This is a genomic window from Pseudomonas sp. Choline-02u-1, from assembly GCF_002836515.1.
GTDB lineage: Bacteria > Pseudomonadota > Gammaproteobacteria > Pseudomonadales > Pseudomonadaceae > Aquipseudomonas.
Genome location: NZ_PJBC01000012.1, coordinates 1 through 115,343 on the forward strand (window position 1 = coordinate 1; position 115,343 = coordinate 115,343).

Annotated in this window: 94 protein-coding genes and 1 pseudogene (1 of these 95 running past the window's edge); 60 read left to right on the forward strand and 35 right to left on the reverse strand. The window is 61.6% G+C overall.

Features of this window, described 5'->3' with window-relative positions:
* Positions 1-88: 88 nt before the first annotated feature.
* Both CXF97_RS09410 and CXF97_RS09415 read right to left on the reverse strand, forming a co-directional pair.
* Complete coding sequence (locus tag CXF97_RS09410) at positions 89-1,582, reverse strand: CoA-acylating methylmalonate-semialdehyde dehydrogenase (protein WP_101158203.1); 1,494 nt, start codon at positions 1,580-1,582, stop codon at positions 89-91.
* Positions 1,583-1,658: 76 nt separating this feature from the next.
* Positions 1,659-3,008, reverse strand: a complete 1,350-nt coding sequence (locus tag CXF97_RS09415) for an aspartate aminotransferase family protein (protein WP_042609779.1) — start codon at positions 3,006-3,008, stop codon at positions 1,659-1,661.
* Positions 3,009-3,145: 137 nt separating this feature from the next.
* Between CXF97_RS09415 and CXF97_RS09420 the strand changes: the two genes are divergently transcribed.
* From CXF97_RS09420 to CXF97_RS09460, 9 genes are all read left to right on the forward strand, one after another.
* Positions 3,146-4,066: a LysR family transcriptional regulator gene (locus CXF97_RS09420; RefSeq protein ID WP_056787796.1), complete on the forward strand. Its 921-nt coding sequence runs from the start codon at positions 3,146-3,148 to the stop codon at positions 4,064-4,066.
* 126 nt (positions 4,067-4,192) lie between these two features.
* Positions 4,193-5,581, forward strand: coding sequence for a uracil-xanthine permease family protein (locus CXF97_RS09425; protein WP_101158205.1), 1,389 nt, complete (start codon positions 4,193-4,195; stop codon positions 5,579-5,581).
* Positions 5,582-5,669: 88 nt separating this feature from the next.
* Positions 5,670-6,320: a TetR/AcrR family transcriptional regulator gene (locus CXF97_RS09430; RefSeq protein ID WP_101158207.1), complete on the forward strand. Its 651-nt coding sequence runs from the start codon at positions 5,670-5,672 to the stop codon at positions 6,318-6,320.
* A gap of 7 nt (positions 6,321-6,327) precedes the next feature.
* Positions 6,328-6,909: a YigZ family protein gene (locus tag CXF97_RS09435; RefSeq protein WP_101158208.1), complete on the forward strand. Its 582-nt coding sequence runs from the start codon at positions 6,328-6,330 to the stop codon at positions 6,907-6,909.
* Positions 6,910-7,506: 597 nt separating this feature from the next.
* On the forward strand, positions 7,507-9,054 hold the full coding sequence (locus CXF97_RS09440; RefSeq protein WP_101158210.1) for an ABC transporter ATP-binding protein: 1,548 nt from the start codon (positions 7,507-7,509) through the stop codon (positions 9,052-9,054).
* A 13-nt stretch (positions 9,055-9,067) separates the two neighbouring features.
* Entirely contained in the window at positions 9,068-10,174 is a 1,107-nt protein-coding gene (locus CXF97_RS09445) for an ABC transporter permease (RefSeq protein WP_101158212.1), read from the forward strand.
* Positions 10,174-11,100, forward strand: a complete 927-nt coding sequence (locus CXF97_RS09450) for an ABC transporter permease (RefSeq protein WP_101158214.1) — start codon at positions 10,174-10,176, stop codon at positions 11,098-11,100. The genes CXF97_RS09445 and CXF97_RS09450 overlap by 1 nt, the downstream gene beginning before the upstream one ends.
* A 148-nt stretch (positions 11,101-11,248) precedes the next feature.
* Positions 11,249-11,935 (forward strand): SDR family oxidoreductase, encoded by a 687-nt coding sequence (locus CXF97_RS09455; RefSeq protein ID WP_101158216.1) that lies wholly within the window; start codon positions 11,249-11,251, stop codon positions 11,933-11,935.
* 256 nt (positions 11,936-12,191) lie between these two features.
* Entirely contained in the window at positions 12,192-13,550 is a 1,359-nt protein-coding gene (locus CXF97_RS09460) for an 8-oxoguanine deaminase (RefSeq protein ID WP_101158218.1), read from the forward strand.
* A gap of 123 nt (positions 13,551-13,673) precedes the next feature.
* Here CXF97_RS09460 and CXF97_RS09465 read toward each other — a convergent pair whose 3' ends face one another.
* Positions 13,674-14,765 (reverse strand): calcium:proton antiporter, encoded by a 1,092-nt coding sequence (locus CXF97_RS09465; RefSeq protein ID WP_101158219.1) that lies wholly within the window; start codon positions 14,763-14,765, stop codon positions 13,674-13,676.
* 273 nt (positions 14,766-15,038) lie between these two features.
* Between CXF97_RS09465 and CXF97_RS09470 the strand changes: the two genes are divergently transcribed.
* The 3 genes from CXF97_RS09470 to CXF97_RS09480 all read left to right on the forward strand — a co-directional run bounded on the left by CXF97_RS09470 (position 15,039) and on the right by CXF97_RS09480 (position 18,268).
* Positions 15,039-16,112 (forward strand): BMP family ABC transporter substrate-binding protein, encoded by a 1,074-nt coding sequence (locus CXF97_RS09470; protein WP_101158221.1) that lies wholly within the window; start codon positions 15,039-15,041, stop codon positions 16,110-16,112.
* Positions 16,113-16,268: 156 nt separating this feature from the next.
* Positions 16,269-17,234 (forward strand): 2-oxoglutarate and iron-dependent oxygenase domain-containing protein, encoded by a 966-nt coding sequence (locus CXF97_RS09475; protein WP_101158357.1) that lies wholly within the window; start codon positions 16,269-16,271, stop codon positions 17,232-17,234.
* An 80-nt stretch (positions 17,235-17,314) separates the two neighbouring features.
* On the forward strand, positions 17,315-18,268 hold the full coding sequence (locus tag CXF97_RS09480; protein ID WP_065615564.1) for an adenosine deaminase: 954 nt from the start codon (positions 17,315-17,317) through the stop codon (positions 18,266-18,268).
* 58 nt (positions 18,269-18,326) lie between these two features.
* On the opposite strand, the gene CXF97_RS09485 is transcribed toward CXF97_RS09480, so the two are convergent.
* The 3 genes from CXF97_RS09485 to CXF97_RS09495 form a co-directional block, all read right to left on the reverse strand.
* On the reverse strand, positions 18,327-19,709 hold the full coding sequence (locus CXF97_RS09485; protein WP_101158223.1) for an MFS transporter: 1,383 nt from the start codon (positions 19,707-19,709) through the stop codon (positions 18,327-18,329).
* A 126-nt stretch (positions 19,710-19,835) separates the two neighbouring features.
* Positions 19,836-20,570 (reverse strand): helix-turn-helix transcriptional regulator, encoded by a 735-nt coding sequence (locus CXF97_RS09490; protein ID WP_101158225.1) that lies wholly within the window; start codon positions 20,568-20,570, stop codon positions 19,836-19,838.
* 323 nt (positions 20,571-20,893) lie between these two features.
* Positions 20,894-21,817, reverse strand: coding sequence for a LysR family transcriptional regulator (locus tag CXF97_RS09495; RefSeq protein ID WP_101158227.1), 924 nt, complete (start codon positions 21,815-21,817; stop codon positions 20,894-20,896).
* A gap of 119 nt (positions 21,818-21,936) precedes the next feature.
* Between CXF97_RS09495 and CXF97_RS09500 the strand changes: the two genes are divergently transcribed.
* From CXF97_RS09500 to CXF97_RS28210, 3 genes are all read left to right on the forward strand, one after another.
* Complete coding sequence (locus CXF97_RS09500) at positions 21,937-22,230, forward strand: putative quinol monooxygenase (protein WP_101158228.1); 294 nt, start codon at positions 21,937-21,939, stop codon at positions 22,228-22,230.
* A 32-nt stretch (positions 22,231-22,262) separates the two neighbouring features.
* The gene (locus CXF97_RS09505; protein ID WP_101158230.1) at positions 22,263-23,276 is read left to right on the forward strand and encodes a zinc-binding alcohol dehydrogenase family protein; all 1,014 of its coding nucleotides are present in this window, start codon (positions 22,263-22,265) and stop codon (positions 23,274-23,276) included.
* 151 nt (positions 23,277-23,427) lie between these two features.
* Positions 23,428-23,601 (forward strand): hypothetical protein, encoded by a 174-nt coding sequence (locus CXF97_RS28210; RefSeq protein WP_178081170.1) that lies wholly within the window; start codon positions 23,428-23,430, stop codon positions 23,599-23,601.
* Between the two features lie 17 nt (positions 23,602-23,618).
* Here the strand turns inward: CXF97_RS28210 and CXF97_RS09510 are convergent, their stop codons facing one another.
* Together CXF97_RS09510 and CXF97_RS09515 are read right to left on the reverse strand one after the other, a co-directional pair.
* Positions 23,619-24,815 carry a multidrug effflux MFS transporter gene (locus CXF97_RS09510; RefSeq protein WP_101158232.1) on the reverse strand — a complete coding sequence of 399 codons (1,197 nt, stop codon included), beginning with the start codon at positions 24,813-24,815 and terminating at the stop codon, positions 23,619-23,621.
* A gap of 87 nt (positions 24,816-24,902) precedes the next feature.
* Positions 24,903-25,100, reverse strand: a complete 198-nt coding sequence (locus CXF97_RS09515) for a cation transporter (protein ID WP_101158234.1) — start codon at positions 25,098-25,100, stop codon at positions 24,903-24,905.
* Positions 25,101-25,248: 148 nt separating this feature from the next.
* Here CXF97_RS09515 and CXF97_RS09520 point away from each other — a divergent pair, with 148 nt between their 5' ends.
* The 3 genes from CXF97_RS09520 (at position 25,249) to cueR (ending at position 28,632) form a co-directional block, all read left to right on the forward strand.
* Positions 25,249-25,632, forward strand: coding sequence for a hypothetical protein (locus CXF97_RS09520; protein WP_101158236.1), 384 nt, complete (start codon positions 25,249-25,251; stop codon positions 25,630-25,632).
* Positions 25,633-25,828: 196 nt separating this feature from the next.
* The gene (gene cueA, locus CXF97_RS09525; protein WP_101158238.1) at positions 25,829-28,222 is read left to right on the forward strand and encodes a copper resistance metal-translocating P1-type ATPase CueA; all 2,394 of its coding nucleotides are present in this window, start codon (positions 25,829-25,831) and stop codon (positions 28,220-28,222) included.
* The gene (gene cueR / locus CXF97_RS09530; RefSeq protein ID WP_101158240.1) at positions 28,219-28,632 is read left to right on the forward strand and encodes a Cu(I)-responsive transcriptional regulator; all 414 of its coding nucleotides are present in this window, start codon (positions 28,219-28,221) and stop codon (positions 28,630-28,632) included. The genes cueA and cueR overlap by 4 nt, the downstream gene beginning before the upstream one ends.
* Here the strand turns inward: cueR and CXF97_RS09535 are convergent.
* The 3 genes from CXF97_RS09535 to CXF97_RS09545 all read right to left on the reverse strand — a co-directional run bounded on the left by CXF97_RS09535 (position 28,586) and on the right by CXF97_RS09545 (position 32,428).
* Positions 28,586-29,794: an MFS transporter gene (locus tag CXF97_RS09535; protein ID WP_101158242.1), complete on the reverse strand. Its 1,209-nt coding sequence runs from the start codon at positions 29,792-29,794 to the stop codon at positions 28,586-28,588. The genes cueR and CXF97_RS09535 overlap by 47 nt on opposite strands.
* A 182-nt stretch (positions 29,795-29,976) precedes the next feature.
* Positions 29,977-30,873: a PA4780 family RIO1-like protein kinase gene (locus CXF97_RS09540; protein ID WP_016771829.1), complete on the reverse strand. Its 897-nt coding sequence runs from the start codon at positions 30,871-30,873 to the stop codon at positions 29,977-29,979.
* Positions 30,874-31,150: 277 nt separating this feature from the next.
* Entirely contained in the window at positions 31,151-32,428 is a 1,278-nt protein-coding gene (locus CXF97_RS09545; protein WP_101158244.1) for an acetyl-CoA C-acetyltransferase, read from the reverse strand.
* A gap of 237 nt (positions 32,429-32,665) precedes the next feature.
* Here CXF97_RS09545 and CXF97_RS09550 point away from each other — a divergent pair, with 237 nt between their 5' ends.
* The 5 genes from CXF97_RS09550 to CXF97_RS09570 all read left to right on the forward strand — a co-directional run bounded on the left by CXF97_RS09550 (position 32,666) and on the right by CXF97_RS09570 (position 39,375).
* Positions 32,666-34,018 carry a 3-oxoacyl-ACP reductase gene (locus CXF97_RS09550; protein WP_101158246.1) on the forward strand — a complete coding sequence of 451 codons (1,353 nt, stop codon included), beginning with the start codon at positions 32,666-32,668 and terminating at the stop codon, positions 34,016-34,018.
* Positions 34,019-34,020: 2 nt separating this feature from the next.
* Positions 34,021-34,875, forward strand: coding sequence for a MaoC/PaaZ C-terminal domain-containing protein (locus tag CXF97_RS09555; RefSeq protein ID WP_101158248.1), 855 nt, complete (start codon positions 34,021-34,023; stop codon positions 34,873-34,875).
* 303 nt (positions 34,876-35,178) lie between these two features.
* On the forward strand, positions 35,179-36,786 hold the full coding sequence (locus tag CXF97_RS09560; RefSeq protein ID WP_101158250.1) for a collagen-like triple helix repeat-containing protein: 1,608 nt from the start codon (positions 35,179-35,181) through the stop codon (positions 36,784-36,786).
* A gap of 132 nt (positions 36,787-36,918) precedes the next feature.
* The gene (locus CXF97_RS09565; protein ID WP_101158260.1) at positions 36,919-38,589 is read left to right on the forward strand and encodes a ShlB/FhaC/HecB family hemolysin secretion/activation protein; all 1,671 of its coding nucleotides are present in this window, start codon (positions 36,919-36,921) and stop codon (positions 38,587-38,589) included.
* A gap of 438 nt (positions 38,590-39,027) precedes the next feature.
* On the forward strand, positions 39,028-39,375 hold the full coding sequence (locus tag CXF97_RS09570) for a DUF6124 family protein (RefSeq protein ID WP_101158261.1): 348 nt from the start codon (positions 39,028-39,030) through the stop codon (positions 39,373-39,375).
* Between the two features lie 726 nt (positions 39,376-40,101).
* Here the strand turns inward: CXF97_RS09570 and CXF97_RS09575 are convergent.
* Both CXF97_RS09575 and CXF97_RS09580 read right to left on the reverse strand, forming a co-directional pair.
* Positions 40,102-40,509, reverse strand: coding sequence for a response regulator (locus CXF97_RS09575; RefSeq protein ID WP_101158263.1), 408 nt, complete (start codon positions 40,507-40,509; stop codon positions 40,102-40,104).
* Positions 40,510-40,589: 80 nt separating this feature from the next.
* Positions 40,590-40,790 (reverse strand): Flp family type IVb pilin, encoded by a 201-nt coding sequence (locus CXF97_RS09580; protein ID WP_178081171.1) that lies wholly within the window; start codon positions 40,788-40,790, stop codon positions 40,590-40,592.
* A gap of 328 nt (positions 40,791-41,118) precedes the next feature.
* Between CXF97_RS09580 and cpaB the strand changes: the two genes are divergently transcribed.
* The 8 genes from cpaB to CXF97_RS09620 are packed head-to-tail and all read left to right on the forward strand — an operon-like array spanning position 41,119 to position 48,567.
* The gene (gene cpaB / locus CXF97_RS09585) at positions 41,119-42,060 is read left to right on the forward strand and encodes a Flp pilus assembly protein CpaB (protein WP_101158265.1); all 942 of its coding nucleotides are present in this window, start codon (positions 41,119-41,121) and stop codon (positions 42,058-42,060) included.
* Between the two features lie 20 nt (positions 42,061-42,080).
* Positions 42,081-43,298 carry a type II and III secretion system protein family protein gene (locus CXF97_RS09590; RefSeq protein WP_101158267.1) on the forward strand — a complete coding sequence of 406 codons (1,218 nt, stop codon included), beginning with the start codon at positions 42,081-42,083 and terminating at the stop codon, positions 43,296-43,298.
* On the forward strand, positions 43,295-44,485 hold the full coding sequence (locus CXF97_RS09595; RefSeq protein ID WP_101158269.1) for a pilus assembly protein: 1,191 nt from the start codon (positions 43,295-43,297) through the stop codon (positions 44,483-44,485). Before CXF97_RS09590 ends, CXF97_RS09595 begins: the two co-directional genes overlap by 4 nt.
* Positions 44,482-45,750 carry a CpaF family protein gene (locus tag CXF97_RS09600; protein ID WP_101158271.1) on the forward strand — a complete coding sequence of 423 codons (1,269 nt, stop codon included), beginning with the start codon at positions 44,482-44,484 and terminating at the stop codon, positions 45,748-45,750. The genes CXF97_RS09595 and CXF97_RS09600 overlap by 4 nt, the downstream gene beginning before the upstream one ends.
* A 17-nt stretch (positions 45,751-45,767) precedes the next feature.
* Positions 45,768-46,652, forward strand: coding sequence for a type II secretion system F family protein (locus CXF97_RS09605; protein ID WP_101158273.1), 885 nt, complete (start codon positions 45,768-45,770; stop codon positions 46,650-46,652).
* Between the two features lies 1 nt (position 46,653).
* Positions 46,654-47,538, forward strand: coding sequence for a type II secretion system F family protein (locus CXF97_RS09610; protein ID WP_101158275.1), 885 nt, complete (start codon positions 46,654-46,656; stop codon positions 47,536-47,538).
* A gap of 23 nt (positions 47,539-47,561) precedes the next feature.
* On the forward strand, positions 47,562-48,284 hold the full coding sequence (locus tag CXF97_RS09615; RefSeq protein ID WP_101158277.1) for a tetratricopeptide repeat protein: 723 nt from the start codon (positions 47,562-47,564) through the stop codon (positions 48,282-48,284).
* Between the two features lie 10 nt (positions 48,285-48,294).
* Positions 48,295-48,567, forward strand: a complete 273-nt coding sequence (locus tag CXF97_RS09620) for a DUF3613 domain-containing protein (RefSeq protein ID WP_101158279.1) — start codon at positions 48,295-48,297, stop codon at positions 48,565-48,567.
* Between the two features lie 105 nt (positions 48,568-48,672).
* Here the strand turns inward: CXF97_RS09620 and CXF97_RS28415 are convergent.
* The 3 genes and pseudogenes from CXF97_RS28415 to CXF97_RS09635 form a co-directional block, all read right to left on the reverse strand.
* Positions 48,673-49,035: pseudogene (locus CXF97_RS28415) on the reverse strand (DUF6124 family protein).
* Between the two features lie 801 nt (positions 49,036-49,836).
* Positions 49,837-50,616 (reverse strand): response regulator, encoded by a 780-nt coding sequence (locus tag CXF97_RS09630; protein WP_371918376.1) that lies wholly within the window; start codon positions 50,614-50,616, stop codon positions 49,837-49,839.
* Positions 50,617-50,722: 106 nt separating this feature from the next.
* Entirely contained in the window at positions 50,723-51,193 is a 471-nt protein-coding gene (locus CXF97_RS09635) for a prepilin peptidase (protein WP_101158283.1), read from the reverse strand.
* A 74-nt stretch (positions 51,194-51,267) separates the two neighbouring features.
* Between CXF97_RS09635 and CXF97_RS09640 the strand changes: the two genes are divergently transcribed.
* Both CXF97_RS09640 and CXF97_RS09645 read left to right on the forward strand, forming a co-directional pair.
* Positions 51,268-51,714, forward strand: coding sequence for a TadE/TadG family type IV pilus assembly protein (locus tag CXF97_RS09640; RefSeq protein WP_101158285.1), 447 nt, complete (start codon positions 51,268-51,270; stop codon positions 51,712-51,714).
* Positions 51,711-54,473: an ATP-binding protein gene (locus CXF97_RS09645; RefSeq protein ID WP_101158287.1), complete on the forward strand. Its 2,763-nt coding sequence runs from the start codon at positions 51,711-51,713 to the stop codon at positions 54,471-54,473. The genes CXF97_RS09640 and CXF97_RS09645 overlap by 4 nt, the downstream gene beginning before the upstream one ends.
* Here CXF97_RS09645 and CXF97_RS09650 read toward each other — a convergent pair.
* The 5 genes from CXF97_RS09650 to CXF97_RS09675 form a co-directional block, all read right to left on the reverse strand.
* Entirely contained in the window at positions 54,458-56,455 is a 1,998-nt protein-coding gene (locus CXF97_RS09650; protein WP_101158289.1) for a pilus assembly protein TadG-related protein, read from the reverse strand. The two genes, CXF97_RS09645 and CXF97_RS09650, sit on opposite strands and share 16 nt — an antisense overlap.
* 216 nt (positions 56,456-56,671) lie before the next feature.
* Entirely contained in the window at positions 56,672-57,229 is a 558-nt protein-coding gene (locus CXF97_RS09660) for a DUF4136 domain-containing protein (RefSeq protein ID WP_101158292.1), read from the reverse strand.
* Positions 57,230-57,270: 41 nt separating this feature from the next.
* Positions 57,271-57,882, reverse strand: a complete 612-nt coding sequence (locus CXF97_RS09665) for a DUF4136 domain-containing protein (protein WP_101158294.1) — start codon at positions 57,880-57,882, stop codon at positions 57,271-57,273.
* 12 nt (positions 57,883-57,894) lie between these two features.
* The gene (locus tag CXF97_RS09670) at positions 57,895-58,644 is read right to left on the reverse strand and encodes a methyltransferase (protein ID WP_101158296.1); all 750 of its coding nucleotides are present in this window, start codon (positions 58,642-58,644) and stop codon (positions 57,895-57,897) included.
* Entirely contained in the window at positions 58,644-58,946 is a 303-nt protein-coding gene (locus CXF97_RS09675; RefSeq protein WP_016771852.1) for a MazG-like family protein, read from the reverse strand. Before CXF97_RS09675 ends, CXF97_RS09670 begins: the two co-directional genes overlap by 1 nt.
* 178 nt (positions 58,947-59,124) lie before the next feature.
* On the opposite strand from CXF97_RS09675, the gene CXF97_RS09680 reads away from it, so the two are divergent.
* Both CXF97_RS09680 and CXF97_RS09685 read left to right on the forward strand, forming a co-directional pair.
* Positions 59,125-59,418 carry a hypothetical protein gene (locus CXF97_RS09680; RefSeq protein WP_039757018.1) on the forward strand — a complete coding sequence of 98 codons (294 nt, stop codon included), beginning with the start codon at positions 59,125-59,127 and terminating at the stop codon, positions 59,416-59,418.
* 132 nt (positions 59,419-59,550) lie between these two features.
* Positions 59,551-60,900, forward strand: coding sequence for an MATE family efflux transporter (locus CXF97_RS09685; RefSeq protein WP_101158298.1), 1,350 nt, complete (start codon positions 59,551-59,553; stop codon positions 60,898-60,900).
* Positions 60,901-60,909: 9 nt separating this feature from the next.
* Here the strand turns inward: CXF97_RS09685 and CXF97_RS09690 are convergent, their stop codons facing one another.
* The 6 genes from CXF97_RS09690 to CXF97_RS09715 form a co-directional block, all read right to left on the reverse strand.
* Complete coding sequence (locus CXF97_RS09690; RefSeq protein ID WP_101158300.1) at positions 60,910-61,701, reverse strand: DUF4123 domain-containing protein; 792 nt, start codon at positions 61,699-61,701, stop codon at positions 60,910-60,912.
* Positions 61,698-63,044: a type VI secretion system Vgr family protein gene (locus CXF97_RS09695; RefSeq protein WP_101158302.1), complete on the reverse strand. Its 1,347-nt coding sequence runs from the start codon at positions 63,042-63,044 to the stop codon at positions 61,698-61,700. The genes CXF97_RS09690 and CXF97_RS09695 overlap by 4 nt, the downstream gene beginning before the upstream one ends.
* Positions 63,045-63,277: 233 nt before the next feature.
* The gene (gene speA, locus CXF97_RS09700) at positions 63,278-65,191 is read right to left on the reverse strand and encodes an arginine decarboxylase (protein WP_016771856.1); all 1,914 of its coding nucleotides are present in this window, start codon (positions 65,189-65,191) and stop codon (positions 63,278-63,280) included.
* Positions 65,192-65,411: 220 nt separating this feature from the next.
* A complete protein-coding gene (locus CXF97_RS09705; RefSeq protein WP_007914613.1) occupies positions 65,412-65,783 on the reverse strand; it encodes a translation initiation factor Sui1 in 372 nt (123 codons plus the stop codon).
* 323 nt (positions 65,784-66,106) lie between these two features.
* Positions 66,107-66,664, reverse strand: coding sequence for an NUDIX hydrolase (locus CXF97_RS09710; RefSeq protein WP_101158304.1), 558 nt, complete (start codon positions 66,662-66,664; stop codon positions 66,107-66,109).
* Between the two features lie 3 nt (positions 66,665-66,667).
* Positions 66,668-67,735, reverse strand: a complete 1,068-nt coding sequence (locus tag CXF97_RS09715; protein ID WP_041480664.1) for a DUF2333 family protein — start codon at positions 67,733-67,735, stop codon at positions 66,668-66,670.
* Between the two features lie 415 nt (positions 67,736-68,150).
* On the opposite strand from CXF97_RS09715, the gene gcbA reads away from it, so the two are divergent.
* The 5 genes from gcbA (at position 68,151) to accC (ending at position 74,371) form a co-directional block, all read left to right on the forward strand.
* Positions 68,151-69,821: a diguanylate cyclase GcbA gene (gcbA, locus tag CXF97_RS09720; protein ID WP_101158306.1), complete on the forward strand. Its 1,671-nt coding sequence runs from the start codon at positions 68,151-68,153 to the stop codon at positions 69,819-69,821.
* Between the two features lie 954 nt (positions 69,822-70,775).
* The gene (locus CXF97_RS28760) at positions 70,776-71,819 is read left to right on the forward strand and encodes a methyl-accepting chemotaxis protein (protein ID WP_371918377.1); all 1,044 of its coding nucleotides are present in this window, start codon (positions 70,776-70,778) and stop codon (positions 71,817-71,819) included.
* A gap of 240 nt (positions 71,820-72,059) precedes the next feature.
* Entirely contained in the window at positions 72,060-72,515 is a 456-nt protein-coding gene (gene aroQ / locus CXF97_RS09730) for a type II 3-dehydroquinate dehydratase (protein WP_016771861.1), read from the forward strand.
* 24 nt (positions 72,516-72,539) lie between these two features.
* Complete coding sequence (gene accB, locus CXF97_RS09735) at positions 72,540-72,998, forward strand: acetyl-CoA carboxylase biotin carboxyl carrier protein (RefSeq protein ID WP_016771862.1); 459 nt, start codon at positions 72,540-72,542, stop codon at positions 72,996-72,998.
* Positions 72,999-73,015: 17 nt separating this feature from the next.
* Positions 73,016-74,371, forward strand: coding sequence for an acetyl-CoA carboxylase biotin carboxylase subunit (gene accC, locus CXF97_RS09740; RefSeq protein WP_101158310.1), 1,356 nt, complete (start codon positions 73,016-73,018; stop codon positions 74,369-74,371).
* Positions 74,372-74,435: 64 nt separating this feature from the next.
* Here accC and CXF97_RS09745 read toward each other — a convergent pair whose 3' ends face one another.
* Entirely contained in the window at positions 74,436-78,395 is a 3,960-nt protein-coding gene (locus tag CXF97_RS09745; RefSeq protein ID WP_101158312.1) for a type III effector 1, read from the reverse strand.
* A 194-nt stretch (positions 78,396-78,589) separates the two neighbouring features.
* On the opposite strand from CXF97_RS09745, the gene prmA reads away from it, so the two are divergent.
* The 8 genes from prmA to CXF97_RS09785 all read left to right on the forward strand — a co-directional run bounded on the left by prmA (position 78,590) and on the right by CXF97_RS09785 (position 88,963).
* Positions 78,590-79,468 carry a 50S ribosomal protein L11 methyltransferase gene (prmA, locus tag CXF97_RS09750; protein ID WP_101158314.1) on the forward strand — a complete coding sequence of 293 codons (879 nt, stop codon included), beginning with the start codon at positions 78,590-78,592 and terminating at the stop codon, positions 79,466-79,468.
* A 30-nt stretch (positions 79,469-79,498) separates the two neighbouring features.
* A complete protein-coding gene (locus CXF97_RS09755; protein ID WP_101158316.1) occupies positions 79,499-80,758 on the forward strand; it encodes a DUF3426 domain-containing protein in 1,260 nt (419 codons plus the stop codon).
* Between the two features lie 184 nt (positions 80,759-80,942).
* Positions 80,943-81,953 (forward strand): tRNA dihydrouridine synthase DusB, encoded by a 1,011-nt coding sequence (gene dusB / locus CXF97_RS09760; protein WP_101158318.1) that lies wholly within the window; start codon positions 80,943-80,945, stop codon positions 81,951-81,953.
* Positions 81,950-82,270: a DNA-binding transcriptional regulator Fis gene (gene fis / locus CXF97_RS09765; protein ID WP_002555375.1), complete on the forward strand. Its 321-nt coding sequence runs from the start codon at positions 81,950-81,952 to the stop codon at positions 82,268-82,270. Before dusB ends, fis begins: the two co-directional genes overlap by 4 nt.
* An 83-nt stretch (positions 82,271-82,353) precedes the next feature.
* Positions 82,354-83,961, forward strand: coding sequence for a bifunctional phosphoribosylaminoimidazolecarboxamide formyltransferase/IMP cyclohydrolase (purH, locus tag CXF97_RS09770; RefSeq protein WP_101158320.1), 1,608 nt, complete (start codon positions 82,354-82,356; stop codon positions 83,959-83,961).
* Between the two features lie 172 nt (positions 83,962-84,133).
* Positions 84,134-85,429, forward strand: coding sequence for a phosphoribosylamine--glycine ligase (gene purD / locus CXF97_RS09775; RefSeq protein WP_101158321.1), 1,296 nt, complete (start codon positions 84,134-84,136; stop codon positions 85,427-85,429).
* Between the two features lie 97 nt (positions 85,430-85,526).
* On the forward strand, positions 85,527-88,304 hold the full coding sequence (locus CXF97_RS09780) for a hybrid sensor histidine kinase/response regulator (protein WP_101158323.1): 2,778 nt from the start codon (positions 85,527-85,529) through the stop codon (positions 88,302-88,304).
* A gap of 62 nt (positions 88,305-88,366) precedes the next feature.
* Complete coding sequence (locus CXF97_RS09785) at positions 88,367-88,963, forward strand: MarC family protein (RefSeq protein ID WP_101158325.1); 597 nt, start codon at positions 88,367-88,369, stop codon at positions 88,961-88,963.
* An 81-nt stretch (positions 88,964-89,044) separates the two neighbouring features.
* Here the strand turns inward: CXF97_RS09785 and CXF97_RS28420 are convergent, their stop codons facing one another.
* The 6 genes from CXF97_RS28420 to cobG form a co-directional block, all read right to left on the reverse strand.
* The gene (locus CXF97_RS28420) at positions 89,045-89,263 is read right to left on the reverse strand and encodes a hypothetical protein (RefSeq protein ID WP_256589746.1); all 219 of its coding nucleotides are present in this window, start codon (positions 89,261-89,263) and stop codon (positions 89,045-89,047) included.
* On the reverse strand, positions 89,263-96,195 hold the full coding sequence (locus tag CXF97_RS09790; protein ID WP_256589747.1) for a TcdA/TcdB pore-forming domain-containing protein: 6,933 nt from the start codon (positions 96,193-96,195) through the stop codon (positions 89,263-89,265). Before CXF97_RS09790 ends, CXF97_RS28420 begins: the two co-directional genes overlap by 1 nt.
* A 293-nt stretch (positions 96,196-96,488) precedes the next feature.
* Positions 96,489-98,189: a precorrin-3B C(17)-methyltransferase gene (gene cobJ, locus CXF97_RS09795; protein ID WP_101158326.1), complete on the reverse strand. Its 1,701-nt coding sequence runs from the start codon at positions 98,187-98,189 to the stop codon at positions 96,489-96,491.
* The gene (locus CXF97_RS09800; RefSeq protein ID WP_101158360.1) at positions 98,189-98,920 is read right to left on the reverse strand and encodes a precorrin-2 C(20)-methyltransferase; all 732 of its coding nucleotides are present in this window, start codon (positions 98,918-98,920) and stop codon (positions 98,189-98,191) included. The genes cobJ and CXF97_RS09800 overlap by 1 nt, the downstream gene beginning before the upstream one ends.
* Entirely contained in the window at positions 98,920-99,546 is a 627-nt protein-coding gene (locus tag CXF97_RS09805) for a precorrin-8X methylmutase (protein ID WP_076565519.1), read from the reverse strand. Before CXF97_RS09805 ends, CXF97_RS09800 begins: the two co-directional genes overlap by 1 nt.
* A complete protein-coding gene (gene cobG, locus CXF97_RS09810; RefSeq protein WP_305881882.1) occupies positions 99,539-100,837 on the reverse strand; it encodes a precorrin-3B synthase in 1,299 nt (432 codons plus the stop codon). The genes CXF97_RS09805 and cobG overlap by 8 nt, the downstream gene beginning before the upstream one ends.
* A gap of 132 nt (positions 100,838-100,969) precedes the next feature.
* On the opposite strand from cobG, the gene cbiE reads away from it, so the two are divergent.
* The 8 genes from cbiE to CXF97_RS09850 all read left to right on the forward strand — a co-directional run bounded on the left by cbiE (position 100,970) and on the right by CXF97_RS09850 (position 109,355).
* A complete protein-coding gene (gene cbiE / locus CXF97_RS09815) occupies positions 100,970-102,181 on the forward strand; it encodes a precorrin-6y C5,15-methyltransferase (decarboxylating) subunit CbiE (RefSeq protein ID WP_101158328.1) in 1,212 nt (403 codons plus the stop codon).
* On the forward strand, positions 102,174-103,271 hold the full coding sequence (locus tag CXF97_RS09820; RefSeq protein ID WP_101158329.1) for a cobalt-precorrin-5B (C(1))-methyltransferase: 1,098 nt from the start codon (positions 102,174-102,176) through the stop codon (positions 103,269-103,271). The genes cbiE and CXF97_RS09820 overlap by 8 nt, the downstream gene beginning before the upstream one ends.
* On the forward strand, positions 103,268-103,996 hold the full coding sequence (locus CXF97_RS09825; protein ID WP_101158330.1) for a cobalt-precorrin-6A reductase: 729 nt from the start codon (positions 103,268-103,270) through the stop codon (positions 103,994-103,996). Before CXF97_RS09820 ends, CXF97_RS09825 begins: the two co-directional genes overlap by 4 nt.
* A 261-nt stretch (positions 103,997-104,257) precedes the next feature.
* Positions 104,258-104,656 carry a DUF2946 domain-containing protein gene (locus CXF97_RS09830; RefSeq protein WP_101158331.1) on the forward strand — a complete coding sequence of 133 codons (399 nt, stop codon included), beginning with the start codon at positions 104,258-104,260 and terminating at the stop codon, positions 104,654-104,656.
* A gap of 47 nt (positions 104,657-104,703) precedes the next feature.
* Positions 104,704-105,183, forward strand: a complete 480-nt coding sequence (locus tag CXF97_RS09835) for a copper chaperone PCu(A)C (RefSeq protein ID WP_101158332.1) — start codon at positions 104,704-104,706, stop codon at positions 105,181-105,183.
* Between the two features lie 21 nt (positions 105,184-105,204).
* Positions 105,205-105,651, forward strand: coding sequence for a DUF2946 domain-containing protein (locus CXF97_RS09840; protein WP_101158333.1), 447 nt, complete (start codon positions 105,205-105,207; stop codon positions 105,649-105,651).
* An 84-nt stretch (positions 105,652-105,735) separates the two neighbouring features.
* Positions 105,736-107,856 (forward strand): TonB-dependent copper receptor, encoded by a 2,121-nt coding sequence (locus tag CXF97_RS09845; protein WP_101158334.1) that lies wholly within the window; start codon positions 105,736-105,738, stop codon positions 107,854-107,856.
* Between the two features lie 125 nt (positions 107,857-107,981).
* On the forward strand, positions 107,982-109,355 hold the full coding sequence (locus CXF97_RS09850) for a PepSY domain-containing protein (protein WP_101158335.1): 1,374 nt from the start codon (positions 107,982-107,984) through the stop codon (positions 109,353-109,355).
* A 157-nt stretch (positions 109,356-109,512) separates the two neighbouring features.
* Here CXF97_RS09850 and CXF97_RS27960 read toward each other — a convergent pair whose 3' ends face one another.
* Positions 109,513-110,316, reverse strand: coding sequence for a hypothetical protein (locus CXF97_RS27960; RefSeq protein ID WP_157830876.1), 804 nt, complete (start codon positions 110,314-110,316; stop codon positions 109,513-109,515).
* A gap of 302 nt (positions 110,317-110,618) precedes the next feature.
* Here CXF97_RS27960 and urtA point away from each other — a divergent pair, with 302 nt between their 5' ends.
* From urtA to urtD, 4 genes are all read left to right on the forward strand, one after another.
* Positions 110,619-111,884, forward strand: coding sequence for an urea ABC transporter substrate-binding protein (gene urtA / locus CXF97_RS09860; protein WP_101158337.1), 1,266 nt, complete (start codon positions 110,619-110,621; stop codon positions 111,882-111,884).
* 163 nt (positions 111,885-112,047) lie between these two features.
* Positions 112,048-113,550: an urea ABC transporter permease subunit UrtB gene (urtB, locus tag CXF97_RS09865; RefSeq protein WP_101158338.1), complete on the forward strand. Its 1,503-nt coding sequence runs from the start codon at positions 112,048-112,050 to the stop codon at positions 113,548-113,550.
* On the forward strand, positions 113,550-114,629 hold the full coding sequence (gene urtC, locus CXF97_RS09870; protein WP_101158339.1) for an urea ABC transporter permease subunit UrtC: 1,080 nt from the start codon (positions 113,550-113,552) through the stop codon (positions 114,627-114,629). Before urtB ends, urtC begins: the two co-directional genes overlap by 1 nt.
* On the forward strand, positions 114,626-115,343 hold the 5' portion of the coding sequence (gene urtD / locus CXF97_RS09875; RefSeq protein WP_101158340.1) for an urea ABC transporter ATP-binding protein UrtD. It continues 152 nt past the right edge of the window; only the first 718 of its 870 coding nucleotides appear in the window; its start codon is at positions 114,626-114,628; the stop codon falls past the right edge of the window. The genes urtC and urtD overlap by 4 nt, the downstream gene beginning before the upstream one ends.

Here is a 115,343-nt window from a genome sequence, read left to right on the forward strand (position 1 = left end):
ACCTATTTTCATATTTCTGTCATATCGGTCAAAAAACCCCGAAAACAGGAAGGCCGACCTTATAGGTCGGCCTCCTGCACCCTGCTCCTTATAAGCTAGGGAATGCGAACTGCGAAGCTTCATGACTCGCACGTTGTGGCCAGCGCTGAGTGATCGCCTTGCGCCGAGTATAGAAACGCACCCCATCCGGGCCATACGCATGCAGGTCGCCAAACAGCGAACGCTTCCAACCGCCGAAGCTGTGATAAGCCACCGGCACAGGCAGCGGCACGTTGACGCCAACCATGCCGACTTCGATCTCGTCGCAGAACAGACGCGCCGCTTCGCCATCACGAGTGAAGATGCAGGTGCCGTTGCCGTATTCGTGATCGTTGATCAGTTGCATCGCCTCTTCCAGGCTGTTCACTCGCACCACGCACAGCACCGGGCCGAAGATCTCTTCTTTATAGATGCGCATCTCCGGGGTGACGTTGTCGAACAGGCAGCCGCCGAGGAAGAAGCCTTCTTCATGACCGGTCACACTCAGACCACGACCATCGACCACCAGGGTCGCGCCCGCCGCCACACCGTCATCGACATAACCGCTGACCTTGTCACGCGCCTGACCGGTGACCAACGGGCCCATGTCCAGACCGCACGAGGTACCCGCGCCGATTTTCAGCGCTTTGATCTGTGGAACCAGTTTCGCCACCAGCGCATCGGCCACCTGGTCGCCAACACACACGGCAACGGAGATCGCCATGCAGCGTTCGCCGCAGGAACCGTACGCCGCGCCCATCAATGCACTGACCGCGTTGTCCAGATCAGCATCGGGCATCAGCACCGCGTGGTTCTTCGCGCCGCCCAGTGCCTGAACGCGTTTGCCGCGCTTGGTGCCTTCGGCGTAGATGTATTCGGCAATCGGCGTCGAGCCCACGAAGCTCAGCGCTTTGACTTCCGGCGCTTCGATCAGCGCGTCCACCGCAGTCTTGTCACCATGGACCACGCTCATCACGCCTTTCGGCAAGCCCGCTTCCAACAGCAACTGAGCGATCAGTAGCGTCGAGCTTGGATCGCGCTCGGATGGCTTGAGGATGAAGCAGTTGCCGCAAACGATCGCCAGCGGGTACATCCACAGCGGCACCATCGCCGGGAAGTTGAACGGGGTGATACCGGCAACAATCCCTAATGGCTGAAAGTCCGACCAGGCGTCAATGTTCGGGCCGACGTTGCGGCTGTACTCGCCCTTGAGGATTTCCGGCGCGGCGCAGGCGAACTCTACGTTCTCGATACCGCGCTTCAATTCACCGGCGGCGTCTTCCAGGGTCTTGCCGTGCTCTTCGCTGATCAACTGCGAGATGCGTGCTTCGTTCTGCTCCAGCAGTTGCTTGAAACGGAACATGACCTGGGCGCGTTTGGCCGGCGGCGTGTTGCGCCAGGCCGGGAACGCGGCCTTGGCGGCATCGATGGCTTTCTGAATAGTTGCTTGACTGGCCAATGGCAGTTTATGGATCGCCTGGCCGGTAGACGGGTTGAACACATCCACTGCGCGACCGGTTTCGGTCACCAGTTCGCCATTGATCAAATGCGGGATAACGCTCATCGAACACTCCTGAATTCTGGTCCGCAGGCGCCGCAACAGGCGCCCGCATTTTTGTACATATATAAAGAGAGAAAAATCAGTCGAGCTTGTTCAGCACTTCGCCGACCGCGTCGAACAGACGATCAAGGTCTTGCGGCTTGCTGTTGAAGGTTGGGCCGAACTGCAGGGTGTCGCCGCCGAAGCGCACGTAGAACCCGGCTTTCCACAAGGCCATGCCCGCTTCGAACGGACGCACGATGGCATCACCGTCGCGCCCGGCAATCTGGATCGCGCCGGCCAGACCGTAGTTGCGGATATCGATGACGTTCTTCGAGCCTTTCAGACCGTGCAGTGCGTTTTCGAAATGCGGCGCGACTTCCGCGACGCTCTGCACCAGGTTTTCCTTTTGCAGCAGGTCGAGTGCTGCAAGGCCGGCGGCACAGGCCACCGGGTGCGCCGAATAGGTGTAGCCATGGGGGAATTCCACGGCGTACTCCGGCGTCGGCTGGTTCATGAAGGTCTGATAAATCTCGGAACTGGCAATCACCGCGCCCATCGGAATCGCGCCGTTGGTGACTTGCTTGGCGATGCACATCAGGTCCGGGGTCACGCCGAAGCTGTCGGCACCGAACATCGAACCGGTGCGACCGAAGCCGGTGATTACTTCGTCGAACACCAGCAGGATGTTGTGCTGATCGCAGATCTCGCGCAGACGCTTGAGGTAACCCTGCGGTGGAACCAGTACTCCGGCAGACCCGGCCATCGGCTCAACGAACACGGCAGCGATGTTGGAGGCGTCGTGCAACTCGATCAACTTCAGCAGCTCATCGGCCAACGCGATACCGCCCTGCTCCGGCATGCCACGGGAAAAGGCATTGCTCGCCAGCAACGTGTGCGGCAGGTGATCGACATCCATCATCGCCTGACCGAACAGCTTGCGGTTGCCGTTCACGCCGCCGAGGCTGGTGCCGGCGATGTTCACGCCGTGGTAGCCACGAGCACGGCCGATCATCTTGGTCTTGGTCGCCTGGCCCTTCAGGCGCCAATAAGCACGGACCATTTTCACCGCAGTATCGGCGCACTCGGAACCAGAGTCGGTGAAGAACACGTGGTTCAGATTGCCAGGCGTCAGTTCGGTGATTTTCTCTGCCAACTGGAACGACAACGGATGGCCGTACTGGAAGCCTGGCGAGTAATCGAGAGTGCCCAGTTGTTTCGAAACGGCTTCCTGAATTTCCTTGCGGGTGTGCCCGGCGCCGCAGGTCCACAAACCGGACAGCGAATCGTAGATCTTGCGGCCCTTGTCGTCGAACAGCCAGCTGCCTTCTGCGCCGACAATCAGCCGCGGGTCGCGCTGAAAGTTGCGGTTGGCGGTGTACGGCATCCAGTGCGCATCCAGCTTCAATTGGCTGGCCAGTGGCGACGGCGCGTTTTCAGGCATGTTCATCGGGCAAAACCTCGCAGGGCATAAGCGTCAGGGAGATGGAAAGCGTTGTTGCGGCTAAGTTGCCATGGCGATAAAGTCGATGAAATCTAACTCTTCTAACCTTCAGTTAGATCAATGCTAAACAAAGAGAACAAAAAATGAGCAGCCGCCGCGCCGATCCGCTGGCCCAGGTCAGTGATTTTGATATTCGCCTGCTGCGGATTTTTCGCAGCGTCGTGGAGTGTGGCGGCTTCTCCGCAGCGGAAACCGTCCTCGGTATCGGGCGTTCGGCGATCAGCCAGCAGATGAGCGATCTGGAGCAGCGCCTCGGATTGCGCTTGTGCCAGCGTGGGCGGGCCGGGTTTTCGCTGACCGAGGAAGGTCGTGAGGTGTATCAATCAGCGCTGCAATTATTGAGCGCGCTGGAAAGTTTCCGCACTGAGGTAAACGGTCTGCATCAACACCTGCGCGGCGAGTTGATCATCGGCCTGACCGACAATCTGGTCACCCTGCCCCACATGCGCATCACCCATGCCCTCGCGCAGTTGAAAGAGCGTGGGCCGGACGTGCAGATTCAGATTCGCATGATCGCGCCAAACGAAGTTGAACAAGGTGTACTCGATGGGCGCTTGCATGTGGGTGTGGTGCCGCAGGCCAGTGCATTGTCGGGTCTGGAGTATCAGCCGTTGTACAGCGAGCGTTCGCTGCTGTACTGCGCCGTTGGTCATCCGCTGTTTTATGTCGATGACAAACAGCTCGATGATCAACGCCTCGACAGTCAGGACGCGATTGCACCGACCTTTCGGTTGCCGGCGGAGATTCAGGCGCATTATCAGGCGCTCAACTGCACCGCCAGCGCGTCGGATCGCGAGGGCATGGCATTTCTGATTCTGACCGGGCGTTATATCGGCTATTTGCCGGATCATTACGCCAGCCTTTGGGTGCAGCAAGGACGGTTGCGGGCGCTCAAGGCCGGCACGCGCTTTTACGATTTGAGTCTGGCATCGGTCACGCGCAAGGGCCGGCGCCCTCATTTGGTGCTGGAAAGCTTTTTGGAGAGTCTGGCGGCGACGCGCTGAACGCGAGATCAAAAGATCGCAGCCTTCGGCAGCTCCTACTTCTGACGGTCGTTATTCACGAAAGCTGAGCAAGTGGACAGGTTTTTGCAGAGAAGGCGTAACTCGATCCTTCAAGAAGCCAAAGCCATGCAGCCAGACTCCGATTCGTCCAGTGAACTGATCTACGGCCTCAACGACCGTCCCAAACCTCCCGCCGCGATCCTCGCCGCGTTGCAACACGTGCTCGCCAGTTTCGTCGGCATCATCACCCCGCCGCTGGTGATCGGCTCCGCGCTCGGGCTGACCGCGCATCTACCGTACCTGATCAGCATGGCGCTGATGGTCTCGGGCGTCGGCACCTTTATCCAGGCGCGGCGGCCGTTCGGCATTGGCGCGGGGATGATCTGTCTGCAAGGCACCAGTTTCGCGTTTCTCGGTGCGGTGCTGTCGGCCGGGTTTCTGGTCAAGCAGCGCGGCGGCAGCCCGGAAGATATTCTGGCGATGATTTTCGGCGTGTGCTTTTTCGGCGCAATCGTGCAGATCGTGCTCAGCCGCTTCATCGGTCAGTTGCGCCGAGTGGTGACACCGCTGGTGACCGGCATCGTCATCACGCTGATCGGCATCAGCCTGATCAAGGTCGGCATCACCGATCTGGGTGGCGGCTTCAACGCGCCGGACTTCGGCGCGCCGGGCAATCTGGCCTTGGGCGTGTTCGTGCTGCTGACAATCATTCTGCTCAACCGCTCGAATACACCGTGGGTACGGCTGTCGGCGATCATTATCGGTTTGCTGCTGGGTAGTCTGGCGGCGTGGTTCAGCGGGAAATTCGTCCCGCAGCCGCTGCCTGACTTGCCGCTGGTGAGTTTTCCTACGCCGTTCAAGTTTGGTTTCAACTTCGACTGGACGGCTTTCCTGCCGGTCGCGCTGATTTATCTGATCAGCACCATCGAAACCGTCGGCGACCTCACCGCCAATTGCATGCTCGCCCGCCAACCGATCTGCGGTCCTTCTTATATAAGTCGCTTGCGCGGTGGCGTGCTTGGCGATGGCGTGAGCTGCATGATCGCGGCGACCTTCAGCGCGTTCCCTAATACGACGTTCGCGCAGAACAACGGCGTGATCCAGCTGACCGGCGTTGCCAGCCGCTACGTCGGCCTCTACATCGGCGCGATTCTGTTCTGCCTCGGCCTGTTCCCGATGATCGGCGCGGTGTTGCAACAGATCCCAAAACCGGTGCTAGGCGGTGCGACGCTGGTGATGTTCGGCGCCGTCGCGGCGGCCGGAGTGCGCATCCTTGCGCAGTCGCCGCTGGACCGGCGCAGCATGTTGATCATCGCCACTTCGTTCGGCGTCGGCCTTGGCATCGCCGCGCAACCGAACCTGCTGCACCTGCTGCCGAAACTGGTGCAGAACCTGTTCGACTCGGCGATCACCAGCGGCGGGCTGACAGCAATCTTCCTCTGTCTGTTGTTGCCCGAAGGCAAAACCGCAGCAGCGCAAAACCCCGCATCATTGAACAAGATCGAACAGGCGTAACTGTTTTTCTGCGCAAGGACTTGTCGGATGCCTGTGGGTGCGCTATCAACGCAACTGGTTGCACCCACAGACAATCCCGGAAGTGCCTATGACCTTTGAAGTCCCAGCCCACGGCGGCAAACCCGCCAGCCGCATTCGTCAGAAGAACGAAGAGACCATCCTCAAAGCCGCTGAAGACGAGTTCGCCCGTCACGGGTTCAAAGGCACCAGCATGAACACCATCGCGCAGAATGCCGGACTGCCCAAGGCCAACCTGCATTACTACTTCACCAACAAACTCGGTTTGTATGTGGCAGTGCTGAGCAACATCATCGAGTTGTGGGACAGCACCTTCAACACCCTCACCGCCGAGGATGATCCGGCCGAAGCGCTGACCCGCTACATCCGCGCGAAGATGGAATTTTCCCGGCGCCAGCCACAGGCCTCGCGAATCTTCGCCATGGAAGTGATCAGCGGCGGCGAATGCCTGAGCGAATACTTCAATCAGGATTACCGCGCCTGGTTCACCGGGCGTGCTGCGGTGTTTCAGGCGTGGATCGATGCGGGCAAAATGGACCCGGTCGATCCGGTGCACCTGATCTTCCTGCTGTGGGGCAGCACTCAGCATTACGCCGACTTCGCCACGCAGATCTGCCGCGTCACCGGGCGCAGCAAGTTGACCAGGCAGGACATGGAAGACGCCGGCAACAACCTGATCCGCATCATTCTCAAAGGCTGCGGCCTCACTCCTTCTCTATAAGACGTTTATGCCTTTCACCCTCAGCGGTTTTTGCGAATACCGCGAAGAGATTCGCAAAAGCCGCTTTATCACGCTGGCCACGCCGATCAGCAGCCCCGCCGACGCGCAGGCTTTTTTCGAACTGCACAGCGATCTGAACGCCACGCACAACTGCTGGGCGTGGAAACTCGGCGCGCAATACCGCAGCACTGACGACGGCGAGCCCGGCGGCACTGCCGGGCGCCCGATTCTGGCGGCGATCGAAGCGCAGGATTGCGATCAGGTCGCGGTGCTGGTGATTCGCTGGTACGGCGGCATTCAACTGGGCACCGGCGGCTTGGCCAGGGCCTACGGCGGCGGCGCCAATAAATGCCTGCAAGCGGCGGAAAAAGTCGAGCTGATCAGCCGGGTGCCGCTGAGTTGCGCCTGTGGCTTCGCCGAACTGGCGCTGGTGAAGCTGCGCGTGGCGGATCTGGGTGGGTTGGTGGTGGAGGAAAACTTCACGGCAAATGGCGTGGAGTTGAAGTTGGCGGTGGGGGAAGCGCAGATCGACGTCTTGCAAACGCAACTTGCTGATCTGAGCCGTGGACGGATTTTGTTGCAGCGATAAATTCAAGATCAATAGATCGCAGCGTTCGGCAGCTCCTACAGTTGAAATGCGTTCCCCTGCAGGAGCTGCCGAAGGCTGCGATCTTTTAGGGCATCCCCGATTGGCAAGTTGCCCACACCTGCTGTGCACCCGCTTGTGGATAACCTGAGCACATACCGCTGTAACCCTTCTGTCATGCGGCTTTGCGCGATTTGTTCACTTTTCGTTCAAATGACCCGACGAAACGGAAATTCGTCGCAAAAACAAGAAGTTAACTGCGTATATCACCAATAGAACAAAGCATTACAGTGCTTATGCCCGACCTCAACGCTTGCGCACAATTACTGTGGAGCAATCTGTGGATAAGCCGTTCATGACCGCCGCAGTCGCTGGATCTGCCTAGCCCCCAAGTGATTGCTCGTTTTTTAACCAACTGCTCACGGGCAAAACTGGAGCCGGATCAACGGCTTTGCGCTGAAATGGTGCTCGATCATGAAACAAATCGAGCGCCGATGCGCTGCAATCAGCGTTTGGCAACGGGTTGGGCCGGCGTTCCTGACTCAATGGCCAGGAAATTGCTTTATCCACAGGCACAACTCCGAGCCAGTCGAGCCTGTCATGTCCATCGCCTCTTCACCACCGCGCCTGCAACTGCGCCAGATCAGCAAACGCTACCCCGGATGTCTGGCCAACGATGACATCGACCTGAACATCGCGCCGGGTGAAATCCACGCTTTGCTCGGTGAAAACGGCGCGGGCAAAAGTACGTTGATGAAGATCATTTACGGTGTCACCCAGTGCGATAGCGGTGAAATGCTATGGCAGGGTCAACGCGTGCATATCCGCAATCCGGCGCAGGCGCGGCAGTTGGGCATTGGCATGGTGTTCCAGCATTTCTCGTTGTTCGAAACCCTTAGCGTGGCGCAGAACATCGCGCTGGCGATGGGTGCGAAAGCCGGAACGCCGAAGCAACTGGAGCCGAAGATTCGCGAAGTATCCCGCCGTTATGGCATGGCACTGGAGCCGGAGCGACTTGTTCACAGCCTGTCGATCGGCGAGCGCCAGCGCGTGGAAATCATTCGGTGCCTGATGCAAGACATCCGCCTGCTGATTCTCGACGAGCCGACCTCGGTGCTGACGCCGCAAGAGGCTGACGAGTTGTTCATTACCCTGCGGCACTTGGCTGCCGAGGGCTGCAGCATTCTGTTTATCAGCCACAAACTCGGCGAAGTGCGCGCCTTGTGCCACAACGCCACGGTGCTGCGCGGCGGTCGGGTAGCGGGGCATTGCGTGCCGGCCCAGTGTTCGGATCAGCAACTGGCGCAACTGATGGTCGGCGAAGCGGCGGCATTGATTGGCGAGTATCGGAAAGTCAGCGGTGGCGCGGCGTTTCTGCAGGTGAGCGGTTTGAGTTGGCACAACCCGGATCCTTTTGGCTGCTCGCTGCATGACATCAATGTGCAAGTGCGCAGCGGTGAAATCGTTGGCATCGCTGGCGTCGCCGGCAATGGCCAGGATGAGTTGCTCGCCCTGCTCAGCGGCGAACAGCCCTTGCCTGGTGCGCAATCGGCGAGCATTCGCTTCGCTGAGCGAAACGTTGCTCATCTGCGCCCGGATGCGCGACGCAAACTGGGCCTGGCCTTCGTGCCGGCCGAACGACTCGGCCACGGTGCGGTGCCGGAGTTGAGTCTGGCCGATAACGCCCTGCTCAGTGCATTCCAGCAAGGACTGGTCAGCAGCGGGCTGATTCAACGCGGCAAAGTCGAGGCGCTGGCGCGGCAGATCATCCAGCGTTTCGGCGTTAAAACACCAGGCACGCAAACCGCTGCGCGCAGCCTGTCGGGCGGCAATCTGCAGAAATTCATTCTCGGCCGGGAAATTCTGCAGCAACCGAAACTGCTGATCGCCGCGCACCCGACCTGGGGCGTCGACGTTGGCGCAGCCGCGACCATCCATAGCGCCTTGATTGCCCTGCGTGATGCCGGCGCGGCGATCCTGGTGATTTCCGAAGACCTTGATGAATTGTTCCAGATCAGCGATCGCCTCGGTGCGCTGTGCGGCGGGCGTCTGTCGGCACTGCAAGCAACGTGCGCGACACAACTGAGCGATGTCGGCGCGTGGATGGCCGGCCAGTTCGATCACTCACCTTGCGCCGCCTCGGTTTAACGGAGTTCCAACCATGCTGCTTTCTCTCGAACCTCGTGGCCAGCAATCGCGCGTGATGCTGTGGTGCTCGCCCTTATTGGCGGCGGTGCTGACCCTCGGCTGCGGCTCGCTGTTGTTCGTCGCGCTGGGCCACGACCCACTGCAAACCTTGCACACCCTGCTGATCGCACCGGTCAGCGATTTGTATGGCGTGTCTGAATTGCTGGTCAAAGCGCTGCCGATTCTGCTCTGCGCACTCGGTCTGGCGGTGGCTTATCAGGCGCGGATATGGAACATCGGCGCCGAAGGTCAACTGCTGCTCGGCGCATTGGCCGGCAGTGCTTTGGCGGTGAATATTATCGATGTGCAAAGTCGCTGGGCGCTGGTGCTGATCCTGTTGACCGGCACCTTCGCCGGCGCCGCGTGGGCCGGACTCACCGCATGGCTGCGAACGCGCTTCAACGCCAACGAAATCCTCACCAGCATCATGCTCAATTACATCGCGTTGAACCTGCTGCTGTTTTGCGTGCATGGCCCATTGAAAGATCCTGCGGGCTTCAATTTCCCCGAGTCGGCGATGTTCGGCGACGCCAGTCGCTTGCCACTGCTGCTGGAGGACGGCCGCGTGCACGCTGGGGTGTATTTCGCCCTGCTCGCGCTAGTGGCGGTGTGGGTGCTGTTGCAGAAAAGCTTTATCGGTTTCCAGATCAAAGTGCTGGGTCTGGACAAGCGTGCGGCAGGCTTCGTCGGCTTTCGCGAGAAACGCCTGATCTGGCTGGTGCTGTTGATCAGCGGTGGCCTGGCCGGGCTCGCCGGGGTCTGCGAAGTGACCGGACCGATTGGCCAACTGGTGCCGCAGGTGTCGCCAGGTTATGGCTACGCGGCCATTACCGTGGCGTTTCTCGGACGGTTGAATCCGATCGGCATTCTGTTCTCCAGTCTGCTGATGGCGCTGCTGTACATCGGCGGCGAGAGCGCGCAGATGTCGCTCAATCTGCCGCAGGCAATCACTCAATTATTTCAAGGCATGATGCTGTTTTTCCTGCTCGCCTGCGACGTGCTGATTCTCTATCGGCCACGCCTGAAACGGCGCTGGACCCGGCGCGCCTCGACCACTGCCGCAACCGCCGGAGCGCTGTGATGGATATCGATCTGCTGAGCAACATTTTCTACGCCATGGTCCGCTGCGGCACGCCGCTGCTGCTGGTGGCGTTGGGTGAACTGATCTGCGAGAAAAGCGGCGTCCTCAATCTTGGCCAGGAAGGCATGATGCTGTTCGGCGCGGTGATCGGTTTTATCGTCGCCCTCAACAGCGGCAACCTGTGGCTGGGCGTGCTGTTGGCGATGCTCGCCGGCATGCTGCTGTCGTCGCTGTTTGCCTTGGTCGCGCTGGTGTTCAACGCCAACCAGGTGGCAACCGGGTTGGCGTTGACGATTTTCGGTGTCGGGCTTTCGACCTTTGTCGGCGCGGCTTGGGTCGGTAAGCCGCTGGCGGGTTTCGAGCCATTGGCGATTCCCTATTTGAGTGAAATTCCGCTGCTGGGGCGGATGCTGTTTGCCCAGGATCTGCTGGTGTATCTGTCGTTCGCGCTGTTTGCGCTGGTGGCGTGGGTGATCATCAAAAGTCGTGTCGGGTTGATAATTCAGGCAGTCGGCGAGAACCCGGATGCAGCGAGCGCAATGGGCGTGCCGGTGTTGACCGTGCGCACATTGGCGGTGCTGTTTGGCGGGGCGATGTCCGGGTTGGCGGGGGCGTATCTGTCGCTGGCCTATACGCCGATGTGGGCAGAAAACATGACCGCCGGCCGCGGCTGGATCGCCCTGGCGCTGGTGGTGTTTGCCAGCTGGCGCGTATGGCGATTGTTGCTCGGCGCGTATCTGTTCGGCCTTGCCAGCATCCTGCATTTGGTGGCGCAGGGATTGGGGTTGGCGATTCCTTCGAGCCTGCTGGCGATGCTGCCGTATGTGGCAACGATCGTAGTGCTGGTGTTGCTGTCCCGCGATGCCGTGCGCACACGACTGTATGCGCCGGTGTCGTTGGGGCAGCCTTGGCAATCGGGGCATTAAGAGGTGAATTCGCTGGCCTCTTCGCGAGCAAGCACGGCAAGGGCTGGGGTATGCTCCGGTCGCTGCCTCTTTTGCGCCGGACGTTGCAACTTCGGCGCGGGCAGGTCGGTCCACTGAATCCTGAACGTTGACTATCAAGGTACCCATCATGTCTCAGGCAAAAAACGCACTGATCATCGGCGCCTCCCGGGGCCTGGGCCTCGGTCTGGTGAAGACCCTGCTGGCCGACGGCTGGCAAGTCACTGCTACCGTGCGCAATCCTGCCAATGCCGATGCGCTTCAAGCATTAGGCAAAGTGCGCATCGAGAAGCTCGACATGGACGACCAGCAAGCGGTGATCGCTCTGAGCCAGAAACTCAAGGGCGAAACCTTCGATCTGTTGTTCGTCAACGCCGGGGTCAAAGGCCCGGAAGTACAGACGCCGGGCGGCGCGACCCTGGCCGAAGTCGGACAGCTGTTTTTCACCAACGCGGTGGCGCCGATCAATCTGGCCCAGCGTTTCGTCGGGCAGATCCGCGACGGCAGCGGCGTGCTGGCGTTCATGAGTTCGGTGCTCGGCAGCGTGACCATGCCCGACGCGCCGGAACTGGCACTGTACAAGGCGAGCAAGGCGGCGCTGAATTCCATGACCAACAGTTTCGTCACGCAACTGGGCGAGCAGAAACTGACCGTGCTGTCGTTGCACCCGGGCTGGGTGAAGACCGACATGGGTGGCGAAGGCGCCGATCTCGACGTCGACACCAGCACCCGCGGGCTGATCGATCAGGTCAATGCGTTTACCGGCAAGGGCGGGCATCACTTCGTCAACTACAAAGGTGAAACGATTCCCTGGTAATCCCACGAATTCCAATGTGGGAGCGGGCTTGCTCGCGAAGGCGGTGTATCAGGCATAAATGCGCTGGCTGACACAACGCCTTCGCGAGCAAGCCCGCTCCCACAGGGGATGATGGGGTGTCTGTCGGGTGGCGCTTGCCCGGCGCTGCGATTTGTTTGAAACTGCGCGCCTCGTCCTTCGCGGCGACCCTGGATCAGCAGACAGGGCAACACTGAGCTGGCAACCCTGAACCCGATTTTCAGAGGAGCCGGCCACAATGCCTGCGACCCGTACCTGGTTAAAAAATCCCCTCGCCATTTTCACCTCCAACGAGCTTGATGCCCGTGGCGGTCTAGTCGTGCAAGACGGTGTCATCGTCGAAGTGCTCGCTGCCGGTCAGCAGCCGTCGGCGCCGTGCAATGAAGTGTTCGAAGCCCGCGAGCATGTGATCCTGCCGGGCCTGATCAACACTCACCATCACTTCTATCAAACCCTGACCCGCGCCTGGGCGCCGGTGGTCAATCAGCCGCTGTTCCCGTGGCTGAAAACCCTGTACCCGGTATGGGCGCGGCTGACCCCGGAAAAACTCGCCCTCGCCACCAAAGTGGCGCTGGCCGAATTGCTGCTCTCAGGTTGCACCACCGCTGCCGACCATCACTATCTGTTCCCGGACGGTCTGGAAAACGCCATCGACGTGCAGGTCGAAACGGTGCGTGAACTGGGTATGCGCGCCATGCTCACGCGCGGCTCGATGAGCCTTGGCGAGAAGGACGGCGGCCTGCCTCCGCAACAAACGGTGCAGGAAGGTCAGGTGATCCTTGATGACAGCCAGCGGCTGATTCACGAGTACCACGAGCGTGGCGACGGCGCGCAGATCCAGATCGCTCTGGCGCCGTGTTCACCGTTTTCGGTGACTCCGCAAATCATGTCGGCCAGCGCTGATCTGGCGAACACGCTGGATGTGCGTCTGCACACCCACCTCGCAGAAACCCTCGATGAAGAGGACTTCTGCCTGCAGCGTTTCGGTCTGCGCACCGTCGACTATCTGGACAGCGTCGGCTGGCTCGGCCCGCGTACCTGGCTGGCCCACGGCATCCATTTCAACCCCGACGAAATCGCCCGCCTCGGCCAGGCCGGTACCGGCATCTGCCATTGCCCAAGCTCGAACATGCGTCTGGCGTCCGGCATCTGCCCGAGCATTGAGCTGACCGACGCCGGCGCGCTGTTCGGTCTTGGCGTCGACGGTTCGGCGTCCAACGATGCCTCGAACATGATCCTCGAAGCGCGTCAGGCCCTGTACATCCAGCGCCTGCGTTACGGTGCCGAAAAAATCACCCCGGAGCGCGTGCTGGGCTGGGCGACCAAGGGTTCGGCGAGCCTGCTCGGTCGTACCGATATCGGCGAAATCGCGGTCGGCAAACAGGCGGATCTGGCGTTGTTCAAGCTTGATGAACTGCGCTTCTCCGGTAGCCACGATCCGATTTCGGCACTGCTGCTCTGCGGCGCCGATCGGGCCGATCGGGTGATGATCGGTGGCAAGTGGCGTGTGGTTGATGGACAGGTTGAAGGGTTGGACCTGAAAGGTCTGATTGCCGATCACAGCCAGGCGGCTCGGCAGTTGATTGCCGGAAGCTGATCCAAGCAACAATCCCTGTGGGAGCGGGCTTGCTCGCGAAGGCGTCGTGTCAGTCGGCATTGAATTGCCTGACACGCCGCCTTCGCGAGCAAGCCCGCTCCCACAGTTGGTTTTGTGCTGGGCTTAAAGGCCCAGCATGGACAGCATGATAAACGTGGCGAACAGCACAAAGTGCGTCATGCCCTCGATAGCGTTGGTTTCGCCGTCATTGAGATTGATGGCGCTGACGATCAGGGTGATGAAGATCATCACTGTCTGCACCGGGGTCATTGCCATTTGAAACGGCTGGCCGGTGTACAACGCCATCGCTTCCATCACCGGCACGGTGAGAATCACCGTCGACAGTGACGCGCCCATCGCGATGTTGACCACCGATTGCATGCGATTGGCCAAGGCTGCACGCAACGCGGTCAGAATCTCCGGCGCCGCCGAAATCGCCGCCACCAGAATCGCCGTGATCACTGGCGGCGCGCCCGTCCCTTCCAAGCCAACATCCAGGGTCTTGGACATCACCTCGGCCAGTGCGCCGATGATCACCACCCCCGACACCAGAATGCCGATCGACAATGCCAGGCTGACCGGTTTCGGCTCCTGCTCAACCGGCTCTTTCCGCCGGCGTTTGTCCGGGTAGCTGTAGCTGAAAAAGTAACTGTGCGGGCCGACCTGCATGCGCAGGAACAGCGCGTAGAGCACCATCATCGCGCCAATGGTAAAGGCCGAATACATCTTCCAGTTGGCCTCGGGAATGAACTCCGGCACCACCATCGACACGCCCATCGCCGTCAGAATCATCACGCTGTAGCTGCGCGCCGAGTCGTCGTTGTAGGACTGCTCGCCGTGTTTGATCCCGCCCATCAAAGCGGCGAGGCCGAGGATGCCGTTGATGTCGAGCATCACCGCTGAATAAATCGTGTCGCGCACCAGCGTTGCCGAGGCCTCGTTGCTCATCATGATCGCCAGGATCACCACTTCGACGAGCACCGCCGAGAGCGTGAGGATCATCGTGCCGTAGGGGTCGCCAACCTTTTCCGCGAGCAGTTCGGCGTGATGAGCGACACGCATCGAGGCGGCGACGATGAAGGCGATCAGCAGCAGACCGCCGACCAACCCGACAATCTGGCCGCTGTGCAGCAGCCAGTGTTCCAGTGGATAAGCGACGCACGCGGCAAGGACTGCCAGCAGCAGGAAGCTTTCTTGTTTGAGGATCGAGAGCATGACGGGCCTTTTGCCGAAAAGAGCTGATGAAGCTACTGACTGCCGGGCGGCGCTAACGTTTCGTTACATCTTTGCGCACCAACCCATGGCAAGCGCACGCTGACTTGCACTGCGTTGGTTCCAACGCTGAAAAGATCGCAGCCTTCGGCAGCTCCTACAGGTTCGCATTTCCATGTAGGAGCTGCCGAAGGCTGCGATCTTTTTGTTTGTTGTCCTGTTGGTCAGCAATTTGCATTGGCCCTGAGCACACACAACAAAATGGAGTTCGGGTTCATGCCAATACGTCCGCTGCACAAATTGCTGTATGCCGCCATCGGTCTGGGAATCAGCCTGAGCGCCAGCGCTGCCGATCCGCTGAAGGTCGGTTTCGTCTACATCGGCCCGATCGGTGACCACGGCTGGACGTATCAGCACGAACAGGGGCGCAAGGCGCTGGCGGAGAAATTCGGCACGCAGATCACCACCAACTACGTGGAAAACGTCGCCGAGGGCGCCGACGCCGAGCGGGTGATCCGCAACATGGCCAAGGACAAATATGACCTGATCTTCACCACGTCTTTCGGCTACATGAACCCGACAGTGAAAGTCGCCAGGCAATTTCCCAAGGTGACGTTCGAGCACGCCACCGGCTACAAGCAGGACAAGAACCTCGGCACTTATCTGGCACGCACTTACGAGGGGCGCTACGTCAGCGGATTTCTCGCGGCGAAGATGACCAAAACCAGGAAGATCGGCTACGTCGCCTCGTTCCCGATTCCGGAAGTAATCCGCGACATCAACGCCATCCAGCTGGCCTTGAACAAGTACAACCCTGGCACCGAAATCAAAGTGGTGTGGGTCAACTCCTGGTTCGACCCGGGGAAGGAAGCCGATGCCGCCAACGCGCTGATCGATCAGGGCGTCGACGTGGTGTTCCAGCACACCGACAGCCCGGCGCCGATTCAGGCTGCCGAACGGCGGGGGGTGTATGCCGTGGGTTACGCCTCGGACATGGCCCACTTTGGCCCGAAAGCGGTGCTGACCTCGATCGTCAATGACTGGGCGCCGCACTACATTCAGGCGACGCAGAGCGTGATCGACCACACCTGGAAACCCCAGGATTACTGGGGCGGGCTGAAGGAAGGCACGGTGCAACTGCCGATCAGCGACCTGGTGCCAGCGCCGGTGAAAGCCGAGGCCGAGCAGTTGATCGCTGACATCAAGAGCGGCACGTTGCAGCCGTTCACCGGGCCGATCAAGGATCAGGCAGGCACAGAGAAAATCCCGGCAGGCGTGAGCGCCACCAACGCGGAACTGGCGTCGATGAATTATTACGTTGAGGGCATGAAGGCAGAGATGCCTAAGTAACTTTCAAAAAATACACCGCCCCTGTGGGAGCTGGCTTGCCAGCGATGAGGCCTTCACATTCAACATCATTGTTGCCAGTTGGATCGCCATCGCTGGCAAGCCAGCTCCCACGGTTTTTTCGGTGTTCTCATGTTTGCGTTTCTTCAGGACCAGTGCATGAACAGTCTCCCCATCATCGACATCAGCCCGCTCTACAGCGCCGACGAGAATGCCTGGCCCGCCGTGGCCGGGCAGATCGACCAAGCCTGCCGCGAGTGGGGCTTTTTCTATATCAAGGGCCATCCGATCTCGGCGCAACGCATCGACGCCCTGCTCGATCACGCCCAGCGCTTCTTCGCCCTGCCTGCGGCACAAAAACTCGAAATCGACATCACCCAAACCCGCCACCATCGCGGCTACGGAGCGATTGCCACCGAGCAACTGGACCCGGACAAACCCAGTGATCTGAAAGAAACCTTCGACATGGGCCTGCACTTGCCGGCCGAGCATCCCGAGGTGCTCGCGGAAAAACCTTTGCGAGGCCCCAATCGTCATCCGGCGCAACCCGGCTGGGCAGCGCTGATGGAGCAGCATTACCTCGACATGCAGGCGCTGGCGCAAACCCTGTTGCGGGCGATGACCCTAGCGCTGGGCATCGAGCGCGACTTCTTCGATACGCGATTTGTCGAGCCGGTCAGCGTGTTGCGCATGATCCATTATCCGCCGCGCCACACCGCCAGTTGCGCCGAGCAGCAAGGCGCCGGCGCCCACACCGATTACGGCTGCATCACCCTGCTTTATCAGGACAGCGCCGGCGGCCTGCAGGTGAAGAACGTCAAAGGTGAATGGATCGACGCGCCACCTATCGAGGGCACTTTTGTGGTCAACCTCGGCGACATGATGGCGCGCTGGAGCAACGACCGTTATCGCTCGACACCGCACCGGGTGATCAGCCCGCTGGGTGTCGACCGCTATTCAATGCCGTTCTTCGCCGAACCGCATCCGGACACGCGCATTGAATGCCTGCCTGGTTGTCAGGACGCACAGCACCCGGCGAAATATCCGACGACCACCTGCGCTGAGTTCCTGCTATCGCGCTTCGCCGATACCTACGCCTATCGCCGCGAACAAGCAGCGGTTTAATCAATCAGCTGGTCAGGTTTTGCCAATTGTTGCGGCCGGCCTCTGTAGAATGCCGGCATTGCACCTGATGAGAAAAAACCATGTACGACTGGCTCAACGCCCTGCCCAAAGCCGAACTGCACCTGCATCTGGAAGGTTCGCTGGAGCCTGAATTGCTGTTCGCCCTGGCCGAACGCAACAAGATCGCCCTGCCGTGGAGCGACGTCGAAACCCTGCGCAAGGCTTACGCCTTCAACAATCTGCAGGAATTCCTCGACCTGTATTACCAGGGCGCCGATGTGCTGCGCACTTCGCAGGATTTCTACGACCTGACCTGGGCCTACCTGCTGCGCTGCAAAGCACAGAACGTGATTCACACCGAACCGTTCTTCGATCCGCAGACCCACACCGACCGGGGAATCCCGTTCGAAGTAGTGCTCAACGGCATCGCCGCCGCGCTCAAGGATGGCGAGACGCAACTGGGCATCAGCAGCGGTTTGATCCTCAGCTTCCTGCGCCACCTCAGCGAAGACGAAGCACAGAAAACCCTCGATCAGGCGCTGCCGTTCCGTGATGCGTTTGTCGCGGTCGGCCTCGACAGTTCGGAGATGGGCCACCCGCCGAGCAAATTCAAACGCGTCTTCGATCGCGCCCGCGACGAAGGCTTCCTCACCGTCGCTCACGCCGGTGAAGAAGGCCCGCCGGAGTACATCTGGGAAGCCATCGACCTGCTGAAAATCCAGCGCATCGATCATGGCGTGCGCGCGATCGAAGACGAGCGCCTGATGCAGCGGATCATCGACGAGCAGATCCCCCTGACCGTATGCCCGCTGTCGAACACCAAGCTCTGCGTGTTCGATCATATGTCGCAGCACAACATCCTCGACATGCTCGAACGCGGCGTGAAGGTCACGGTGAACTCCGATGACCCGGCGTACTTCGGTGGTTACGTCACCGAGAACTTCCACGCACTGCACGAACATCTGGGCATGACCCAGGATCAGGCCAGGCGCCTGGCGCAGAACAGTCTGGATGCGCGGTTGGTAAAACCGTAAGTAACATCGCAAAACCAATGTGGGAGCGAGCTTGCTCGCTCCCACATTGGTTCAGGGTTCAGCCAATAACTTGTGCTTCGGTCAGCTCCTCCAGTGTTTTGCCCCGCGTCTCCATCCCGAACAGCCACACCACGCCCGCCGCTATCGCAAAGCATGCCGCGCCCAGCGCGAACACTCCGCCCTGCCCGGTAATCGGGAACACCAGCCCGGTCACCAGTGGCCCGAGCAATGAGCCAACGCGACCGATCGCCGAGGCGAACCCCGAGCCGGTTGCCCGTGCCGACGTCGGGTAAAGCTCCGGCGTGTAGGTGTAGAGCACCGCCCACATGCCGAACAGAAAGAATTGCATCAACAACCCGGTGCCAATCAGCAACGCCACGTTGCCGCCGAACACCGCGCTCTGCCCATACAAAAACGCCATCACCCCGCCGCCGAGCAAGGTGACGATACACACCGGTTTACGCCCCCAACGCTCGACCAGCCACGCCGCCATGAGGAAGCCGGGAATCCCGCCGAGCGAGATCAGCACCGTGTAGTACACCGACTGCGTCACGGCGAAACCCGATTGCTGCAGCAAGGCGCTGAGCCAGGAAGTCAGCCCGTAAAAGCCCAGCAATGCGAAGAACCACAGGCTCCAGATCATCGTCGTGCGCTGGCGATACTGCGGCGACCAGATCTGTTTGAGAGCCGAGAAAAAATTACCCGGCGGCGTCACCGTGCGTGGCAAACGGACAGGCTCCGGCAACGCCGCACCGCGCAGCGAAGCACGCACGCGCTTTTCGATGCCGTCCAACACCTTGTCCGCGTCGGCTTCGCGCCCGGCCTGTTCCAGCCAACGCGGCGACTCGGGAATGAAAAAGCGGATCGCCAGAACAAACACCGCCGGCACCGCCAGCACCAGAAAGATATCGCGCCAGCCAATCAGCGGCAGCAGGAAGTACGAGAGCACACCCGCCGCGACAAAACCCAGCGGCCAGAAGCCGTCCATCAATGCGATGTAACGGCCACGGCGTTGCGCCGGAATCAGCTCCGACAGCATCGATTGGGCGATGGGAAACTCCATGCCCATGCCGATTCCCAGCAGGATGCGCAACAGCGTCAGCGTTTCCACGGTCTGCGCCGTCGAGCACAGGTAACTGGCCACACCCCACAACACGATGCTCCACTGAAAAACCGGTTTGCGCCCGAAGCGGTCGGCGAGCATTCCCGACAACGACGCCCCGAGCACCATGCCGAAGAAGCTCGAGCTGGCCAGCAGGCCGGCTTGCGCACTGCTCAGGCCGAACTCGGCTTTGATCGAGCCGAGCAGGAACGTCATCATCGCCAGATCCATGGAATCGAAGAAAAACGCCAGGGCAATGATGATGAAAATGACGCGGTGATAACCACTGAGCGGCAGCCGTTCCAGGCGCTCTGCCGCGCTAAAGCGTTGTGTATTCATGTTGCGCTCCCCATCCGGAAAATCCCCGGATCGAGTGTGCGTGATGGTCATTCAGAGGTCGTACTGGATGCGACCTGTTCACAGCCGTAGGCGACGTTGCGCTTCAGTTCATCCCGGAGCAGCGCTCTAGAACGCTGTTTCCAGCTCGGTTTCCTTGGCAAAGCGATGAATTTCGCACTGGCCGGTGGCGGTCAACTGCAAGGCACGCGAATCGTTTGGCAAGGTCAGCCAGCCGGACTGCATGAACAACTGCAGTAGCGCCGCGCCCAGTGAGCCGCCCATGTGCGGACGGCGCTCGCTCCAGTCCGGGCAGGCGCAAGCGACCTGCACGTTGCGGTGCGCCAGGGCCTGAATGAACACGCCGCGCTGGGCCAGTCGGGTTGAGCCCTTGTGCGTCACCACGACCCGTTGCTCGAGTTGTTCGATCCAGCCCGCATCGAGCAGGCGCTGATACAGGTCGGCTGCCAGAGTGCCGCCCAGATGATCGTCGCAGAACCGCGCGCGCAACAGCGAAGACGGCGCCGCCTGCGGCTTGACCATCGGCGTGGTGTGTTTCAGCGCGGCAGGCACTTGCCGTGGTGCGCTGGCAATGGTGGCGCTGGCCAGCGCCTCGATCGCCGCGCCCACCTCCGGCGCTGCCAGGCGGAAGAAGCGTTTGCGCCCACGCATTTCGATGTTCAACAGTCCACCTGCGGACAGTCGCCCCAGATGCGCACTGGCCGACGACGGCGAGAGCCCGGCCAGCAACGCCAGCTCCTCGGCTTGCCGCGCCGAGCCATCCATCAACGCCCACATCATTGCGCTGCGCTTGGGGTCGGCCAGCAATGTCGCGATCTGGCTGATGCACGGTGCATTTTCCATTTGTTCACTCCCTGTCGAATCGTATCGTCTACCGCTCGGAGACATCTTGGCCGCTAATGGCTGATCGGCCAACACGCGAAAACCGCCCTGGATCGGGGCAATGCTTGCCACCGACACCAGCTGCTCCGGCACACAACCTTGCAGCAGAGTTGCAACCGCCACCAAAAAGCCGGCAACGCGTTACGGGATCTGCGCGCCAGGTGTCAGTGCAAGCATGAGGCGGGCGCTAGTATAAGCGGGTTAAGCCAGACGTCCTGCGCCTGTACCTGCGCAGTTGGCGATTGTTCCTGACAGAAATTTCTCTATTTACCTGCGACTAATGATCAACTTTTGAGAAAGCCGGGAAACTGACTATTCAATTCGGCGCATCGGCTGGTGAGCATCTCTCTCAGCAGGTTCACCGGCTTACTCAATTGTGCGCGATGGGCGCACAACAGATTCAGCGGTGCGCGCTCGCACAGCAGTTCCGGCATCAGCACTTTCAGGCGCCCGGCCAGCACATCGGTGCCGACGTCGAGCCAGGATTTGTAGGCGATGCCGGCGCCCGCCAGTGCCCATAACCGCACGACGTCGGCATCATCGCTGAAGCGGTCGCCGCTGACGGTCAGGCTGACTTCGCGTTTGCCATCGTGAAAACTCCAATGGTCATGAACGCGACTGCCGAGCATGTAGAGCAGGCAATTGTGCTGAGCCAGTTGCTCGAGCTGACGCGGCTCGCCATGCCGGGCCAGATAATCGGGGGATGCGCACAGCACGCGGCGATTGTGCGGGGCGATGGGCAAGGCGATCAGGCTGGAATCTTCCGGCTCGCCATAGCGCAGAGCAATGTCTACCGGTTGCCGGAACAAATCGGCGATTCGGTCGCCAAGCAACAACCGCACCGTCAGTTTCGGGTGCTCTCGCTGAAAGGCGTCGAGCCACGGCAGCAGCAGATTGCGCCCGAAGTCCGACGGCGCCGACAGCTGCAGAATCCCGCTGACCTGATCCTGACCGCTGGCGAGCAGACGACGCCCTTCGTCGAGATTGCTCAGGGCGGCGCGGGCATATTCGAGGAAGCCTTCGCCCTCGGCGGTCAGGCGCAGGCTGCGGGTCGAACGCGCGAGCAGCCGCGCACCGAGTTGTTGCTCGATGCGCTTCAACGCCGCGCTGGCCACGGCTGCGGACATGTCCATCACCCGTGCCGCCGCCGACAGGCTACCCAGGTCCGCAGCACGGACAAACAACTGCAAGTCATCAAAACGCAGCATGCGCAGCCCCGATTATCAAAAAAATATTGAAGGAGACTGCTCTTTTAGCCGGTTTTATCGTGCAGAGAAATAGCCAATGATGGCCTCCATCGATTTCGTCCCGACCTTGGAGTCCACGCATGTCCCAGCCCTTTACCGCTGTCGCCACACTGACCGCCAAAACCGGCCAGCAGGACGTTCTCGAACAGGCCCTGCGCGCCCTCGTCGAACCGAGCCGCGCCGAGCCAGGTTGTGGGCAGTACGACCTGCACCGCGACCTCGCCGATCCGCAGGTTTTTTATGTGATCGAACAGTGGGCCAGTGACGAGATTCTTGAGGCGCATAACGCCAGCGCGCATTTTCTGAATTTTCAGACCAGCGCCGGCCACGCCATCGAACACTTTCAGCTCAAGCGCCTAGGCGCGATTGCCTGATTTCTTCTTCTATTAACTGTACGGAGCCACTTATGAAAGCCATCGCCTATTACGCGTCCCTGCCGATCAGCGACGCCAAATCCCTGCAGGACATCGAACTGCCAGAACCGCTTGCCGGTCCGCGCGATCTGCTGGTGGAGGTCAAAGCCATCTCGGTCAACCCGGTCGACACCAAAGTGCGGCAGAACGCGGCGCCGGAAAACGGTGCGGCGAAAGTGCTGGGCTGGGACGTTGCCGGTGTGGTCAAGGCCGTCGGCAGCGACGTCACCCTGTTCAAGGCGGGCGACAAGGTTTTCTACGCCGGATCGATTGCCCGGGCCGGTGGCAACAGCGAGCTGCACGTTGTCGATGAGCGCATCGTCGGCCACATGCCCAAGTCCCTTGGTTTCGCCGAAGCCGCCGCGCTGCCGCTGACCGCGATCACTGCTTGGGAATTGCTTTTCGAGCGCCTGCAAGTCAGCGAAGGCAGCACCGATCAAGGCCAAAGCCTGCTGATCGTCGGCGCGGCGGGCGGAGTCGGCTCGATCCTCACCCAATTGGCCAAGCAGTTGACCGGCCTGAAAGTGATCGGCACCGCCTCCCGCGCGCAAACCCGCGACTGGGTCAGCGAACTGGGTGCCGACCTGGTCATCGATCACAGCCAGCCGCTGAGCGAAGAACTCAAGCGCGCCGGAATCGACAGCGTGACCCATGTTGCCAGCCTGACCCAGACTGATCAGCATTTGCCGCAACTGGTCGAAGCCCTCGCGCCGCAAGGCAAACTGGCACTGATCGATGATCCGAAGTCGCTCGATATCAGCCTGCTCAAGCGCAAGAGCCTGTCGCTGCACTGGGAATTCATGTACACCCGTTCGCTGTTCGAAACGCCGGACATGATCGAACAGCACAAGCTGCTCAACCGCGTCGCCGAGCTGATTGACGCGGGCACTTTGAAGACCACTCTGGGCGAGCACTTCGGCGTGATCAACGCGGCCAACTTGCGTCGCGCCCATGAATTGCTGGAAAGCGGCAAGGCCAAGGGGAAAATTGTTTTAGAAGGTTTCTAAAAACACAAAACCTCGCAGTCGCTGCTCTGCCAGAGCGGCTGCGAGGTTTTTTGCCGTCAGTCAGTTGCTTGACCCTTGTCACAATTGCGCGGGAATCGGGGTCTACAATCGAAGCCTCTGCGATACATCTTTTACGCAAGGGAGGTCAGCAATGAAGATCCTGATAAAAGAAGTGGCAAAGTCTCAATGGCAAGTGCGCCTGGACCAGCACGTCGTGACCTTTCGCAGCGAAGCCGAGGCTCTGGCCTTCACGCGTACCCTCGAAGCGCGACTCTGCGCGCCCCACCAGATCCCCGAACCCAGCCAGCAGCGCGCTGCCGGCTGAGTTTTTTTAACGGGTCTTTAACCCTGGGCTTGCGCCAGCGCCCGGGCATTCTGCAGACGCCGGGTGAGCAGCGCGACGCCCACCACCAACAAACCGCACAAGCTGATGACCATGGCCATCGGCACGGCGCTGCCATCGTGCAACGCCCCCACCAATGCTGCGGCACCGGCGGCGATGCTGAATTGCAGGCAACCGAGCATCGCCGACGCACTGCCGGCGCGGGCGCCCTGACCGTTCATCGCGCAAGCCGAGGCGTTGGGAATGATGCATCCGAGGCTGGCAATGCAGATGAAGAGCGGAATCAGCAACGGCCAAAGCGCTTCCGGGCGCATTGCGCTGACCGCCAGCAACGTCAGCCCGGCGAGGAAATACACCCACACCGCGCGCACCAGCAGAAACGCCGGGCCACGTTTGGCCAGCAGACGCGCATTGACCTGCGCCACCAGAATAAAGCCCGCCGCGTTGGTGCCGAATAGCCAGCCGAAATGCTCGGCCGGTACGCCGTAGAGCTTGATGAACACAAACGGTGAACCGGCGATATAGGCAAACATCCCGGCGATGGCGATGCCGCCGGTCAGGGCATGGCCGAGGTAGACCGAGTCCTTGACCAGTCGCGCGTACTGGCGCAACGCGCCGGACAACGGCTGGCGTGGCACGTGGGCCGGCATGCTTTCGGGCAGACCCAATGCCACCGCCAGACCTGCCGCCGCACTGAAACCGGTCAGAACCAGAAAAATCGACTGCCACCCCGTGGTGTTGACGAGCAGCCCACCCAGCATCGGCGCCAGAATCGGCGCCAGGCCCATCACCAGCATCAACTGGGAAAACACCTTCGCCGACCCCACCGCGTCGCACTTGTCGGCCACCACCGCACGGGAAATCACCATGCCTGCGCAGCCACCGAGTGCCTGGACGAATCGCGCGCCGATCAGCCATTCCAGACTCGGCGCGTAGGCGCAGGCCAATGACGCCAGCGTGAACAGGGCAACGCCGCTGAGTAGCGGAAGCCGCCGGCCAAAACGATCGGAGATCGGCCCGTAAGCCAGTTGGCCCAGAGACAAACCGAGGAAGTACGCTGCCAGCGTCAGCTGGACATGCTGCTCATCGGTGCCGAACGCCAGCGCCATGGCGGGAAACGCAGGTAAGTAGAAGTCGATCGCCAAGGGACCGAAAGCGCTCAAGGCGCCGAGTATCAAAATCGTGCGGAAATTCATCAGGCATCCAGGTGGGCAAGTCGCAGCCCGACAGTCTAGCCGCGCCCGGACGCCTTGAACATTCCGATAGCTCGCTAACGATCAATTTCAGACGAGCTTCACTTCATAACCCTCTTCGCGAATCGCTTCGATCACCTGATCGGCACTCAGCGCGCTTTCGACCCCAACTTCCCTGGCTGCCAGATCGACGCGCACACTGGCTGCCGGGTCCATGGCCTGCACCGCTTGAGTAATGGCTTTGACGCAATGACCGCAGGACATGCCTTGAACATTGAACACTTGCATGGGAAGACTCCTTTGAGTGAGATTGCCGGCAGTTTCGAGCTTGCCACGATGGCAAGGTCAAGTTCTGCGAGAAACTGCCGGGCTGGCATTCGGCGCCGCGCTCGGCCAAGCTGCGTGCATCAATGACTGAAATTCAGGAGATTCAGCCATGCGCTGGTCAGCTTTGAGCCTGTTTGGCTTGCTCAGCCTCTTCGCCGCCGCCCCGCAGGTGCAAGCCGCCGGTGAGGATTACGCGGTACTGATCATTTCCCGCGAACGCCTTGAAGTGGCGACCTCGTGCGAGATCGGCGTGTACATCCAGGACCAGCTCTCGGCGCGCCTGTTTCAGGAGCAGAGCACTTCCTTCAACTTGCCACCGGGCAAGGTCTCGCTGCGCTTGAAACTGCTGCCGGGCCAGGCGCCGGGCTGCAATCCCGGCATGCTCGCGCCGGGTTCGCAGGAAATTGTGCTGCATGCAGGAGATGTATTGAAGTTTCGCCTGGCGATGAATGCCGAAGGCGTGTACCTGAAACCTGCAGGCCTCGGTTACTGACCGAACTTGCGATCTGTGGAGTGGGCTTGCTCGCGAATGCGGCGGGTCATCAAACGATGATGGCGACTGATACGCCGCCTTCGCGAGCAAGCCCGCTCCCACATTCTGGCACTGCGTCATATCGCGAAACTGGTGCTTGACCTTGCCCGCATGGCAAGGTTGATCCTGTAGGCATTCACTACAGGGAGCGCGACCGATGTCCGAATCCACCACTTTCGATCTGCCGATTGCCGGCATGACCTGCGCCAGTTGCGCCGGGCGTGTCGAGCGGGCGCTGCGCAAGGTCAGCGGCGCCAGTGCCGTCAGTGTCAACCTGGCCACCGAACAGGCCCGGGTACAGGCGCCCGGCGACAGCCTGCCGGCGCTGATGCAAGCCGTGGAGCGCGCCGGTTACAGCGTGCCCCGGCAAACCGTCGAATTGAGCATCGACGGCATGACCTGCGCGTCCTGCGTCGGTCGCGTCGAACGTGCCCTGAACAAAGTCGCCGGCGTGAACAGCGTCAGCGTCAATCTGGCCAACGAACGTGCGCACATCGAATTGCTCGGCCAGGTCGATACGCAAACCCTGCTCGACGCAGTGAGCAAGGCCGGTTACTCGGCCAGCGTCTGGCAAGCCGAACGGCCACAGTCCGATGACCAGCAAAAACGCCTGCACCGCGAGCGCTGGGCATTGATCTGTGCGATCGCCCTTGCTCTGCCGTTGGTGTTGCCGATGTTGCTGCAGCCGTTCGGCATTCATTGGATGCTCCCGGCCTGGGCGCAATTCGCCCTCGCCACCCCCGTGCAATTCATCTTCGGCGCACGCTTTTATGTGGCGGCGTGGAAAGCCGTGCGCGCCGGCGCCGGCAACATGGACCTGCTCGTCGCCCTCGGCACCAGCGCCGGTTATGGCCTGAGTGTCTATGAATGGGCCAGCGCGGCGGGACGCATGCCGCATCTGTATTTCGAGGCCTCGGCGGTGGTCATCGCTTTGGTGTTGCTCGGCAAATATCTCGAAAGCCGCGCCAAACGCCAGACCGCCAGCGCCATTCGCGCTCTTGAAGCGTTGCGGCCGGAGCGGGCGATTCAAGTCATCGACGGGCGTGAGCAGGACGTTTCCATCAGCGCCCTGCGCCTTGACGATCTGGTGCTGGTCAAACCCGGCGAACGCTTCCCGGTGGATGGCGAAGTCGTCGAAGGTCAGAGCCACGCCGACGAAGCACTGATCAGCGGCGAAAGCCTGCCGGTGCCGAAACAACCGGGCGACAAGGTCACCGGCGGCGCGATCAACGGCGAGGGTCGCTTGCTGGTGCGCACCCAGGCGCTCGGTGCGGAAACCGTGCTGGCGCGGATCATTCGTTTGGTCGAAGACGCACAAGCGGCAAAAGCGCCGATTCAGAAATTGGTCGACAAGGTCAGCCAGGTTTTCGTGCCGACCGTGTTGCTGATCGCTTTGGCGACGCTGATCGGCTGGTGGTTGTATGGTGCGCCGCTGGAAACTGCGGTGATCAATGCCGTCGCCGTGCTGGTGATCGCCTGCCCGTGCGCCCTCGGCCTCGCCACCCCGACCGCGATCATGGCCGGCACTGGGGTGGCGGCGCGTCATGGGATTCTGATCAAGGACGCCGAAGCGCTGGAGCGCGCCCATGAAGTCAGCAGTGTGGTGTTCGATAAAACCGGCACCCTGACCTCGGGCACGCCGCGAATTGCTCACTTCAGTGCAGTCGACGGCGACGAAGAAAACCTGCTGACACTGGCCGGCGCGTTGCAGCGCGGCAGCGAGCATCCGCTGGCCAAAGCCGTGCTGGATGCAGCCGCTGAGCGTGGCTTGAACGTGCCCGATATCAGCGACAGCCAGTCGCTGACCGGACGCGGCATCGCTGGCACCCTTGAAGGCCGGCGTCTGGCGCTGGGCAATCGGCGGATGCTCGACGAAAGCGGTCTGCGCGCCGGTAATTTGAGCGCATCCGCCGAGGCCTGGGAAAGCGAAGGTCGCACATTGTCGTGGTTGATCGAACAAAGCCCTGAGCCGCAAGTGCTTGGCCTGTTCGCCTTCGGTGACACGCTGAAACCCGGCGCATTGCAAGCGGTGCAACAACTCGCCGCGCGGGATATCCAGAGCCACCTGCTGACCGGCGACAACCGCGGCAGCGCACGCGTGGTGGCCGAGGCCTTGGGCATCCGCAATGTTCACGCCGAAGTGCTGCCAGCCGACAAGGCCGCGACGGTGGCCGAGCTGAAGAAAACCGGCGTGGTCGCCATGGTCGGCGACGGCATCAACGACGCCCCGGCTCTCGCCGCTGCAGACATCGGCATCGCCATGGGTGGCGGCACCGATGTCGCCATGCACGCTGCCGGCATCACTCTGATGCGCGGCGATCCGCGACTGGTGCCGGCGGCGCTGGAGATCAGCCGCAAGACCTACGCGAAGATTCGTCAGAACCTGTTCTGGGCCTTCGTCTACAACCTGATCGGCATTCCGCTGGCGGTGTTCGGCTTCCTCAATCCGGTGCTGGCTGGTGCGGCGATGGCATTGTCGAGCGTCAGCGTGGTGAGCAATGCGCTACTGTTGAAAACCTGGAAACCCAAGGACCTGGAGGAACACCGATGAACATCGGCCAAGCGGCCCGACAAAGTGGCCTGAGCGCAAAAATGATTCGCTATTACGAGTCGATCGGCCTGCTCAAAGCGGCCAATCGCACCGACAGCGGCTATCGCGTGTACGGCAGCGATGACCTGCACACACTGGCATTCATCAAACGTTCGCGGGATCTGGGCTTCTCTCTGGAGGAAGTCGGCAAGCTGTTGACCCTCTGGCAGGATCGCCAGCGTGCCAGCGCCGACGTTAAGGCCCTGGCGCGCCAGCACATCGATGAGCTGAACCAGAAGATCCGCGAGCTCGGTGAGCTGCGCGACACCCTGCAGGATCTGGTCGAGCACTGCAGTGGCGACCATCGCCCGGACTGCCCGATTCTCAAGGAATTGGCGTCGGGCTGCGCCGCGCAACCCGCTCGCGCCTGATCCGCAACAGCGTCACAACGCCCAGGGCGCACAAGGGAATGCCGTGAAACAGCATGACCACGGCACCCGGCGTCCACCACGCATAGAAGGGCGCGGCGGCGAGCATGCCGATGCCGAAACCGGTCATCTGCAGCAAGGTCAGCACGCTGAAAATCGGCAAGCGTAACGCCGCAGGCTCTCGTTGCAGACGAGACATCAGACTGACTTCGGACACCCCGTCACCGAGCCCGGCCGGCAAGGCGAACAGCAGCAGCACCAAGAGACTGTGCTGCTGGAACATCAGAATGAAACCGCACGACATCAACGCCACGCCGCAGAAAAACCGGCGCTCGAGATGGCTGTTGTCCGAGCCTTTCAGGTGGCTGGCGATGCGCGCGCCGAGCAGTTTGCCGCTGGCCCAGACCGCCAGCGCGAGGCCCAGAGTCGTGCTCGCCGCATCGGGTGTGAGGAGTTTCGAAATGATCGGGAAACCGACGTTATGCGCCGCACTGCCCAAGGTATCCGCCATGGTGACTGCGAGCATCGCCGCCACCACCGGCGCCGAGCGCAGGCCCTGCCGGAGCGCAAACCATTCGCCGCGTTCGGGCTGTTCGCTGATTTGTGCCGGTGCGAAACGCAGCGGCACGATCAGCAGCGCGGCGAGCAAATAGGTCAGCGCGTTGAGGGCAAAGACTGTTTCGAAACCAAAAGCGGCCACCAGCAACCCCGACACCAGACTGCCGCCAACCATTGCCGCTGAAGAGGCGGAGGTTATCCAGGCATTCGCCTTGAGCAGTTGCGCCGATTCGATCAAGCGTGGCAACTGGCTGTTGAGGCCGATGGCGAACATTGAATTGCCCAGGCCAAGGCCGAAGGCGATGACTGGCAACAGCCAGGTTTGCTGACTCGCCGGGGTGACAAGCAGCAGTGCCAGCAGCACGGCGCGTAGCAGGTCGAAAGCGATCAGCGGCGCGCGGCCCTGCCAGCGTCGGTAAAACCGTGTGCCGATCAGGCTGGCAAAAATTCCGCCACCGACGCGACTGGCAAGAAAGACGCCGACGCTCATGGCGCTGTTGCTCAGCAAATAGACGTAAGTGGCCAGTGCGACCATGTTGAGGAAGGCGCCGAAATCGGAGATCAGCCGGGCGCTTACGATCAGATGGGTGTTGCGTGGGGTGCTCACATACGGTCCTTGTAGGAGCTGCCGAAGGCTCGGGCCGCGTTCGGACGTTCTTTTGATCTTGCCCTTTAAAAGCAACAACAAAGATCGCAGCCTTCGGCAGCTCCTACAAGGGGCATGCTCGCTATTGCGCAATAGCCCAGGCACAAAAAAACCCGGCCGAAGCCGGGTTTTCCATTAAGCGATCACTGCATCCACGGCGGTGGAGGCGGTTCTTCGGGTTTGCCTTTCGGCGCGTCGTCCGCCGCGCGAATGGCTTGCTTGCGTTCCTCGTCCAGGCGCGCCGCTTCGATCTCTCGCAGCACCCCGCCGACATCGGCCAGGTCTTCCGGATCGTCGAACTCGCCGGTCAGCACACTGTTCGGGTGCAAGGTGCCGGCTTCGTACAATGCCCACATTTCCTTGGCGTACTTGGTCTTCTTCAATTCCGGCGCGAAACGGCCGAAGTACGAAGCCATGTTGCCAACGTCACGTTCGAGCATGCTGAACGCATGGTTGTTGCCCGCAGCGTCGACTGCCTGGGGCAGGTCGATGATGACCGGGCCGGTCGGTGTCAGCAGCACGTTGAACTCGGAGAGGTCACCGTGCACCAGACCGGTACACAACATCAGCACGATCTGCGAGATCAGGAACGCGTGATATTCGCGCGCCTGATCCGGCTCAAGTACCACATCGTTCAGACGCGGCGCGGCGTCGCCGAATTCGTCGGCCACCAGCTCCATCAACAGCACGCCGTCGAGGAAGTCATAGGGTTTGGGCACTCGCACACCGGCGCCGGCCAAGCGGAACAGCGCCGCCACTTCGGCGTTCTGCCAGGCGTCTTCGGTCTCTTTGCGACCGAACTTGGACCCCTTCGCCATGGCCCGCGCCTGACGACTGTTGCGAACCTTGCGGCCTTCCTGATATTCGGCCGCCTGGCGGAAACTGCGTTTGTTAGCCTCCTTGTAGACCTTGGCGCAACGTAACTGATTGCCGCAGCGCACTACATAAACAGCTGCCTCTTTGCCACTCATCAGTGGACGCAGCACTTCGTCGACCAGACCGTCCTCGATCAGGGGTTCAATGCGTTTTGGAGTCTTCATCAGCTTTTATTGTGGGTCCTTTATTACCAAACACGCGAATGTCACTCGTTATACGGCAATCCTCGCCCGACGGGGAGGGGTTGCCGACCTGTGAACCTTGAGGATGCACACACTGTGCCGGTTAAATCGCGGTCACACCGCAGCGACCGCTGGGAATCATAGCCGAGACCGTGGCATTGATCGGTACCAGCCGGCAAGGGCATTTGCGACAGAATCTGACATGCACATGCATCGAGGATCTTGTGGGGGCAAGCTCGCCTCCACATTGGAATACGGCTCAGCGTTCGATGATGACGGTGACGCCCTGCCCGCCCGCCGCGCAAATCGAGATCAACCCTCGCCCCCGACCCGCCGCCTCCAGCAGCTTGGCCAGATTCGCCACAATTCGCCCGCCCGTCGCAGCAAATGGATGCCCCGCCGCCAGCGAACTGCCCTTGACGTTGAGCCGGCTGCGGTCTATCGAACCCAGCGGCGCGTCCAGCCCCAGTCGAGTCTTGCAATACTCCGCATCTTCCCAGGCCTTGAGCGTGCACAGTACCTGCGCGGCGAACGCTTCGTGAATTTCGTAGTAATCGAAATCCTGCAACGTCAGCCCATTGCGCGCCAGCAAGCGTGGCACGGCATACACCGGGGCCATCAGCAGGCCCTCGGTGCCATTGACGAAATCCACCGCCGCCGTTTCGCCGTCGCGCAAGTAGGCAAGGATCGGCAATCCGCGCTCTTTAGCCCATTCTTCACTGCCGAGCAAGACCAGCGAAGCACCATCGGTGAGCGGCGTGGAGTTGCCTGCCGTCAGGGTGCCCCTGGCGCTTTTTTCGAACGCCGGTTTCAGCGTGGCGAGTTTTTCCAGGGTCAGATCGGGGCGCAGGTTGTTGTCGCGGGTCAGGCCGAGGAATGGCGTCATCAGATCGTTGTGCCAGCCTTCGCTGTAGGAAGCGGCAAGTTTATGGTGACTTTCGAGGGCGAGTTGATCCTGTGCTTCGCGGGGAATATTCCAGGTCTGCGCCATCAATTCACAGTGCTCGCCCATCGACAGGCCAGTGCGCGGCTCGCCGTTGCGCGGGAATTCGGGGATCAAATGCTGGGGGCGCAACTGCAGAAGGGTTTTCAGTTTGTCGCCGGTGCTCTTGGCGCGGTTGGCCTGCAGAAGGACCCTGCGCAGGCCTTCGCTGACGCTGATCGGCGCGTCCGAGGTGGTGTCGACACCGCCAGCGATGCCGCAGTCGATCTGACCGAGGGCAATCTTGTTGGCCACCAGCAATGCCGCTTCCAGACCGGTGCCGCAGGCTTGCTGAATGTCATAGGCGGGCGTCGCCGCAGACAAGCGCGAGCCAAGAACGCATTCGCGGGTCAGGTTCATATCCCGTGACAATTTAAGCACCGCGCCCGCCACCACCTCGCCGATGCGCTGGCCGTGCAGGTTGTAGCGTTCGATCAGGCCTTCGAGGGCGGCGGTGAGCATCGCCTGATTGCTGGCCGTGGCGTACGGTCCGTTGGAGCGGGCGAAGGGGATACGGTTACCGCCGATGATCGCGACGCGGCGCAGCTGGGTCATGAATAACTCCTGTGGACTTTGCGGATTCACATGGAACCCTGTGGGAGCTGGCTTGCCAGCGATGGGGGCGGCATTCCCAACCCTTCAGCGGCTGACACTCCGCCATCGCGGGCAAGCCCGCTACCACAGGGTCAGTGGTCTACTCTGCTAAACCAGCGTAGGCCTTATTGCACCGATCGAACGATTGATTGCCGCAGGCAGTCCACACTTTGAACCCCAACTTCTGGAGAGCGTTCCATGTCTGACCGCTATATCGACTTCGCCAACTCATCCTTCGGCCATCGTCTGGTCGGGGCCTTGGGCCTGCCGTCGCCGGTGCGGCTGGAACGCTGGCAAGCCGGGCGTCTGCGGCCGATCGAGGGCGCCTTGCTGATCGGTGGCGGGCCGCTGGCCGAACGGATCGGCGTGTTTGCCAACCGTTTGACCGATGCGATCTACAGCTACGGCACCGAGCCCTCGCTGGCCACCGCGTGGATCCCCGGCCACGGGCCGAAACTCAAAGCGGTGGTGTTCGACGCCAGCGAACTGCAGCACACCGACCAGCTCAAACAACTGCGCGAATTTTTCCAGCCATTGATGAAGAATCTCGACCACAGCGCGCACCTGGTGATCCTCGGTCGCGCGCCGGAGACCCTGAGCGATCCGTTCGCTTGCAGTGCACAACGGGCGCTTGAAGGATTCTCGCGGTCACTGGCCAAGGAGCTGCGCAGCGGAGGCACGTTGCAGCTGATTTACGTCGGCGACGGTGCCGAAGATCAACTGGAAGGCCCGCTGCGATTCTTCCTCTCGCCGAAAAGTGCTTTCGTTTCCGGCCAGGTGATTCGCCTGACCGCGTGCGCCACGCCAGTCACCGACTGGACCCGACCGCTGGCCGGGCGCAAGGCGTTGGTCACCGGTGCTGCACGCGGCATTGGCGCGTCGATCGCCGAAACCCTGGCCCGTGACGGCGCCGAGGTGATTCTGCTCGATGTGCCACCGGCCAAAACCGACCTCGAAGCCCTCGCCGCCCGCCTCGGTGGCCGCGCAATCACTCTTGATATCTGCGCCGATGACGCCGCCGCGCAATTGATCGAACACCTGCCCGAGGGCCTCGACATCCTGGTGCACAACGCCGGCATTACGCGCGACAAAACCCTGGCCAACATGACCCCGGAGTTCTGGGACGCGGTGCTGGCCGTCAACCTGAATGCGCCGCAAGTGCTGACCAAAGCCCTGCTCGACAGCGGCACCCTGCGCGACAACGCACGGGTGGTTCTGCTCGCCTCGATCAGCGGCATCGCCGGCAATCGCGGGCAGACCAACTACGCGGCGAGCAAGGCTGGCCTGATCGGTCTGGCCCAGGCCTGGGCGCCGATGCTGCTGGAACGCGGCATCAGCATCAACGCCGTCGCCCCCGGTTTCATCGAAACGCAAATGACCGCGCACATTCCATTCGGCCTGCGCGAGGCCGGGCGCCGCATGAGTTCGCTGGGCCAGGGCGGCTTGGCGCAAGACGTCGCCGAAGCTGTAGCGTGGCTGGCGCAACCGGGTACAGGTGCGTTCACCGGCCAAGCGCTACGAGTCTGTGGGCAAAGCGTTCTGGGGGCATGAGCATGAGCATCGAATGGCACACGCTGGATCGTGAACCGAGTCTGCCGGGGCTTTATTCGCGCGCAGCGACGCGACGCAAAATCACCGGCACGCAACTGCCGGACAGCGGCCTGCGCTGCTGGGTCGATATAGACGGCAAACGGCTGGCGGCTTATCGCAAGGTCTGCGGGTTCGTCGATGACGGCCTGCTGCCGCCGACCTATCCACACATCCTCGCCTTCGCCTTGCAGATGCAATTGCTCACGGCCAGGGATTTTCCTTTCCCGCTGCTGGGGCTGATTCACCTGAGCAACCGCATCCGTGTGCTGCGGCCAATGGGCGCGATCAGCCGCGCGCAAGTCAGCGTGCGGGTGCACAACCTGCAGCCACATGCCAAAGGCGCGACATTCGATCTGCTCACCACCCTGGACGATCAACTCGGGCCGTTGTGGGAAGCCGAAAGCCGCATGCTCTGTCGCGGCGTGAAACTCGAGGGCGAGGCGCTGGCTGAGGACTGGCAGCCGTCTCAGGATTTGCTGGAAGTGGCGCGCTGGACCGCGCCGGCCGATATCGGTCGCCAGTATGCGAAAGTTTCCGGCGACTACAACCCGATTCACCTGAGTGCGGCGAGCGCCAGACTGTTCGGGTTTCCCACGGCGATCGCCCATGGTTTGTGGAACAAGGCGCGCACGCTGGCGGCACTTTCCGATCACCTGCCCAAAGCCAATCTGGAAGTCGCCGTGCATTTCCGCAAACCGGTGCGCCTGCCCAGTGACGTGACATTGCTGGCGAGTGCGGCGGGCTCCAGCGGTGAATTGCGCCTGGTCGGCGCCGGCGACCTGGAACATATGGTCGCTCAATGGCAACCGATTGCTTGATCCGCGGCGCGGGGAGAACCCGTCAATTGTGTGTATATCACTTACGTTTTCCCCCGCCCTGCCGGCGCGTTCATAAAAAACCGAGCCTTGAATTTCAAGGCTTTTTTTTGCGCGTTTATCACCTGGGTATTAGTCCTTCGGCATAGCGCCGAGCCCGCTATAAAAACGGGTTAATACCAACTTGAGAATGGTGAAAAACCTGCCCTCCACTGAGATTACAGCCACGGACGAGGCATCGACGACGACAGATCGGCGGGCCATCGAAGGCAACGTAACGTTGTGACAGGTGCAGGAATCTCAATCATGAAAACTCAAGTGATGTGGTCCAAATCGGCAATTGCGCTGGCATTGATTCTTTCTGTAGGGCTCGTCGGCTGCAGCAGCGGTGGTGGCGGACATCGCAGCAGCTCGGGCAGCTCGACGGCGGACGGCACAGCGGGCACCGATGGCAGCGGTGGCGCGGGTGGCGCGGATGGCGGAACCGGCGGCGATACGGCCGGCACTGGCGGCACTGGTGGCACCGGCGGCGATACCGCAGGCACTGGTGGAACCGGCGGCACTGGCGGCACTGGCGGAACAGGCGGCGGCACCGATCCGAGCAATCCAACCAACCCGACCGACCCCACCAACCCGACCAATCCCGCTGCACCTTCGCTGGTAACCACAACACTTGTTCAGGACGTCGGCAAAACCGTCAGCGGTGTCGGCGATGGCGTCGGCCAGATCGGCGATTCGCTGAGCACTGTTCCGGTCGCTGGCGGCATCGTGCAAAGCGTGGCCAACACCACCGGCAACGTGGTCAGCACCTTGGGCGATGGCGTCACTGATGGCATCGGCAAACTGGCCACTGACCCCAACGGCCTGACCACCACCGTGGCCTCGGTTGGCGGTGTGGTTTCCGATGTTGGCAACGGCGTGTCGGACCTCAGCGTCAAACTGAACACTGCGACCCGTAGCGTTCCCGTCGTTGGCGGTGTAGTCACCCGGGTGGCGCCACTGGTCGATGGCATCGGCGAAAAAGTCACCATGCTCGGCGACACCCTCAACACCTCACTGACCAGCGGACCGACCAGCCAGTTGACCAACAAGCTCGGCAGCGGCCTGGTGCCAGTGATCGCCATGGTTGAAAGCACCACCGACAAACTCGGCGTTGCCACCGGCCTGGGTGATCCGCTCAAAGGGGCGATTGCGACAGTCGGTGGCACTGTGAACAGCCTCGGCGGCAAGCTCACCGATGCCGGCAACGACAATGCCCTGACCAACACCCTCGGCGGCGCCCTGAGCAACACCGGCACGGCGGTCGGCAAAGCGGGCGGCCTGGTGTCCAATGGCACTGGCTCGGGTAATGGCGGCATCGGTGGCATCGGTGGCGGGCTGGGCGGCACCGGTCTGCTGCAAACCGTGGGCGGCGCCGTGGTCAACGTCGGCAGCGGTCTGAATGCCGGCAGCACCAGCGGCGTGGTCAGTGCCGGCGGCGTCACCGCTGGCGGGCTGGGCAACACGATAGCTTCGCTCAACACCGTACTTGGAGGCTCGGGCACGCCGATCACGGCAACCACTTCGCCGCTGGCCAGCGTCGGCACCGCAGTCGGTGCAGGCCTCAATCCGGTCACCAGCGCCGTCACCACTGTGACTCAACAGGTGGGTGCCGCTACCGGTCTCGGCACTCCGGTTGCCGGTATCACCAGTCAAGTCGGCGCTGCGGTCGGCAATCTCGGCGGGGCGATTGCCGCAACCAACAACCCGGTCACCACAGCGGTCGGCGGTCTGGTCAGCAATGTCGGCGGCACAGTGGCGGCAGTGGGTGGTCTGGTCAACGGTGGCACTGCTACCAGCGGCGGCACGGCAACCGGTGGTCTGGGCGGTGTACTCGGCGGCCTGACCGGTGCGTTGAGCGGCACTCAACGCTGAATTGCACCTGGCCGATTCGACGGCCTTACCTACAGCGCCTACGCTTGGTTGAGGGCGGAAGATTCCCACGAGTCTTCCGCTTTTTCTTAGGAAAAATCAGCCTCGTGCTGTGTCCTGACCATGGAGTGTCCTATGCGCGTCCTGGCATCCCTGCTGTGCCTGAGCCTCAGTTCCGTTGCCCTCGCCGACACCTTGCCCAGCTTTCTCAACAGTAACGAAACCACGCGCAACCTGCCCGTACCCAACCTGCCCGCCGACGCCTATCGCCCGAGCGCGGCACCGCTGCAAGTGCCCGACCCGGGCGCGACCGCCGCACAGCCACTGCTGATGGAAACCAGGGTCAACCTCAAGACCGTGCAGATCGAAGGCGGCACGATCTATCCGCTCAACGAACTCGCGCAAATCTACAAGCCTCTGATCGGCCGCCAGGCCAGCCTTGCCGAACTGATCGAAGCCACGCGCAACATCACCCGCCGCTATCAGCAGGATGGCTATCTGTTGTCGTACGCGTTCCTGCCGCAACAGAACTTCGATGACGGCGTGGCCCGCGTGGTGCTGGTCGAGGGCTACGTGCGCGATATCCAGATGCAGGGCGACATTGGCCGGGTCAAAGGCCAGCTCGACAAACTCGCCGCGAAAATCCAGGCCGAACGCCCGCTGACGCGCAAGACCTTCGAGCGCTACACCACGCTGATGAGCCGCATTCCCGGGGTAACCATTCAAGCGCAAGTGCCACCGCCGGGCACCACCGATGGCGCGACCACTCTGGTTGCCCAGGCCAGTCGCAAACCGTTCACCAGTACCCTGAGCACCACCGAAGACAACCGCAACGGCCCGCAGGCGTTGCTCGGTGTCAGCAGCAATTCGCAAACCTCGATGGGCGAACAGTTGAGCCTCAGCGGCCTGTTCCCGCCGGGCGACGACAAAGAACATTACTACCGTCTCGACTACAGTCAGTTCCTCGACACCGAGGGCACGCAACTCAACGTTTCGGCCTCGCGTTACCGCGCCGACCCGAACACCGAAGTGCTGGTGGGCGGTGGCGGACGCCTGAGTACCCATCGCGAGAACGATCGCTATTCGATCGGCTTCAGCACGCCCCTGATCGCCTCCGCCAACGAACTGCTGACCGCCGGCTCGCGCCTGTATGCGGTCGACGACAAGACACGCTACGACGGCATCAACTTTCCCTTCAGCACCGAACTGCGCACCGACGTCCGCGCCCTCGCCTTCGAAGGCGACTGGCGCAAAGCCGACGCCCGCCAACTGCGCATCCTCAGCGCCGGCGTTTACCAGGGCTTCGACAGCCTCGGCGCAAGCACCAACTATGACGACATCGATCTGGATTTCTTCCGCGTGCGCCTGTCCGGCGTGCAGAGCGACAAGTTTCTCGACAACTGGCAAGGCGTGCTCTCGGCCGCGTTGTACTGGAGCGACGACACCTTGCCCGACAGCGAACGCGCGGTGTTCGGCGGGCAGAATTTCGGCCGCGGCTACCCCGACGATCAGGCCTCGGGCGACAAGGGTTGGGGCGTGGCCTACGAGGTCAACTACAGCTACAACCGCGACGGCAACTGGGTGCGCATCCTGCAACCCTACGTAGTGCTCGACCGCTCGCGCAGCTGGTTCAACCAACTGCCGGTGCAGGCCAACAACCTGTCATCGACTGCCCTCGGGCTGCGCTTTGGTGATGCCAGGTATTACAACGTGGCCCTGGAAGTGGCGAAGGCCATGTCCGATGAAGCGCTGGACACGTTCAATCGCAAGCCGCGGTACAGCATCAGTTTCAGTTATCAGTTGTGAGAAGCGGCGGCGTGTCAGTCGGGAGTCTTTCAACTGACACACCCTCTTCGTGAAATGGTTCGGGCTATTCAACCGAGTTATCGCACCGCTTAAACCAGCCGTTTAAACACACGCCCCGTTACCTAGCAACAGCCCACAAATCCTTGCGCCATTGCCTACGGCTACGCCAGAATCCGCCGGCTTGTGCGCCTGGGGCGCGGGTTCTATCGTTTGCCTGCCACTGCTCATCAGTGGTCGGGTTTAGTCGCCCGCTTGTCCACGCCGCACAGGTCCCTGTCAGCCAGGTATTGCATACCTGCACTTGATGGTGGCTGTGCGCAGGGCGCCTCCGGGCGCGCCGATTTCGTGGCTCATCGGTCGACTAACCTGCGTGCAGCTGCCTCCCTTTCGTTTAGTCGCGAACGGGTTGCGGCCCTACTCCATCAGGAGACTGAGCCCGTGAAAAAGATAACGCCCGATCCACCCGTTGCCGATCCGCTCCTCGAAGCGCAAAAGCTCAAGGAAGCCGCCGACCGCGCCATCGATTACTACCTCAACCCCCGCCTCATCAAAGACCCCGCCGCACCGCGCAAACCCAGCACCCTGTTCCTCGTCGACCCGGCTGCGGATAACGAAACCCTGTTGGTACATGCCTGCGAATCACTGGCCTCGGCGAGCATCATGGCCAGCGACCTCGCCGGATTTATCGATGGACCGCAGCGCAGCTCCCTGTTGGGGATACAGCAAGTGATCATGCTGGGCGAACTGGCGGTCAACCGCGTACTGGACAGGCTGGTGCCTGAGTGACGGGAGGGAAAAGCAGTTGCAGGTGGTGAGTCATAGAGAGATGTAGTGGCGGGCAGGCCGCCTTCGCGAGCAAGCCCGCTTCCGCAGAAAAGCAAAAGCTAAAGATCGCAGCCTTCGGCAGCTCCTACGGTTGGATCGCGTAACACTCAAGAACAGGTCGGCGGGCAGGCCGCCTTCGCGAGCAAGCCCGCTTCCGCAGAAAAGCAAAAGCTAAAGATCGCAGCCTTCGGCAGCTCCTACAGTTGGATCGCGTAAGACTCAAGAACAGGTCGGCTGCCGGGCCGCCTTCGCGAGCAGGCTCGCTCCCACAGAACAGCAAAAGCAAAAGCAAAAGATCGCAGCCTTCGGCAGCTCCTACACGATGAGCGTTAGCTCCAGTAAAGCTTTTGATCTTGATCCACCGGCGACGTCGGAAGGCTGAGTGGAGGGATTGATCCGGGCGGGGGAGCGCAGCGACCGTCTGGCGCAGCCAGACACAGCGCAAGGAGGTGCAGCGAAGCAAACCGTAGCCGCTGCGCCCGGATCGATCCCGCAGCGAAGGAACCCGAGCCTGCGAGGGCCGAACGTAGGAGCAAGCGTTTTTTTGCTTACTTTTTTACTGGGTCGGCATTCCGGGCGTTTGTAAAAAAAGTAAGTCGCCGTAAGGGCGAAACCGCCAGCCGCAACACCCGCAGGAACGGATATTCACCCACCCCCAAGAACACGGTCGGCCCAAAGGCCGCCGAGTCACACGACCTCGACCCGAGGCTTGGGAAACAGATTATCGAGAGTCTCCAACAACCTCACGTGATAAATCGGCTTGCGAAACAGATCCAGCACCTGCAACCGCAACATATCGCTGACATCCTCCATATCCGCATGCCCCGACATCACAATCACCGGCAAATGCTCCCGCGACGTATGCTCACGCAACCGCCTGATCAACGACATGCCCGACTCCTCCGGCATGCGCAGATCAGTAATCACCAAAGCAATATCCGGATGCCGGGTCAGATGATGCAATGCCAGCTTCACCGACGTCGCGGTATGACAGGCAAACCCCTCCCCCTCCAGCAACTCTGCCAACTCCAGCAACGCGTCTTCTTCATCATCAACCAGAAGCAGTTGTTGGCGGGACGACGAAGACGCGTTCATGGGCAATACCTGAATGCTGAAGAATTAATCCAGTGTAGTGCGATATCAGCCAGGTGCAGTGTTCACACGTCCGCAACGCCCTAAGGAGTCGCAGCCGGAAGTGCATTCAGAATGCTGTCGAATATCGCCAGGATCCGTTCCCCGATCGGCGTTATGAATGCCACAACCACCACCGCCACCATCGCCACCACAATCGCATACTCGATCGCCGAAGCCCCCTCTTCGCTGCGGGCAAACGCGCGAGCCCTGGCGATCACATAATCCAGATTCAGACCCAACATAGCTCCACTCCTTCGCGCCTCTGGCGCCGACATCACCACCGCGGCAAGGTTCCACCGTGCCACTTGAGCATTGTCAACAAACCCCCGCGCAACAACTGTAAGAACGCATTAATCACAAAGCATTAATCCCTGCGTGTCTCGGCCCTTTGCAGCAGTCAATTGGGCAGGACCCAGACTTTGGTGGGTTATTTGCCTGTCATTAATGGCGCTTTTGCTTGGATCAGCTAGCTTGGAAATAGCGAAATAGTTGCATGTTCATAACTGCCGAAGCAGTCCGCCTTTCGCAAGCAAATGCAGTCGGTTGTGCAGCAGGAAAGGGAGAGCCGTCATGAACAGTCGCGTCACCATGGGCCTTGCCGCGTTGCTGTTGCTGGGGGCAGTTTTCGTCGGCTACTGGGGACTCGTGCTCAGCCGTCAGCCGGCCCCGGTCGTCGACGTGCCCGTGGCATCAGCGGTCAGCGTTGAACAGACTGTCGCGATTGCCGCAGACCAGACCCGCCAACCGGTAGTGATGCTGCTGCATGACGTGCCGCCGTTCACGCCGTTGACCGCCGCCGACGTGACCGTGGAAAAACTGCGCAGCGCACCGGCCGGCAGCCTGGCCACTGTCGAACAGGCAGTGGGCCGCACGCCATGGCGCCACCTCAGCGCCGGCACCTGGCTCAATGACGAAAGCTTCCAGGCCGGCGGTGCGCTGGCGCGAATGATCCGCCGCGATGAACGCGCGCTGACCGTGGCCGTCGATGAAGTGATCGGTGCTGCCGGGCAATTGCTGCCGGGCGATTACGTCGATGTGCTGCTGTACCTGCGCGAGGATGCAAGCAACCTGCAGCAGTCGGCGCAGATCGCCATTCCGGCTCTGCGCGTGCTCGGCATTGGCGATCAGTACGGCCTGACCAATGACGGCCAACCGGCTTCGCCCAGCCTCAGTGCCGAAGAAAAAATCAAACAGGACCAACGCCGCATCGCCGCGCGCACCGTGGTGCTGGCGGTGCCGGAACAACTGCTCAGTCGTCTGATGCTGGCAACCCAGGTCGGCACGTTACGCCTCGCGGTGCGCAGCAGCGAAGAACAACGGCTGGCCAAATATTGGGCCGGCGAAACGCAATCGCCCGTGCACCTGGATCGCGCCAACAGCCAGCTCTTCCAGTTCACCCAACTCGCCCTGGGCAGTGCCCAGCGAGCACCTGCCACCGCGAGTGCCGGCGCGGCGCCGAGGCCTGCGGTGGAAATCATTCGCGGCAATCAGATCAGCCAACAAACCCCATGACTGCGCAAGGATTCACGTGCATGCAGAGTCGACTCAGACCGACCTTGAAACCGGCGCTCCGGGCCTTGCTGTTGTTGGGATTGACGATGGACAGCGCCTTCGCGGCGGTGGGCAACTGCTCGGCACTGCCGCGCCTGCCCTCGGTGATCGAAATCGGTGAAGGCTTCCAGCAGGACATGCAGTCACCGGTGGCAATCACTCGGCTGGCAGTGGGCGACCCAAAAATTGCCGACGTGCATGCCAATGGCGGTTCGTCCTTTTTGCTCACGGGCGTCGGCCCCGGCGCGACCAGCCTGATGGTCTGGACGGCCTGCTCGGCGCAGCCGCAACAAGCCATGGTCTTTGTCCAGGGCGCGGCGACCACGGCGCTGACCAGCAGCGTGCCGTCGGACGATCCGACCCTGCCATCGCAAGTGCAGACCGACATCCGCTTCGTCGAAGTCAGCCGCACCAAACTCAAGGAAGCCACGGCGTCGCTGATCGGCACGCGCGGCAATTTCCTGTTCGGCTCGCCCGGCACGCTGCCACCGATCGATGGCGTGCCGCAGCCGCGCCTGCCGGTGGATAACTCGCTGTTCAATTTCTCCTGGGTCGGCGGCAAGACCATGGCGATCATCAACGCCCTGGAAACCAGCGGCTTCGCCTACACCCTGGCGCGACCAAGTCTGGTGGCACTGAACGGGCAGAGTGCGAGCTTCCTGGCCGGCGGGGAAATCCCGATTCCGGTGCCCAGTTCCGGCAGCGACAGCGTGTCGATCGAGTACAAGGAATTCGGCATCCGCCTGACGCTGACGCCAACCATCATCGGCCGCGACCGCATTGCCCTGAAGGTCGCCCCGGAGGTCAGCGAACTGGACTTCACCAATGCGGTGAACATCGCCGGCACCACCGTCCCGGCGCTGACCATCCGCCGTACCGACACCAGCGTGTCGCTGGGCGATGGCGAAAGCTTTGTCATCAGCGGTTTGATCAGTACCACCAACAGTTCGCAGGTGAACAAGTTTCCCGGACTGGGCGACATTCCCGTGCTCGGAGCTTTTTTCAAGGGTTCGCAGATCAAGCGCGAAGAGCGCGAGCTGCTGATGATCGTCACCCCGCATCTGGTCCAGCCACTGGCGGCAGACGCGCGGCTGCCGTCGTTGCCGGGAGAGAAATTGCGCAACTACGACCCGAATTTCTATCGCATGTTCTTCCTCGAGAACGGTAACTTCGACAAGCGCAGCGGGTTGTCGCAATGAACCAGAATCTCAGTCAGACCTTCCTCGCCATCACCCGCAACAGCACCGATCTGCAATGGCTGCAAAGCGCCCTTGCGCCGCTCGGCCAAGTGGTCAGCGCCGGGGCCGGCAGCCTCGATGAACTGCTCGCACTGGTCGACGTGACGTTCGCCAATCTGGTGTTCGTCGGCCTCGATCGCGAGCACGTCGTGGCGCAAAGTGCGCTGATCGAAGGTGCGCTCGAAGCCAAGCCGATGCTGGCAATCGTCGCCCTGGGCGACGGCATGGACAATCAACTGGTGCTCAATGCGATGCGTGCCGGCGCGCGGGATTTTGTCGCCTATGGCTCGCGGTCCAGCGAAGTCGCCGGACTGGTACGGCGCCTGAGCAAACGCCTGCCGGCGGTCACCCCGAACACGCAGCTCGGTGGTCTTACTGTGCTGTATGGAGTGCAAGGTGCGTCGGACGGCGCCTTGATCGCCAATCACATGGCCATGGTGGTGCAGAAAAGCGGCCAGCAGACCCTGCTGCTCGATCTCGGTCTGCCGCGTGGCGACAGTCTGGCGCTGCTGGGTCTGGAGAGCTCGTTCCACTTCGGCGATGCCCTGCGTCACCTGCGCCGTCTCGACACCACGCTGATCGACAGCGCCTTCACCAGCGCCGAACACGGCCTGCGCATTCTCGCCTACGCCGACACTGATGAGCCGCTGGAAACCACCAGTGCCGCCGAGCTGTACATGTTGCTCAGCGCTTTGCGTCAGCACTTTCAGCACATCGTCGTGAACCTCACCGGGCAGGCCGACAGTGAGGCGCTGCGCACCTTCGTCAGCCATTGCGACAAGCTGCTGTGGTACACCGACCAGAACGTACTCAACTGTCGACGCAACCTCGCCGTGCTTAACCTCTGGCGCGAGAAAGGCATGAAGCTTGAGCACGGGCGCCTGTTGGTTGATCGTTATTTGAACAACGTCGCGCCGGATTCGGAAACCTTGGGCAAGACCTTCAATCTGGAAGTCATCGCCGTGCTGGCCTTCAGTCCCGACGTGCGCCTGAATGCAAAGAACCAGGGCGTCAGCCTGTTTGAACTGGCGCCGCGGGAAAAACTCACCCAGAGCCTGCGCACCCTCGGCGAGCGTCTGGCCAAGCGTTCCGAAGGTCTGAGCAAACCGAAAGTCACCTGGTTCGACCGCCTGCGAGGCCTCTCATGAGCGCAGAAAAACTCTTTGGCGCAACGCCGCGCGGAGCGATCGGCAACAGCGATCACGAGGGCCTGAAACTGGTCCTGCACCGCTACATCATCGACGCCATCGAAGAGTCGGGGAAAAACCTGCTCGAAGGTTCACGCCAGCAACTGGCGCAATTCGTCACCGACAAGGTCGCCGAATACATCGCGCGTCTGCACCTGGCGATCTCACGCTACGAGATGGAGCGCCTGGGCGAAGAAATCGTCGATGAGCTCACCGGTTTCGGCCCGCTGGAAGTGCTGCTGCGCGACCCATCGGTGACGGAGATTCTGGTCAACGGCCCGCACCGGGTGTTCATCGAGCGCGACGGCGTACTGCATCAGAGCGATCTGCGTTTCATCGATGCGCATCACGTCGAGCGGGTCATGCAGCGCATTCTCGCGCCGCTCGGTCGCCGCCTCGACGAGTCCTCGCCGATGGTCGATGCGCGCCTGCCAGATGGCAGCCGGGTCAATGCAATCATCCCGCCGATAGCCCTCGACGGGCCGTGCCTGTCGATCCGCAAGTTCCGCAAGGACATGCTCAACAGCACTGATCTGATGGCGATGCAGACCATCGATCTGGCGATTTTCGAATTTCTGCAGAACGCCGTAGGCAAGCGCTGCAACGTCCTGATCAGCGGCGGCACCGGCACCGGCAAGACCACGCTGCTGAACATCCTCAGCCAGTTGATCAACCCCCACGAACGGCTGGTGACCATCGAAGACGTCGCCGAACTGCAACTCGGCCATCCGCACGTGGTGCGCCTGGAAACCCGTCCGCCCAACGCCGAAGGCCACGGCGAGGTCAAGGCCAGCGACCTGATTCGCAACGCCCTGCGCATGCGTCCTGACCGGATCATTCTCGGCGAGATCCGTGGCGTCGAAGTGGTCGACGTGCTCACCGCCATGAACACCGGCCACGACGGCTCAATGAGCACCGTGCACGCCAACAATGCGCAGGATGCGTTGCTGCGCCTGGAGACGCTGGTCGGCCTGACCGGACGCTCGATTGCCGAACGCACCTTGCGCCAGATGATCTGCGCCGCCCTCGACGTGATCATTCAACTGACGCGCATGCCCGATGGCCGGCGCTGCGTCAGCGAAGTGGTGGAAGTGGTCGGGATTCGCGAGGACGTCTACGTCACCAACACCCTGTTCCGCCTCGACCGCCGCACGGGTTTCGGCTTCCTGCGCGAGGCGATCAACCCGGCCGGCGACAAACTGCGCCATGACGCTCACCTGGGCTGACGGCGAGGAGCACACAGATGCTGGGACCGACCATTCTTATCGCTGTCTGCCTGGTACTGCTGGGGCTGTCGATCTACCTGTTCCTGCAAGGTCTGCACAAGACCGCGACGGAAAAAGTCCTCAACCGACTGGCCGCCGGGCAACCGCAACTGGCCGTGGAACAGACGAAATGGGTCGGGCTGGAACGCATGTTTCTGCGTGCCGGACTGGGCCGACCGAGCGAGCGTTTCGGCGTGTGGCTGAGCCTGTGGGCAGCGGCCATGGGCCTGGGGTTTCTGCTCGCCAGCTGGATCGGTTTGCTGATCATGCTGATCGTCCCGCCCGTGGCGTTGCGGCTGTACATCGCCATTCGCTACCAACGGCGGATTCGCCGCATGATCGAGCAGTTACCGCAACTGCTCGACCACACCGTGCGCAGTCTCAAGTCCGGGCGCACGCTCAGCGATGCGGTGATGGGCGGCATCGAGGCCAGCGAGGATCCGTTGAAAACCGCCATGGGCCGGGTGCAGCGCAACGTGCAACTGGGCGTGAACCTGCCGGACGCGGTCAGCGATTTTGCCGAACTCTACGAGCAGGACGAACTGCGCATGTTCGCCCTCGGCCTGAAGGTCAATCACCGCTACGGCGGCAACGCCAGTGAGCTGCTGGAGAACCTGATCAAACTGATCCGCGAGCGCGACCAGGGCGCGCGGCAGTTGCGTGCCCTGACCGGGGAAACGCGCATGACCGCTTGGGTGCTGGGTTTGCTGCCGTTGATTCTGGTGAGCTACTTCATGCTGACCAACCCCGGCTACATGCTCGGCATGTGGAATGACGAAAGCGGCCAGACCATGTTGCTTAGCGCCGCCGCGTTGCAGGTGCTCGGCAGTCTGGCGCTGTGGCGCATGCTGCGGAGCGTTTGAGATGGTCTGGCTCGCGGCGTTGCTGTTGCTGCTCGGTTCGCTGTTATTGCTGGGCAATCACCTGCTCACCGAGCGCCGCCGCGTGCGACAGGTGCATCAGCGCTTGCACGGCCAATTGGTCCGGGAGAACCGTTTCGGCCACTGGCTGCGCGCGCTGGGCAACAGCCGTTTCGGCCGGGGCTCGGTGAGCATCGACAGCGAAACCCAGACCTTGCTCGGTCGCCTCGGCTGGCGCCGTGCCAACGAACGCGCGTTGTTCGCCGCGTGCCAGATCGGCACGCCGCTGCTCGCCCTGGGGTTGGCGATCTTTCTGCAGGAAGTGTTTTTCCCACAGACCAGCCATCGCTGGATGGCGCCGATGTTCGCTGCGGGCGGCGGCTATCTCTTGCCCAAACGTCTGCTCGCCTACGCCGCCGCCCGTCGGCAGAAAACCATCGCCGTGGAAATCTCCACGTTCATTCCGCTGCTGCGCATCCTCTTCGAATCCGGCATGGCCGTGGAACAAGCGCTGCGCGTGCTCAGCGTCGAAGCGCAGAAACTGCTGCCGGAACTGACGCGCGAACTGCGCCTGATCCTCAACCGCGTCGACTCGGGTCTGGAACTAGGGCAGGAGCTGAACAAGACGGCGGTGATGCTCGCCGTGGACGAATTTACCGACACCTGCGTGATCCTCCAGCAACTGATCCACCAGGGCGGCGGCGCGATGAAATCGTTGCTGGCGCTCAAGCAACTGCTGGATGACCGTCGCCTGACCCGGCTGCAGGAATACATCTCGAAAATGTCGGCGAAGATGTCGGTGGTGATGATGCTGTTTCTGTTTCCGGCCCTGCTGATCGTACTGGCCGGCCCGGGCTTCACCGCCATTGCCCGCGCGTTCGCAAACTGACCTTGGCTCATGGAGAGCGTTTGATGAAAGTACTGATAGTCATGACCAGTCTGCTGCTGCTCAGCGGTTGCGCCACCGACGGCCAGGCACCGTGGACCTCGCTGCTGTCGCCGTCCAGCTGCAGCAAGCTGACCTCGGAGCAGGAACTGTCGCTGAACCTCGCCGATGATCTGGCCAGCGACGGCAAGCTCCACGCCAGCCTGGCCAACCTGCAAAGCCTGCCGGACAACCTCAGCGAAGTGCGCCTGCGCAAAGCCAAGGTCTATCGCCAGCTCGGCCGCAGCGAAGCCGAGCCGCTCTACCGCAGCCTGCTTGGCGGCTGCCTCACCGCCCAGGCCGAACACGGCCTGGGCCAGGTCTACGCCGCCCGTGGCGACCACGGCCAGGCCCAGGCCCACCTGCAACGCGCCGCCCGTCTGGCGCCCACCGACGAGAAAATCCGCAACGATCTCGGCGTCGTGTACCTCAACCAGCTGCGCCTCAACGAAGCGAAATTCGAATTCCTCACCGCCATTGAACTGAGCCAGAACAATCAGTTGGCGACGCTGAACATGGTCACTTTGCTGCTCTACCAGAACGACTGGCCACAGGCCGCCGAAATCGTCAGCCGCTCGAAACTGACCCCGGAACAATTCACCGAAGCGCAGCAACGCGCGGAGAAACTCAAAGCGCCAGCCAGCGCCAAAACCCCATCAGGCGACCGCGTCGCCGCCTTCATCGACCCGCTACCGCCGACGCTCGAATAAGGAGACAGCCATGAACATTCGCCAAGGCCTGTGCTACCTGACCCTGCTCACACTGCCCCTCAGCGCCCACGCCATCGACACCGGCCCCGCCTCGGCCCAGCAACAGGAAACCGAAGGCTGGCTGGTCCTGCAAAGCCGCAACAAAGCCGCCTCAGCAAAACCCCAAAGCGCCACCGCCACCGAACGCGAACTGGCGATGCAGCGCTGGCTGAAGAAATACCGGTACGAGATTCCGGATTTTTATGATCCGGATGCGGGCGGGAAGATCGAGGGCAAGAATTAGTTTGTTGGTGCCCTTGAAGGCCCCTTCGCGAGCAGGCTCGCTCCCACAGTCGACCGCGTGCTTTTTGTGGCAGCGAGCCTGCTCGCGAAGAACGATAACGCGGTTTCAGCGCTGCGGATCAACCCGATCCAGCGCCCGATTTACCGCCAATTCCGCCAGCATGACGATCTGCTGAATGGCCAACGCCGTGCTGCGCTGAAAACCGCTCAACTCGCCAGCGAAATTACTCGCCATGGCACTCGCTTACGCCAGCGACTCACAGGCATGCGCCAACAGGCTTTCGGTATCGACATTGGGCGCCACCATGAACAGCGTGCTGGGCGGATGCGGTTTTGCGGGTTCGGGGCAGAGATAGAAATCGAGCGCGCGTTTTATCGCTTCGCGGTTTTTCACAAGATCGTCGGCGCGCATGGCGTCTTCGAGCGGGGTGGTGGGGGATGGGGGTGGGTCTGGGATCAGTTTGTCCATTGAAACGGCTCTCCAAAATCTGCGGTGCGACCCAATGCCATTCTCACGGGGCAAAAGGTGGCAACTGTATGCGGGGTGAGAATACCGGTTATGGACACCCGGCCAGACCGAAGTCTGCCCGCACACAGCCGCCATGACACATTGCAGACAGCGGACAAGCTGGCGGCGATTATGCGTGCACAGATACTGGATGACCATAAGTAGCAGGGTTCTCACACCCGATCGCCGAAGGTTCGACGACAGCCAGAGACTAGTGAACCGACGTCCGACGGACAACCTGAAAACCTTGTGGGAAGGTTCTGGTTATCTCGCATCAGATTTAAACGACTTCAGCTATCGGCGAACCGACTGGCCCCTTCGCGAGCAGGCTCGCTCCCACAGAAAAGCAAAGCAAAAGCAAAATCAAAAGATCGCAGCCTTCGGCAGCTCCTACATACGATGAGCGTTAGCTCGAGTACCGCTTTTGATCTTGATCTGGGAGCCCGTCGGCAGGCTGAGTGGAGGGATTGATCCGGGCGTGGGAGCGCAGCGACCGTCTGGCGCAGCCAGACACAGCGCAAGGAGGTGCAGCGAAGCAAACCGTAGCCGCTGCGCCAGGATCGATCCCGGAGCGAAGGAACCCCGAGCCCCAGCGAGGGGCCGAACGTCAGGGCACAGCCTTTTGGTTACTTTTTGCTGGGCCGGCATTCCGGCGTTTGAAAAAGTGACTCGCCGTAAGGGCGAAACCGCCAGCCGCAACACCCGAAGAAACGGATATACACCCCAACCCCCCAAAGCATGGTCGGCCCAAAGGCCGCCAAGTCAATGCGCCGTAACCCGCTGCCGCCCAGCAGATCCACTGGGCGACAAAGCCAAAGCCAACTGCGTCCGATTATGCATATGCGTCAACCGCAACACCTGCGACACATACAGCTTCACCGTGTTCTCGGTAATCCCCAACTCACAGGCAATCTGATAATTGGTCTGCCCCTTGCCCACCAACCGCGCCACGTCCAACTGCCGCGGCGACAACTGACTGAACACCGCCGGCATCTCGGCAGACTCAGGCTCACCATCACTCACCTGCGGCGCGGGCGAACGCCGCACCTTGTCCAGATCCTGATAAAGGTCATCAATGGACTCGGACAAGAACTGCAACTTCTGATTCAAGTGCCCAAGGTGCAAGTTCTTCTGCCGCTCCTGCAAAGCCAATTCCTGACGCTGCACCCCTTCGAGCAACTCACCCAGATCGATCGGCTTCTGATAGTAATCGGCAATCCCCGCACGCAACGCCTTGATCACATCCTGCTTGTCGGCGCGCCCGGTGAGCATGATCGCCTCGAACACCCGCTGCTTGCCGGCCAGCCGCTGCAACGCCTGGATCAACTCGATGCCATCCATGTCCGGCATGTGCAAATCACTCAGCACCAGACCGATGTCCGGGTCCGCTCTGAACAGCTCAATCGCTTCAAGACTCGAATCGCACGGCACGCAACGGTAGCCACTGCTCTCAAGAAACTCACACAGTTCTTCGACGATCAGCGGCTGATCATCGACCACGAGGATTTTTACTGCATTAGGCTTGTTCACGAACCACTCCATTGCTCGGGCCAACGCTGACGATTCCTGCACTTTGGTGGCGTATTCGCCTGAATTGAAAGTAGACCCACTTTCCGGCTATGTACATAGGACTAGTGGCAGCCCGCAGCTAGCTGATCCAGTGCAGCGAAAGCACCACTCCAATCAGCACGAACGGCGCAAATGGCAGCTTTTTTGACTTATCCGGGGTGAGATGGCGCACATGCCCTCTAAGCCCTTGACCCATATGAGGCCAGAGTTTTGGCGCGAGCAGCAGCCAGAGCACGCTGGCCACGCCCGCGCCGATAAACGCACCGAGAACAAATACGCCGTTCGTCGCAAGGCCCAGGGCTGTCATTAATTTCACATCACCAGCGCCCATGCGACCCAGCAAGTGACCGGGCAATGTCAGCAGCAAAGCGATCAGGCAGGCCCACCCGCCCTGCTGTGCGTCGGCGCCCAGCCAAGTCGTGCCAGTCGCCAACAACCAGACCAACGCAAGCGCGCCGACGCCTAACGTCAAAGCATTGGAAATTCGCCGGTGCCGGGCATCTTGCGCGGCGCAGATCGCCAACCAGATCAGAACCAGAGAAATCTGCATCCGCTAAAGCCGTCCGTTTTGGCTGAATGATTCTATGCTGATACTACGCAGTGACTGTCAGGGTAGACGCACGCATGAAAAACGGCTTTCGCAGGTCGCAAAAAGGTGCGGTGGCGATCGAATTCGCCTTGGTGTTCATCATCTTTTTCGCAGTGTTTTACGGGCTGGTCAGCTACGGCCTGCCCTTCGTGATGATGCAATCGTTCAACCAGGCCACTGCCGAAGCGGTGCGCCGCAGTGTTGCGGTCGACCCGACCACGCCGAACTATTCGACGGCAGTGGTCAATACCGCGAATGCCGCGCTGACCCAGCAATTGCGGTGGCTGCCCTCGGCACTCAATCTGGTGGTCGGAACGGACACCAGTTCGGTGTACGACGCGGGTAGCGGCACCCTGACCGTCAGCGTCAACTACCCGGTGAGCAAGCTCAACCAGATCATGCCGTTTCTGGTGCTGCCCGGGATCGGCACGGTGCCCAATCTGCCCACCCACCTCACTGCCCGCTCGAGCCTGCAATTTTGACCGCCGGCGATAAGCTCTTCGGGCGTTTGCTCAAGCGTGCGCACAGCGCTGTTCTGGAGCTGCCGGACCGACTCGGCGCGCCGCCCACCGGGCTGCATTTGTATCTGAATGGCGACGGCGAGGTGTTACAGATCGCTGGCCCGCTGCGGCATTTGCTTGCCCAGCACAAACCCCAAGGTCAGCCGCTGCCGCTCAGCGCCTATCTGCTGCCGCATAGCCTGTTGAGCGTGGAAGGTCAGCCGCGAGACTGGCAAGGGCAATTGCTTGATCTGGATTTCACCGGCCTGTATGAGCAGCCGCTGCACCTGCGCGGCTGGGTGCAGCCGCTGGAGGATGGCTGGCGACTGCAACTGCTCGACATCGCCGACCTGCTGCTCGAACGTCAGCAATCGCGCGACCGCGACGCCTGCCAGACCCTTGCCGCGCAGATCAGTGATCATCTGCGCACGTGCAGCCTGACGCGCTTGTCGACAGTGCTCGGCGAACAGTTGCAGGCCATCGCCCAGCGCTGGCATATCCCCTGTCTCGCCGTGGCGCTGCTGGATGAACAGGCACAGGGCTGGCAGATTCACCAGCAGTTTCGTGGCCACGACGCTCCGCAACTGTGGGCGGACGGCCAGCCGCTGGGTACGCCGCTGGACACCCTCAACGGCAGTGCGCCGCAACGTCTTGCGGGCCAGCAGGGCCGTTATGAACACTCGCGATTACAGGCCACATTCGGCAACGCCAACGGTTTCGCAGTGCCCTACAGCAATGACCAGGGCGTGGTCGCGTGGCTGCTTTGCGGGTTTTATACGGTCGACAGCGTGGCACCATGGCTGACCGATCGCGACTGGCTGACCCTGGTCGGCGCGCTGGCCGGGCCGCTGCTCAGCCGCTTGCGCGAGCAGCGCCATGGGCAATCGATGGAGCGCCTGGACTCGCTGCAAAACCTGCTCGGCGCCGGCTGGTGGGAAATCAATGCCGACGAGCACATGGTAGTGGCGCCGTCGCTGGCTTCGGCACTCGGCCTCAGCACTTGCACGCTGGCGGTGGAGGACTGGCTGTTGCTGTTCCATCCTGCCGACCGCGACGAGTTGCGCAGCCGCTTGCGCGCCCTGCAATGGCAGGGCGAAGCGCTGACTCTGAGCGCGCGCCTGCACCGCGCGGATGTCGGCGCAGCAGCGACGTGGTACCGGATTCAGGGCCAGGTCAGCGGCACCGGTGAACAGCGGCGTCTGATCGGATTCATGCTCGATATCAGCGATATCCAGAATCAACAACAGCGCGCTGCAGCCGCTCACGCGCGGCTGGATAATCTGATCGCCAGTTCGCCGGCGGTGATCTACGTGCAGCGTTATGAAGAAGGCGCGCTGATCCCAGCGTTCTTCAGCGCCAGCCTGCAACCCTTGCTCGGCTGGACGCTGGAAGATTGCGATGCAGCAACACTGGTCGAGCGCGTCCATCGCGACGACCGTGAACTGTATTTCCAGCGCAACCGCCAGTTGCTGCGCGAGGGCTCGGTGCGTGCGCGTTATCGTCTGCGCGACAGCCGTGGCGACTATCACTGGTTGCTCGATGAAGCAAAACTGCTGCGCAACGATCTCGGTCTGCCGATCGAGGCGGTCGGCCTGTGGCTTGATGTCACCGACGCGACGCTGGCCGCCGAAAAGGTTCGGCAGAGCGAGGAGCGCTACCGGATTCTGGTCGAGGATTCGCCGGCGATGATTTGCCGCTATCGCCCGGACCTGACGCTGATTTTTGGCAACCGACCCTTGGCGACCTATCTGGAATGCGCGCCGGAACAACTGCGCGGCATTGATCTGGCTGGCTGGATGTCCGAGGAACAACGCGGCGCGTTTGTTCAGCGCCTGAACCAGCTGACCCCGAAACATCCGGTGAGCACCGCCGAAATCAGCCTGCAATTGCCCGGACGCGAACACGCCTGGTGGGTCTGGTCGGATCGCGGCGTATTCGACGAGCGCGGCCAACTGGTCGAAGTACAAGCCGTGGGCCGCGACAACACCGAGGTGCGCCGCTCGCAACAGCAACTTACGCAAAGCGCCAAAATGGCCACCCTCGGTGAAATGGCCACCGGCCTCGCCCACGAGATCAATCAGCCGCTGAACGTTATGCGCATGGCCATCGTCAACGTGCTCAAGCGCCTCGACAACGGTGACGTGCAGGTCGATTACCTGACCGACAAACTCAACCGCATCGACGCTCAGGTTCAACGCGCAGCGAAGGTGGTCGACCACATGCGCGTGTTCGGTCGGCGTTCGGAAATCGAACAACAGCTGTTCAACCCGGCTCAAGCCATCGAAGGCACTCTGTCGCTGCTGGCCGAAGGCATGCGCGGCAAAGGTGTCGATCTGCGTATCCGCGAGAGCGCTTTGCAGGCGCAGGTGCGCGGTTACGTCGATCAGCTGGAACAGGTGCTGATCAACCTGATGGTCAACGCCCGCGACGCCCTGCTCGGCAAACGCGAGGGCGACTCAACGTTCAAGCCGTGGATTTCGATCTACGCCGAGCGCGACGAGGAAAGCGTGCGGCTGTGGGTCGAGGACAACGGCGGCGGTATCGATCCGCGTTTGCTGGAGCGGATCTTCGAGCCGTTCTTCACCACCAAGCCGATTGGCGTCGGCACCGGTCTGGGCCTGTCGGTGAGCTACGGCATCATCGCCAACATGGGCGGGCAATTGAGCGTGCGCAACTCCACGGAGGGCGCACGGTTCTGCATCGAATTGCCGATTGCCACGGATGATCAGATCACCAGATAAGCCTTGCCGGTCTGCCCGCAGGTCATGTTGGCGCCCACCTCGGTGTTCATCAGATTGATGCCCAGGCCTTTGAGCAGATTGTTCAACAACGGGTCGAGCAAGGGACTGATCAAACCGGTGACCACTGGCAACAAGCGGTTGCTGACGTCGCTGATCAACGAAGCCACACCGGTGACGACAGCGCCCAGCGGGTTGCTGCCCACGGGTTTGTAGACGATCAGGTTGATGCCCGACAGGGTGTTCGCCAGGCTGCCGACGATGTTGCTGGTCGGCGCGGCCGGTAGCACGCTGGGTGGCAGTTTCAGATTGGCCGGGGTGGCGAAGGGTGTGGTGCTGGAGAACAGCAGATTCTGCGTGGTCTGCGCGACGCTGGTGTCGAGTTTGATGGCGATGCCGCCCGCGCCGTATTGGACGCGGGAGGCGGCATCGCAACTGCCAAAGCCGAGAATCTTGTGGCAGGTGATGATGCCGAGATCGACCAGCGGCAACGGCGCCACGGTGGGTTCAGCGACTGAAGAGAACGCCGCGACGGGATCGATCCTGCCGAGCTTGAGGTAAGCCAGAGAGCTGGAGGTGGTGGCGGTCAGGCTTTTGCTGCCGCTGTCGCTGGTCGGGCAGCGGTAATCGGTGACATAGCTTTTCGCACCGCCGGCATCCAGCGCGATGTCGATCTGCGGTGAGGGCAGCAGCTTCGGATCGAGCTGTTGGCAACCGGCGCCCAGCAGACAGAACACTGAATTGAGCGTGTCCACCAGGTTCAGGCTCAGCAATGCATTGAGTGTCGGCGTCAAGGTACCGACCAGACCGGCGACGGCATTCGTCAGCCCGCTCACCCCGCCAAGCAATGGCAAGTTGACCGACAGCAGCGTGCGAACCTGCGCCGTACGCACAAAAATCCGATCGGGTCCCAACGGGTTGGCCTTGGCCCGCGCCGGGTCGCCAATCGCCGAAAACTGTGGCGGCTCGATCACCTTCACCCGCACCGTGACACCGGCCAGCCCCAGCACATTGACCGGCAAGGTCGCCGCCACCGCGCTTTTGCTGTTGGCCAGTTGCACCACACCCTGCACCAGTTGCAGCAATTGCAGATTGGCATCCAGCCCCGCCGCCGTGGTGCCGGTTTGCAGTTGCAGAATCTCGCCGAGTCTGACCGGCGCCGCGTTGATCGCAGCGACCTGCAACTGGCCCAGCGCGGTGACCACTTGCGCAGTCGCGCCGTTGAGTTGCACCACCGTCGCTGCGGCCTGAATCAACTGCGTCACGGTCGCTTGGGTGTTGAGCAATTGCGTGTAGTTGCCGGCACCGACGTTGAGGTCGATGGCCAGTTGATCGAGGTATTTGAGCAGGTTGATATCGGTGTGCAGCAAGCCGTCCCAGCCCACCGCCGTGAGGTTGACGTTGCCGCCGAGCAGCCCGGAAAACAGCGGGTTGAGAATATTCGACTGCGCTGTGTCGATGCTGGCGAGGGTGCTGCGAATATTCAGCTGGGCGATGGTCGGCTGCGGTTTGGCGGCCACCGCCGAAGCAGTGAGCGTGGTATTGAGGCTGACCGGTGTCGCGCTGAACAGCGCCTGTACACCCCGGGCGAAACTGCTGGTGACCGTGCGGCTGGCGGCGACTTTGACGGCGGTTGATTGCGTCGTATCGACGGTAAAACTGCGCACACCGCCGGCAGCAGTGGCCAGCGTGCCGCAGGTGGTGGCGAGGCTGTTGTTCGCGTCGACGAGGTAGCCATTGCGTAGTGCACTTTGCCCGGCGTAAGTGGCGGCGGTCAGCCCGGGCAGGCAATTGCCGCCGCGACTGACCGCTTCGAGGGCGGCGGTATCCACCACCCGCTGCAGTTTGCGCTGTTCCATGTACAAGCGACCGCTGTCGACCACCAGCAACATCATCACCAGCGCCAGACTCAGGGTGGCAGCCGCCATCAAGCCGATTGCCCCGCGTTGCCGGGCCGGGCCGTTGCCTTGCGATCCTGGCGACATGACGCACTCCTTTGCCGGCGCAGGGCCTAGCGCGACCTGCGTGGGTGACCATGAGTGTAGACGCGGTCGGTCGAGACTGCTGGCGTCACGCCATTCCATTGTGGGAGCGGGCTTGCTCGCGAAAGCGTCAGGTCAGGCAATCAAGACCCTCAATGTACCGCCGCCTTCGTGAGCAAGCCCACTCCCACCTGGGGCTGCGTCGGTTTCAGGAGAGGATCAACGCGGTGGATAGTTGGCCAGGATCCGCGCGACGGTCTCGCGAATGGCATTGCTGCGGTCGGCCGGATTCGGGCGGTTGCTGAGGATTTGCTCATCGCTGCCGCGCCAGACCAGCTTGCCGTCCTTGCCATCAAGCAGGTCGATTTGAAGCGTCGCGACCTTGTAGGTGACGTTGCGCGTTTCGTTGTACATCGGCGCGCCCCAGTAGCCGTTCCAAGGGCCGCCCCAACCGCCGCCGTAATTAGTCGTAACTTGCTGCTGACGATCCTCGACGATCAGGTAGGTCTGCACGTTCAGATCACCCTTGCCGCCACCAGCGACCGGGCGCAAACCGCGCTGATCGAGTTGATCGGACACCGCTTGGCGGATGCGCTGTTCGGTCAGGTCACTTTTGATGCGCGGGTCATCGGGGCGATATTGCAGGGCCGGGTCTTTCCAGCTCCAACTGCGATAGGCGGCAAAGTCACGGCTGGCGTCGAAGTCGTGATTGATCTCGTTGGCAGCGCAGGCACTGAGCAGCGCGGTAAAAGCGAGTAGAGCAAGACGGCGGAACATGATTTTTCTCCGGGTGAAGGCATGAACCTGCTGACACGACGTCAGCTGGGAGGATACGCCGCCATGGCTTTTTCCACAGCCTCGCGAATCGCATCGGCGCGTTCGATCTGATTGCCCTGGGTGCCGGTCTCAGCGCTGGCGCTCCACACCGGCTGACCGTTGCCGGCATCGAACAGATCGACCCGCACCACCACGACCTGTTCTTGATAGGTGCGCACGATCGGCACGGTGTTGTACATGCCGTAACCGCGACCATAACGATCATAGCCGCCGTATCCACCGTAGTAGCCGTAATCGTCGCGAACCTGGCGCAAACGGGTTTCCAGACGCAGGTCGGCGCTGACCAGCAGGTCGGCCGGTCGGTTGTCACGCATCGGCCGCAGGCCGCGTTGGTCAAGGGCGTTGCTGACCGCCTCGGCCACCTGCGCCGAATCGGCCCACGCCGTGCCCGGCGGCAACTGCCCGTCGCGCCAGGCCCAATTGCGGTAGCGTCCGTAATCCCGCGGCGGCGCCGGGTAGGCGCTGCGGTCGAAGGTGGTGGCGGCTTGCGGCGGTGCCGGCGGCAACGGCCGTGACTGCGCCACGTAGGGGTTGCTGCCCTGGCAGGCGGCCAACCCCAGACACATCAGCAATAACCCGCATTGAGCTTTCATGTCGCGCTCCGCTCAGATTGGCCGGCAGATCCAGTGCAAATAGCGCCCAAGCCCGGCGAAGCCTGGGTGACGACGGTGCGCGAGTTCCATTTCCAGCAAGTCCGCCAGTTCGGCGCGGGCCTGGAATTCCACCGGCATGTAATCGTGAAATACCCGTACGCCGCTCTGACTTTCGACCTGCCACATACCGGCGAGTTGCGTCGCCAATTCCCGTGGGTCGAGAGGCTGCTGCGGGGTCAGGCTCTGCTTTTCGCCGGCCATGACATTCTTGCGCATCTTCTTGAAATGGCCCTTGAGCAGATTGCGGTAAATCAGCGCATCACGGTTGTAGAACGCCAGCGACAGCCAGCCGCCGGGGTTGGTCAACTGATGCAACACCGGCAGGATCGCGTGCGGCTCGGCGAGCCATTCCAGCACGGCGTGGCAGATCACCAGATCGTAGGGCTCGGTGAGCTGACCGGGCAGTTCCTGCCACGGCGCTTGAATGAACGTCGCAGTTTGCCCGGCGTCGGCAAAACGCTGGCGCGCACCTTCGAGCATCGGCTCGGCCGGCTCGGTGAAGGTAACGTCATGGCCGCGCTCGGCCAGCCATAGCGACATGTGCCCAAGGCCTCCGCCGATATCCAGCACGCGCAGCGGACGATCCGGCAAGGCCTCGCTCAGGTCAGCCTGCAACACCGCAAGGCGAATCGCGCCTTTGGCGCCACCGTAGATTTTTTCTGCGAAGCGCGTAGCCAACTGATCGAAATGACGGTCGCTCATCAGCTGAACCGCCGTTCGCTGTCGGCGAGCTTGGCGCGCACCACTTCATTCATGTCCAGGCCCAGCTCACTGCACAGCAGCAACAGATACAGGACGATATCGCCGACTTCCTGCCCGGCGTGGGCCAGTTTGTCCGCCGGCAACTGGCGCGACTGGTCTTCTGTCAGCCATTGGAAGATCTCCACCAGCTCGGCCATTTCCACGCTGGCGGCCATGGCGAGGTTTTTCGGGCTGTGAAATTGCCGCCAGTCATTGCGGTCGCGAATGGCGTGCAGGCGTTCGGTCAGTTCAACAAGGTTCATCGGGCTCTCCTGAAGGCGCATAGCTTCAGGGGGATGCGCGCTGATGGCAAGCAGCGCAGACGATCTATTGTGCAAGCAAGTTCGCTGCCACAGGGACTGAGTAAACCTTCTATCATGCAGGGAACTCGGCCGCCCTCGGCGTGGCCCAAGGCTCAGCTCTTTCATCAGGGATGCACACATGCGTGTAGAAAGCTTTTTCGAATGGCTCGGCCAGGCACTCGGTTCGGTGATCCGCTTTATCGTCGACGGCCTCAGCGGTCTGTTCAATATGCTCAGCAACGCTGGCGGCAACTTTGTCGACGGCCTGGCGCAGACGTTGGGGATGGACACTTCGATCATCAGCATCATCGCGTTGATCGTAGGCCTGATGCTGTTGTGGTCGGCGATCCGGGCGTTCATGAACGCGTCGATCATTGCCGGGATCATCTGGTTGCTGCTGGGGTTGTGGTTGTTGAGCTGGATCATCCATTAACATCCCCGCCACCCTGCTCGCGAATGGCCGGCACAGTCGAAATCTTCACGGCCGGTCAGTCTTCGCGAGCAGGCTCGCTCCCACATTGAATGGCATGACTCGCTACAATCCCCGCTCCCCCAAGGAGCCTGCATGTCCTCTCTGATTACCGACTGGCGCGATCGCCCGACTCACCGCAAGGTCTGGGCACTTGCCGCGCCGATGATTCTTTCCAATATTTCCGTGCCGCTGGTGGCGCTGGTCGACAGCACGGTCATCGGTCACCTGCCGCATGCCCATCAACTCGGCGCGGTAGCGGTTGGCGCCAGTCTGTACACCTTTCTGGCCTGGGCGATGGGTTTTCTGCGCATGGGCACCACCGGCTTCGCCGCGCAGGCTGCCGGGCGCAGTGATGGTGCAGCATTGCGGCAGATTCTCTTGCAGGGCTTGCTGCTGGCGATGGGGCTGGCCGTCGTGCTCGGCTGTCTTGGTGTGCCGCTCAGCGGCGTTGCGCTGCATTTCATGCAGCCGTCGGCGGAACTGGATCAACTGACCCGGGAGTTTTTCCACGCGCGCCTGTTCGGCCTGCCCGCAGCGCTGGCGACGTATGCGCTGGTCGGGTGGTTCCTCGGCACGCAGAACGCGCGGGCGCCGCTGGCGATCCTGCTGAGCACCAATCTGATCAACATCGTCCTTAACCTGTGGTTTGTGATTGGCCTGGACTGGGGCGTGGTCGGCTCCGCGCGAGCTTCGGTGATCGCCGAATGGAGCGGCGCTCTGCTCGGCCTGTGGCTGACGCGCACGGCGTTGCGCGCCTATCCGGGGCAGATCATTTGGTCCGCGCTGAAAGTCTGGCAGAGCTGGCGCCCGTTGCTGGCGGTCAACCGCGACATCTTCATCCGCAGCCTCGCCCTGCAATCGGTGTTCTTCCTGATCACCGTGCAAGGCGCGCGGCTCGGCGACGCAACTGTGGCGGCCAATGCGCTATTGCTCAACGGCCTCCTGCTGACGGCTCATGCACTCGATGGACTGGCCCACGCCGTTGAAGCCCTGTGCGGGCATGCCATCGGCGCGCGGGATCGCTTGGCGTTGCGTCGATCATTGGTGGTGGCCGGCGGCTGGTCGCTGATTGCCAGCCTCGGTTTCGCCGTGCTGTTTCTGCTGGCCGGGCATTTGTTCATCGAGATGCAGACCGACATCCAGAGCGTGCGCGATACGGCGTTCGTCTACCTGCCCTACCTCGCCGTGCTGCCACTGATTGCGGTGTGGAGTTATCTGCTCGACGGTCTGTTCATCGGCGCCACCCGCGCGCGGGAAATGCGCAACGGCATGCTGCTGACAGTGCTGTTGTTGCTGCCGTTCGCCTGGATGCTGCAGGATCTGGGCAACCACGGCCTGTGGATATCTTTCCTGCTGTTCATGGTCTTGCGCAGCGTGACCCTTGGCGCGCAAGCCCTGTGGCTGAAACGCAACGATGGCTGGTTCAACGGCAAGGCTCACTGACGAACACATTCAGCCCGCCGCGCCCCACTGCCGACGCAGATGGTCGAGCCGCTCTTGCTGGGTCAGACCAGCCGGCGGCAAAACCAGCACCGCACGCGGATGCAGCAGGCGCAGCCACAGCCAGCCATCGAGCACAGCGCGATCACTGAAACCCAGCGCCAGACCTTTTTGCGCATGCACGGCGATGGTCTGGTAATCAACGCTCATGGATTGGCACCAGCGCCAGATGTGTTGCTCCAGCAGACAGGTTTGCAGGCGTTCGCGCTGGCGCCGGGTCAGGCTTTCCTCGAGGCCCAGCGGCTCGACGGGCAGCCCGGGGTTGCGCAGTTGCTGCCAGCCCTGACTGCCAATGGCGCGGTCGGCCCAGGTGCCGCCAAACCAGCGCAACTGGCGAATTGGTCCGAGCCAGCGACTCAGCTGCGCGGCGTCACAGGCATCGAAGAAATAGCTGGCGGTCTGGCGGTTGTAATAGCTGAGCAAGGCTCGATGATTCAAACCGAACGAGACGGTAAGCATGCGCTGTAAATGACCAATCAACTGCTGAGCGGTTATTTCGCAACTCAGCAACAGGCCGCGCCAGGTGTCCGGGTCGCGCAGACACAAGGCGGTCAATGCCGGACTCTCGCGCAAATCGACGAGGACCGGGCCGTGCTCACTGACCGGCTGGAATTCGGTGCCGTCGAACAACCGGTGACGCTGCACGTCGGCAAACCCTTGGCGCAACGTCAGCAAGGCGCGTGACGCGTCCGGTGTATCGAGCAACAGCCATTGCGCCATCGGCTCTAGCGCCGCGCCGCTCATTTTGTGCTGCTCTGATCGAGCGCGGTCAGCAGCCGGCAACTGCACACGGACTCGGCGCAGTGGTTGAAGCTGCCCCCTCCCGGCATCAGGCACAGCAGCACTAACGGCTCGCCAGACTGCAACAGTTGCTGCAGCCCATCACTCACCAGCAACTCCGGCAGCGCTGACAGCTCATCATCTTCAACCGTACGCTCTGGCAACACTGCGCACTGGAGAACGCCGCTGACCACCGGCTGATCGGGATCGCCTTCAAGGAAACTCACCACGACCTCGACACCATCGGCCAGCACCGCCGCTGGCAAATCGCTCAGAGTTGGCGCGAGCGGCAGCCAGCAATGGCTTGGCGCTGCGCCCTCGCCCTGATAGAGCCAGTCGAATTGCACCGCTACTGGCCGCGAGCAATCAGGTTGCGTTTCATCGACGCAGACCACCCAGGCACGCTGCAGGCTGTGCATGCGTTGCTTGAGTGGCATCGCGGCGGGCGCACAGGCCGGCAGCCGCGCGGCCGCGAACAACCGGTTGCCATAGGGCGGCTCGAGAGACTGATCGGCTCGGTGCTCAATGCGGGTCAGCAACCAGGGGCGGTTGCATTCGATGAAAGGATGGTCCTCCAACGGCAACCACTGACCACTGCGCAGGGCGGGCAGATCGCTGCGCCCTTCGGCATTCGGCCCTTGCTGGTTGGCCAGTGCGTCTTCGTGCAGTTGCCACTGACGTACGGCTGGCGTGACGTAACGATCATCATGCTCGCCCTGATATAGCGCGACGTCTGCCTGCGGCAACCGCGTCGGATCATCGCCGAACACCAGACAATGCCGGTCACAGTGATGCTCGAAGTGGTAGTGGATGTGCGCCTGTGCGCAAAGGCGCTGGAGCAATTGCAGATCGGACTCGCGGTACTGGGTGCAGAAGGTACGGGCCGGGTAGTCGCTGTGCAGGGCGAAACGTCGTTGCAGGCCGACGATGCCATGTTCACGCAGAACCTGGTCGATGATCTGCGGCACCGAACGGCCGCTGAAAATGCGCTGGCTCAAACGCAGATCGAGGCAGTCGAGCCTGGGCCCGAGACGCACCCGACTCAAGCGCAAGCCATGGCTGTACTCATGCTGGACCAGGCTGTGCAATTGCCCGTGCACACCCTGGCCGGGCGGGCCGAAGCACAGGAACGCAGAACGGTGCAGCAGGCCGGCGAGATCCAGATGCGGATCGTCGATCAACACATCGATCTCGAAGGCAAAGGGTTCGCTGAGCGCTTCCCTACCGGTAAAGGCGAGGACTTCGAAGGGGTCGGACAGGCCCGCTACATCGAGACGAAACGACGGCTCGTTGACTGGATCGAACATGGGCGGATCTCTACAGGAGGGGCGGCCGGGGATTCTCGCCGAGAGGCATGGCCGAGTAGAGAGGCGAAGTACAACTTAGGAAATGACCTACGCGAAAAGCAGACCAGATGAGTTTGCTGACTGTGATAGCACAGGTTTTCGGGAAAAAATCAGGACACATCCCACCGGGTTGTCCGAATTTTCCACAGCTTGCGGAAAAAAATCGGACAACCCGGCCGGAACGCTATCGGGCCTCAGGAAGACAGATAGGAGGAACGGGTCAGGCCCAGACGCAAGGCATCGAGGAACTGCGTGCGCTCACTGGCGCTGATGCGCGCACTGGCGCACTTGTCGCGGTAGTGAGTCATCAGTTCTTCGGGCGAAAGATGCACATAACGCAGCATGTCTTCGATGGTGTCGTGGGTCTCGATACCGGCGTGGTACACGCTGCCATCGGCGTTCTGATAGATGTTCACCGAATCGGTGTCACCGAACAGGTTGTGCATGTCGCCGAGGATTTCCTGATAGGCGCCAACCAGGAACACGCCCAGCAAGTAATCTTCGCCTTCGTTCAAAGCGTGCACCGGCAGACTGGTTTCGATGCTCTGCTCGTCGACGTACTGATTGATCTTGCCGTCGGAATCGCAGGTCAGATCCTGCAGCACCGCGCGGCGCAGCGGTTCTTCATCGAGACGGTGCAGCGGGATGATCGGCAATACCTGATCGATCGCCCAGGTGTCCGGCAGGCTCTGGAATACCGAGAAGTTGCAAATGTACTTGTCGGCCAGCTTGTCGTTGAGTTCGTCGAGCACCTGGCGGTGCGAACGCTGACGCGCTTTCAAAGAGTTGTGCAGGCGACGGCACACGGCAAAGTAGCACTGCTCGGCCAGGGCTTTTTCCGCCAGGGTCAGCTTGCCATCGGCGTACTGGGCGGCCACGTCGCTCATGTAGTGCGTGGCGCGCCAGTAGGTTTCGGTGACCATTTCAATGTCGGTCGGGCCGAGCAAGTCCACCAGCCACTGCACGGTTTCCGGCAGGCTTTCCTTGTTCTCGATCAGCGGGATCTCGTCGTTGTGTTTCTCGACGTCGGTGACCTGCACCACCAGCATGGCGTGGTGCGCGGTCAGCGAACGGCCGCTTTCGGAAAAGATGTGCGGATGCGGCAGGCTCTGCGCGTCGCAGAATTCCTTGAGCATGCCGACCACAACGCCGGCGTAATCGTCCATGTCGTAGTTGATCGAACTGGCGTTGCGCGAGTGGGTGCCGTCGTAGTCGACACCGAGGCCACCGCCGACGTCGATGTGATCGACCGGCAGACCGAGGTTGCGCAATTCGCCGTAGTAACGGATCGCTTCCTTGAAGCCGTGCTGGTAATCAGCGAGGTTGGCGATCTGCGAACCCATGTGGAAGTGCAGCAGGCGAATACCTTGGTCCAGCCCGGCGCCACGGAAGCGCTCGACCACCGACAGCAGTTGCGCCGCCGACAGGCCAAACTTGGACTTCTCGCCACCGGTGTCCGCCCACTTCGACGAGGCCAGCGACGACAGGCGTACGCGCAGACCCACCTGCGGCTTGACCTTCAGTGAGGCGGCTTCTTCGATCACCAGGCCGACTTCGGACTCTTTCTCGATGACGATGAACACGTTGTGGCCGAGCTTCTGGCCCATCAGCGCGAGGCGGATGAACTCGCGATCCTTGTAACCGTTGCAGACGATGGTGCCGCCCTTCGGCGCCAGCGCCAGCACCGCGAGCAGCTCAGGCTTGGAGCCGGCTTCCAGACCGATGGAGACGTTCTGGGTGGCGATGATGTTCTCGATCACCGCTTCCTGCTGGTTGACCTTGATCGGGTACAGCGCGGTGTACTTGCTCTGGTATTCCAGGCGTTCGATGTTGGAATCGAAAGCGCCGGTCAACTGACGGACACGGTCTTGCAGGATGTCGGGGAACCGCACCAGCAACGGCAAGGACAAACCGCTCTTGCGCAATTGGTCGACTTGTTCGAACAGATCGATAGGCGAGCTGCTCGGGCCGTTCGGACGTACTTCGACGCGACCGGCTTCATTGATCGCGAAATACCCGGCCCCCCAATGGCGAATCCCGTAAACGCTGCGGCTGTCCGCAACTGTCCATTGGCTGCCATCGTCTTTACGTGTGCGTCGTACGGACATCGAAGTCCCCTATAAAGAAGTCAGAGTGCGTCGCCTGACGTTCAGGCCGGCGCAGTCTAAAGAATGAAAATGACGGTTCGTCAGTGCGGCGGTAGACCGCACTGACTGCGTGGAGTTTAGAAACCGGTCATGAACAGGCTCTGTGAAAACCATGGCGACGACGCCGGATCCGAGAACACTCGAAGCCGGATCAAGCCGCCGGAGGGTTTCACAGAGGCTGCTAGCCGCCGGACTTCTTCGCTTTGAAACCGTGCTTGATCAGCTCTGCCAAGAGTAGCTCGACGTGATCGCCCTGGATTTCGATGATGCCGTCCTTCAGCGCCCCGCCGGTGCCACAACGTTTCTTCAACGTCGTGGCCAGCTCCTTGAGCGCGTCTTCGGCCAGGGGCACGCCGGTGATGGTGGTCACCGTCTTGCCGCCACGGCCCTTGCTTTCGCGACGCACGCGGGCTATGCCGTCACCGGCCGGGATCACGGTTTGTTTGCAGATACAGGCGTCCACCGGCTTGCTGCATTCCGGGCAATGACGACCTGCGTCGGTGGAAAATACCAGGCCGCCCAGGGCGGCGAAGGATGCGGCTTTCTTGGCCACCGGCAATCCTCTCGGGAGGACAAAGACTGATCGCAACCTTGGGCAAGGTCAGCGACCGCGAAGCCCCACTCAGGCAGGGGCAGCGCTACTGCATCGGAAAACTTTGAACGCTGGACTGAATCCGTAGGAGCTGACGAGTGCAACGAGGCTGCGATCTTTTGATCTTGTTTTTTAAAAGATCAGGATCAAGAGATCGCAGCCTCGTTGCACTCGTCAGCTCCTACAAAATCTGCAGGCCAACCTCAAGCTATCCGGTGCAGCTTGAAAAGGTCGCGCAGTGTAACGACAAAAATCGCGATTGCTAAGTGCCAATCGGCGCCAATTCATGTGTTCTTGGCGACGTCGGTTTGTTGTGCCTTGAGATAGCGCTGCAACGCAGCCAGAGAGTCCGGGCAATAAGGCTTTTCGCTGATTTCCCGCATGACCTGTGCGACGGGAATGAATCGCGCTTCGAGGACTTCTTCCGGCTGCAGTTTCAGGGGCCCGTCCCACACGGCGGAAAAGGCCGAGCACCACAGACGGTTGCCGGTGTCTTCGAAGTAGAAGTGATCGTGAGCGGTGAGTTCAACGCCGCTGACGCCCAGCTCTTCCGCAAGCTCACGCGCCGCCGACTCGGCGTAGCTTTCCTCAGCCTGGACCATGCCGCCTGCGGCGACATCCCAGTAGCCGGGATAAATCGCCTTGCTCAACGTGCGTCGGTGCACGCACAGCTCACCGGCGGAATTGAACAGCATGATGTAGGTGCCACGGCCGATCAGCCCGCGCTCACGCAAATCGGAACGCACCAGAGCGCCGAGCAGGTTGTCCTGCTCGTCGACCCAAGCGATCTGTTCGGCGTCCGAGGCGGCGCGATGGGCCGCCTCTCTGGTTGATTGGCTCACGTATCAGCCCTGATTGAGCAGTTGACGCAAGTCGATCACGGCAGCGTTGGCCCGGGAAATGTAGTTGGCCATGACCAGCGAGTGATTGGCCAACACGCCGAAGCCGCTGCCATTGAGGATCATCGGGCTCCACACCGGCTCTTGCGAAGCCTCCAGTTCACGGATGATCTGACGCACGCTGACGGTGGCGTTCTTCTTCGCCAGCACATCGGCGAAGTCGACTTCGATGGCACGCAGCAGATGCGACAGTGCCCAGGCCTGACCGCGTGCTTCGTAGAACACGTTATCGATCTGCATCCATGGGGTTTCCACGACTTCTTCGTCAACCTGCGGTACTTCACCAACGGCCGGGACTTCGGTTTTCAGCGCAGTGTTGAGCTTGACCCGACCGACACTGGCCGACAGGCGTTGCGACAGGGAACCGAGGCGGGTACCGACATCACCCAGCCAGTTGTTGAGGTTGTCGGCGCGGGCATAGAACAGCGCGTTTTTCTGGTTCGGATCAGACAAGCGCGACTGATAGCGGCTCAGAGAGTTGATCCCTTCCTGATATTCCGACTCGCTGGACGGCAGCACCCAGCTCTTGTTGTCGAAGTTGAAGCGTGGTTCGGCCTTGGCCAGATCGGCGTCTTCGGCCGATTGCGATTGCGAACGGGCAAAATCCTTGCGCAGGGCACGGGTCAGATCGCGCACCTGCACCAGCACGCCGTATTCCCAGCTCGGCGTGTTGTCCATCCACAGGCCCGGCGGGAAACGATCGTTGGAAATATAACCGCCCGGCTTGTTGAGCAATGTGCCGGCAACGGTCTTCAGGGTTTCAACCGTGGTGTAGCCGACCACCATTTGCTTGCCTTCTTTTTCGGCAGCGACCTGAGCGTTTTGTGCCACTGGAAACAGTTCCGGTTCCTGGCTCCAGTACCAGCCCAGCGCAATGGTGACCAGTAGATACAGACCGATCACTGTGGCCAGCGCCCGGCTGAACAGCAGCCCGCCGACATAGCTGCGGGTGGCCGACTTGGGCTCGGCGGCACGTTCAGGCGCGCTGCCCGCGCGGTTTTTCCAGTCCAGCATGGCGATATCCTTTCAATCACTTGGGTTCATCGGTTCGACCACAACCATACAACAACGTGCCAACGCCTAGCACCCGCCGCTAACGATAAGCCGCAAATCGTGCGGGCCAATGCCGCTTCGCGACACGCTAGGGGATTCCCTGATATCAGTGGCACGGGCAGCGCAGTGAAACCCAGCTGAGCGCGTTTCGGTCAGCCTTCGACAACCGCCGAAGAATCCGGACCTGCTCTGCAAGGCAATCGCCCGGATTATGGGCGCTAGACCGACCCGCCAATGCCAGACAAAACCACCCGGTCAGAAACTGAATCGTGTCGTCCAGCAGATTATTGACGTACGACACTCGTCTAAGGGAAAAGAGGTGCTAGCATAGAGCCACCAGTCGATCTCAGCATGCACCCTCACTAGTAGTCAGGATATGACCGAGCCAGAAGACCCCAGCCGTGAGCGTCTCAAGCACCACTTTGCCCAGCGGGTAATTCATCAGGCACGTCAGATTCTTGAGATATGGCAGCGCCTGCAACGCAGTGAGTGGTCCACTGTCGATCTCGCCGAACTGAGCGAGGCAAATCTGCGCCTGCTGCGTTTTGCCGAGCGCTTCGAACAGCCGGAACACACCCAGCTGGCGCACCACATCAGCCAGTCTCTGCAAGCAGTGGACGCCAACCGTGGCCGTCTCAGCAGCGGCCTGATCACTGACCTCAATCGCTTGATGCAACGCCTGTCGCGCACCGGTCTGCGTCACGGCGATCAGCTCGACCAGACCTTCCTGCCACCGTTGCGCAAGCCGATCTATGTGATGTTGCAGGATCACGACCGCGCCGAACGGCTGGCCAAGCAGCTGGAATTTTTCGGTTTGAGCGCGCAGGCACTGGACAGCGTGGCGGCGTTTCGCTCCTCGATGGTCGAGCGTTTGCCAGCGGCGATTGTCATCGACGTGGATTTCAGTGGCCCCGGTATCGGCCTGAAGCTCGCCGCCGAAGCTCAGGTCGGGCTCGAAGAACCGCTGCCATTGCTGTTTTTCAGCCTGCACGAAACCGATACCCCGACCCGTCTCGCCGCCGTGCGCGCCGGCGGCCAGGAATTTCTCACCGGCACCCTCGAAGCTTCGAGTCTGCTGGAAAAAATCGAAGTGCTGACCTGTGTCGCCCAGTACGAGCCTTATAAAGTGCTGATCATCGACGACTCACGCGCCCAGGCCTTGCACACCGAGCGCCTGCTCAACAGCGCCGGCATTGTCACCCGCACCTTGATCGAGCCGATCCAGGCGATGGCCGAACTGGCGGACTTCCAGCCGGACCTGATCATCCTCGACATGTATATGCCGGCCTGCACCGGCACCGAACTGGCCAAGGTCATTCGCCACAACGACCGCTACGTCAGCGTACCGATCATTTACCTGTCGGCCGAAGACGACCTGGACAAGCAGCTCGACGCCATGAGTGAAGGCGGCGATGACTTCCTGACCAAGCCGATCAAGCCACGTCATCTGATCACCACCGTGCGCAACCGCGCCGCACGGGCGCGCAATCTGAAGGCGCGAATGGTCCGCGACAGCCTTACCGGCCTGTACAACCACACGCACATTCTGCAGCTGCTCGAAGACTGCTCGTTCCGCGCCCGGCGCGAAAACAAGCCGCTGAGCTTTGCCATGCTCGACATCGATCACTTCAAACGTGTCAACGACAGCCACGGCCACCCGATGGGCGACCGGGTGATCAAGAGCCTGGCGCTCTTCCTCAAGCAGCGTTTGCGCAAGACCGATTTCATCGGCCGTTACGGCGGCGAAGAGTTCGCCATCGTCATGCCCGACACCGATATCGACGCGGCGCATAAAGTCCTCGACGAAATTCGTCAGCGTTTCGCCGAGATTCACTATCCGGCGCAGCCGCAGGATCTGTGGTGCACGTTCAGCGCCGGCGTGGTGGAAATGTGCGATGACTCCGACAGCCTGATGATGGCCAGCCAGGCCGATGAGGCGCTGTACCGTGCCAAGGGTGCCGGACGCAATCGGGTGCAGACCGCAAGGCACTCAAAGCAAAGTGCCACTTTTTCATCGGAATCCACCGATTCGGTCATAACCCTGTAATGGAACCGCAATAAATTCAGGCGCTTACCATTTCTGCCGTTGGTAGCCGTCATGCGCCTGAAGTTGCTCACCAATCTCAACACTCTGCTGCTGGTCGCCGTCTGCGTGGCCCTTGGCGCCACGCTATGGTGGTCGCAAAAAGCTCTCGAACGCCCCTATCTTTTGATGGAGCGTTATCTGGGGCTGTCGCAACAATTTCAGAATGAAGTGGCGCGCAACGTCGAGGATTACCTTGCCAGCGGTGACGCGCTGCGCCTGAGCAACGCCACTCAGGCAATCGAAAGCGTGCACAAGCAACTCAGTGAACTGCCTGCGACGCTGGCCGACACCGCGCGGCCAAGCCTGTCGAGCCTCGATGAGTTCAGCAAAACCGACCTGCTCGCCGCCGGCAAACTGGCTGGCGATCCGCAAGCTCTGCTGTTGCAGGCCGAACGCGAACTCAGCGCCAGCCTTGATCAGCTCAGCACCTACGCGAACGGCAACCCGGCGTATCTGGTGCCACTGCTCGCCGCGTCGCAGCATCTGGGGAAATTGTCGCTGGCACGCGACAAACTGGTCAGCAGCGGGCGCAGCGAACTGGCCGCCGATGTCGAGCGCGAGGTGAGCAACATGCGCGATCAGGCCGAGGCCATCGATGCCCTGCCTTTGCTCGGCGTGGTCGCGAGCAATGAATCGAGCAGCGACGATTTCGCCGCGCTGATGGGCATCGAAACCACCGACAAAGCCGCCGCCGAGGATGCCGGTGTCGGCCTCAAACGCGAACTCAACAGCTTGCTCGGCCGCTATCCCGCAGAACTGGCGCGCACTCGCGAACAGATCCGCAAACGCGCCGATCTCAGCGCCGCCACGCACGAAAAAATCGCCAGTGTGCAACACGCCATCGCCAGCCTCGAACCCGTGGTGCGCGCGCAACACGGGCAGATTCAAAGCGAGGTGCGCCTGATGCAAGGCGTGATGATCGGCCTGATCCTGCTGATCGCCCTGCTGATCGACACCTTGCAGCGGCGCCTGGCCCGCACGCTGACCAACCTCGCCCCGGCGCTGTCGACCTGGGCCGAGGGGGATTTCAGTCGCGATATCCAACTGGGCAAGACCAACCGCGAACTGCACGACATCGAAGCCTCGCTCAATCGCTTGCGCGCCTATCTGGTGGCTCTGGTGGGCACGATTCGCGGCAACGCCGAGCAAGTCGCGGGGAGCAGCCGCACCCTCGCTGAACTGAGCAATGACCTGCACAGCGGTGCCGAACATCAGGCCGGCGATACCGCGCTGATCCGTGACTCGCTGGGCGAACTGGAGGCGACCATCCAGCAAGTGGCCAGCGATGCCCGCCAGGCTGCCGACGCCAGCCGTCATGCCGGCCTGGCCGTCGAGCACGGCCAGACGGTGATCGGCCAGAGCCTGACGGGACTGCATGCGTTGGTCGGCGAAGTTCAGGGCAACGCGCAGATGATCGAGCATCTCGCTGAGGAGTCGGCCACCATCGGCGGCGTGCTGACGGTGATTCGCTCGATCGCCGACCAGACCAACCTGCTCGCCCTGAACGCGGCAATTGAAGCGGCGCGCGCCGGGGAAATGGGTCGCGGGTTTGCTGTGGTCGCCGAGGAAGTGCGCTCGCTGGCACAGCGCACAGCCGGGGCCACCGCGGAAATCCAGACGCTGATCGCCGGTCTGCAGAGCGCCGCGCGGCAATCGGTCGAAGGCATGCGCGCGCAGGTCGAACACGCCGAAGCCACGGCCAATCAGGCGCAAGCGGCCGACGGTGCATTGGACAAAATCGTTGGCGCAATTCAGACCATCGCCGACACCGCCGTGCGCATCGCCGATGTCACCGCGCAGCAAAGTGACGCGGTCAGCGAGATCCGCGATCACAGCGAGCGTATTCATCAATTGGGTGGGGATAACCTGCTGCGCATCGGCCAAGGGCGTGAACAGGGCGAGAACTTGCTGGTATTGGGCGGACAACTGCATACAGCCGTTCAGGCCTTTCGCGTCTGATAAACCGCCTTCGCGAGCAAGCTCGCTCCCACGGGGCACGCATTCCAAGGGGGGAGCGAGCTTGCTCGCGAAGGCGTCAGCCCAGGCGCCACAAATGACCAGATCAAAGCGCTTGGTCACATATTTCGCGCAAACATCGGCCATCGTGCTGGCTATTGCATGGAACTGGACAGTCACAAAGGCTTTGCGGCATAGTCGCCGGGTTCTGACGACTGCTCATTGATAACAAGGACAATGCAGATGGCAACGCTACTGGTGCTGCACGGCCCCAATCTGAACCTGCTCGGCACCCGGGAACCGGGGACCTACGGGTCGACGACCCTGGCGCAGATCAATCAGGATCTGGAGCGGCGCGCCCGCGAAGCCGGCCATCATCTGCTGCATCTGCAAAGCAACGCCGAGTACGAATTGATCGATCGAATCCACGCTGCGCGCGGTGAAGGGGTGGATTTCATTCTGATCAATCCGGCGGCTTTTACGCACACAAGTGTCGCATTACGTGACGCGCTGCTGGGAGTGAGCATCCCATTCATCGAAGTGCACTTGTCCAACGTGCACAAGCGCGAACCTTTCCGCCATCACTCCTACTTCTCCGATGTAGCGGTAGGAGTGATCTGCGGCCTTGGCGCCAGCGGTTACCGACTGGCCCTGGAGGCCGCACTAGAGCAGCTTGAACACCAAGCTATACGCCCCTGACCGACCCTTGGGAGTTGATGATTCATGGATATCCGTAAAGTTAAGAAACTGATCGAATTGCTGGAAGAGTCCGGCATCGACGAGCTCGAGATCAAGGAAGGCGAAGAGTCCGTACGCATCAGCCGCCACAGCAAGACCCCGGCGCAGCAGTATTACGCGCCAGCCCCGATGCAGGCTCCGGCCGCTGCCCCTGCTGCCGCGCCAGTCGCTGCCGCTGCGCCGGCTGCCGCTGCTGCACCTGCGCTGAACGGCACCGTTGCCCGTTCGCCGATGGTCGGCACTTTCTACCGTAAATCTTCGCCAACTTCGCCGGCCTTCGTTGAAGTCGGCCAGACCGTGAAGAAAGGCGACACCCTGTGCATCGTCGAAGCCATGAAGATGATGAACCACATCGAAGCTGAAACCAGCGGTGTGATCGAATCCATCCTCGTCGAAGACGGCCAGCCGGTTGAGTACGACCAACCGCTGTTCACCATCGTTTGAACCGCGGAGAGCCTTTGATGACTGCGAAGTTGGAAAAAGTTCTGATCGCTAACCGCGGTGAGATCGCCCTGCGGATTCTGCGTGCCTGCAAAGAGATGGGCATCAAGACCGTCGCCGTTTACTCCAAGGCCGACAAAGAGCTGATGCACCTGGGTCTGGCAGACGAATCCGTCTGCATCGGCCCGGCGTCTGCCTCTCAGTCTTACCTGCACATCCCGGCCATCATCGCTGCCGCTGAAGTGACCGGCGCTACCGCCATTCACCCAGGCTACGGTTTCCTCGCGGAAAACGCAGATTTTGCCGAGCAGGTCGAGAACTCCGGCTTCGCCTTCATCGGCCCGAAAGCCGACACCATTCGCCTGATGGGCGACAAGGTATCGGCCAAGCACGCGATGATCGAAGCAGGCGTACCGACCGTTCCAGGTTCCGACGGCCCACTGCCGGAAGACGAAGAAACGGCGCTGCGCATCGGTCGCGAAGTCGGCTACCCGGTGATCATCAAGGCCGCCGGTGGCGGTGGTGGTCGCGGCATGCGTGTGGTGCACAAGGAAGAAGACCTGATCGCCTCGGCGAAACTGACCCGCTCCGAAGCGGGCGCGGCGTTCGGCAACCCGATGGTGTATCTGGAAAAATTCCTCACCAACCCGCGCCACGTCGAAGTGCAAGTGCTGTCCGACGGTCAGGGCCACGCCATCCATCTGGGCGACCGCGACTGCTCGCTGCAGCGTCGTCACCAGAAGGTTCTCGAAGAAGCGCCGGCACCGGGCATCGATGAGAAAGCGCGTCAGGAAGTCCTGGCTCGCTGCGTCAAGGCGTGCATCGACATCGGCTACCGTGGCGCCGGCACTTTCGAGTTCCTCTACGAGAACGGCCGTTTCTACTTCATCGAAATGAACACCCGTGTTCAGGTGGAGCACCCGGTTTCGGAGATGGTCACCGGTATCGACATCGTCAAGGAGATGCTCAGCATCGCCGCTGGCAACAAGCTGTCGTTCACTCAGGATGACGTAGTTATCCGCGGTCACTCGCTGGAATGCCGGATCAACGCTGAAGATCCGAAGACCTTCATGCCGAGCCCGGGCACCGTCAAGCATTTCCACGCCCCAGGCGGCAACGGCGTTCGCGTCGATTCGCACCTGTACAGCGGTTATGCCGTGCCACCGAACTACGACTCGCTGATCGGCAAGCTGATCACATACGGCGCAACCCGCGACGAAGCCATGGCCCGCATGCGCAATGCCCTGGACGAAATCGTGGTCGACGGGATCAAGACCAACATCCCGCTGCACCGTGATCTGGTTCGTGACGAAGGCTTCTGCAAAGGGGGCGTGAACATTCACTACCTCGAGCACAAGCTGGCCAAACAGTCGTAAGACTGAAGCGGCGCAAAAAACCCGATCCTCGCGATCGGGTTTTTTTATGCCCGGAACAAACCCGTCAATTCAGTGCCACCAACGATAAAGCCTGCCCTTGAATCAATTCAGGGGTGGCCAGGCGCCCGGCCTGATCGACTACAGCGCCAGAGGCATCTTGCTGCAGCGGCTTTTGACGAAACCGGTCCATGAATACCTTCGCGCGTTTCGATACCGGATCGGTGGCATACCCCGCTCGCTGCAAAACCGGCGTATACAAACGCTCAACCTGACTGGCGGAGGTCTTGAACACGGTCGAAACACCGCTGTTCAGATTCAATGAAACAGCATAGTTGTTACCCAGACAGGAAGAGTAAGACCAGTAATCCCAGGTCGGCCGCAACCCCTGCTGGCGCAACACGTCCCTCACTGATCCGCCGATATCTGCTCCCGTCAGCCAGTCACCACCGACCAGAGTGGCACGAATATCCTTGGCCGAGCCCCCCAGGCGTGTCATCACGTCCTTGACGCTCCGTTCAATCAAGGCGCGAATGTTGTGATCGAAGTGAATAACCGCACCGACCTTCGTCGCCGGGTTGTACATCGAGGCGATGACACAGGTCTGCGCGTTCAATGAGAACAGATAATTGTCCCTCGACCCGGCGACGAACTTCGCGATGACGGCCTCCCCTTGCATTGCGCCCCGATTGAGTGCTGGCTCGACACGGCCGGGAAACGCGCTACGCAGATTGTCCACATGGCCAAGGTTGCGCACCTGATCGTTGCCGCCGCGCAGGCCGACCCGGTCATGCGTCCACCTACCGCTCTCGGTCAGACGTACGGGGCGCTGATAAATAGCTGCAGGACGCCGCGCATCGATAAGGCTGAGTCCGCCGAAATGTGGGTTTTCCCTGACCTGGAAATACTTGCCTCTGCTACGGATGTAGTAGGTCGGTTGAGGCTGCGCAGCACTGGGCGGACTGCGCCATGTGCCGAAAAAGACGCCTTCTTCAGTGACCCGTTGCAAATTATCCGGCGTGTGGCTGACGGCCTGCCGGGCATGAAAACGCACCTCGCGAACGGCCGGCAGCGCTTCCTTGCGAACCGCAGCCACGGTATTCAAGCGCTCGGTGAGCAATGAGACCGGCCGCGTTGTGTACTTCAGATTTCTGACCGTACGCCCGAGCCACTTGACCGTACTACCCGCGCCAACCGTGGCAAACAGCGCGCCCCACGAAGCCTCAAGCCAGTGGCCGAGCGCGCCCTCGACATCGCCTTCCAGATGCGCCGCGACGGCTTGCCCGGCACTGACGGCAATGAACACGACGTCCAGCAGCAGGGCAAAGGGTGGAAACACCATGCAAAACGGCGCGGCTGCGAACATCAGGCCTTTGACCACTTGCCGCTCGATCATCTCTGCGCGACTGGTGGTGATGTCCTCCACGTCCGTGACGGTGCGCTCGATGTAAGCGTTGAACTCGCTGCGGGCATCGCTGACTCGCTGCGCTTCGTACAGCGAATCGACCCGTTGTTTTTTTGCCGCGATCGCATATAGCGCACGCGACACCGTGTTGCGCGCAATAACCGGCGTGCGCGCCAGCAAATAATCATGCAACGCGCCGGCAATGTCGCCATACAGGGAATGATAGGGGCGCAGTATCAGATCATCGGGAGCATCTGGCGTGTACAGCCACCAGGACGGTTCGGGATCGAAACAGGTGAAAACGTAGACCCCGAGCACAACGTGGTTGCGCACGGTAAATTGGAAAACGCCATCACGGCTGACCACGCTGGCGCCCGGCAAATGCGTACCAGGCACTGGCGGCTGACTCAACAGCGAGACCTGACGGACCAGCGCCGAATACACCGCGTCGCTCAACCGCGCCTGACTTCTGGCCACCCGCAAATCACGATCCATTTTCGACAACAGCACGTTGCGGTAGGCGAACCGACGCGACTCGTAGATTTCATCGCGCGAGTCCAGATATTTGCCACGGATCTCTTTCGCATACTTTTCACCCAGCCAGGCCCCGCGCATGTATCGCGCCAGATCCGCACTGCGGACCCGACCCAAATCCTGGCCGACTGAGGAGCGCACACCTCTTTTAGGATGCTCGATGCCAGCGTTGTCATCGTAGCCGTAGATCGCCAGGTCGAGCAGACTGGCTGTCTGCTGATTCCTGCGATCGGCAACGCCGGGGCTGTAATCGATCAACACGGTTGCCGGGTCGACCGGCTCGAAGACATTCTTGCTGCGCAGGTACGGCGCAATCGCTGCGGCAACCGTGCGCCTGGCGAAGTCGGCAAACACTTCAAAACCGCCGAGCAACTCGTTGAAGACCTGCTGATGGACAGCCAGCTCCTGATTCAGGCCGCTGAGGCGTTGGCGCGCTTGCGGGGTCTGCGTTGAGTACCAGCGCAGTGAGTTGTCCTCTTGGATTTGCTGCAGGTTTTTTGCCAGGCCCATTTTTACGGCCGCTTCGACGCATTCAGCGAACAGCATGGACGCACGCCGGATATCACTGCTCATGCCCCAAAGCCCAGGGTCAGCAGCCACCGCAACAAGATACTCACGAGCTTGACGATAGGCCGCCGGGGAAAGCTGCTGCAGAAGATATTCGCGACCGGACTCGCTCTGCGTCCAGCCCCAGACCTCTCCGGCCAATGCTGCCAGTGAAGGCAGGCGCACCCACTCCTGGCCGTCTGGCTTGTTTGGCGCGTACAGCAGCAGATCGCTCACCACTGGCGCATTCCCTTCCCGGTAAAACACCAAAAAGTCGGCACACTGCATGCCGTTGGGTAGCGCCAGTGCGGCGACTCGCAAGGAGCGCTCCAGGGCCTCCCCCGCCCACATCGATTCGAGACGATCATGGTCGCCCACCATCAGATGCCCTGCGCAGCGCGCAATAAAGGCACTTTGCTTGAGCCGCGCGACAAACCAGTCGAAAGAGGCTTTCTGTACGTCATCGCGCTCGTATTGTCTGGCGAGGTCTCGCAGGTAATCCGCCGGATAGTCCTGCTCTGCCAGCATATTGGCAACGAACGTCGGCTGCAGTGGCTGGTTGCGTTTCGCAGGGCCACTGGTCACATCCAGCACCGTAGCAAAATCCTGCCCGATCGGCCCCGCCGCGAGCGATTCGCTCAGGCTACGGCTCTGCGTCGACTCGCCAACAGCCGAGCGCCATTTCAAGCGCACATCGATCCGGTCCGGTTCTACCTCCATGTCGAGCTTGAGCTGGATGTAGTCAATGGCCTGTTGCCGGGCATACGCACGCAGCGATCCGTAGCCTTCCAGCAGATCATCGAGCGCCGCCTGCGCCAGTGATGTTTGTTGCTGATACCCGCGCAGCCTGGCACGGTCCGGCTCGCTCAGCACCCTGAGCCAATGCGGCAATTGCGCGTAGGACTGCGCTTCGAGCCTTTTTTTTTCCGCGCCTGTTGCCAGCGCGGTCAACCGATAGCGTCGAGCGCCGCGTTTCTGAAGCTTTTCGATCTGCCTGCGCAATCGATCCGGCGTCAGTCCCGCGAGACGGTCAGGGTGGAACAGCGCGTCGATGTCGCTGATGTAGCGCTGCAATTTGCGCAAGACCAACTGATCGAACGCGACCTCTTCCCCTTTGGTTTCCCAATGTTTTCGCAGGTAGTTTTTGTATTGATCAACGAAGTGCCCGGAAACGCTATCCACGGTCCGGATAACCGCTTCACGGTGGCTGGCAGGCAGTCCGCGATCGGCACCACCCGGCCAGCGATACGGAGCGTCACGGATCACCAGGTACATCAACGGCTTGCCGTCGATGATTTTTTGCACAATCGCATCAAGCAGAGCCTGCACAAATCCCGGGTCGATATTGCCGTGCGGGCAATGATCGCGCAGCTCGGTCAAGGCGAAATCTTCCATGGCCTCCAGCAAGGTCAGCTGACTGCTCAGACGCTTGTCGATCAGCACCTGCCAACGTGTGATCCGCAGCAGAATCTCCTGGGCCGTTCCTGTGGACGCAGCAGCTTCCAGTGGTTTTTCTTCTACAATCCCTTGTTCACCCACCATATCGCCCAGCCCGTTAATGCGTATAAATGAGCTTTCACTCTAGGGGTCGTCAACCGCACCCAGGCGATACATATGTATATCGCGCCAGCGAATGTGTAACAGCAAAGCGTCGTGTCCACTTTGCCCGCGACCTGGCGTAAACTGCGCGCTTTTGCAGCTTCGGGCTGCCCCACAGATTTACAAAGGTGCCCGCCATGCCTTGGCTGCAAGTCCGTCTCGCCATCACCCCCGAACAAGCCGAAACCTACGAGGACGCATTCCTCGAAGTCGGCGCCGTGTCGGTGACTTTCATGGACGCCGAAGACCAGCCGATCTTCGAACCGGAACTCAACACCACGCCCCTGTGGTCGCACACCCACTTGCTGGCCTTGTTTGAGGGCGGTACGCAACCGGAACCGGTCCTGGCCCATCTGGAATTGCTGACCGGCAGTCCGTTGCCGGAACACCACAGCGAAGTCATCGAAGACCAGGATTGGGAACGCAGCTGGATGGACGGTTTCGAACCGATGCGTTTCGGCCAGCGCCTGTGGATCGTGCCGAGCTGGCACGCCGCTCCCGAGCCTGACGCGGTGAACCTGCTGTTGGATCCGGGTCTGGCATTCGGTACCGGCACCCACCCGACCACCGCACTGTGCCTGGAGTGGCTCGACGGACAGGATCTGAAGGACTGTCACGTGCTCGATTTCGGCTGCGGCTCGGGGATTCTGGCCATTGCCGCCCTGCTGCTCGGCGCTAAAGAAGCCGGGGGCACCGACATCGACGTGCAGGCGCTGGAAGCCTCGCGCGACAATGCCGGGCGCAACAGCATTGCCGACGAGTTGTTCCCACTGTATCTGCCCGAGGATCTGCCGCAGGTTCAGGCCGACGTGCTGGTTGCCAATATTCTCGCCGGCCCGCTGGTGTCGCTGGCGCCGCAATTGTCCAGCCTGGTCAAGTCCGGTGGACGTCTGGCGCTGTCGGGCATCCTCGCCGAGCAGGGCGAAGAAGTCGCCGCCGCTTATGCGCAGGACTTCGACCTCGACCCGATTGCCAATCGCGATGGCTGGGTGCGCATCACCGGGCGTCGGCGCTAAAATGACCGCTTGCCTGAACCGGATCGCCGCATGACTGACAGTTTCGTCACCCAGTGCCCGCATTGCCAGACCAGTTTCCGCGTCAACCATGCGCAATTGAGCGTGGCGCGCGGGGTGGTTCGTTGCGGCTCCTGCCTGCAAGTGTTCAATGCGGCCAAACAGCTGCTCGAGCAACATGCCGGCAAGGACGCGGTGACTCCGCTCGCGGCTGCGCCTGAAGAGCCATTGCCTGTCATCAGCCATGCGCCAGCCCTTGATGCAACGCCCGGCCCGCGTGCCATCAGCCAAAAGCAGTGGAATGCGTCGGAGCTGGATCTGGACAGCCTCGATCTGGACGAAGAACTCGCCCGCCTCGAACAACGGGAAATCCAGCCGGTCGCCGACTTCGGGCGGGCTCGCGAAGAATCCTTGAGCGCTCGGCGCGACAGCGCCGAAGCCGACGAAGCGACATGGCCCGACAGCCTGTTCAGCGAGCCTGCCGATGAACGCAGCGCCGCGCCGGATGCCGAGCCGGATATCGAGGGCGTCGAAACCCTCGAACCCGAGCGCACCGAACCTTCGTTGTCGCTGGAACCGGTGGATCTGGACGACGAGCCGCCGATCCCGCAACTGCGTCTGCACGATCCGATCGACCCCACCGCCCGCCGTGAACGGCTGTCGGCCAGCGACGTTGGCGATGACGACGATCTGCCGTTGATCACCTCGCCACGCAAGAAACGCGAGCGGGCCGAGCCCGGCGTGCGCGCCGAGGTCCTGCAGGATCTGACCGACGACCCGCTGCAACTGGACTGGCAGCAACGGCGCTCGCCGTGGGGTCGGCGCCTGCTCTGGCTGCTGCTGGTGGTGTTGGCCGCCGCCGGCCTTGCCGCTCAGTACGTCGCCTATCACTTCGAGGAACTGGCGCGACAGGATCAATACCGGCCGTGGTTCCAGCAGATCTGCCCGCAGATTGGCTGCACCGTGCCGTCCAAAGTCGATATCGGCAAAATCAAGAGCAGCAACCTGGTGGTGCGCAGCCATCCTGAATTCAGCGGGGCGCTGGTGGTTGATGCGATCATTTACAACCGAGCGACCTTTTCCCAGCCGTTTCCGTTGCTGGAGCTGCGTTTTGCCGACCTCAACGGTCATCTGATCGCCAGTCGTCGCTTCAAGCCCGGCGAGTACCTGAGCGGCGATCTTGAGGGGCTGGTAGAAATGCCGCCGCAGACCCCGATCCACATCGCCCTGGATATTCTCGATCCGGGGCCGAAAGCGGTGAATTACAGCTTGAACTTCCATTCGCCGGAATGAACCGCTTCAGCGTTTCCTGATTGACGGCATTTTTCTGACTGATCTCGGCCAACCAAACCGTTGGCGATAACAGAATAACTGTTCAGATTTTGTTCAATTCAGCCTTTAACCAGTCATCGAGAGCGGGTATCATGCCCACCCTTTTTCGAACTCTCATGATCCGGCCCCACTTCAGGGAAGTCCTATGTCGGCGGTACGCATCGGCCCATATACATTGCAGAACGGTTTGATTCTCGCCCCGATGGCGGGCGTCACAGACCAGCCCTTTCGTCAGTTGTGCAAGCGTCTGGGCGCAGGGCTTGTAGTCTCTGAAATGGTCACCAGCGACATGAGCCTGTGGAATACCCGCAAGTCGCGCATGCGCATGATCCACGAAGGCGATCCCGAGCCGCGCTCGGTGCAGATCGCCGGTGGCGACGCGCAGATGCTGGCCGATGCGGCACGGGCCAACGTCGAACTGGGCGCACAGATTATCGATATCAACATGGGCTGTCCGGCGAAGAAGGTCTGCAACAAGGCCGCCGGCTCCGCGTTGCTGAAAGACGAAACACTGGTGACCGAGATCCTGCAGGCCGTAGTGGCCGCGGTTGATGTGCCGGTCACCCTGAAGATCCGCACCGGTTGGGATCGCGAGAACAAGAATGGCCTGAACGTGGCGAAGATCGCCGAACAGGCCGGGATTACCGCGCTGGCCGTACATGGCCGCACGCGTGCCGATCTGTACACAGGCGAAGCCGAGTACGACACGATTGCCGCGATCAAGCAGGCCGTGTCGATTCCGGTCTTCGCCAATGGCGATATCGATTCGCCGGAAAAGGCCCGATACGTGCTTGACGCGACCGGTGCCGATGGCCTGCTGATTGGCCGTGCCGCTCAAGGGCGGCCATGGATTTTTCGCGAGATCGAACATTTCCTGCGCACCGGCGAGAAATTGCCTGCGCCGGAACTGAGCGAAGTGGAACGCATCCTGCTGGAGCATCTGGCTGCCCTTCACGCCTTCTATGGCGACGTGATGGGCGTGCGCATTGCCCGCAAGCATGTGGGCTGGTATCTCGCAACCTTGCCGGGCGCCAGGGAGTTTCGCGCCCGTTTCAATCGTTTGGATGGTACGGAAACACAATGCGCCGACGTTCGGGAGTTCTTCGCCGAGCGTTACAAGAGCCTGACAGGGGACGAAGAAGGGGTGGCCGCATGACGATGATGACCGAGACTTTAGTGAGTGGAACAACACCCGTGAGCGACAACGTGAATTTGAAACAGCACCTCAACACGCCGAGCGAAGAAGGCCAGACCCTTCGCGGGAGTGTCGAGAAGGCGCTGCACAATTATTTCGCCCACCTTGAGGGCGCGTCCGTCACGGATGTGTACAACCTGGTGCTGTCCGAAGTCGAGGCGCCCCTGCTCGAAAGCGTGATGAACTACGTCAAGGGCAACCAGACCAAGGCCAGTGAGCTGCTGGGACTGAACCGCGGCACGCTGCGCAAGAAACTCAAGCAGTACGATCTGCTGTAAGCATTCAATCAAACCAGAAAGGCGCCCGCGTAAAAAACGGTCGCCTTTTTTGCTGACTTCCTTTGCTTTTGATGGAAATTGAGATGACCGACCAGACTACCCGCCTGCCGATCCGCCGCGCCTTGATCAGCGTTTCCGACAAGACCGGGATCCTCGAATTCGCCAAAGAGCTTGAAGCTCTGGGCGTCGAGATCCTCTCCACCGGCGGAACGTTCAAGCTGCTGCGTGACAACGGCGTTGCCGCAGTGGAAGTCGCGGATTACACCGGTTTCGCCGAGATGATGGACGGGCGGGTAAAAACCCTGCACCCGAAAATCCACGGTGGCATCCTCGGTCGTCGCGGTACTGACGACGCGATCATGAACGAGCACGGCATCAAGCCGATCGATCTGGTGGCAGTCAACCTCTACCCGTTCGAAGCGACCATCAACAAGCCAGGCTGCGACCTGCCTACCGCTATCGAGAACATCGACATCGGTGGGCCGACCATGGTCCGTTCGGCAGCGAAAAACCATAAAGACGTAGCGATCGTGGTGAATGCCAGCGATTACGCCAACGTCCTGGAAAACCTCAAGGCCGGCGGCCTGACCTACGCTCAGCGTTTCGACCTGATGCTCAAAGCCTTCGAACACACCGCGGCCTACGACGGCATGATCGCCAACTACATGGGCACCGTTAACCAGGCCGCTGAGACCCTCTCGACTTCCGGCCGCAGCGAATTCCCGCGCACCTTCAACAGCCAGTTCATCAAGGCCCAGGAAATGCGCTACGGCGAGAACCCGCACCAGAGCGCGGCTTTTTACGTTGAAGCCAAGCCTGCCGAAGTCGGCATCGCCACCGCGACCCAGCTGCAAGGCAAAGAACTGTCGTACAACAACGTTGCCGACACCGATGCTGCGCTGGAATGCGTGAAAAGCTTCGTCAAGCCAGCCTGTGTGATCGTCAAGCATGCCAACCCGTGCGGCGTCGCCGTCAGCCCGGACGCTGAAGGCGGTATTCGCCAGGCCTACGAACTGGCCTATGCCACCGACACTGAATCGGCGTTCGGCGGCATCATTGCCTTCAACCGCGAGCTGGATGCCGAGACCGCCAAGGCGATCGTCGAGCGTCAGTTCGTTGAAGTGATCATCGCCCCATCGGTCAGCGAAGAAGCCCGCGCCATCGTCGCGGCCAAAGCCAACGTACGCCTGCTGGCCTGCGGCGAGTGGTCGGCTGACCGCGCTGCTGCCTGGGATTACAAGCGCGTGAACGGCGGTTTGCTGGTGCAGAGCCGCGATATCGGCATGATCAGCGCCGATGACCTGAAAGTGGTGACCAAACGCGCACCGACCGAACAGGAAATCCACGACCTGATCTTCGCCTGGAAAGTCGCCAAATACGTCAAATCCAACGCCATCGTCTACGCCAAGAACCGTCAGACCATCGGTGTCGGCGCCGGCCAGATGAGCCGCGTCAACTCGGCACGCATCGCCGCGATCAAGGCTGAGCACGCGGGCTTGCAGGTGGCCGGTTCGGTCATGGCCTCCGATGCATTCTTCCCGTTCCGCGACGGCCTGGACAATGCGGCCAAGGTTGGCATCACTGCGGTGATCCAGCCGGGCGGTTCGATGCGTGATGCTGAAGTGATTGCTGCTGCCGATGAGGCCGGTATCGCGATGGTGTTCACAGGAATGCGCCACTTCCGTCACTGATCCCGCGCCCCCGGATGCAGGCTCTGTGTAGGAGCTGACGAGTGAAACAAGGCTGCGATCTTTTGATCTTGTGTTTAAAAGGCAAGATCAAAAGATCGCAGCCTTCGGCAGCTCCTACAGGGTCCGAGCACAGAGGTTTGTTAGCGTCCCACAGAATTTTGAGGTTTTTGAAATGAATGTTTTGATCATTGGCAGCGGTGGCCGTGAACACGCCCTGGCCTGGAAAGTGGCTCAGGATCCGCGTGTGCAGAAGGTTTTCGTCGCACCGGGCAACGCTGGCACCGCCATTGAAGCCAAGTGCGAGAACGTCGCCATCGACGTACTGGCCCTTGAGCAACTGGCCGACTTCGCCGAGAAAAACGTTTCCCTGACCATCGTCGGCCCGGAAGTGCCACTGGTTGCGGGCGTGGTCGATCTGTTCCGGGCCCGTGGCCTGGACTGCTTCGGCCCGACCGCCGGTGCTGCGCAGCTCGAAGGCTCAAAAGCGTTCACCAAGGATTTCCTCGCCCGCCACAAGATTCCGACCGCCGACTACCAGAACTTCACCGAGATCGAGCCGGCTCTGGCTTATCTGCGTGAAAAAGGCGCGCCGATCGTGATCAAGGCCGATGGCCTGGCTGCCGGTAAAGGTGTGATCGTCGCCATGACCCTGGCCGAAGCCGAAGACGCCGTGCGCGACATGCTCGCCGGCAATTCGTTTGGCGACGCCGGTTCGCGCGTGGTTATCGAGGAATTCCTCGATGGTGAAGAAGCTTCGTTCATCGTCATGGTCGACGGCAAGAACGTCCTGCCGATGGCCACCAGCCAGGACCACAAACGCGTCGGCGACGGCGACAGCGGCCCGAACACCGGCGGCATGGGGGCTTACTCTCCTGCCCCGGTGGTCACCGCCGACGTGCACCAGCGCGTGATGGATCAGGTGATCTGGCCGACCGTGCGTGGCATGGCCGATGAAGGCAACGTCTACACCGGGTTCCTCTATGCCGGTCTGATGATCGACAAGGCCGGTAACCCGAAGGTCATCGAGTTCAACTGCCGCTTCGGCGACCCGGAAACCCAACCGGTGATGCTGCGTCTGCAATCGAGCCTGGTGTTGCTGGTCGAAGCCGCACTGGCGCAAGCGCTGGACAAGGTTGAAGCGCAGTGGGACTCGCGTCCGAGCGTTGGCATCGTTCTGGCCGCTGGCGGCTACCCGGGCGACTACGCTAAAGGCGCAGCGATCAATGGCCTGGACGCAGCAGCAGGTCTGGAAGGCAAAGTCTTCCACGCCGGCACCGCATTGAAGGACGGTCAGGTGGTCACTGCCGGTGGTCGCGTGCTTTGCGCCACAGCCATGGGCGCCACCGTCGGTGAAGCCCAGCAGCAAGCCTACAAACTTGCCGCTGCCATCGACTGGGATGGCTGCTTCTACCGCAAGGACATTGGCTACCGCGCCATTGCCCGTGAGCGCGGCGAAACCCAGGAATAAGCGATCCATCAAGCCCGGCGCGGATGCCATCCTCGCCGGGCTGTTCGGTCGCCGCGCATCGTTATATTCTGGCATCAACCTACGAAGGGATTTCGCCGTGCGCTGGCTCAGGATTGCCATAAGCTTCACCGTCACGCTGATGACCTTGCTCTGCATGCTCCCGGCCCAGGCCGCGCAAGGCAGTGGCTGGTCGGTATTGCTTGACGATCAGGGCATCCTGCAACTGAGCGACATCCGCTCCCCTCGCTACACCAATCAATTCAGCCCCACCGAGCTTGACCGCCTGACGGCAGCCGAACCCGAGGGTGCCCTGTGGCTGCGCTTCAAACTGGCGCCGGGCAAGCACGAACAAGTGCTGCGCATCTTTGCCCCCGATCTGTCACAGCTCAATCTTTACGTGCTCGACGGCGACCGGCTGATCGAGCAACGCAACACCGGCAACGACCGGCCCCAGGCAGAACATCCCTTGCCGAGCAGCGATTTCATGCTGCCCCTGCCCCAGGCCGATAAGCCGCTGGACGTCTACGTGCGCATGGTCTCGGACCATCAGCTGCGCCCGCACATCACCCTGCAAGCAGCCGTGGAAGGCGCAGCCGATCAGAAGCAGACGCTGATCTTCGGCCTGCTGTTCGGCTGTCTCGCCATGCTCCTGCTGCACAATCTGGTGCGCTACGCCTACTCGCGCTCGCGCAGCAGCCTTTGGCTGGCGATCTGTGAGGGCCTGCTCGGGCTGAGCCTGTTCCTGTTGCTCAACCTCGCCGGTCCCTGGCTGCCGAACTGGCATGCGGTGCAGACGCCGGGCGCCTATCTGGCGTTGCTGATGACCGCCCCCGCCGGACTGATGTACGCCCTGCGCTTTTTCGCGCCACTCGGCCAGCACCCACTGAACAAACTGCTGTGGGGCGACATCATATTGATCGTCACGTGCAGCCTCCTGCTGCTGTTCGTCAACACTTTGCCGCTGAACATCATCACTTATGCACTGGTGGCGCTGGCCGGCCTGAGCATGTTGCTGGTGGGCTTCTATCACTGGCAGAAGGGCTATCGCCCGGCGCGGCTGTTCGTCGCCGCCATGGTGATATTCAACATCGGCACGCTGGTCATCCTGCCGGCGCTGCTGGGTCTTACACTGGTCACACCGCAAGGCCTGATCATCACGCTGATGGTGTTCATCTGCATCAGCGGCCTGCTGATGAGCATCGCCCTGGGCGAGCGACAGCGAAGCATCACCGAAAGCCGCTTCAGCATCAGCCGCGACCTGGCGGCAAGCAATGCCGAGATCAACGCCAAAGCCGAATTCCTCGCCAAGATCAGCCACGAAATCCGCACCCCCATGAACGGCGTACTGGGCATGACCGAGCTGCTGCTGGGCACGCCGCTGTCGGTCAAGCAGCGTGATTACGTGCAGACCATCCACAGCGCCGGCAACGAACTGCTGACGCTGATCAACGAGATCCTCGATATCTCCAAGCTCGAATCCGGGCAGATCGAACTCGATGACGTGCAGTTCGACCTCAACGCGCTGATCGACGATTGCCTGAGCATCTACCGGGCCAAGGCCGAGCAACAGAACGTCGAGCTGATCAGTTTCATCCAGCCACAAGTGCCACGGGTGATCAGCGGCGATCCGACGCGCCTGCGCCAGACCTTGCTGAGTCTGTTGGAAAACGCCCTGAAGAAAACCGAGGAAGGCGAAGTGTTGATTGTCGTCGCCCTCGACGAGCGCAGCAGCAAACCGCGCCTGCGCATCGCCGTGCAGGACAGCGGCGTGCCGATGGAGACGGAAGAACGCGAGGCGCTGATGCACGCGGAATTGCACAGCAAGCACTTCCTCTCGGCCAATCGCCTCGGCGGTAATCTCGGTCTGGTGATTGCGCGGCAACTGATCCGTCTGATGCAGGGCGAATTCGGCATCAAGAGCGGCGCCACTCAGGGCAGCACCTTGTGGCTGACCCTGCCGCTGGACCCGGATCGTCTCGAGCATCCGACGTCCGACCTCGACAGCCCGCTGCAAGGCGCGCGGGTGCTGGTGGTCGATGACAATGACACGTGTCGCAAAGTGCTGGTGCAGCAGTGCAGCGCCTGGGGCCTGAATGTCAGCGCCGTGCCGTCGGGCAAGGAAGCGCTGGCGCTGCTGCGCACCAAGGCGCACCTGCGCGATTACTTCGACGTGGTGCTGCTCGACCAGAACATGCCCGGCATGACCGGCATGCAACTGGCAGCCAAGATCAAGGAAGACCCGAGCCTCAATCACGACATTCTGCTGATCATGCTCACCGGCATCAGCAACGCGCCAAGCAAGATCATTGCGCGTAACTCGGGGATCAAACGGATCCTGGCCAAACCCGTTGCCGGTTATACGCTCAAGACTACCCTCGCCGACGAACTCAATCAGCGCAACAAGGGCCAGGTGGTGTACCAGCCGCAAGTGCTCACGGCGGCTACGGCAGCCAAAGTGCCGAGCGACTTCCGCATCCTCGTCGCCGAAGACAACACGATCTCGACCAAAGTCATCCGCGGCATGCTCGGCAAGCTCAACTTGCAGCCGGACACCGCGAGCAACGGCGAAGAAGCGCTGCAAGCGATGAAAGCCCAGCGTTACGACCTGGTGCTGATGGACTGCGAAATGCCGATCCTCGATGGCTTCTCCGCGACGCAACAACTACGCGCCTGGGAAGTCAGCAACCAGCGCATCCGTACGCCTATCGTGGCGCTCACCGCCCACATCCTTGCCGAACACAAGGAACGCGCCCGCCAGGCGGGGATGGATGGGCACATGTCCAAACCGGTCGAGCTGTCGCAGTTGCGCGAGTTGATCGAGCACTGGGTCGCGCAGCGCGATCAGCAGAACCGGGCGACGACCCAGCCGTCGTAAACCGACAGAGGCGGCAGTGCCTGATAGACTCCCCCCGACTCCATCGCCAGTGAGCTTGCATCATGCTCCATGTGTTATTCAGCGTTTACCTGAAGATGCTGGTGCTCTACAGCCCGTTCTTCGTGTTGTCCTGCTTTATCAGCCTGACCCGTGGCTATTCGCGCAAGGAGCGGCAACGCCTGGCGTGGAAGGTCGCTCTCGCGACGCTGATTTCCAGCGTTTTGCTCTATTTGTTCGGGCGGGTGATTTTCGATGTGTTCGGCATCACTGTGGATGCGTTCCGCATCGGCGCCGGCAGCGTGCTGTTCATCTCGGCGCTGGGCATGGCCCAGGGTAAACCGGCAGTGCAGGCCGACAATGTGCAGCAGGACGTGACCATCGTCCCGCTGACCATCCCGCTGACAGTCGGCCCCGGCACGATCGGTGCCTTGCTGGTCATGGGCGTCAGCCAACCGCACTGGGACGACAAGCTCACCGCGATCATGAGTATCGCACTGGCCAGTTTCACCGTCGGCGTGGTGCTTTATCTATCGAACCGCATCGAGCGGATTCTCGGCGATCAGGGCTTGCAGATCGTCAGCCGCTTGATGGGGCTGTTTGTTTGCGCGCTGGCGGCGCAGATCATCTTTACCGGCGTGAAAGGTTATCTGGTGTCTTGAGCGCTTGCAGCCGTCCGCACAAGACTCAATAAAACGCCGCGAACGGCAACGTTCGCGGCGTTTTCGTGCAGGCTCAACCCGTCAAGGCAATTGTTCAGCCACGGCCGCCAGCGTGGCGATGGCGTCGCTGTCCTGTGCAACATCAAACCCCAGCAACCATTGCTCCAGCGCCAATACATACTGGCGACCCGACACGCTGATCGCCAGCTCGCAGGCGCTCTGCTCCCGGACGTTGCGCACGATCAGACTGCGACCGCTGTCCGGATCGGCGAGCACCAGCTCGTCATCGACCCGCGACATCAACCAATGCCCACACTCCCCACATCGAGCACGAGCAAGCCTGGCTCCGCGGTTTCGCTGACTGTCGGACGCCGCACATCGACGACAATGCAATCCAGACGCTGCCAGCTAGCGGCCGAAATCCGATAGCCCTCCGTGTGCGAACCAAAGCTGAGGATCAACGTGTCCACGCCGTCGACTATCAACGGCAGGATCTCGGTGAGGTCATCGCTCACCTGCAGCGTCATGACCTGCGCATCGCGCTGGGCATGGCTGCCCGGCAACCAGACGCCATCAGTCGTTCCGGCACTGAAGAGCAATACGTCAATGGGGTCGAGCAGTAGCGGATTGTCTGCGTCACGCGTTCCGAGGAACGTTGCCCACTGGCCATCGTCCCGCGCGGACACATCGAACAGCCGATTCAGCGCCGGCACGTAATATTGGTAACGCTTGCCGGTATTTTCGACGGGCAGAAAGGCGGCATGGGCTTGTCCGTCCAGCAGTTGCTTCAAACGCTCGCACAATTGTGCCGGCGTTTCGCCGAGGCGCCGGGACCAGCGATTTTCCGTGCCGACGATCCGCGCAGGCTGTTGATCCTGCAGTAGCAGCGTCACGCCTTCGCGGGTGCGCCCGAGCAGGCCATCGCCCTGCGGCAGAACTTCGCCGAATGTCCACGATGACCAGACCGGCTCGGCCTGTGGCAAAGCCTGGCGATGCTGTACGACGTCGCTGTTGCCGAACGCTGCGCGAACCTCGTCGAAGGGCACCAGCGCTTGCCGCCAGATTGTTCCGACGTCGGTATTCAGCAGCCAGACGGCTTGCCGATCCGGCGTCAGACCCAGGAATGCCAGCTCGCGGTTGCCAGACGTTTGCGCCAGTACCAGCTTTTCGTCCACGCACCACGCGGCCAGAAAGGGCTGGCCTGCCTGGGCGCGCAAGCCGATGATCGCAAATGCTGCGCTGTTGTATTGCCTGGCCAGCGCAGGCAGTGCGGCCAGCCAGTCGGGGTGGTGTTGCAGCCAGCGCTGGCTGAGCCCGACGAACTGCAGCACCTCTCTGTCTAACTCCGACAACCCGTTATCCTCACGGACACCCAAGTCGATCTCGAACAGTCGACCATCGCTCAACGTGGCGAGATAGCTGTCACCGATGCGTCTGACGTCAACCACATCGCGCGCCAGCGCTTGCTGCATGAAAACATTGTCACGCAGTTCGATGCCATGGCTGAGCATCTGGCTTTGCTTGCTGTAGAACAACAGCGCTATGGCCGGATCAGCGGATCGTGGCATGAGCAACACTCGGTCCACGTCACTGTGCGGGTCGGCGCGCAAATAGCGGCCGTTTTCCGTCCCTATCCAGGCTCGCTCGAGCAGTTGATCGAAAGAGTAAGCCTGGGCATGAATATACGGTGCGTAGCGCCAGGTGCTGATGGTCGGGGTCATGCCGGGGGTTTCGTCGGCATAGGCGCGAAGCGGTTTCTGGCGATGACGGAAAAACGCGATCCGGCTGCCCTCTTCAGGCTTGAGGGGCGAATTTTCCAACCCGCGCGACCTTAGCGTGATGTCGGTCAGTGTCACGTCCTTGTCAGCCAGATGAAATTCCAGCGTGGTTTGCACGTTGAGGTTTTTTCGCTCAACCAACTGCTGCCAGACGCGCAGAGTGCCGTCTGCGAGTTGCGCAAAAGCGCTGATTTTCGTGCCGGGTTCCAGGCTCAGCAAACGATAGCGCTGCACGACCAGCCCGCTGAGCACATTGACGCGCCAGACAGTGGCGTGATCGGGATGATAAAACCACGCTTCATCTGCAGTGGCGGCGCCCAGCAGCAAGCCGTCGTTGACCTCGCCCGGCAGGTTGCGCGCGTATAACAGGCGTCTGCGCGGGCCATCATAAAAAGCCGTGGTCCTCAGCGGGCGGCTGGCCGGACTGAACGGCACGTTGAATCGCTCAAGCCTCAGATAGCCGACGGCGAGACGCTGCTCCTCACCGAGTTTGCGCAGTCGCGCAAGAACATCGCGCGAATGGTGGGTATCGCCAAGCGTGACGGATACCAGACGCAATGCGTTGTGCTGCCAGTCCAGCTCGTACAGTTCACCTCCGGCCAGTTCGATCAGCCCCTCGAAAGCCGACAGCACGATGCCGTCAATCGTCAATTGGCGCCCCGCCAGATGTATCCGTGGGCCGTCGTCATCCGCAATCACTGCATCAGCAAAGCTGACCTGCTCGAGATTGACCCAGGGCGCATGCACCAGCCATTTGCCAAAGCCGTTGAATGTCACCTCGCGCAAACCGGGTGTCAGGCGCAACTGACAGTGTCCGGGGGTGGCGGTGATTTCATAGGACAGTTTTTGCTGCCATTCCACCGGTAACCTCGGCACCGCCAGCTGACGAACCTGCTCATTGAGTTGTACGCGGATCGTGGTCGGTTTATAGACCGGGTGCAGCTTGTAGAGAATATGTTTGAGCGACGGCGTGCTGTGCAGATAAAAACGCCGGTTGCCTTGCTCGTCATATTCGAGCTTGTCCGCCAGGCTGTTGCGCAATTGCGGATAACGGGTATGGATGCGCTTATCCAGTTGCGTCGCCAGCGTATCGCCCAGGGCGGTGAAGGGATGAAACGCTGCGTACCAGTGCGGGTCGGCATGTTCACTGGAACTACGCGGTTCAACCCGCTCGCCCGCCAACGGCTCATAGACATAGCCGGCGCCCCCCAGTTGATATTCGTAACCGTAATAGCAAAGCGGTGTGCAGGGCAGCACCACGGTATGCAGCGCAGCATTGTCGCGGATATCCAGCGTTGCGCTCTCGCCCAGACCGAAGGCCTGGCGAATGTTCAGCGAGCGCTGAATCTGCTTCGGGTCATCGTTGTACTGCGGCAGCTCCAGCGGGCCGCCGCCCCACGGGTAAAACCGCTGGCTGTCGAAAATAACCTGCCGGTCTTGCAGATCAAGCTGTGTAATGACGGCTTCGGGTGGAAACTGCAGCGTCCCGTCGGCAAAGGTAAAAGCGCCTGGACGGTAAGCGTTGTGAATGGCCCGCAAATGATTGCCGACCGCCGTAGCCTTGTCGGCGATCTGCCCCAGATTACTGGCAATGGCGGTGGCACCGATGCCGATACCGAGCAACGGCACGGACAGAATGGCCGCCGCCGCGCCGACCGTTCCACCGACGGCCAGCGCGGCGATGTCCAGCCCCAACGCCGCCACATTGAACGCCAGCGATGTGGAAAAACGTGAGCGCTGCTCGTGGTTCTGCGCCAGTGAAAGGTTATAGATGTCGAAGCCGATGTTGACCAGCGAGAACGCAAAGCCGACACCGACGGCTGCCGGCCCGAGCGCGCGACCAGCCAGCGACGGCTGACGCAACAGCAACGCTTGCTCACTGGCGGCCACCTGCCGCACCAGGTTGATCACCTGAGCGGTATCGCTGACCACGCCGAAACCCAGTTGGGCATAACTGACGTAGACCTGCACTTGCAGAGCGATCGACAGAGCCGGCAACTGATCCCCCGCCTGGTAATCGCGCTGACGCATCTCAGTGACCAGAGTCTGGATCGCAAAAGCAAAACTCAAGCGACTGCCGCCGTCAGACTCGGCCGAGACTGCGGGTTTTGCCGCTTTGACCAACTGCTGCACATGCTCTTTGAGCTTGTTGAATCGCGGGTCGATTGTGCTGACCGTTCGCGCCTCACGCGGGTTTTGCGCATCGACCAGAGTCAGCGAAAAAGCGCCGTCCGCCTGCGGCTTGAGGGTGTCGAGCAACGGCAGATATTCGCGCCCGAGCGAGTGTTCACTGCGCAATTGCTGCGTGGCCTCGCCAAATGCCTGCGCCCAGTACCGAGCATCCACTTGCGCCAGGCTTGTGCCCATGCGCGCGTTTTCGCTGAGCGAGCGCTGGCGCGCCAGCGCTTGTCTGGCCCAGACCGAGGCACGGCGCGAATCGCTCGAAGGCGAGTGTAAAAAGCTGTCCACGCGCAACCCCGCCGACAGTTTGCGCGCGGCGATCACATCAGTGTTCAGTTCGATGACGTTAAATTGCGCACCCGCCATATCGCCCAGACCGTAAAGCCTGGCCAGTGCGCTATCGCCTGCGCTTAGATAACGCTCTACGCCGAGCTTGACCAGGGCGGCTTCGGCGAACCCATAGATGGCAAAGTTCGGATCGTAGAAACGGTAGACGAACCGGCCGTCCACCTGCACCTTGGCCATCAGCAACGCGTGATCGCCGGTGTCGAGCAACAGGACGGTAGAGGCCGTTTTCATCTCCAGCGTCTGCATCAGCGTGTCCAGACTCTGCAAACCCAGAGGCTTGCCGATGGAGCTGGTCGGCACAGCCCGCAATTCGTTCAGCGCACTGAGCAACGCCCGTGAGCTGGTGTGTTCAGGATTGATGTTGGCCGTAGCGACATGCCCGACCAGCGTGCGCTCGGCCGACTCGCCGGCGACCACCGCAGCGCCCATCAACAGCGCCAGCGGATAGCACCGTCGCCCTGGGTCGCTGTTCGTCTGCATCAGCAAATCCTGCGAGAGCTGCCGGGCCGACGTCGCGCCCGCGCTGATGAACATCTCCCGCACCTGCGCACTGCGCTGAATGATCCGGGTGCGGTATTCGCGCTGCGCGGTGCGCTTGATCAGCCCGATGCGTTCCCTCCACTGTCGCACCGTCAGCGCTTCGAAGAGCGCCTGGACCTTGAGTTCACGCGCCGTCAGCACAGGATGCGCCTCACCCCGCGCCAGCGCCGTCTCGGATTCGGGGCGCTGGTGAATGGCTTTTTCGACAGCGTCAAACCGCGCGAAAGTGCCGTCGCCATCGGTTGCCACGGCAAGCTCAAGTACGCTTTGCCAGACACCCGCAAAGCCCACATCGTCGAGACTGCCTGCACCGAAAATCCCACCGAGCATGACCCGCTGCAGCGGACTGAGTTGCTGCAACGGCAGCACGTCATGAGCAATACGAGTGAACAGTTCGTTGAGGTTGTCGGACGTCTCGGCGCCATGGGAAACGGGCAGGTCGCTCAGCGGTTGCGCAGCAATCAACTGCCGCGTGTCGAAGCCGATGGCAACAGCATCGGTGAAGGTGATTTCACCGCTGAGTTTTTCGCGCATGGCCCGGACAAAGGGCTCGCCCAGGTCATCTATCCATCGCTGCAGGACCGAAGTCAGTAAAACCGGTTTACCGCCCAACACCGGCCAGCCCTGCTTGAATGTCAGCGTCTGTTGCGGTTTGAGCAGATCCGCCAGCTGACCGGTATAACGCGACTTGAATTTGCCGCTGCGCCATTTTTCCTGCTCATTGGCCAGCCACTGCGCCTCATCGTCATTGACGGTCCAGCCGGAAATCATTTCCTCCTCAGTCTGGACGTTATAACCCTCGGCCAGTTTCAAGTGTTGCTGAACCTTGAACACGTCCTGCGCGAACAGGTGTGTCTCGACGTAATTTCTCACTCCGGTCACCGCCGCGCCGGGTCCGGTCAGCGCAATGGTGCCGCGCGCTCCGACGCGAATGCCATCACGGTAATAATTCAAAATGGCCTCGCTCAAACTGCCAATAAAATCCTGCTGTGTTCGCGTCAGTTGCCCCCCTTCGATTTTCTCGTTCATCACGTTTTCGATGACATCGAGTAATCGCTCGGTCTGTGACCAATCCACCGACGAGGCCATTACTGAGTGTTCAATGGCTTGAAGGCAGTCGTAGTTGAACCGGATCAACTGCATGACCGCGAGCGTCATTTCACTGTGAGGCTGGGCCAGCATGTACGCGTTCATTTCCCGGTCCAGTTGCGTACCCATGCGCAGACCATGGGCCGGGCTGCGGTCTTCACGCGGTGCGACGAATATCTGCTTCACTCCGGGCTTGCTGCGGGCAAACGCAAGCAGCGCATCCAGATCGGCAGCGGGCAGGGTATCGGTGCGATCGGCGTAGCGCAGGCGATCGCGACCTGGCAGCAATGTTTCATCATGATTAAGCAAGAGTTGCAACAGGCCCAAGCGTTGCGCGTCATCAAAATTGCTTATATCGACGCCACCGGGTTTTTCGGCCAACGGTGGCAAGTAATCCATGTCGCTGTAACGCCCGCCCTCCAAGTATTGCGCCTGCAAGCGCACAACATCACTGGCGGCGGCGAAGTTGCCACGCATCGCCACTTCCCGCTGATAGACATCGGCCAGAAAATGCCCGTGAAACTCTCGGCGAACATCGCGCAACTGCAAGTCGCTGCCAGCCATTTGTCGATGGGTCTGCAAACAATGCTGTCGAAAGTTTTCCAGTGTCGCCCGGTCTTTACCGTAAGCGCGCACCATCAATTCAATCCGGGCCTGATCGGCCTTGCCTTGCCATTGTGGTTGCTGCAGAAATTCGAACATCTCGCGCTTGAAGACTCGCGCACGATCTTCGATCATCTTTGCCAGCGCACCGGGACTGCTAATGGAGTCGCCGCCAGCCTCCATCGCATCCACTCGCGCGCTGTCAGTGATGACCCGATTCATTTCGAAAGCCAGCAAGGCATCGCTGTCATACCAGAGATTGAACTGGTAGCCCTCGGCGGCCAGGACCTGGCGCCAGACATTCATGTAATCACGCTGGATAGCGCCGACCTGGCTGCCGCCCACCCAGACAAAGTGCATTATTGCTGGCACTGGCGCAGTTACGTCACTGAACATGCTCACCGTTGCCGCCAGGCGTGCCGCGTAATCGCGCAGCCTGGTTTCGATTCGATCGATAGCGGCCGGCATGGGTGCAGTCTTGCGATTGGCCAAGCGCTCGAAGTTGTCCAGGAAAAGCGTTACGACTCGCAGCTTTTCAGTCAAGTTCGATGCCGTGCCTGCACTCTCGTAAAGCGCGATCAACTCGGAATATTCGCCGGTCGTGGAAAACTCTTTCAAGGCGTGTTTCAGCGCTGAATAATCCTGCTCAGAAATAAAACCTGATTCGCCGACATACTGCTCCATGACACCCATAAAAACTTCATCCCTGATTCATCAAAGTAAACCTGGACGAAGTTATGCCGCCGATGCAGCGACTTCAAAAAACACAAAACTCAAATAATTTCCCGGGAAACATTACATAACATTCACATCGCTCATGCGCACGATCCGGCAACATATAAGTTGCTGACAAATGATCCGTGAAACAGCCAAAGCGGCGTTCCTGACGCAAGCATCGGCCGGTGACAAAGGGGAAAATCCGAGAGCGAACTTTATCGGGATGTCACGCCGAGGCGAGTTGCTTACAACTTGCCTCGGCGTGCAAATCAGGAAAGCGGCTTTTCGCCGTACCAACGCGGTGTGTAAACCCACTCACCACCGCTGGTGCGAGGGAACGTGCAAGTGGTAGAGGAGCCGATCAGCACCATCGTGCGCATGTCGACCTGATCCGCAGTCAACCCGCCGAGGGTGGTCGTGCGCAACGACTGGCCCGGACGCCCGATGTCGCGCCCCAGCACGACCGGTGTTTGCGGCGCGCGGTGCTGCGCAACGATCTCCAGCGCCCTGCCCAACTGCCACGGACGCGCACGGGAGATCGGGTTGTAGAACGCCAGGGCCAGATCCGCCTCGGCGGCCAGATCCAGACGTTTCTCGATGATCGCCCATGGCTTGAGGTTGTCCGAAAGCGACATCACGCAGAAGTCGTGGCCCAGCGGCGCACCGGCCTGAGCGGCGGTGGCCAGCGAGGCGGAGACGCCGGGCAGGATTTGCAGATCTACGCTGTGCCACGCAGGATCGTCCGATTCGTGCAAGGCTTCCAGCACCGCAGCGGCCATGGCGAACACGCCCGGATCGCCCGAGGAAACCACGATCACCGAGCGGCCTTCGGCGGCGAGCCTGAAGGCATGGCGGGCGCGCTGCATTTCTTCGCGGTTGTCGGTGCAGTGCTGCACCTGATCGTCGCGAAACGGACCGGCCATGCGCACGTACGTTTCGTAACCGAGCACATCGGTGGCGCGCGCCAGTTCGGCTTTCACCGCGGGCACCATCAGTTCGGCGGCACCGGGGCCGAGGCCGATAACCGCGAGACGACCGCGTGGCCGGCCGATCTGCGCGACCTCCAGCGGTTGCTCGGCAATCGCCACCGCAAGATTTTCAACGCTGACCACGTTCGCGCCTGGCACTGCAGCGCGGACCAATGCCTGCAGATCGCTTTGCCCCGCCACGAAGCGCAATGGCACGCCCAATTCAAGCGCAGCCTGGCGCAAATTCGTCGAGGCCATATCAGTGTCGGCGGCCACAAGGCAGGCCAGTGCCGGTACGGCGACGTTGGCCGCCTGCAACGCATGGCGAACGACGTCTGGCAGATCAGTCACATCAGCGCTCACCGCCACCGCCACACTGCGCGGGTAAATCAGCAATTCATCAGCGCTGGCCATACGCTGCGCACTGCTCACATGAATCGAACGCACAGCCTGCGGATCCTGCGGCAACTGCGCCTGATCCAGCCACGGCGCCGCGCCTTCGATGCGCACGCTGTGCCCGGCGAGCAGATCGGAGACGAAGCGCTTGCCCGATTCCAGATCCGCCAGTGCATAGCCGCTCGGTGGGTTGAGCAGGCAGGTGCCAAAGCGCAATTCGCCGCTGGTGGTGATTGCCGGCGCGACTTGCAGCGCCGCCGCGATCTCCCGGGCCATGACGTTGACTCCGCCGAGGCCGCCCAGCAGCGGCACCACCGCGCTGCCGTCTTCGGCCACTGCGAGCACGGCCGGTTCGGCGCCTTTCTCCAGCAACAGCGGTGCCAGGGTGCGAATGACAATCCCGGCCGCGCACAGGGCAATGATCGGCGTGTCCTGTTGATACAGCGCGCGCAGGGTCGCGCCGAATTCCTGATACAGGCAGTCGGCGCCTTCGACGCGTCCGGCAAGGCCATGGATCTGCGCCGTCGGATAGACCTGCTGAATGCGCCGCGCCGTGGCCAGGCTACCCTGGCCGAGGATGACGATGGCGGGAGTCGAATGCGTCATCAACCTTGCCACCGTTCGCCCGGGACGATGATCAGCGAGAAGTACGGCGAGGACATCGGTTCGACCTGATCCATCGGCACGATCTTCTGATTGGCCATGGTCGCCCGTTCGACGTACAGCGCGCGTTCGGCGAGGCCGAGCTCTTCCAGCACCTGACGCACCTTGGGAAAGTTGCGTCCCAGCTTCATGATCACCGCCGCATCGGCATCGGCCAGACGCCGCTTCAATTCTTCCTGGGGCAGCACGCCGGAAAGCACCGACAGGCTCTGATTGCGATACACCAGCGGCGCGCCGAGCACCGAAGCGCCGCCAAGCATCGAGCACACGCCGGGCACGACTTCGGCCTCGTATCGGCTGGCGAGTCGGTCATGCAGATACATGTAGGAGCCGTAGAAGAACGGGTCACCTTCGCAGATCACCGCCACGTCGCGGCCGGCGTCCAGATGCTCGGCGACCGCCACAGCGGCTTCGTCGTAGAAATCGCTGATGACCTGCTCATACGACAGCGGTGCCGGCAAGGCCTCGGTGGTCACCGGATAGACCAGCGGCAGCAGCTTCTGCGCCTCGACCAGATGCGCCTCGATGATGCCAAACGCATTGCCCTTCTTGCCCTTGGCCACGAAGTACGCGACCACCGGCGATTCGCGCAGCAGGCGCAAGGCTTTGACGGTGATCAGTTCCGGATCACCGGGCCCGACACCGAGGCCGATCAGACGTCCCTGGGCGTGCATCATTCGATCTCCGTGGCGAGGGCATTGACGGCGGCGGCGGCCATGGCGCTGCCGCCCAGGCGGCCCTGCATGATCACGAACGGCACGCCACGGCTGTCGGCAGCCAGCGCCGCTTTCGATTCTGCGGCGCCAACGAAGCCGACCGGGAAGCCGAGGATCAACGCCGGTTTCGGCGCGCCGGCGTCGAGCATTTCCAGCAGATAAAACAGTGCGGTCGGCGCATTGCCGATCACTACGACGCTGCCTTCAAGGTGCGGGCGCCACAGCTCCAGCGCGGCGGCCGAGCGGGTATTGCCCAGCTCGCGTGCAAGCTCAGGCACGCTGTCGTCGCGCAAAGTGCAGATCACTTGATTGTTGGCCGGCAGACGGGTGCGGGTCACGCCTTCGGAGACCATGCGTGCGTCGCAGAGAATCGGCGCGCCAGCGGCCAGTGCATCGCGCCCGGCCTTGCCCGCGCCTTCGGAGAATTGCAGACCGTCGACAGCCTCGACCATGCCGCAGGCGTGGATCACCCGCACGGCGAGTTTTTCCAGGTCGGCGGGAATGCGCGCCAGATTGGCCTCGCGGCGAATGATCGCGAAGGAGTTGCGATAGATCTCCTGACCGTCGCGGATGTAATCAAGCATCAAGGGGGCTCCGGGAGCGGGCGTCGAGCAAAGTCGCGGCCGCTTCAATAGTAAGGTTGCAGGCGTGCAGCGTGCCGAAACCGGGTTGTGCTGCATCGCGAAAATAGAGGTCGTAATGACCTTGGGCAACGGCCAGCAGCGTCGCTGGCGCGCAGTGAGCGGCGGCGCACGAGCGCGAGCAACCCGACAGGTGCACGCTCTGTCCTGCCGACAGCAGAGGTGCCAGTTGCCGGGCATCCTGCTTGGTATCAGCCAGGCCTTTGCCACAGCCATCGGAGCCGGTGCAGGCGATCAGGCGTGCCAGCGGTTCGGCTTGGCTGGTCAACAGGCCCAACGCTCGCAACTGCTCAAGCACTGGGTCGGTATCAACGGCGTTCACGTTCGGCAGCAGCAGGCTTTGCCACGGGGTGAAGCGCAGGCTGCTGTCGCCAAACTGGCGCGCCAGTTGCGCTGCGCCGCGCAGCATTGACGGAGCGAGTCGCCCGAGTGGCGGCACTGCGCCCACGTAGCAGCGACCCGTCGTGTTTTGCCGGTGGACGCCGATGTGCAGCGCTTCAGCCTCAGGCGAACGCTGCCAGTCGCTGATTGCTCTGACCGACACGCGCTCGCGCAACTGTTCGAGGAATGCGAGCCTCGGCAATTCTCCGAGCAGGTGGCGCATGCGCGTCTGCTCTGGCCGGGCCATGTCGAGGAACAATTGGAGCACCGCCACCACCAGCGCGTGAGCGTTTTGCACGGTCACGGCACCGAGCGGCCGATCCGTCGGGCAACCGGCCAGACCGAATGCCCAGAGGGTTTGGCCATCACGCTCGCACGCCGCCAGCCACAGATCATGTGGATGCTCCAGCATCGCCAGCGCTTCACCGCCATCGAGCTGCACGGCGAATTTGGCGCTCAGCTCATGGAAGCGCGAATGGCTTTGCAAGGTGTCGAGGATTTGCTCGGCGAGGCCGCGCGTGTCGATGCGCATCTGCCGGTCAATGCCGGCGGCCGGGCTGAGCATCAGATTGCGCACATCGTCGCCAGCAGCGGTTTTAGGCCCAAGGCCAGCGGTGAGCAAGCGCTCGATCAGCGCCGCCGATTGCACACCGATTCCACGAATCTGCAGATTGCCGCGATTGGTCGCTTCGATCGCGCCACTGGCGAACTGCTCGGCGGCAGCGGCCACTGCATCGGCCTGATCAGCACTGATCGAACCGCCAGCGAGCTTGATCCGACAGATACCGCCGTCCAGCGCCTGGACGATACGCAGCAACCCCGGGCAGGCCGAGGGGCGTAAGGCGGTGGACATCGGGCGTTCGTTCAAGGGGCTGACCGGTTGCGTGGCAGAAGCGCTTCGCGGGCGAAGGCGCGGTATTATGCCTGCTTTGTCCGGCGGCATGAAAAGTCTGCCCGTCGGAACGGCACGTTTAGAGGAATATAGATGTCACCCTGGCTGACGATCGTGGGAATTGGTGAGGACGGCTTCAAGGGCCTGGGCAAGAACGCCCGGCGTGCTCTGATGGGCGCTTCGCGGATCGTCGGCGGCCAGCGGCAACTGGATTTGCTACCGCCGTGCATCAACGGCGAGCGGCAATTGTGGCCGAGTCCGTTTTCTCTCGCGCCCGTGCTGGCGTCGCCGGGCGTGCCGGTCTGCGTGCTGGCCAGTGGCGATCCGATGTTCTATGGCGTCGGTGCCAGTCTGGCGCGTCAAGTGCCGAGCGCCGAGATGTCGATCATTCCCGCGCCTTCGTCGTGCGCACTGGCGGCGGCGCGCTTGGGCTGGCCGTTGCAGGAGGTGACGATTGTGTCGCTGGTGGCGCGGCCGCTGGCGGCGCTCAATGCGCACCTGTTCAGCGGCATGCGGTTATTGCTGCTGAGCAATGACCGCAGCAGCCCGGCAGCCGTTGCGCAACTGCTGCGCGAACGTGGTTTCGGCGCCAGTCGCATGACCGTTCTCGAGCATCTGGGTGGCGACGCCGAACGGCGTATCGCCGGCCGCGCCAGTGAATGGGACGACACTGCGGTTGCCGACCTTAATGTCATCGCTATCGAGTGCCTGGCCGAATCCGGCGTTACCGGTCTGTCGCGTCTGGCCGGGCTGCCCGACTCGGCGTTCCGCCACGACGGCCAACTGACCAAACGCGACGTACGCGCAATTACCCTCGCCCGCCTCGCGCCGACGCCCGGCGAACTGCTCTGGGACGTCGGCGCCGGCAGCGGCTCGATCGGTATCGAGTGGATGCGCGCCCATCCGAGTTGCCGCGCCATCGCGGTTGAGGCCGACGAGGGTCGTCAGCAATTGATCGAACACAACCGCGATGCGCTGGGCGTGCCTGGTCTGCAACTGATCCGAGGCAAGGCGCCCCAAGTGCTCGATAGCCTCGAACGCCCGGATGCGATTTTCATCGGCGGTGGCGTGACCCGCGATGGCGTGTTCGAAACCTGCTGGCAACAGCTCAAACCCGGTGGCCGTCTGGTCGCCAACGCGGTGACGCTGCAAAGCGAACTGACGCTGATGAACTGGCGCGAGCGCTACGGCGGCGAGCTGACGCGTATCCACGTCGCCCAGGCGCAACCGCTCGGCGAGTTCGACACTTGGCGTCAGGCCTTGCCGATCACCCTGCTCGATCTGGTCAAACCCCTCGATGCGTGACGAAACCGCAGAACAACCCGCGCCCCTGCGCAGCGGCCTGACGACCGGCAGCTGCGCCACCGCCACCAGCCTCGCCGCCGCGCGCCTGTTGCTCAGCGGCACGTCGGCCGATGCGGTGCAGATTGTCTTGCCCAAAGGCAAACAGGTGCAGATGCGTCTGGAGTTCTGCCGACTGAATGCGCACGGCGCCGAAGCCGGCACGATCAAGGACGCCGGCGACGATCCCGACGTGACCCACGGCGCTCTGCTTTATTCGCAGGTGCGGCTGCTGGCAGAGCCGGGCGTGCGCTTCATGGCCGGTGCCGGCGTCGGCACCGTGACCCGCCCTGGGCTGGTGCTGCCGGTGGGCGAACCGGCGATCAACCCGGTGCCGCGCCAAATGATCAGCGATCACCTGAGCCTGCTCGCCGCGGAGACCGGCTATGGCGGCGGGTTTGAGGTCACGGTGAATGTCGAACGCGGCGCAGAACTGGCGCTGAAAACCATGAATCCACGCTTGGGCATTCTTGGCGGTTTGTCGATCCTCGGCACCAGCGGCATCGTCCGACCGTTTTCCTGCGCGGCCTACATCGCTTCGATTCATCAGGGCATCGACGTGGCGAAAACCAACGGTTACCTGCACATCGCCGCGTGCACTGGCAACGCCAGCGAAGACACCATGCGCCGGGTCTACAACCTGCCGGAAATCGCCCTGATCGAAATGGGCGACTTCGTCGGTGCGGTGCTCAAGCATCTGCGCAAAGTACCTGTGGATAAACTCAGCCTGTGCGGCGGTTTCGGCAAGATCAGCAAACTCGCCGCCGGCCACATGGACCTGCATTCGCGGCATTCGAGCATCGACTTGCCGCAACTGGCCGACTGGGCGGCGGCGATCGGCGCAGACACCACGTTGCAGCAAGGCATTCGTGCGGCCAACACCAGTCAACAGGCGCTGGCCATGGCGGCTGCGGCAGGGATTGCGCTCGGTGACGAAGTTTGCCGGCATGCGCTGAGTTTTGCGCGCAGCGTGGTTCCGGCGCAGGTGCAGGTCGAGGTGTTTGCGATCGATCGTCAAGGCGGCATTGTCGGACATGCCGGAGGTTTTGCATGAAGCGGATTCTGCTGCTCGGTGGCGTGACTGAAGCGCTGGCGATCGCCCGCACGCTGGGGCCGCAACATATTTACAGCCTCGCCGGGGTTGGCCGGGTGCCGACAGATCTGAGCTGTCAGGTACGCGTCGGTGGTTACGGTGGCGCTGAAGGTCTGGCGCAATTCATTCATGACCAAGGCATCGATCTGCTGCTCGACGCTACGCATCCGTATGCCGCGCAAATCAGCCAGAACGCCGCGACTGCCGCGCAACTGACCGGTATTCCTTGCTGGGCCTTGCGCCGCCCGGCGTGGCAGCCACAGCCCGGCGATGACTGGCGCGAAGTGGGCGACTGGGCCACGCTGATCAGCGCGCTCAAACCCTTCCGCCGGCCGCTGTTCACGCTTGGCCGCGAACCGCTGCAGCATCTGCATGAAATTCCTGAGAACCAGTTCTGGACCCTGCGCGCCCTCGACATCTATCCCGGCAACGCGCGCTGCGAAGTGATCGGCGCACGCGGCCCCTTTCTGCTCGTGGATGAACGAGCGCTGTTCGAGCGCCGGCACATCGACGTGCTGATCAGCAAGAACAGCGGCAGCTCCGCCACCGAGCCGAAGCTGGAAGTGGCGCGTGAGCGCGGCGTACCGGTGCTGGTGTTGCAGCGACCGGAGTTGCCGGGGGTTGATCGGGAGTTTGGCTCGGTGTCTGAAGTCCTCTCTGCCCTCTCGAACCTCAGCCCAACCTGAAGCCAGGAAAATTCAGGAATACCTTCGCGGGCAAGCCCGCTTCCACAGGGACGCGGGGTGTAGCTGATATCTGTACGCAGCCACAAACCTGTGGGAGCGGGCTTGCCCGCGAAGGCGTCAGATCTGGCGCTGCAAATCCTGTTGGCTACACTCTTTCCAACTGCGCACTGCGACACCAAACCGCACAACGCTTTTTTACTTATTGGCCCTGATCAGGCTAAATAGCCCGCGCCTGATCGCCCACTCCAACGGATCTGTCCCATGAACCGACACCGGCTAGCATTTGCCTGGATCGCCTGCTTTGCAGTGCTGTTCAACATGCTCGCCATGCCGATGAGCGGGGCGATGGCGCAAGCGGCCAGTTCGCCGGCCGAGCAATTGCTCTGGAGCAGTTTTTGCACCGGCAGCGGCATGAAGATGGTGGCGATCGACATTGGCGCCAGCGATCAAAAGGCCCCGCAAAACGACAGCCATTCGAACATGCAGCATTGCTGGTGTTGCTCGGGCTCGGCGCCGCTGGTGGCGCTGCCGGGGCATTCGCCGCAGTTGTATTTCGCGCGCTTTGAGAGCAATCGCAGCGTCACGCCCGCCTCACTGCAAACACCAACACCGCGCCAGCAATGGCCAAGTCTCAATCCCCGTGCCTCGCCTCTGGTCTGATTTGTTCGCGCAATAACCCGCGTTTCAAATCGTTCTGGAGAACTGCCATGTTGAACAAACTCATCGTCGTCGCTGCGCTGCTGCTGCCGGCGTGCTTTGCCCATGCCCACGAATACAAGGCCGGTACGCTGGAAATCGCCCATCCGTGGTCACAGGAGCTACCGCCGAATGCGCCGACCGTCGCCGCTTATTTCATCATTCACAACACCGGCAAGACCGACGATCGCCTGCTCAGCGTCGACTCGCCCATCGCCTCTGAAGCGCAGCTGCACGAGCACGTGATGCAGGGCGATCTGATGAAGATGCAGCAAGTGCCGAGCGTGGCGATTCCGGCGGGTGGCAACGTGACCTTCGCGCCGATGGCCTACCACGTCATGTTGCTCAATCCGAACGATCGGAGCCTGCTCAGCGATGGCAAACGCTTCCCGATGACCTTGCATTTCGAAAAAGCGGGTGACGTCAGCGTTGAAGTTGCCGTGCAGAAGAAAGCGCCGGAATCCGCTCAGGGCCACGTCCACGCTCAGTAACCGACCCGGCTGACTTCGCCCATGCGCTCGTTGCGCGCCAGGCCCGTCCCGCATCACCGTCAGACTCAAGCGCTGACGCGTGGCAGCTGGATCGCCCTGTTCGCCATGTTGATGATCTTCATCGGCCCACTGATCTCTCAGTCGATGCCGATGGATCAACACGCCTCGACATCGCTGCCGATGAGCATGGACATGTCGATGGGCATGCCCGGCATGGACCACAGCAGCCATGACGCCAAGCCGTCCGCTGAACACTGCCCACCACAATCCTCACACCATGCGCTGTGGGAAAAGTGCGGTTATTGCAGCCTGCTGTTCAACTGCCCGGCGCTGACCGGCGCAGGCGACTTCGTCGCGTTCAACGTCCCGCCGCAGAGCACCTTCGCCCCGCCCTCGCCACGCCTGGGTCACGCCCGGCAACCCTTCTTCCCGGGCGCCCGCACCCGCGCCCCGCCCATCGCCGCGTAAACACGCACCTCTGATTGCACACGGTTGAGAAGACAGCTTCAGGCTGCCGACCGTGGTGTTTACGACTGTTCGATGGAAATTGTCATGTCCAGGTTTACTGCTGTCCCCTGCGCGGAATCTGCCCGCGCGCACTTTGCCCTGAATGAATCGCGGATTCGTTTCAGGCACGCTATTGCCGTTCTTTGCGGCGTACTGCTGACACCGCTGGCGCTGGCCGACGAGCACGCAGGCCAAGAAAATCAACTGAGCCCGACGGTGATTACCGCGATCGCGCCGAGTTCGCCGCTGACCGTTGTCACCAACCCCAAGGACCCGCGCCAACCGGTGCCGGCCAGCGACGGTGGCGATTATCTGAAGACCATTCCCGGCTTCGCGCTGGTGCGCAATGGCGGCACCAACGGCGATCCGGTGCTGCGTGGGATGTTCGGCTCGCGCCTGAATATCCTCACCAACGGCAGCATGATGCTCGGCGCCTGCCCCGGGCGGATGGATGCGCCGACCTCGTACATTTCCCCGCAAACCTACGATCAGCTCACGGTGATCAAAGGCCCGCAAACCGTGCTCTGGGGCCCGGGTGCATCGGCGGGCACGGTGCTGTTCGACCGCGAGCCGGAAAGCTTCGGCGAACTCGGCACGCGTGTTAACGCGAGCATTCTGGCCGGCTCCCACGGCCGCTTCGACAAGGTGGTCGACGCCGCTGCCGGCGGTCCGTCGGGTTACGTGCGGGTGATCGGCAACACCGCGCATTCCGACGATTATCGCGACGGCAACAATGACATCGTCGCCTCGCGCTACGACAAGTGGAACGGTGACATCGCGCTGGGCTGGACGCCGGACGCCGACACCCTGATCGAACTCACCGCCGGCAAGGGTGATGGCGAGGCGCGTTATGCCGGGCGCGGCATGGACGGCTCGCAGTTTCTGCGTGAAAGCCTTGGCCTGCGTCTGGAAAAATCCGATATCAGCGAGGTGCTGGAAAAACTCGAGGCGCAGGTCTACTACAACTACGCCGACCATGTGATGGACAACTACACCCTGCGCACGCCATCCGGCACCGGCATGATGGCGGGGCCAATGGCGTCGAATGTCGACCGCCGCACCCTCGGCGCGCGGATCAAGGCGACCTGGCGTTGGGCCGAGATCCAGCTGATCACCGGCCTCGACGCGCAAACCGATGAGCACCGCCAGCGCAGTGCGATGGGTGTCGATACTTACAAGGATCTGCCGTACAGCAAGGATGCCGATTTCCACAATTACGGCGTGTTCAGCGAAATGACCTGGTACGCCGCCGAGCGTGATCGCTTGATCACTGGCGCACGGGTGGATCGCGCCTCGGCCAGGGATTATCGGCAAACCACCGGGTCAGGGATGATGTCGCGGCCCAACCCGACCGCCGACGCCACCCGCGCCGACACATTGCCCAGCGGCTTCATCCGTTACGAGCATGACCTCGCCGACAGCCCGACCACGCTCTATGCAGGCCTCGGCCATGCGCAGCGCTTCCCGGATTACTGGGAACTGTTTTCGCCGAACGCCGGCCCGGCGGGTTCGGTCAACGCCTTCGATTCGATCAAGCCGGAAAAAACCACTCAGCTGGATTTCGGCGCGAATTACGAAAGCGCCGACCTCGAGGCCTGGGCTTCGGGCTATGTCGGCGTGGTGCGCGATTACATCCTCTTCGACTACACGCCAGCAATGATGGGCATGAACACCTCGCGCGCCGAGAACATCGACGCGCGGATCATGGGTGGCGAGTTCGGTGCGGCCTACAAGCTCACCGACAACTGGAAAGCCGATGCGACCCTGGCGTACGCCTGGGGCAAGAACAGCAGCGACGGCAAGGCCCTGCCGCAAATGCCGCCGCTGGATGCGCGTTTCGCCCTGACCTACAGCCAGGACGACTGGAGCGCCGGCGCCTTGTGGCGCGTAGTCGCCGCCCAACACCGTATCGACGCGAACAAGGGCAACGTGGTCGGCAAGGATTACGACCAGAGTTCGGGCTTCGGTGTGTTTTCGCTCAACGGCGCGTACCGGATCAACAAGCACTGGAAGGTCAGCAGCGGCGTCGACAACCTGTTTGGCAAAGCCTACGCCGAGCACTTGAACCTGGCCGGCAACGCCGGGTTCGGTTACCCGGCCAATGACCCACAGGCAATTAATGAACCGGGGCGCACGCTCTGGACCAAAGTGGATATGAGTTTCTGACAAGAAAAGTCAAAAAATCGCAGGCTGCGCCAGCTCCTACATGGGATTGCGTACGACCTGGAGGCGCTGGCGAAGGCTGCGATCTTTTGATCTTGAAAAATGATTCGCTCAGCGGAGCACACGTGATGCAAAAGACTCAACCGAATTTCTACAACCTGGCCTGGCGTTGGCATTTTTACGCCGGTCTGTTCGTCGCCCCGTTCATGGTGATGCTGGCCCTGACCGGGATCATCTACCTGTTCAAACCGCAGCTCGATGCGCTGATGTACAGCAGCCTGCTTGAGGTACCTACCGGCCATCACACGGTGCCGGCCGATGACCTGCTGCAACGGGTGAAAACCGCGTACCCGCAAGGCCAGGTCACCCAGTACCTGCCGCCGGTGAATGCCGAGCGCAGCGCACAATTCGTGGTAAAAAACGCTGGCCACGAACTCAACGTGTTCGTCGATCCGTACCACGGTGACATCCTCGGCGAGCAGGATGCCAAGCAGAATCTGCAAGCCATCGCCCGCGCCATTCACGGCGAATTGATGATCGGCACCGTCGGCGATCGGCTGATCGAAATGGCTGCTGGCTGGGGCGTGGTGCTGGTGGTGTCAGGGTTGTTCCTGTGGTGGCCACGCGGGCAGGCTGCAGGCATTTTGTGGCCGCGGCTGAATGCGCGCGGCCGTGTGCTGTGGCGTGATCTGCATGCGGTCACCGGCTTCTGGGGCGCGACGTTGCTGCTGGTGATGCTGCTGAGCGGGATGACCTGGACCGGTTTCTGGGGCAAACAATACGCGGCGGTATGGAACGTGTTCCCAGCCGCGATGTGGAACAACGTGCCGACTTCCGACGTTGAAGCGCGCAGCCTCAACAGCGCCACCCGCCAGACCGTGCCATGGGCGATGGAAAACACGCCGATGCCAATGTCCGGCGACCACGCCGAACACATGGCCCACGGCAACGCCCACGCTGGCCCCGCTGCACCCGCCATCACCTTGCAGGATGTGCAGAACATCGCCAGCGAGCGGCAAGTCGAACCGGGCTACAGCATCACTTTGCCGACCACCGCCACCGGTGTATTCACCATCGCCGTGTCCGCTGACGACCCGCGCAACGACGCCACCCTGCACATCGATCAGTACACCGGCAAAGTCCTCGCCGATGTGCGCTTCGAACACTACGGAGGCGTCGCACGCGCCACGGAAATCGGCGTGATGCTGCACGAAGGCAAGATGTTCGGCACCTTCAACCAGATCGTCGTGCTGCTGATCTGCCTGATGATCCTGCTCAGCGCCGTCAGTGGCGTGGTGATCTGGTGGAAGCGTCGGCCCGAAGGCAAATTCGGCGTACCGCCGCTGCGCCATGACCTGCCGAAGTGGAAAACCGGCGTGGCGATCATGCTGGTGCTGGCAGTGATATTCCCACTGGTGGGTGCATCGCTGGTAGTGGTGTGGTTGCTTGATCGGTTCGTGCTGCCGAGAGTCGCCCGTAACACCGCAGAGCTACCTCGCTGAGGGGATTGGCGCGGGCGGCTTCAATCGCCCGCGCCAGTTGTTTTGCTGGATTACAAATCGTCACGCCACTTGACCGTAGCCGGGCTCGGAGATCGCTGGCGGCGGGTTCGCCATGCGCTGCCCATTCGTCCCGACTGGCGCCAGTAGTAACCTGCGATCAAGACTCTGAATTCCCGCGCTCGACCACGGAGGGATCAAGTTGTGACAACGCCTCGTGAGAAACATAGTGCGCGTGCACTGAGCAGTCATCAGGCAATACGGGACGGCCCTCATTGTCGCTCGGGAAAACCGTTCTACGGCTGAGCGCGACGATGCCGCCCTCCAATGGTTCGGTGACCACAAAACGGCCCGATCGCGCCAAAATGTTTGTTGCGACGATGGGCTTCGATAGCCACGGCAAGTTCCTGCGGAGTGAAAAGTTTGCATAGCGCCACGGTTGAACTGGCGGGAACGTCACAGGATCTGGCCGGGAGTAAAAGTCAAAACCCTCCAGCTGATAGCCTTGTGGCAGTTGCGATTGTTTTTTGGCATCCAGTGGAAACAACTGTTTGGCATCCCATGCCGCCAGACCGGTGGGGCGTGAATGGGTCGCGACAGGTCCGGATAGAGCTTGCGAAAGACATCGTGACGAGGCGGATGGCTGTGAATGTTCGCAGCGAACGTGTAACCCTTGGGCGGCACCAACGAACCCGATGCGTCGAGTTCGACGATGGTGCTCAGGTCGAAACTGCTGACGCCGCCAGGCACGGGCGCCGTCGCCAGGCACGGGCGCCGTCGCCACGAACTTTCCGTCCGGGCGCAGCAGAATCACACTGCCGTGCTCCCTGTCCGAGCCGAGCGGGATCCGGCTGTGAACCCAATAAGCGGCGTCCTCTTGGGTGAGAAAAGCGGTACTGAGGGTTAAAAGTCGTTTTTTAGCGGGACTCGCCGTACGGCCAGACCGGCCTGACACATCACTCATAAAATATCCTGTTGGAAAATCGGGATAACGATCGAATGAGTCTGTGCCCGCAATACCTGCGAATGGCGGTACATGTATATCGTTTCCGTGTCCGCATCCGGACGCCCACCACGCCCCAATCTGGCGCACCTCGGCGCACCATCGCCCGCAACCCGTCCCCTCGTGGTGCACGCGTTCAGCCCGCGACCGCTCTGACACGACATTTTCCTGCCTGATCGCGACCGGGCACAGCCCTTGCAAAACACCTTCAGTCGTCCGCATCTGCCAATCAAAAAAAATCGAATGTTCATGGAGATCGCACAATGAAGCGTCGCAGTTTGATCAAGGCTTTCACACTCACGGCATCCATCGCCGCGATGGGCATGACCTGGACTGTCCAGGCGGCCGAGACCATCAAGGTCGGGATTCTGCATTCGTTGTCCGGGACCATGGCGATCTCCGAAACGTCGCTCAAAGACATGGCCCTGATGACCATCGACGAGATCAACGCCAAGGGCGGTGTGAACGGCAAGATGCTTGAGCCGGTGGTGGTCGACCCGGCGTCGAACTGGCCGCTGTTCGCCGAGAAGGGTCGGCAGTTGCTGACTCAGGACAAGGTCGCCGTGGTGTTCGGCTGCTGGACGTCGGTGTCGCGCAAATCGGTGCTGCCGGTGTTCGAAGAACTCAATGGCCTGCTGTTCTACCCGGTGCAATACGAAGGCGAAGAGATGTCGCCGAACGTCTTCTACACCGGCGCAGCGCCGAACCAGCAGGCGATTCCGGCGGTGGAATATCTGATGAGCGAAGAAGGTGGCAGCGCCAAGCGCTACTTCCTGCTCGGCACCGACTATGTCTACCCGCGCACCACCAACAAGATCCTGCGCGCGTTCCTGCATTCCAAAGGTGTGGCCGACAAGGACATCGAAGAGGTCTACACGCCGTTCGGTCACAGCGACTATCAGACCATTGTTGCCAACATCAAAAAGTTCTCGGCCGGCGGCAAGACTGCGGTCATTTCGACGGTCAATGGCGACTCTAACGTGCCGTTCTATAAAGAGCTGGCCAACCAGGGTCTGAAGGCCACCGACGTGCCGGTTGTAGCGTTCTCGGTCGGTGAAGAAGAGCTGCGCGGCATCGACACCAAGCCGCTGGTGGGCAACCTTGCGGCGTGGAACTATTTCGAGTCGGTTGAAAACCCTGCGAACAAGAAATTTGTCGCTGACTGGAAAGCCTACGCGAAGAAACACAACCTGCCGGGCGCCGATAAAGCGGTGACCAACGACCCGATGGAAGCGACCTACGTCGGCATTCACATGTGGGCGCAGGCGGCCGAGAAAGCCAAATCCACTGACGTCGACAAGGTCCGCGAAGCGCTGGCCGGGCAGACCTTTGCCGCGCCGTCCGGTTATACGTTGACCATGGACAAGACCAACCATCACCTGCACAAGCCAGTGATGATTGGCGAAATCCAGAGCGACGGGCAGTTCAACGTCGTGTGGCAAACCGAAGGCCCGATCCGCGCGCAACCGTGGAGCCCGTTCATTCAGGGCAACGACAAGAAGCCCGATTATGCGGTGAAGAGCAACTGAGTAACCGGATGTCAGTCTTGCGCCTGGCGTGAGGCCGACACTATCCCCCTGTGGGAGCGGGCTTGCTCGCGAAGGCGGACTCACATTCGACATGTCAGTCGACTGACACATTGCTTTCGCGAGCAAGCCCGCTCCCACAATGTCCGCGTCAAGGCGACTGACCATGCCCACTGCCCTTTACCGATTTATCTGTGCCATCGCACTGTTGCTGCCAATCCTGGCCCACGCCGGCGACGCCGAAGACTTCGTCGCGGCCAATGCGATGCAACAGGCCAAACTGCTGGAAGCCTGGGCCGCGCAGCCGGATCCGGCGCGCATCGAATTGCTCGGCGCCTTGCAGCAAGGCGAGCTGAGCATCGATGGCCAACCCAAAACCTTGCGCCTGAACAACCGCCTGCGGGGTCTGATCGACACCGCGATGGCCAGCCATCAATTGCTCGCCGCTGACGCCAAAATCCGTCTGAGCGCCGCGCAGCAATTGCAGAAAAGCCCGAAACCCGCGCAGCTGAAATTCCTCGACCAGCAACTCGCTGGCGAGAAAGATGAAACCGTCCACGCCGCCCTGAGCCTGGCGCTGGCCAATCTGCAACTGGTCGACGCCGATCCGGCCGTGCGTCTTGCCGCCGTGCGCCTGCTCGGCGAAACCGGCGATCCGCTGGCGCGCACACGCCTCGAAGGCCTGCTCGAACCGGGAATAGAAAGCGATGCCGGCGTGCGCACCGCCGCTGAAACCAGCCTCGCTCAGGTCAAACGCAAACTGCTGATCGGTGAAGTCCTCGGTCAGGCCTTCAGCGGCATGTCCCTCGGCTCGATTCTGCTGCTGGCGGCGCTCGGTCTGGCAATCACCTTCGGCCTGCTCGGGGTGATCAACATGGCGCACGGCGAGATGCTGATGCTCGGTGCCTACTCGACCTACGCGGTGCAGTTGATGTTCCAGCGTTACGCACCGCAAGCGATCGAGTTCTATCCGCTGATTGCGCTGCCGGTGGCGTTTTTCGTCACGGCGGCGATCGGCATGGCGCTGGAGCGCACGGTGATCCGTCACCTCTACGGCCGCCCGCTGGAAACCCTGCTCGCGACCTGGGGCATCAGCCTGATGCTGATTCAACTGGTGCGCCTGATGTTCGGCGCGCAGAACGTTGAAGTGGCCAACCCGGCGTGGCTGTCCGGCGGCGTTCAAGTGCTGCCGAATCTGGTGCTGCCGTACAACCGCATCGTCATCATCGCGTTCGCATTGTTCGTGGTGGTGCTGACCTGGCTGCTGCTGAACAAGACACGCCTGGGCCTGAACGTGCGCGCCGTCACCCAGAACCGCAACATGGCCGCTTGCTGCGGCGTGCCGACCGGGCGTGTCGACATGCTCGCGTTCGGCCTCGGTTCGGGCATCGCCGGCCTCGGAGGAGTAGCGCTGAGCCAGATCGGCAACGTCGGTCCCGACCTTGGCCAGAGCTACATTATCGACTCGTTCCTGGTGGTGGTGCTCGGCGGCGTCGGCCAACTGGCCGGCAGCGTGCTCGCGGCGTTTGGCTTAGGCATCGCCAACAAGATTCTCGAGCCGCAGATCGGTGCGGTACTCGGCAAGATCCTCATCCTCGCGCTGATCATTCTGTTCATTCAGAAACGTCCGCAAGGCCTCTTCGCACTGAAAGGACGGGTGATCGACTGATGAACCAGCCTCTGTTAGTCACGGCCACACAAAAGGCCGGGCCAAAAGCCACGCTCGCGGTCGGCGCGGTGGTTCTCGCCCTGCTGGTCGCCCTGCCGCTGCTGTCGTTGTTGCCGGCGGAAAATGCACTGTCGGTCTCGGCGTACACCCTGACGCTGGTCGGCAAAATCCTCTGCTACGCCATCGTCGCCCTGGCGCTGGATCTGGTCTGGGGTTACGCCGGGTTGCTGTCGCTGGGCCACGGTCTGTTCTTCGCCCTCGGCGGTTATGCGATGGGCATGTACCTGATGCGTCAGGCTGCGGGCGATGGCTTGCCGGCGTTCATGACCTTCCTGTCGTGGAGCGAATTGCCGTGGTACTGGACCGGCACCAGCAGCTTCCTCTGGGCCATGTGTCTGGTGGTGCTGGCACCGGGTCTGCTGGCGCTGGTGTTCGGTTTCTTCGCCTTCCGCTCGCGGATCAAGGGTGTGTATTTCTCGATCATGACCCAGGCCCTGACCTTCGCCGGCATGCTGTTGTTCTTCCGCAACGAGACCGGGTTTGGCGGCAACAATGGCTTCACCAATTTCCGCACGATTCTCGGCTTCGGCATCACCGAACCGGGCACTCGTGCGGTGCTGTTTCTGGCCACGGTGTTGCTGCTGGTGGTCAGTCTGTTCATCGGCTGGCGACTGGCGCAGAGCAAGTTCGGGCGGGTGCTGACAGCGCTGCGCGATGCGGAAAACCGCTTGATGTTCTGCGGCTACGACCCGCGCGGTTTCAAGCTGTTCGTCTGGGTGCTGAGTGCGGTGTTGTGCGGTCTGGCCGGCGCGCTGTACGTGCCGCAAGTGGGCATCATCAACCCCAGCGAAATGTCGCCGACCAACTCCATCGAAGCGGCAGTATGGGTGGCCCTCGGCGGCCGTGGCACGCTGATCGGGCCGCTGCTCGGCGCCGGCGTGGTCAACGGCATGAAGAGCTGGTTCACCGTGGCCTTCCCCGAATACTGGTTGTTCTTCCTCGGCGCGCTGTTCATCGTCGTGACGCTGTATTTGCCCAAAGGCGTGATCGGTCTGCTGAAAAAACGAGGTGAACAATGAGAGTCACAGCGAGTGCTGAATTCATGCTCGAACCGGCGTTCTTCCCCGTGGAGCCGAACAAGGACGAGGGCACCAGCCGCGACTCGATCGGCCTCGGCCAGCGCGTCGGCCCGGGGCTCGATACGCGTCACGGCACGATCCTGACCCTGGAAGACATCAGCGTCAGCTTCGACGGCTTCCGTGCGCTGAACAATCTCAACCTGTACATCGGCGTCGGCGAATTGCGCTGCATCATCGGCCCCAACGGCGCGGGTAAAACGACGCTGATGGACGTGATCACCGGCAAGACCAGGCCCAGCCACGGCAAGGCCTGGTTCGGCGAAACCCTGGACTTGACGCAGATGAGCGAAGTGCAGATTGCCCAGTCCGGGATCGGCCGCAAGTTTCAGAAACCGACGGTATTCGAAGCCTTGAGCGTGTTCGAGAACCTGGAGCTGGCGCAGAAAACCGACAAGTCGGTGTGGGCCAGCTTGCGTGCGCGCTTGAGCGGCGAGCAGAAGGATCGCATCAGCGCAGTGCTGGAGACGATTCGCCTGACAACCTCGGTCAATCGCCAGGCCGGCCTACTGTCCCACGGCCAGAAGCAGTTCCTGGAGATCGGCATGTTGCTGATGCAGGACCCCCAACTGCTCTTGCTCGACGAACCAGTGGCGGGCATGACCGACGCCGAAACCGAGTTCACCGCCGAGCTGTTCAAGTCGCTGGCGGGCAAGC

Bases quoted from the DNA above. Each gene is read 5' to 3' on its own strand.
- accB (WP_016771862.1), top strand. From the start codon at position 72,540: ATGGATATCCGTAAAGTTAAGAAACTGATCGAATTGCTGGAAGAGTCC.
- CXF97_RS09595 (WP_101158269.1), top strand. From the start codon at position 43,295: ATGAACCAGAATCTCAGTCAGACCTTCCTCGCCATCACCCGCAACAGC.
- CXF97_RS09415 (WP_042609779.1), bottom strand. From the start codon at position 3,008: ATGAACATGCCTGAAAACGCGCCGTCGCCACTGGCCAGCCAATTGAAG.
- CXF97_RS09840 (WP_101158333.1), top strand. From the start codon at position 105,205: ATGCGCTCGTTGCGCGCCAGGCCCGTCCCGCATCACCGTCAGACTCAA.
- CXF97_RS09825 (WP_101158330.1), top strand. From the start codon at position 103,268: ATGAAGCGGATTCTGCTGCTCGGTGGCGTGACTGAAGCGCTGGCGATC.
- urtA (WP_101158337.1), top strand. From the start codon at position 110,619: ATGAAGCGTCGCAGTTTGATCAAGGCTTTCACACTCACGGCATCCATC.
- CXF97_RS09425 (WP_101158205.1), top strand. From the start codon at position 4,193: ATGCAGCCAGACTCCGATTCGTCCAGTGAACTGATCTACGGCCTCAAC.
- CXF97_RS09670 (WP_101158296.1), bottom strand. From the start codon at position 58,644: ATGAGCGACCGTCATTTCGATCAGTTGGCTACGCGCTTCGCAGAAAAA.
- CXF97_RS09500 (WP_101158228.1), top strand. From the start codon at position 21,937: ATGTCCCAGCCCTTTACCGCTGTCGCCACACTGACCGCCAAAACCGGC.
- CXF97_RS09660 (WP_101158292.1), bottom strand. From the start codon at position 57,229: ATGTTCCGCCGTCTTGCTCTACTCGCTTTTACCGCGCTGCTCAGTGCC.
- CXF97_RS09565 (WP_101158260.1), top strand. From the start codon at position 36,919: ATGCGCGTCCTGGCATCCCTGCTGTGCCTGAGCCTCAGTTCCGTTGCC.
- CXF97_RS09590 (WP_101158267.1), top strand. From the start codon at position 42,081: ATGCAGAGTCGACTCAGACCGACCTTGAAACCGGCGCTCCGGGCCTTG.
- CXF97_RS09470 (WP_101158221.1), top strand. From the start codon at position 15,039: ATGCCAATACGTCCGCTGCACAAATTGCTGTATGCCGCCATCGGTCTG.
- CXF97_RS27960 (WP_157830876.1), bottom strand. From the start codon at position 110,316: ATGAGTGATGTGTCAGGCCGGTCTGGCCGTACGGCGAGTCCCGCTAAA.
- CXF97_RS09790 (WP_256589747.1), bottom strand. From the start codon at position 96,195: ATGGGTGTCATGGAGCAGTATGTCGGCGAATCAGGTTTTATTTCTGAG.
- fis (WP_002555375.1), top strand. From the start codon at position 81,950: ATGACGATGATGACCGAGACTTTAGTGAGTGGAACAACACCCGTGAGC.
- CXF97_RS09555 (WP_101158248.1), top strand. From the start codon at position 34,021: ATGAGCATCGAATGGCACACGCTGGATCGTGAACCGAGTCTGCCGGGG.
- urtB (WP_101158338.1), top strand. From the start codon at position 112,048: ATGCCCACTGCCCTTTACCGATTTATCTGTGCCATCGCACTGTTGCTG.
- dusB (WP_101158318.1), top strand. From the start codon at position 80,943: ATGTCGGCGGTACGCATCGGCCCATATACATTGCAGAACGGTTTGATT.
- CXF97_RS09580 (WP_178081171.1), bottom strand. From the start codon at position 40,790: ATGTTGGGTCTGAATCTGGATTATGTGATCGCCAGGGCTCGCGCGTTT.
- CXF97_RS09540 (WP_016771829.1), bottom strand. From the start codon at position 30,873: ATGAAGACTCCAAAACGCATTGAACCCCTGATCGAGGACGGTCTGGTC.
- CXF97_RS09850 (WP_101158335.1), top strand. From the start codon at position 107,982: ATGCAAAAGACTCAACCGAATTTCTACAACCTGGCCTGGCGTTGGCAT.
- CXF97_RS09460 (WP_101158218.1), top strand. From the start codon at position 12,192: ATGCCTGCGACCCGTACCTGGTTAAAAAATCCCCTCGCCATTTTCACC.
- purH (WP_101158320.1), top strand. From the start codon at position 82,354: ATGACCGACCAGACTACCCGCCTGCCGATCCGCCGCGCCTTGATCAGC.
- CXF97_RS09575 (WP_101158263.1), bottom strand. From the start codon at position 40,509: ATGAACGCGTCTTCGTCGTCCCGCCAACAACTGCTTCTGGTTGATGAT.
- accC (WP_101158310.1), top strand. From the start codon at position 73,016: ATGACTGCGAAGTTGGAAAAAGTTCTGATCGCTAACCGCGGTGAGATC.
- cueR (WP_101158240.1), top strand. From the start codon at position 28,219: ATGAACATCGGCCAAGCGGCCCGACAAAGTGGCCTGAGCGCAAAAATG.
- CXF97_RS09650 (WP_101158289.1), bottom strand. From the start codon at position 56,455: ATGTCGCCAGGATCGCAAGGCAACGGCCCGGCCCGGCAACGCGGGGCA.
- CXF97_RS09830 (WP_101158331.1), top strand. From the start codon at position 104,258: ATGAACCGACACCGGCTAGCATTTGCCTGGATCGCCTGCTTTGCAGTG.
- urtC (WP_101158339.1), top strand. From the start codon at position 113,550: ATGAACCAGCCTCTGTTAGTCACGGCCACACAAAAGGCCGGGCCAAAA.
- CXF97_RS09520 (WP_101158236.1), top strand. From the start codon at position 25,249: ATGCGCTGGTCAGCTTTGAGCCTGTTTGGCTTGCTCAGCCTCTTCGCC.
- CXF97_RS09675 (WP_016771852.1), bottom strand. From the start codon at position 58,946: ATGAACCTTGTTGAACTGACCGAACGCCTGCACGCCATTCGCGACCGC.
- CXF97_RS09410 (WP_101158203.1), bottom strand. From the start codon at position 1,582: ATGAGCGTTATCCCGCATTTGATCAATGGCGAACTGGTGACCGAAACC.
- CXF97_RS09745 (WP_101158312.1), bottom strand. From the start codon at position 78,395: ATGGTGGGTGAACAAGGGATTGTAGAAGAAAAACCACTGGAAGCTGCT.
- cpaB (WP_101158265.1), top strand. From the start codon at position 41,119: ATGAACAGTCGCGTCACCATGGGCCTTGCCGCGTTGCTGTTGCTGGGG.
- cbiE (WP_101158328.1), top strand. From the start codon at position 100,970: ATGTCACCCTGGCTGACGATCGTGGGAATTGGTGAGGACGGCTTCAAG.
- CXF97_RS09490 (WP_101158225.1), bottom strand. From the start codon at position 20,570: ATGGAAAATGCACCGTGCATCAGCCAGATCGCGACATTGCTGGCCGAC.
- CXF97_RS09620 (WP_101158279.1), top strand. From the start codon at position 48,295: ATGAACATTCGCCAAGGCCTGTGCTACCTGACCCTGCTCACACTGCCC.
- CXF97_RS09485 (WP_101158223.1), bottom strand. From the start codon at position 19,709: ATGAATACACAACGCTTTAGCGCGGCAGAGCGCCTGGAACGGCTGCCG.
- CXF97_RS09680 (WP_039757018.1), top strand. From the start codon at position 59,125: ATGCGTGTAGAAAGCTTTTTCGAATGGCTCGGCCAGGCACTCGGTTCG.
- CXF97_RS09445 (WP_101158212.1), top strand. From the start codon at position 9,068: ATGCTGCTTTCTCTCGAACCTCGTGGCCAGCAATCGCGCGTGATGCTG.
- CXF97_RS09835 (WP_101158332.1), top strand. From the start codon at position 104,704: ATGTTGAACAAACTCATCGTCGTCGCTGCGCTGCTGCTGCCGGCGTGC.
- CXF97_RS09715 (WP_041480664.1), bottom strand. From the start codon at position 67,735: ATGCTGGACTGGAAAAACCGCGCGGGCAGCGCGCCTGAACGTGCCGCC.
- CXF97_RS09430 (WP_101158207.1), top strand. From the start codon at position 5,670: ATGACCTTTGAAGTCCCAGCCCACGGCGGCAAACCCGCCAGCCGCATT.
- prmA (WP_101158314.1), top strand. From the start codon at position 78,590: ATGCCTTGGCTGCAAGTCCGTCTCGCCATCACCCCCGAACAAGCCGAA.
- CXF97_RS09450 (WP_101158214.1), top strand. From the start codon at position 10,174: ATGGATATCGATCTGCTGAGCAACATTTTCTACGCCATGGTCCGCTGC.
- CXF97_RS28420 (WP_256589746.1), bottom strand. From the start codon at position 89,263: ATGTCGCGGGTCGATGACGAGCTGGTGCTCGCCGATCCGGACAGCGGT.
- CXF97_RS28210 (WP_178081170.1), top strand. From the start codon at position 23,428: ATGAAGATCCTGATAAAAGAAGTGGCAAAGTCTCAATGGCAAGTGCGC.
- CXF97_RS09600 (WP_101158271.1), top strand. From the start codon at position 44,482: ATGAGCGCAGAAAAACTCTTTGGCGCAACGCCGCGCGGAGCGATCGGC.
- CXF97_RS09755 (WP_101158316.1), top strand. From the start codon at position 79,499: ATGACTGACAGTTTCGTCACCCAGTGCCCGCATTGCCAGACCAGTTTC.
- CXF97_RS09695 (WP_101158302.1), bottom strand. From the start codon at position 63,044: ATGTTCGATCCAGTCAACGAGCCGTCGTTTCGTCTCGATGTAGCGGGC.
- purD (WP_101158321.1), top strand. From the start codon at position 84,134: ATGAATGTTTTGATCATTGGCAGCGGTGGCCGTGAACACGCCCTGGCC.
- CXF97_RS09515 (WP_101158234.1), bottom strand. From the start codon at position 25,100: ATGCAAGTGTTCAATGTTCAAGGCATGTCCTGCGGTCATTGCGTCAAA.
- CXF97_RS09845 (WP_101158334.1), top strand. From the start codon at position 105,736: ATGTCCAGGTTTACTGCTGTCCCCTGCGCGGAATCTGCCCGCGCGCAC.
- cobG (WP_305881882.1), bottom strand. From the start codon at position 100,837: ATGTCCACCGCCTTACGCCCCTCGGCCTGCCCGGGGTTGCTGCGTATC.
- speA (WP_016771856.1), bottom strand. From the start codon at position 65,191: ATGTCCGTACGACGCACACGTAAAGACGATGGCAGCCAATGGACAGTT.
- CXF97_RS09435 (WP_101158208.1), top strand. From the start codon at position 6,328: ATGCCTTTCACCCTCAGCGGTTTTTGCGAATACCGCGAAGAGATTCGC.
- CXF97_RS09630 (WP_371918376.1), bottom strand. From the start codon at position 50,616: ATGGAGTGGTTCGTGAACAAGCCTAATGCAGTAAAAATCCTCGTGGTC.
- CXF97_RS09640 (WP_101158285.1), top strand. From the start codon at position 51,268: ATGAAAAACGGCTTTCGCAGGTCGCAAAAAGGTGCGGTGGCGATCGAA.
- CXF97_RS09805 (WP_076565519.1), bottom strand. From the start codon at position 99,546: ATGCTTGATTACATCCGCGACGGTCAGGAGATCTATCGCAACTCCTTC.
- CXF97_RS09690 (WP_101158300.1), bottom strand. From the start codon at position 61,701: ATGAGCGGCGCGGCGCTAGAGCCGATGGCGCAATGGCTGTTGCTCGAT.
- CXF97_RS09785 (WP_101158325.1), top strand. From the start codon at position 88,367: ATGCTCCATGTGTTATTCAGCGTTTACCTGAAGATGCTGGTGCTCTAC.
- CXF97_RS09665 (WP_101158294.1), bottom strand. From the start codon at position 57,882: ATGAAAGCTCAATGCGGGTTATTGCTGATGTGTCTGGGGTTGGCCGCC.
- CXF97_RS09455 (WP_101158216.1), top strand. From the start codon at position 11,249: ATGTCTCAGGCAAAAAACGCACTGATCATCGGCGCCTCCCGGGGCCTG.
- CXF97_RS09420 (WP_056787796.1), top strand. From the start codon at position 3,146: ATGAGCAGCCGCCGCGCCGATCCGCTGGCCCAGGTCAGTGATTTTGAT.
- CXF97_RS09615 (WP_101158277.1), top strand. From the start codon at position 47,562: ATGAAAGTACTGATAGTCATGACCAGTCTGCTGCTGCTCAGCGGTTGC.
- CXF97_RS09560 (WP_101158250.1), top strand. From the start codon at position 35,179: ATGAAAACTCAAGTGATGTGGTCCAAATCGGCAATTGCGCTGGCATTG.
- cueA (WP_101158238.1), top strand. From the start codon at position 25,829: ATGTCCGAATCCACCACTTTCGATCTGCCGATTGCCGGCATGACCTGC.
- CXF97_RS09475 (WP_101158357.1), top strand. From the start codon at position 16,269: ATGAACAGTCTCCCCATCATCGACATCAGCCCGCTCTACAGCGCCGAC.
- CXF97_RS09800 (WP_101158360.1), bottom strand. From the start codon at position 98,920: ATGCACGCCCAGGGACGTCTGATCGGCCTCGGTGTCGGGCCCGGTGAT.
- CXF97_RS09605 (WP_101158273.1), top strand. From the start codon at position 45,768: ATGCTGGGACCGACCATTCTTATCGCTGTCTGCCTGGTACTGCTGGGG.
- CXF97_RS09545 (WP_101158244.1), bottom strand. From the start codon at position 32,428: ATGACCCAGCTGCGCCGCGTCGCGATCATCGGCGGTAACCGTATCCCC.
- CXF97_RS09820 (WP_101158329.1), top strand. From the start codon at position 102,174: ATGCGTGACGAAACCGCAGAACAACCCGCGCCCCTGCGCAGCGGCCTG.
- CXF97_RS09635 (WP_101158283.1), bottom strand. From the start codon at position 51,193: ATGCAGATTTCTCTGGTTCTGATCTGGTTGGCGATCTGCGCCGCGCAA.
- CXF97_RS09495 (WP_101158227.1), bottom strand. From the start codon at position 21,817: ATGCTGCGTTTTGATGACTTGCAGTTGTTTGTCCGTGCTGCGGACCTG.
- CXF97_RS09440 (WP_101158210.1), top strand. From the start codon at position 7,507: ATGTCCATCGCCTCTTCACCACCGCGCCTGCAACTGCGCCAGATCAGC.
- gcbA (WP_101158306.1), top strand. From the start codon at position 68,151: ATGACCGAGCCAGAAGACCCCAGCCGTGAGCGTCTCAAGCACCACTTT.
- CXF97_RS09510 (WP_101158232.1), bottom strand. From the start codon at position 24,815: ATGAATTTCCGCACGATTTTGATACTCGGCGCCTTGAGCGCTTTCGGT.
- CXF97_RS09505 (WP_101158230.1), top strand. From the start codon at position 22,263: ATGAAAGCCATCGCCTATTACGCGTCCCTGCCGATCAGCGACGCCAAA.
- CXF97_RS28760 (WP_371918377.1), top strand. From the start codon at position 70,776: ATGATCGGCCTGATCCTGCTGATCGCCCTGCTGATCGACACCTTGCAG.
- CXF97_RS09685 (WP_101158298.1), top strand. From the start codon at position 59,551: ATGTCCTCTCTGATTACCGACTGGCGCGATCGCCCGACTCACCGCAAG.
- CXF97_RS09480 (WP_065615564.1), top strand. From the start codon at position 17,315: ATGTACGACTGGCTCAACGCCCTGCCCAAAGCCGAACTGCACCTGCAT.
- CXF97_RS09610 (WP_101158275.1), top strand. From the start codon at position 46,654: ATGGTCTGGCTCGCGGCGTTGCTGTTGCTGCTCGGTTCGCTGTTATTG.
- CXF97_RS09550 (WP_101158246.1), top strand. From the start codon at position 32,666: ATGTCTGACCGCTATATCGACTTCGCCAACTCATCCTTCGGCCATCGT.
- CXF97_RS09465 (WP_101158219.1), bottom strand. From the start codon at position 14,765: ATGCTCTCGATCCTCAAACAAGAAAGCTTCCTGCTGCTGGCAGTCCTT.
- aroQ (WP_016771861.1), top strand. From the start codon at position 72,060: ATGGCAACGCTACTGGTGCTGCACGGCCCCAATCTGAACCTGCTCGGC.
- cobJ (WP_101158326.1), bottom strand. From the start codon at position 98,189: ATGACGCATTCGACTCCCGCCATCGTCATCCTCGGCCAGGGTAGCCTG.